Source organism: Paludibaculum fermentans, assembly GCF_051172195.1.
In the GTDB taxonomy this organism is placed as follows: Bacteria; Acidobacteriota; Terriglobia; order Bryobacterales; family Bryobacteraceae; genus Paludibaculum; species Paludibaculum fermentans_A.
The window spans coordinates 2,587,347-2,702,689 of record NZ_JBPJAQ010000001.1; the positions used below are offsets into that span (position 1 = coordinate 2,587,347).

The window sequence follows — 115,343 nt, forward strand, 5'->3', positions numbered from 1 at the left end:
CCGGATGGCGTGCACGGCTTGTCGGAAGTGATCGACCCGGAGTTTGCCTGGACGGATGCGGGTTTTTCGCCCAGGCCCTGGGACGAAGCTGTGATCTATGAACTGCACTGTGGAGCCTTCACCGAGGCCGGCACCTTCCAGGCGGCGAAAGAGCAGCTCACAAGCCTGCGCGACCTCGGCGTGACAGCGTTGGAGCTCATGCCCCTGGCCGACAGCCCGGGCCGCCGGAACTGGGGCTACGATGGAGTCTCTCTCTACGCGCCCAATCGGAACTACGGCCGGCCCGAAGATCTTCGCTCGTTCGTGAACCACGCTCACGACTTGGGCCTTGCCGTGTATCTCGACGTCGTCTACAACCACTTTGGGCCGGACGGCGCCTATCATCGTCTGTTTCATCCGGGCTTTTACTCGACTCGAGTGAAGACGCCATGGGGCGACAGTCTCAATTTCGACGATGAGCACTCCCGCGGCACCCGAGACTTCTTCATCGGAAATGCGCTCTATTGGCTGGAGGAATACCATATCGATGGTTTTCGCCTGGACGCCACCCATGCCATCCAGGACACCAGCCCCGTGCATTTTCTGGCGGAGTTCTCGGTTGCCCTGCACCAGCGGGCAGCCGGGTTGCAGCGCCGCGTCCAGGTGATCGCGGAGGATGCCCGAAACCTCAATACAATCCTGCAGCCGGTTCAGCAAGGCGGATACGGCGTCGATGCAGTCTGGGCCGACGACTTCCATCACCAGGTCCGCAGAGCCCTGGCCGGAGACAGCGCCGGTTACTATGCAGACTATGATGGACAGCCCGCCGCCATAGCCCAGACGCTGCGCAACGGCTGGTTCTACGAGGGGCAGCACTCCGTGCATCACGATGCACCCCGGGGTACGCCCTCGGGCGATCTGGAGCGCAGCCACTTCATCATCTGTATTCAGAACCACGACCAGATTGGCAACCGGGCAAAGGGCGAGCGCCTCCACCACCAGGTTCGGGATCACAGCTATAGGGCTGCGAGCGCGTTGTTGTTGCTGGCTCCGGAGACGCCGCTACTCTTCATGGGCCAGGAGTGGGCGGCCACTTCACCGTTTCAGTTTTTCACTGACCACAATGAAGAGCTCGGGCCGCTGGTGAGCGAAGGTCGGCGCAGTGAGTTCGCCCACTTCCCGGAGTTCTCCGAAGAAGCAGCCAGGGCCTCGATTCCCGATCCACAGGCAGAGGAGACGTTCCTCCGCAGCAAGCTGCAATGGCGGGAAAGGGAGCAGCCGGCTCACCACGCGATGCTCCGCTGGTATACACGGCTCATTGCCTTGCGACGTCAGATCCGCGGTCGATCGATGCGGTGCGCCATCAGCGAAAGGGAAGGACTGATCGCCTTGGAATGGCGGGATGAACAGCAGGCCTACACTGCCGCCGTAGCCCTGACGGGGGGCGGCGAGTGGGTCGATGCCCGACCGCCTGGCGCGCTCCTCTTCACGAGCGAAGATCCGGAGTTCGGGCCCGACCCCTCGACGCGGCCTGGGGAGGCGACGGGCCGGCCGCTCCAGTTCGATCGTGCGGGTTGCGCCATTTTCTTTAGCGGGAAAGGAGAAGCCTGAAGTGACAACCGGCATTTTGTCCCATCCCGTCAGTACCTACCGGCTGCAGTTGAACGATGGGCTCGTCTTTGATGCCGTCACGCAGTTGGTGCCGTACTTCGCCTCGCTCGGCGTCACTCATCTCTACCTCTCGCCAATCTGGAAAGCCAGGCCGCATAGCCAGCACGGCTACGACATCTGCGACCTGGCCGAGATCAGTCCCGAACTTGGCGGAGAGGAGGGCTACAACCGGCTGTGCGAGGCTGCCGCAAATCATTCCATCGGACTGGTTCTCGACTACGTAGCCAACCACATGTGTACGGATCCCCTGCACAATGAGGCTTGGCGCGATGTTCTCCGCAATGGGCCATCCTCTCCCTATGCGGAGTACTTCGACATCGACTGGCAGCCCGTGAAGAACGAGCTTGAGAACAAAGTCCTGCTGCCGATTCTGGGGCATCAATACGGTTCCGTTCTGGAGGCCGGCGAACTGCAGGTCGTCCATCAATGCGGCGAGTTCCACCTGCGCTACTGGGACAACAACCTGCCTCTGAATCCACGCCAGTGCCGGCTCATTCTGCGGCATCGCGAAGCGGCGCTCCCCGAGTTACTCCAGGATCAGCCCGAGGTCCAGCAGGAATATCTCAGCATTCTGTTTCAGCTCGACCACCTGCCCACCTACACCGACACTTCGTTGGAGGCGCGCAATGACAGGGCGCGCGAACTGACCATCGCCAGCCAGCGTCTATTCCGGCTGTTGACGGAGTCGGAGGCGCTTCGCGGCCATGTGGATACCAATGTCAAGGAGTTCAATGGAAGCCCGGGCGACCCCGCCAGCTTCGATCTGCTTCACAACCTCCTGGAACTGCAGCCATACCGCCTTTGTTACTGGCGCACTGCCTTGCATGAGATCAACTACCGCCGCTTCTTTGACATCAACGAACTGGCGGGCTTGCGCATGGAATCGCATCAGGTCTTCGAATCCGCGCACAAGAAGGTTGTGGACCTCTTCAGCACCGGCCGAGCTCATGGGCTGCGTCTTGATCATATTGACGGACTGTACGATCCGTCGGGCTATCTGCATGAACTGCGCAAGACCGTCGACAAGGACGAGCGGATCTCTTACATCGTCGTCGAGAAAATACTGGCTTCCACGGAACGGCTCACCTCCGAGTGGCCGGTTGATGGCACCACCGGCTATGAGTACCTGAATCAGCTCAATCGGCTGTTCATCCGGCCCGAGAACCTCGAGTCCATTCGCCGCATCTACCACAGCTTCTCGCGCCGCAGCACAAACTTCGAAGAGATCCGTTACACCTCCAAGCAGCAGATCATTTCCACCTCGATGGTCAGCGAGTTGAACGTGCTGGCCCACGAGTTGAACCGCATGTCGGAGCAGGACCGGCGCTATCGCGATTTCACGCTGGACAGCCTGCAGGAGGCGCTTCGGGAAGTGGTTGCCTGCTTCCCGGTCTATCGGACCTATATCAGCGCGCGCGGCGTGGCGTATTCAGACCGGGTTGCGATCGACCAGGCGATCCGGGAGGCGATCCGCCGAAATCCCGCTATGGAGTCTTCCATCTTCGCCTTCATCCGTGAATGCGTGTGCCCTGACCCATCGGAAGGCGACGAACTCAACCGTGGCCGGCGGCTTCGCTTCGCGCAGAAGTTCCAACAGTACACCAGCCCTGTTCAGGCCAAAGGCATTGAGGATACGGCGTTCTACCGTTATTGCCCGCTCGCCTCACTGAACGAGGTGGGCGGAGAGCCTGCAGTGCTGGGTGCTCCGCTGGATGACTTCCATGCCGCGAACGCCTACCGGCAGACTCGCAGCCCGCGCTCGATGATCACTACCTCCACGCATGACACGAAGCGCGGGGAGGATGGACGTGTGCGCATCAGTGTTCTCTCCGAAGTGCCGGACGAGTGGCGCAAGCAACTGCGGATCTGGTCCCGGTATGTCGCGCCTGCCCGGACTCGCACCGGAGGCCAGGTGGCGCCCGACCGCAATGATGAGTACCTCTTCTACCAGAGCTTGCTGGCCATCTGGCCCACTTCCAAGGGTTGGGAAGATGAGCGTCTGCAAGACCGGATCCTCGAGTACATGTCCAAAGCGGTGAAGGAGGCCAAGACCCACACCAGCTGGATCAATCCATCGAACGAATACGACGAGGCCTTGGCGCATTTCATCCGTAGTCTGTTCACTGAACAGCACACCTCCGCGTTCCGTGAATCGTTTGCTGCCTTTGCTGACCGCATTGCCTATTTCGGCTCGCTGAACGCGTTATCCCAGCTCACGCTCAAACTGGGATCTCCGGGCGTCACAGATTTCTATCAGGGCACTGAGTTCTGGGATCTCACCCTGGTCGATCCGGACAATCGCCAACGCATCGATTTCGATGCCCGGCAACGCTGGCTTAGCCGATGGCAGTCGGAGCATCAGCGATCACTGGATGAGAACCGCGCGTTTAGCTTTGCCCAGATTGGCGCCCATCCCGACTCCGGCGAACTGAAGGCGGCTATTACGACCATTGGTCTCAATTTCCGGCGCCAGAACCCCGATTTGTTGATCGATGGAGCCTACCTTCCACTGTACGCAACCGGTCCCATTTCCGATCATCTGGTAGCATTTGGACGTCTGCACAAGGGGCGTGTGCTGCTGGCTGCGGGCTTGCGTTGGACGGCGGGACTGCTGGCTGACGTTCCGTATACGACGGCTGCCGAGGCTTGGCACGAAACGGTGCTGCCCGTGCCGGATGACCTCGCGGGCAAGAACATCGTCAATGTCCTGACAAACGAGCGCTGGATGTGCGCCGGATCGATTCCATTGCGAGCCCTCTTCGGGCGCCTGCCGTGTGCGCTCATCACCCTGGCTTAACGGCGGACAGCCCGGGGCGTCGCATCCCCAAATTTGTTTGGCGAATACACGGCGCGCGGTGATCCCTTCTTCCCGGTCACCGCGCGTTCTGTGTGTATGCGGAAGATCATCTCACTCTTTGCCTTCGCGGCCGTGCTGGCTGCGCAATCCCCCTCTGAAGACAAGCGCCTCGTCTTCTCCACCTTCAATGGTGGTGACCGCTATGACGATGCTACGGCGGTTGCCGTCGATCCCGGCGGCTTCATCTACGTTGCTGGCGAAAGCGAATCACGTGATATCCCCGTGAAGCCCGTGGGTGGCAAGCCGCTGACATCGGCTGTCTTCAAGGCTTATCTCACGAAGTACAGCGCGGAAGGCAAAGAAGTGCTCTGGCGCGCCCAGATTGGCGGCTCGTCCAACACGGTTGCCCACGCGGTTGCTCTCGACAAGGACGGGAATGTCTATGTGGCGGGCACCACCGGGGCTCGCGATCTTCCATTACTGCACCCCATTCAGGACAAGCAGGGCGGCCTGAACATCTGCTTTGTCATGAAGTTCGACCCGGAAGGAACGCTCCTCTTCTCCACATACTTCGGTGGAGAGCGCAATGAGGAAGGCCTCGCCCTGGCCCTGGATTCGGCCGGGAGCATCTATCTCGCCGGCCGCGCCTCCTCCACTCAGTTGCCGGTGAAAAACGCGATGCAGGCTCAGATCTCCGGCGGCGGCCAGGATGCCTTCATCGCCAAGATCACGCCGGATTTCCAGCTCGCCTACGCCACCTACTTGGGCGGGAACAGTGGTACCGATAACATCTACGCGATTGCCGTGGGTCCCGACGACTCGCTCTACGTGGCAGGCGAGACAATGTCCACCGGCATGGCCACTGAGGGCGCCTACATCACGCAGCCCCAGAGCTACTCCAGCTTCGTGGCCCGCGTAAAGCCCGAGGGCGACGGCCTGATGTACTTCACCTATGTCGGCTGGAAGGGTGGCTACACCAAGATTCAGGGCCTGACCGTGGACCGCGATGGACGCGCCTACGTGGTCGGCCACACCTCCTCCAAGCAGTTGCCTACCTCTGAGAACGCACTGCAAACAGCCTTCGGCGGTGGCTTCCGCGACGCATTTCTCCTACGCCTAAGCGTCGACGGGACCGCCGCCGAATACCTCACTTACCTGGGCGGCAGCTCCTCGGGCCCGACAGATCCCGACGAAACAGCCACCGCTGTAAAGATCGATGCCCGCGGGTATGTGCATGTCACCGGTTACACGAACTCGCCCGATTTCCCCGGCTTCCGAGCCCTACAGCCGAACCACGGCGGCAAGTTTGATGCGTTCCTGCTGCGCCTGGACCTGGATCAGAAACAGCTGATCTCCTCCACTTTCTGGGGCGGTGCGGAAGGCGATGAATCGCTTGCTCTGACTCTGGGGCCCGGCGAGTCTGCCTATATTGCAGGCATCACCTACTCCTCTGATCTGCCTCTGTCGGCCAACGCCCTGCAGACCAAACTCGGCAGCGGGAACGACGCCTTTGTCTGTCAGATCTGCGATCCCTGGCTCGGAATCTGGTTTGGCGACCTCTCAGAGGCTCGCTTTACCTATGTAGTGGGCGGCGAAGTGCCCGCGCCCATCAATTCAGTGGTCTATGCGGGCTGTCCGCAGGCCTTTCCCGCCGAAGGTCCCGAAAGCACCGAGCCCTGGCTGATCCTCGAGAAGGATGGCAATTCGGTCCCTATGAAACTCAAATTCAGCGTCAACCCCGACGGGTTGGCGCCAGGCGAATACACGACAATCATCAAGGTCACTGTCAACGACGCGTTCCACCCGGTACTCGAAATCCCGGTCACCCTCGTTGTTCAGGAGCCTCCGGTGGTTGTCGAAGAGCCGTCACCGGCGAACTAGCCGGCTACGGGCGGGGAGGTGCGCCGGCGCCTCCCCGCAGCGACAGGCGTGGTAGCGATCTCCTCCTCACGCCTGTTGCTACCCTGAAATCATGCGATTCGCCTCCGTGAGTGCGGCCTCGGCCCTCACCCTCTCCCTCCTCCTCAGCGCGTGTGCCTCCAAGCCGGAACCTCCCAAGGTCAGCGCCTTTGTCGATTCCTACTACGACGCCCTCTTTGCATGGAGCCCCTCTTTCGGAACCAGCGTCGGCTTCCATCAATACGACAAGCATCTGGAGGATCGTTCGGCCGCCGCCTATGAGAGGCGCATCGCCGCGCTGAAGCAGCAGTTGACGCAGGCGGAAGCGCTGCAGGCCGCCAAGCCCGCCGAGCAGGATCAGATCGACCTCACGATGATCCACAATGCCATCCGGGCCGAACTACTTGACCTTGAGACGATCCAGACCTGGCGGCACAATCCCATCGACTATGTAGCCTCGCCCGGCGGCGCTGTCGATCTGCTCATGAAGCGCAATTTCGCTCCCGCGAAAGAGCGCCTCGCGGGTGTCACCTCACGGCTGTCGGCCGCTCCGGCATTGATCGCCGCGATGAAGGCGAACGTGAACAATCCGCCCAGGGAATTCACTGATCTCGCCATTCGCGTGGCCGGTGGCTCCATCGGCTTCCTCGAGAAGGAAGTCGCGGTCTGGGCCAAAGAGGCAGCCGGCGATGATGCCCAAGCGTTCAGCGACTTCCAAAAGGCCGATGCGGCTGTAGTGGCGGCCATGAAGGATGCCGCGGCCTGGCTCAAATCGGACCTGCTGCCCCGCTCCAAGGGCTCGTACTCCATCGGCGCCGAGAACTTCTCGAAGAAGCTGCTGTACGAGGAGATGGTTGATCTGCCGCTCGACCGGGTACTGGCCGTGGGCCAGGCGAATCTCGACAAGGACTATAACGACTTCGTCGAGACGGCTAAGAAGATCAACCCCAAGCTCTCACCGGCCGATGTCATGAAGTCGCTCGAGACGGATCACCCGACCGAAGCCGATCTCCTGCCCGCCGCCCGTCGCACCATTGAAGGGACGCGCTCCTTCCTCATCGACCACAAAATCGTCACAGTGCCCTCAGAGGTTCGCCCGCGCATTGAAGAGACGCCGGTCTACGCCCGCGTCGGCAGCTTCGCCTCCATGGACACCCCCGGCCCGTATGAGGAGAAGGCCACTGAAGCGTTTTACTACGTCACGCCGCCGGAAAAAGAATGGGATGCGAAGCACAAGGAAGAGCATCTGCGCCTCTACAACAAGTATGTGATGCAGATGATCACCATCCATGAGGCATTCCCGGGCCACTATCTGCAATTCCTCTATGGCAAACAATTCCCCACCAAAGCCCGCAAACTGGGTGGTGCCGCCTCCAACGCCGAAGGCTGGGCCCATTACACCGAGCAAATGATGCTGGAACAAGGCTACGGCGAGGGCGACCCCAAGATCCACTTGGCGCAACTCTCCGAGGCTCTGCTCCGCGATTGCCGGTACATCACTGGAATCAAACTCCACACAGAAGGGTGGACCGTCGAGCAGGGAAAGCAGTTGTTTGTCGAGAAGGGCTTCCAGCAGCCGGCCAACGGGTTTGAGGAAGCGCGCCGTGGCGCCTACAATCCGACCTATCTCTACTACACGCTGGGTAAGCTGATGATCTACAAATTGCGCACCGACTATCAGCAGGCCAAAGGCTCCGCTTATACCCTTCAGGGCTTCCACGATGATTTCGTGAAACAGGGGCCGCTGCCACTCAAGCTGATGCGGCAGATCCTGCTGCCTGGCAATACCGCACCGCTTCTCTAAACTCCATCAATCGCCGCGCAGCGCGCTCATTGGTTCAATCCGCAGGGCGCGCAGCGCCGGCAGCAACATCGCCAGCAACGAAACCATGGCCAGCAACAGCGGCACTGTGGCAAAGGTCTGTACATCGTGCGCCTGCACCCCATAGAGCAGGCTCTGCACCGTGCGGGCCATCGCCAGGCTCAATGCCACACCCGCCGCCAGGCCCACGCCTGTCGGTAGGATGCCCTGCCTGAAGACCAGTGCCAACACGTGGCCGCGCTGTGCCCCCAGCGCCATGCGAAGACCGATCTCCGGAGTCCTCTCAACCACGCTCTGCGCCACGACGCCGGCCAGGCCCACACCGGTCAGCAACAGCGCCAGGGCGGCAAACACGCCGGCCAGCACCATCTGGAGCCGCGGACCGGCCACCGCCTTCGAGAGGACATCTTCCATAAGCTGGACGTGAGACACAGCCAGGCCCGCATCGATCGACCGGATCTCACCGCGCACCAACGTCGCGACCGCACCCGGTTCCATCGCCGTCCGCACCACCAGGTCGCGCACCATGGGGGCCGCCTGCAGCGGATTGTACATCACAGGCCGCGCCGGTTCGTCGATGTTGTACTCGCGCACATCGGCTACCACGCCAATGATCCTGCACTTCGCTTCCTGATTGCTGTCCACGAACGTGCTGTCCAGGGCGGATCGGCCCTGGAAGAACCGCTTGGCAAATGTCTCGTTGACCATCACCCCATAGACCGGCCCTTGCGTGTCGCGAGCCTCCATCATGCGCCCCTCCAGCAGCGGCATGCGCATGGTGGAGAAATACGACGGAGTCACATACCGGTGCGGTACGACGATTTCCTGCCCTCGCGGTGGCGCCGGACGTCCATCAAACGTCACCATGCTCGCTCCGCCGGCCATGCTCGTCGGGACCCGATAAGTCCAACCGGCGTCGGTCACCCCTGGAATTGCCTTGATCTTCTCCAGAGATGAGCGGTAAAAGGCGACCTTCCGTTCGTCCTTCTCGTAAGCTCGATCCGGCAGCACCAGCCGCATCGTCACAACGCCCTCGGGATCGAATCCCAACTCCTGCCTCTGCAGCTTCAGGAAGCTATGCAGAAACAGGCCCGCGCCCGTCAGCATCATTACGGAGAGAGTCACCTCCGCGCCCACCAGCAACTGTCGCAAACCGGCCCGCCCGCCCACCTGATTTCTGCTGCCCTGACGCAGAGAATCCGCCTCGGCGGTACGCCACGCCAATAGCGCCGGCGCCATCCCGGAAAGGACAGCCGTCAGCGCCGCGGCCAGCATCGAGAAGCCCAGCACGACGGGATTCAACTCGATCTCCTTGGACCCATAGAGCGCCTCCGGCAATAGCCGCGAAACGCCTTCCTTGGTCCATGCTGCCAGCGCCAATCCCAACAGACACGCAATGGCTGCCAGCAAAGAACTTTCCACCAACTGCAGGCGTAGCAGTTTCGCACGCCCGGCGCCGAGCGCGGCGCGAACCGCAAACTCCCGCTGCCGGCTCGAGGCCCTTGCCACCAGCAGGCCTGCCACATTGGCGCAGGCAATCAACAGCAGGAACCCGACGATCCCCAGTAATGCCAGCAGCATCGGCTTCTGACGCCCGCTTAGGGTCTGCCGCAGGCTCGTTACCACTGCGCCCACCTGCGAGTTCGACTCCGGATACTGCAGCTCGAGCCGTTTCGCGATCCCGCTCATCTCGGCCCGGGCCTGCTCCAATGTCACCCTTGGCCGCAGTTTCGCCATCACTTGGAGAAAGTGCGAACCTCGCCGGGTCCGCTCCTCCGGAGTGAACGCCATTGGGGTCCAGATATCCGACTCATAGCCGGCGACGCGGAACCCGGCCGGCATCACGCCGATCACCGTCATCGGGGACCCATCCAGCGACAAGGTCCGGCCGATCAATGCCGCATCGCTCCCGAACCTGTCGCGCCATAACGCATAGCTCACGACCGCCACGCCGGGCGCCCCGGCCTGATCTTCCGCCGCGGTGAAAACCCGGCCCAACCGCGGCTTCACACCCAACAATGCGAACAATTCAGGCGTCGCTTTTACACCCTCAATACGGGTGGCTTCTCCCTCGCCCGTGAGCGTGAAAGCCCAACGCCGGAACGCCGTCATGTCCTCCAGGGTCTTCGATTGCGCCTTCCAGTCGTAGTAATTCGCCGGTGCCGGCGTATTCTCCGGGAAGCCCATCGCCGAAGTCTCTTCCCAGACGTGGACAATCCGGTCTGACTCCGGGTACGGAAGCGGCCGCAGCAGAGCGGAGTGAACCACGCTGAACATTGCCGTCGACGCGCCGATCCCCAGGCCCAGCGTCAACACAGCTACAACGGTGAAGCCTAGGCTCTTGCGCAGTGAACGAAAGGCGAATATTAAATCGGATAGCATCGCGGGTGAGTGATCGCACCCGGACAGCCAAATCCAACTCCAGACGGATCAGTAGCTTGCTGTTGATAGTCCGCAGCGGCGCTGTCCGCTCGTGGGACGTCCTGTTCGCCCTTAAAACAGGCGCCGCAGGTCTGAAAACGCCTGCACAATCTCCAGTTGTCCGGGGCCAGGCTCACGCAATGCCTGCCTCTCCAGGGTCCAAGTCCGTTCGTGCGGTACGAATACTGCGTTCAAGCCTGCTTCCAGCGCTGGGTTGATGTCGGACTTCGGAGAGTTCCCAATCATCCAGGTGATCGCCGGATCCAAGCCCCGCTCGGCCACCAGGCGCTGGTACGAGGCACGGTCTTTCTCCTTGACGATGGCGGCATGTTCGAACCAGATGCCCACGCCGGAGCGGTCGATTTTGAGCTTCTGCTCCTCCTCGTGGCCCTTCGTGCAAATCGTCAGGGCGTGCCGGCCCGACAGGTACTCCAGCGTCTCTGCCACTCCCTCCATCAATATGATGGGCTGCTCCAGAATCCGGAGCGCAAAGCCCTTCACCGTTTCCAGGTCCGCATTCCGGATGGCTCGTCCGGCCAGCCGCCGGTAACACTCCTGCAGATTCCTGCCGAAGTTCAACGATCCGTACCCGTGCACTTTGCTGTTCGCCAGTTCGATCTCGTCCAGGATGCTGCGCACTTCGTCCGCGGTCAGTGTCGAGTGCTCCAGAAACGCGACAAACTGCTCGAAAGCCTCTTCGAAGTAGACGTTGTTCTCCCACAACGTATCGTCGGCGTCGATCAGGAGGTTCAACCGCATTCGTAACCGACTATTCGAGGCCGGAAAGGTCCGGAGTATGCTTACCGTGCCCGTTCAGCCGCGCCACTTTCTTGATTTCTTTTCCGACTTTGTGCCGCTGCAATAGCACCGCAAGATGCTCACATACTTGCTCCATCCGGTCCGCCTCGGAACGCATTTGCAGCAGTGTCTGGCGGAAGCTCAAATCCGTCGAGATCTGCGCCAGTTGAAAGCTCAGCTCAGGATGGTCCGCTTCCGGAGTCTCGGTATCATCTTCCGTGAGCTTGGCCAGCTCGTCAAACCTCTCAAGCGCCTGGAGAATTGTCTGCGAGTTGGACGGTTCCGTGTCCTCGTCGTCGAAGTAGTGAACCTCCGCCTGGAAGAAGCTGCGCTCGGTCTGGATGGAGATGATTTCAAACCGCCGGCGCCCGAGCGTGAGGATGTCCATCCGGCCGTCTTCAAACCTCTGCAGAACCTGCTCCACGGTAGCCGTACTTCCGGTCCGCAGCACCCCATTCCCTCGCGAAAGCACTACGCCGAACGCACGATCCCCGGCAATGCACTCGTTGATCATCTCCTTATAACGCTCCTCGAAGATGTGCAACGGCAAAGCAGTGTTCGGGAACAGCACCACTTCCAGTGGAAACAGCGGCAGCAGGCCCTCCGGCATCTTTGTATTATGGCTCATACGGAGGTATGTCCAGCCCGCGCCGGCGACCGCCCTCAAACATGAAGATTTCCGGCCAGGTCGCACTCGTCACAGGAGCCAGTTCCGGCATCGGAGCCGCCCTTTCCACGCAACTCCGCCGCCTTGGCGCGCGCCTGGTCCTTACCGGCCGATCCATCGAGCGGTTGTCCGCCGTCGCCCTACCGGAGGACCTGGTGATCCACGGCGACCTCTGTGACTCCTCCTTTCGCGAAACCCTCATCCAGCGCTCGCTAGACCACTTCGGGTGCATCGATCTCCTAATCAACAATGCCGGTTATGGTCTTTACGCGCCACCCACGCAGGCTCCGCTTGACGACGTCCGCGCGATGTTCGAACTCAACCTGTTTGCTCCGCTACATCTCATCCAGTTGGCTGCGCCCTTGATGAAAGAGCGTGGAGGCGGCATGATCGTCAATATCAGTTCAGTCGCTGGGAGATTGACCTTGCCGTGGCTTTCCATGTATTCCGCTTCGAAGTTCGCCTTGTGTGCCCTGTCGGAGGGGCTCCGCTCGGAACTCTCTTCCACCGGCGTACAGGTCATGACCGTCTGCCCCGGCTATGTGAAAACAAACTTTCCTCAGAACGTCCGTGGAACAGCCATGCCAGCTTCTCTCACCAACCCCACGCATTTCGCCATCACTGCCGCCGAATGCGCTCGCGCTATTGTCCGGGGCATCGAAAAAGGAGACAGGACCGTAGTGACGCCAGGCAGCGCTCGTCTGCTCCTTCTCGCGGCGCGGCTCTTTCCGTGGCAGACTGAAAGGTTCTTGGCGCGGTTCCACCGCCAATTGGAGCAGCAAGCATGATTCTAAAGTTGAAGCGCACACCAGGCATCTACCTGGTGGGCTTCATGGGTAGCGGAAAAACGACGGTGGGTCGCGCTCTCGCGAAATACCTCGGCTGGCGATTTGCCGACCTTGACGAGGATATTGAGGCGCGCGAGCAACAACCCATCGGCCAGATCTTCGATACGCACGGCGAAGACGAGTTTCGCCGCATCGAGAGCGAAGCCCTCAAACGCCGTGTCTCTGATGTCGCCCGCGGCGTCCCCTGGGTCATCTCCGTCGGTGGCGGATGTTTCGCCCAACCCAGGAATTTCGAGCTCATCCAAAACCACGGACTCTCGATCTGGCTCGATGCCCCGCTGGAACTCATCCGCTCGCGCATCGCCCACTCCACCCACCGGCCCCTCGCCCGGGATCCTGAGAAATTCGAGTCCCTCTATTGGGCAAGGCGCGAATTCTACGACAAGTCGGACTACCGGATCGCCGTCGGGCCGGACGGCTCTCAGGGCGCGGTCGATTCCATACTGAAACTGCCCATCTTCTAATTGCCCATGCCTCTCTCCCGTGTTCTCCGCCGCGACGCCAAGGCCATCTTCCAGGCCGCTGTCGATGCCGCCCAACCGGAGACGGCGGTCATCGCCGCCCTCAAGAGGATCCCCACTCATCGGTTTCGCCGTATCTTTGTTCTCGGTGCGGGCAAAGCCTCCGCGGCTATGGCCCACGCCGTGGAGCAAACCCTCGGCGCCCATGTCACCACCGGCCTCATCAATACCAAGGACGGCCATCTCGCTGATCTCAAACGCATCCGCCTGAATGAGTGCGGCCATCCCGTACCCGATCAGCGCGGGGTCGATGGCGCTCGCCAGATTGCCGCACTCGCCACCGAAGCCAGCGCGGATGACCTGGTCCTCTGCCTGATCTCCGGCGGAGGCTCGGCCCTGTTGCCGTTGCCGGCCGCGCCAATCACCCTGGCTGAGAAACAGGACACCACCAAGCTGCTGCTCGGCTGCGGCGCCACTATCCACGAGCTCAACGCCGTCCGCAAGCACCTCTCCGTGATCAAGGGCGGTCAACTCGCCCGCCTGGCCGCGCCCGCAACCGTTGTCTCGCTAATGCTCTCCGACGTGGTGGGCGACCCGCTCGACGTCATCGGTTCGGGCCCCACCGCACCCGACCCTTCCACCTTCCAATCCGCCTGGACCGTGATCGAAAAGTACGGCCTCGCCACCCGGTTGCCTGCCAGCGTCCGCACCCGGCTTCAGGCCGGTCTCCGAGGCACCGTGGACGATACGCCTAAACTGGGGGATGCCTGCTTCGCCCGGACCCGCAACCTCGTGATCGGCAGCAACCTCCTGGCCGTGAAAGCCGCGGCCGCCAAAGCGAAGGACCTGGGCTACAAGCCCGTCGTCCTTTCCACCACTATCGAAGGCGAAACCAAGGATGTCGCCTTTATGCACGCCGCCATCGCCCGTGAGGCCCGCGCTACGGGACGACCGTCTAAACCCCCTGTCTGCTTCATCTCGGGCGGCGAAACGACAGTCACCATCCGCGGCGACGGGCTCGGAGGCCGAAACCAGGAGTTCGCTCTCGCCGCCGCCATAGTCCTGAACGGCCAGCCCGGCGTGCTCGCTTTCAGCGGCGGCACCGACGGAACCGACGGCCCCACGGACGCGGCCGGGGCCATGGCCGACGGCGATTCAGTCCAGCGCGCCGCCAAGCTGGGGCTGAATGCGGCGTTAGCCCTTGGCCGCAACGATTCCTACCATTTCTTTGCCCCCCTGGGCGACCTTGTCAAGACCGGGCCGACCGGCACCAACGTGATGGATGTCCGGCTCATGCTCCTGCGATAACATCGACGCCCCGCAACGGCTGCGCCGACCGGGGGTGCCCTATGTTAGATTGAGTTGACCGTAAGCCAAAATCCTATGAGTGACCCTTCCGCTGTCCTGCTGAAAACGCCTCTCAACGACGCCCACCGCGCCCTCAAGGCCCGCATGGTGGACTTCGGCGGCTGGGACATGCCCGTACAGTATTCCGGCATCATCGACGAGCACAACACCGTCCGCACCGCCGCCGGCCTCTTCGATGTCAGCCACATGGGCGAAATCGAGATCAAAGGGCCCGAAGCCCTCTCGCTCGTCAACTACGTTTCCACCAACAACGCCGCCAAACTGGCCATCGGACAGGTCCACTACGCCGGACTGCTCTATGACCACGGCGGCTTCGTGGACGACATCCTGGTTCACAAGGTCGCCGATGATTCCTACTTCCTGTGCGTGAACGCCTCCAACCAGGACAAGGACTTCGAACACATCGCCGCCCAGAACCGCTGGGATTGCACTGTCGAAAACGCTGGTCCGCGCTATGCCCAGATCGCTGTCCAGGGGCCCAAGGCGCTGTCTATCCTCCAAAAGCTCACCAAAACCGAACTCAGCCCCATCAAGTACTACTGGTTCACTGATGGCGAAGTTTCCGGCGACTGGGCCCGCATCGCCCGCACCGGCTACACCGGCGAAGACGGCTTCGAAATCTATGTCGACCCCAGCCTGGCTGAGAAGCGCTGGAACGAATTGATGGCCGCCGGCGAGGAGTTCGGGATCAAACCCGCTGGGTTGGGCGCCCGCAACACGCTCCGCATGGAGTCCGGCATGGCCCTCTACGGCCACGAAATCGACGCTTCCATCTCACCGCTCGAAGCTGGCCTGCAGTGGATCGTGAAGTTCGACAAGGGCGATTTCCTCGGCCGCGCCCGGCTGGAAGAGCAGAAGGCTGCCGGCCTCACCCGCAAACTAATCGGCTTTGAGATGTGTGGTCGCGGCATCGGCCGCGATGGCTACGAAGTCCGCGTTGCGGGCGCTCCCGCCGGTTGGGTTACCTCCGGCGGCCCCTCCCCGACGCTCAACAAGAACATCGGAATGTGTTACCTGCCCCTCGACAAGGCCGTCCCCGGCACCTCCATCGAAGTTATGGTCCGGAATGCCCCTGTCGAAGCAGTAACCATCCCCATCCCTTTCTACAAGCGAGCGAAATGAACTACCCAGAAACCTTCCGCTACACGAAAGAACACGAGTGGGTGTCCGTCGACGGCGACACCGGCACCATCGGCATCACCGATCATGCCCAGAACGAACTCGGCGACATTGTCTATGTTGACCTCCCCAAGATCGGCTCCGTGATCGAAACCGGCAAGAGCCTCGGTTCCGTGGAGTCTGTCAAAGCCGTCAGCGACATCTATGCGCCCGTCTCCGGAGAGGTCCTCGAGATCAATACACTCCTTGCAGAGGCCCCCGAAAAACTCAACGAAGACCCGCACGGCGATGCCTGGCTCGTCAAGATCCGCCTGACCAACCCCGCCGAAGTCTCCGGCCTCCTCTCCGCCGAGGAATACCAGGCCTTCATCGGCGGCTAACCCTGCCTCGCTTCCGCCCTCCCCAACTTTCCCCAGTGACCTAAAGCGGCCCGGTAATCTCGAAACCCGGGCCGCAAGGCTACAATAGAGTATTGGGGTGGCCTTCCCGGCCGCTCCATTTCCGGGAGCCATCACAATTGCGATACCTGCCCCACTCTGACGCCGAGCGGCGTGACATGCTCGACGCTTGCGGACTTAAGTCCCTCAATGACCTCTACGCCCACCTCCCCGCGGAAGCCCTCTTCCCTCGGAGCCTCGACATTCCTGCCGGCAAATCGGAGTACGAAATCTCCGACTACTTCAAGCAGCAGGCCGCCAGGAACGCCAACGGCTACGCCAGCTTCCTCGGTGCCGGGGTTTATTCGCACTACCGGCCCGTCCTCTGCGACGTGGTTGTGAGCCGCGGCGAGTTCCTTACCTCTTACACTCCCTATCAGGCCGAGATCGCCCAGGGGACCCTCACGACGATCTTCGAATTCCAGACCATGGTCTGCCAGCTAACCGGCATGGAGGTCGCCAACGCGTCCATGTACGACGGCTCCACAGCCGTGCCGGAAGCCGCCATGATGGCCACACGTGTCACCGGCCGCCATAAGTTCCTCGTCGCCGCCAATTTGCACCCCGAATACCGCGAAGTGCTCGACACCGCGGCCCGCAATGCCCAATTGCACGTGGAATCCTTTGGCTACGACCCCAAGACCGGCGCCATCGACGTGCCCGCCCTTGAGTCGAAGCTCGACAAGGACATCGCCTGCGTCATCCTCCAGTCGCCGAATTTCTTCGGAATCGTCGAGAACATCAAACAGGCCTCTGAGCTCGCCCACAAGCACGGCGCCCTGCTGGTGGTTGTCTTCTCCGAAGCTGTGTCCCTGGGGTTGGTGGAGCCGCCTCGCGACGCCGATATCGTCGTCGGAGAACTGCAGAGCTTCGCCATCTCGCCCAGCTACGGCGGACCCTTCGCCGGCATCATTGCCACGAAAGAGAAGTACATGCGCCAGATTCCTGGCCGCCTCGTTGGCGAGACAAAAGATGCTGATGGCAATCGCGCCTTCTGCCTCACACTCTCCACTCGTGAACAACACATCCGCCGCGAAAAGGCCACGTCCAACATCTGCACCAATCAGGCCCTCATCGCCCTGATGGCTACGGTCTTCATGAGCGTGTATGGCAAACAGGGCCTCCGCGAGCTCGCTGAACAGAACCTCGCCAAGGCGCATTACCTCGCCAAAGGGCTCGACCTCCCCTTCAGCGGCCCGTTCTTCAACGAAGTGGTCGCCCGCCCCAAGGGTAGGACTCCCGAAGAGGCCAACGCGGCGCTCCTCGACCGGAAGATCATCGGCGGCCTGCCGCTTGGGCGCTTCTTCCCCGAATTGAAAGATTCCATGCTGCTCTGCGCCACCGAGATGTCGAAGCGCGCCGACATCGACGCCGTCAAGGAGGTTCTGCTCTAATGCCCAAGACTCTCGGCAAAATCCGCCCCCATCTCACGCAGAACGAATCCCTGCTCTTCGAACTCTCACATCCGGGCAAAACCGGCTACCAACTCCCGGAACTGGACGTGCCCGCCGTGGACGCCTCCGAAGCCCTGGGCGGCGAAAATGTCCGTGCGGAAATCGAAAACTTCCCGGAAGTCAGCGAAGTGGAGGTGATCCGTCACTTCACCCGCTTGTCCACCTGGAACTACGGCATCGATCTCGGCCTCTTTCCGCTGGGCTCGTGCACGATGAAGTACAACCCGCGTATCAACGAAGCCGTGGCCCGGATTGAAGGCCTCGCCTGGGCCCATCCCTACCAGCCCGAGTCCCTCTCCCAGGGCGTCATGGAGATCGCCGCCGTCCTCGAACATTACCTCGGTGAGATCTTCGGCATGGACGCCGTCACCCTTCAGCCCGCCGCTGGGGCGCATGGCGAGTATACCGGCATCATGCTCATTCGGGCCTATCTCGAGTCCCTGGGTAATCCGCGCAAAAAGGTCCTGGTCCCCGACTCCGCCCACGGCACCAATCCGGCCACCGCGATCATCGCCGGCTACGAAGTCGCCACGCTCAAGTCCAATGAGCAGGGCATGATCGACCCCGCAGTGCTCGAAGCCGCCGTCGACGACACAGTCGCCGCCATGATGATCACCAACCCCAACACGGTCGGTGTCTTCGAAGAAAACATCGTCAAGATCGCTGGCATCCTCCATGCCAAGGGCGCCCAGGTCTATATGGACGGCGCCAATCTCAACGCGCTGGTCGGCGTCGCCCGGCCCGGCGACTTCGGCATCGACGTCCTCCACTCCAACCTCCACAAAACGTTCTCCACGCCTCACGGCGGTGGCGGTCCTGGCGCCGGCGCTGTCGGCGTCAAGTCGCACCTGGAACCTTTCCTGCCCACCCCGCGCCTCCGTCAGGCCAATGGCCAGTGGACCTGGGATTACAACTGTCCCCAATCCATCGGCCGCGTCCGTGCTTACTATGGCAACTTCGGAGTCCTGGTCCGTGCCTTGGCCTACATCATGGCCCACGGCGGCCCCGGCCTCCGCAACGCCACCCTCGATGCGCTGCTGAACGCCAACTACCTGCGCGCCAGGCTCGCGCCTTACTTCCAGATCGCCTATGACGCGCCCTCGATGCACGAGTGCGTGTTCGAGGACACTCGTCAGGAAGCTAAAGGCGTGCGTACCGGCGATATTGCCAAACGCCTCATCGACTACGGCTTCCATCCCTATACCGTGAGCTTCCCCATGATCGTGCACGGCGCGCTCATGATTGAACCCACGGAAACGGAATCGAAGCAGGAACTCGACTCCTTCTGCGATTCGCTCATCGCCATCTCCGACGAGATCGACACCGATCCCGAGATGGTGAAACACGCGCCCTACATGACCCGCACTTCCCGTGTGGACGAAGTCACCGCGGCGCGCAAACCGATTGTTCGCTGGAAGCCCTAGCGCTCCCTGCATGGCGGCCGGAGCGGAAGTCCTTTGTCGCCCCTGGCAGGGTGGCATCGAACCCGGCGTGTCCGCTCCGGTCTCACAACTCTTTGGACGGCGGAGCCCTGCTTTTGATAGCTCAGCCCGCCGCTCAACGTTTTCCCTGAATCTGCCTGATTGCCGTCGTCGCCGTGGCCTGTACGCGCGGGATCTTCTCCAACTCGGCCAGCATCGGTAGTGCCTTCGTCGCATCCGCACCAATCCCACCTAACGCGATCGCCACACTGCGCTGCACGTGCGCGTCTTCTCCTTTTACCTGGCCCGCTTCGATCAACGCGTCCATCACCGCGACAGCGCCATGGCCTTGCCTGGCGATCGCGTCGGCCGCCGTCATGCGGACGCCCGTATCCCGGTCTTTCAACGCTGCGGCCAAGGCCGGCAGAGCCTCTCTCGCGCCGACTCCCAAATCTCGCAACGCCAGCGCGGCCACTCCCCGCTGCACCGGGTCCGGATCCTTCAAGGCGCTGATCAGGCTGGAGACACCCTTTGGCGCCACCGGTGCTTTCACTGCTGCCGGTTGCCCCACCTTGGCCAAGATCAGGCCATCCAGTCCCAGATGATACCCCGTAGCCCGCATATCCTTGCCGGCGCAGATAAACGCCAGCCAGTGCCGGCCCTTCGTGAGCTTCCGCCAGCCCAGCATGCGGTCCTCGGCCACATACAACTCCGGACCCCAGCCGCACAACGCCACCCGGTCACCCATGTTCGCGCCGGGTTCATGTTCCAAATCGCCCATCTCCATCACCGGAGCCCCATCCAGCTGGGTTCGGTAGTCCCCATAATCCGGAGCGTGAGCCACCTGCGCCACAATCTCGTAGTAGCCGTCTTCTTCGACATCCAACGGGATCTCCAGCCGAGAGCCTGGCCCCTCTGCTTGGAAGTACAGCAAATCGCGAGACCAGAAGACCTCCTTCTGGATCTCCATGTGGCCCTTCTCCGTGCGCACCTCCCCGGCCAGCGACTCGGCTTCGATCTGCCGCGCATTCCCGTGCGGCAGCCGCGCCGAACCATACGGTGGTTCCGGCAGACCATGCGCCACGCCCACCTGATACCAGAACGCAACGGAGGAGAAAAGATCCGCCCGCTCCTCGAACGCCGACCGCACCGTGCCGTTCTCGTTGTACGTCCAGCCACCGTGCTCAAACACGAACCGCAGACTCTTCTGGAACGGAATCGGATCCCGCACATGCCACCGATAGGCCGACATTCGCGATCCGCGTCCGGTCCCCTCGGCCGTCGTTACGCCCCAGTAAGGACTATCGCCAACCCTCAAGCTCCACGCATCGTTGAAGTAGTCCTCAGTGCCTGTGCCCTGGATGGAAGCCGTCTTCTCGCCATCGATGAACAGATGCTCATCGCCCTCGCCAAACCACCCGGGCGCCACCTGGATCACGTTGAGCAACGTGCCCACATACTGCCCGCGGCCTGTCACCGACAGCACCTCGTATGGCTGCCCAGCCTGGGCTGGCAACTCCTGCCGGTACCACGCATGGAAATAGCCGATGTCCGCCGCCAGCGGCCGCTTCTCCCAATCCACGTGGTAGTAGAGGTTGGAAACCCGGCGGCGGCCTTCATTCGTGATCGTTATCTTGCACGCCTTCCGGAAGGGCATCGCCCAGTAAGAGTTGCGCGACCGGCCCTCTGAGCCATTTACCACCATCAGTGAACGCAGCGACCGCTCGTGCCCCAGTCCGACGCCAAAGAAATCGCCCACCGGCACGTCCACGCTCGGCGTGGCGCTGTGGTCGTAGTAGACCCTCAGCCGCAGCAGTCGCGGCCACGCGTATTCGTTCGCAGCGATGGTCAGCCAGATGTGCTGCACCACCCCCGGCCCTTCCAGGTCGGCCAGCACGACCGTCTCACCAGGAATCGGCCGCTTGCTGTCGTCGTTGCTCGTGAGATCGGTATTGTTACTCGACGACCGTAACGCGCGCCCTTCGTGGATTCGCGCCAAATCAAGGGAATCCTGCGCCCACAACACAGCACTCCAAACACAGAACACCGCCAGCACTCGCATAGAGCCTCCTGCCGCGCTTGCATCCGGCCATACCCGGCCTTCGCTGAGTCAGAATGCTATCACGGCGCACAGGCGCGCTCTCAGCCCTGCTCCGCCCCCACTAGCATCTCCTGGCAGACCTCGCCCAGGATGCGCGTCCACGCCGCCCGAACGTCATCGTCAAAATCGGGCTGCATCGCCTGGGCCAGCGCCCATAGTAGAGCCGTGCTCACCGTTTGGTAGTGCTCCGGCCGCACGCCGTAATCGACGTGCCGGCGTCCCAGGTCCCTCAGTGTCGGCCGTAGCTGCTCCAGCCGGTCGGCACTCTCCACTACCAGCGCCAGCGTGTCCATCAACTTGACGGATTGTGCCTTGAAATCGACGTGGAATAATCCGCGTAGCGTCGGGTCCAGGTCGAACAGCCGACCATAGAACAGCATCGCTGTCGGGGTCGACACCTCCCGGATCAACTCAAAGCTATCGCGGACCAGTTGTGCGTCCTGCCGCATTACTTCCCTTTCAATGCCTTCTCCACCCGCAGCATCTCGTCCTTGTGATAGCGCGTGAATCCGGGCTTGTCCTGCAGTTCCTGAAACTGAGCCAGCGCCTTCTCCCGCCAACGCCGCGCATCCGCCGCCCGGTGCAACTTCTCGTAGGTCGACGCCAAACCTGAATAAGCCCGGGGCGCCAGCGCTCGCTGCGGTACTCCGGCGCCCTTCGCTGTGCTCAACTTCTCTGCTACCGTCACCGCCTGGTTGGCGTACTGCAGCGCCGTCTCGCTCTCACCGCGCCCCGCGGCAGACTCCGCCAGCTTCCTGCCGGTCGTAATGTAAATCCGGTAATACGGCAGCATCTCGCCCAGGTGCTTGCCCGCGAGCTGATGGCTCACCAGGAATTCCTGGTCGGCTTCCTTTGTCCGGCCCGCACCCAGGAGTACATCCCCCAGTTGCTCGTGCAGCGCCGCCAGATTCACCACGATATTGATATTGGCCGGACTGTTCTTCGAAGCCTGCTCCAGCAGGCCCGCCGCCTTCCGGAACAGCACCACCTGCTCCTCCGCGCTCTGCGCCGGCAGCGCCGCCGTCCGCATCGTCGCCATGCCGTAGTCGAACAAACTGCCCTGATCCGAGGGGTTGCTCTCGTGCAGGCTTCCGGCGATCTCCATCATCTTGCGGAAGGCGGCCAGCGCACCCGCCTTGTCGCCGAGATTCGGGTAGTTCGGATTGCCCTTCACGTCGCCCAGGTGGCTGTACGCCAGCATGCGCTGCCGCTGATGGTCAATGTTCGTTGGTTCCGCCTGGCAGATTTTCTCCCAGGCGTCCGCTGAAACCTGAAACTTCCGCACGGCCGCTTCCAGTTGGTTCACACCGGCCAAAGCCATGCCGTAGCCGGCATTCGAGGCCGCCACCGAGGCCTGCAGCCCCCGGTCACCGGGATTCGCGTTCAACGCGTCTTCCAGCAATCCCAATGCCTGCTTCTCGCTCTCCAGCGACTCCTGCGATTTGCCGTTTTCCCGATACACGCGGCTGATCGAATCGTAAATGCCGGCCAGGCTGCGCCGCGCCTGGTTGTTTAGTCCGCTCCTCGCCAGCTCGTCACCGATTTTCACGGCTTCCTGATACACCCGCAGCGCTTCAGCCTTGTGACCGGTATAACTTTCCAGGTTGCCCAGTCGCTGGTAGATGCGCAGGCGCGCCTGGCCCGCTGCTCCGTTGTTCGGCAGCCCCTCTAAGGTAGACAAGGCCTTGCGGAAACTCGCTTGCGCGCCCGTCGTGTCACCGTTGTGCGAGCCCAGGATGTTGCCTTGTACTTCGCCCATCCGCTCGTAAGCCCCCGCCAGTTCCACACGCAGGTCCCCATCGTCCCGGGCCGATGCTGACAGGTTGTCCAGATACTCCATGCCCGTCCGCACAATCGCTTCCCGCGCCGGCAGGGATCCAGGCAACGGCTTCACTCTGTCATACACGTCGAAAATCAGTGCATTCGCCAGCTTCCGGGTCTGCCCGAACCGCTGCCGCGCCACCGCGGCCTCGTGTGCCGAAACGATGACACCCCCGGTCAACGCCGCTGCCACGGCAAATCCGGCCGCCAGGACGCCCCGGTTCCTCAATACGAATTTCCGGGCACGGTAGGTTACCGTATCCGGCCGCGCCGTAATTGGCCGGTTGTCCAGGTGCCGCCGGATGTCGTTTCCAAACTGTTCGACTGAGTGGTACCGCCTGGACGGCTCCTTCTGCATCGCCCGCCCGATGATCGTATCCAGATCCCCGGCCAACTGCCGGGCCCGGGTCTTGTCACTGACCAGTGTGCTCGGCCGCCGGATCTCCTCCTCGCAGATCGCCCGCTCCAGCATCTGCGGCGAGTACTTCTCGATCAGGTGCGGACGCGTGCCCGTCAGCAACTCGAACATCACCGCGCCCAATGAGTAGATATCGCTGGCCACCGTGATCGGTTCTCCGCGTACCTGCTCTGGACTCGCATAGTCCGGCGTCATCATCGCCGCGCCCGTCACTGTCTCTCCCTCACCCGGCTCGTGCAGCAGCAGTTTGCAGATCCCGAAATCCAGCAGCTTCGGAGTGCCCGTCCTATCCACTAGGATGTTGCCCGGCTTCAGGTCCCGGTGGACCACCAGATTCTGATGCGCGTGGGCGACCGCCGCGCAGACCTGCAGGTAGAGCCGCAGCAACGCATCTACACCCAGCTTGTGTTCTTCGCAGTAGGTGTTGATGGGTACCCCGTCCACCCGTTCCATCACAATGAAGGGCAGTCCCTCGTCCGTCGTCCCGCTGTCCAGCAGTCGCGCGATGTTCGGGTGCTGCAGCCGAGCCAGCGTCTGGCGCTCACGCCGGAATCGCGCCAGGAAGAACTCCGTGTCCATCCCCTGCCGCACCAGCTTGATCGCGACTTCACCCTGGTACTGGTCGTCCGCCCGCTCCGCCAGGTAAACCGTGCCCATCCCGCCCCGGCCCAATTCCCGCACCAGCCGGTACGGCCCAATCCGCCGCGTCTCCGGCGCTGCCCGGCGGGAGTGCAGCTCCAGCACCGCCCCCGCCACCTCCTGCTCCACAAACCCCTGGGCCGCTTCGTCACTGTCCAGCAGCGCCAACACTTCAGTCCGCAGTTCCGCGTCGCCCGCGCACTGCTCGTCCAGCCAGCGCGCGCGCTCCGCCTTCGGCAGTTCCACTGCCTCGTTAAACAGCTCTTCTACGCGCTTCCAGTTGTCAGGTCCCATCATCCAGCCGTCTAGGCCGGCGTCCGGCTCATCTCTCTATGCAGCCATGCCTCGGCCAGCCTCTGCTCCCGCCCAACGGTAGCCACCGAAATCCCCAGTGCGTTCGCTGTCTCGTCAACCGTCATCCCGCCGAAGAAACGCAGCTCGATTACCTTGGCCTTCCGCTCATCCACAATCGCCAGTTGATTCAGCGCATCGTCGAGCGCAATCACCCCTGCACTACGCTCCGGTGACATCGATAACGCCTCATCCAGTGGGACATTGACCATGCCTCCGCCGCGCTTCTCACTCCGGTGCTTCCTGGCATTGTCCACCAGGATCTGTCTCATCAGATGCGCCGCCACGCCAAAAAAATGCGACCGGCTCTGCCAGTCCGGCACATCCTGCGCCACCAGCTTCAGATAGGCTTCATGCACCAGGGCCGTCGGCTGCAGTGTCGCCGCATTCCGTTCCAGCCGCAGATAGCGCTCTGCCAGATTGTGTAATTCCCTATAAACAATGGGGGTAAGCAGGTCCAGCGCTTCTTTGTTCCCTTGGCCCCAGTCCACAAGAAGCTTCGTCACCTGTTCCCGGGCAGATCCACCGGGCAAATTGACCATAGCCCATTCTAGACGTGAAAAATATTTTCATCCATTGGTACGTTTCGCCGGTCGTTTGCGCAGATCTATATGAGAGCGAAAATATGCTGCCCCGGACTGGAAGTCGCGTCCATTGCTCTCCTTCGGTGGGCTCTGCCCCACTAGGCGCTCGGAGGCAGCTAACCCAGGATTCGGCTGGCACCCCCGCCCGGACCTAGATTACTCGGAGCTAAGACCATGACGTCTCGTCAGAAATCTCTGGTGCAGGCAAGCTACGCGGCCCTGAAGCCGATCTCAATCGAAGCCGGGGTCATCTTTTTCCACCGGTTGTTCGCCGTGGAACCGTCCCTCCGCTACGTCTTCTGCGCTCCTGTGGAGGAGCAGGCGCAGAAGCTCATGCGTGTGATTGCCGTGGCTGTCCGCAGCCTCGACTTTATGGACAACTCGACGAACACCTCCACCCCAGGCGCCGGCGAGCATATCCCCGATGCGGTCGGCGCCTGTCTTTTGTGGACCCTGCAACAGGCTTTAGGCGAAAAGTTTACCTCCGAAGTCCGCGAAGCCTGGCTGTCCCTCTGCGGCCTCGTATCGTCCACCCTCCAACGCGGCGCCATGGCGTCTCTGGTGGCCGGAAGGTGCTGATCATGAATCGCATCCACAAGGCACTCCGCCAGTCCGTTCGCCAGCACCTCGTCGAAGGCCAGTTGGATGAGGCCGAGGAGCTCTGCCGCGAATCCCTCCTCATCCTCGAGGAGTTTTGCCCTGTTCATACCGACGTCGTCAGCGCGCTCTGCCGCCTCGGCTGGATTCTCGATCGCCGTCAGGAATGGACCGAAGCCCTCGAATGCGCCGAACGCGCCGAGGAGATCCTGGACGAACTCGGCGAATCGACACCGCGCCCGCTGCGGGACAACCTGTTGTTCGAGACCCTCACTCTGCACGGCGTCGCCCTCCGGCAGTTGGGCCGCTATCGCCAGGCCGAGGTGTGTTTCCAGCGCGTCTTCACCGTGGCCGAAGCCAACCGCGACGTCCCCGATCAGCTAGTCACGGCCTGCAACAACCTGGCTCAGAACTACAAACTCGCCGGCAATCTGGAACAAGCCGCCTGCTTCTACGGCCTCGCGATTCTCTTTGCTTCCCGGGCCTTCGGTGAAGTGAACGCCCTCACCGCCGCCATGTGTTACCACCTGGCCTCCCTCCAGTGGTCCCGAGGCCGCTTCCAGGAAGGACTCACGCCTGCGCGCCAGTCCTGGGAGATGCGCCGCACCCTGCTCGGCGACGCCCATCCCGACACTGTCGCGGCCGAAGCCGTACTCCTTCAGCTCCAGTCCGCCATAGAGTCCGAAGCCAAGGCCCGGCCCCGGCGCATCGTCCTCCGCGCCGCTTCCGCCTCTCTTCAACTCAGGACTCAAAACGTGAGTTCCCCCACCCTGCCCAACACCATCACCCTGACTGGCTGCTGCTGCAGCGCCGTCTGACAACCGCCTCCGGTTCACGTAAACTCTGGATCTGGGCTGCCGCCGCAAATTCCGCGCCCTGAGGTCCCTATGTGCCGGTTCGTCTCTACGCTCGCCCTGCTCCTGGCCGCCGTCATCGTCCAGGCCCAGCCCCAGCCGTTCTTTCCCGTCTCGGTCTGGTATGGCGGCGGCAAAGCGCGCGCACCCATGCTCGAATCCGGAGCCCGCGCCAAAAAGGAGCTCTGGCGCCAAGACGTCCGCCAGATCAAAGCACAGGGCTTCAACACACTCCGCGCCTGGATCGACTGGGCCACCGGTGAGCCCGAAGAAAAGAAGTACAATTTCGAGACCCTCGACGTCCTTCTCGAACTCGCCCAGGAGGAAGGGCTCCACCTCCTCGTCCAGGTCTATATGGACTCCGCCCCGCAGTGGCTCGGCGACAAATACCCCGCCGCCCGCTTCGTCTCCGCCGGAGGCCAGGTCGTCCAATCGGAAACTTCCCCAGGCTATTGCCGCGACCATGCCGGCATCCGCGCCGCCGACCGCGTCTTCTACACTGCTCTCGCCAACCACCTCAAACGCAGCCCCGCCTTCCTCGGCTTCGATCTCTGGAGCGAACCCCACGTCATCAACTGGGCTACCCCCGTCTTCATCGATAAACCCGAGTTCTGTTACTGTCCCAATACTCTGGCCCGCTTCCGCGCCTGGCTCCAGAACAAATACGGCTCGCTTGAGCGGCTGAACGCCGCCTGGTACCGTGGCTACCGCTCCTGGGATCAGGTCGAGCCCGGCCGCATGAGCACCATCCTCTCCTTCACCGACTACATCGATTGGAAGGCGTTCATCGTCGACAAACTCGGCGAAGATCTCCACGACCGCGCCGATGCCGTCAAACAAGCAGCCCCCGATCGCCTCGCCACCAGCCACGCTGCCGGAGTCGGCCTCTTCGCCTCGCCCCACCACTGGGAAGGCCAGTCCGACGACTGGTCCATGGCGCCCCAGGTCGACTTCTACGGCACATCCTTCTACCCCAAGCACTCCGCTTTCATCGATCGCGATGTCCCCTGGCGCGCCGCCCTCCTCGACTTCACCCGGTCCTTCGGCTACGACGCCGGCCGCAAGGGCTTCTGGATCGGTGAACTCCAGGGCGGCTTCGGCACAATCGCCCTCAACGTCAGCCCCACCGTCACCCCCGCCGACCTCCGTATCTGGACCTGGTCCGCCCTCGCCCGCGGAGCCAAAGCCATCAATTACTACGCCTGGTACCCCATGAGCTCAGGCTACGAATCCGGCGGCTTCGGCCTCAATCAGCTCGATGGCACAATTACCGAACGAACCCGCGAGGCCGGAGCCATCGCCCGTGTCATCGACCGCAATCAGAAGCTCTTCCTCGATGCCCGCCCGCCCTTGGCCGAGGTCGCCATCATCTACAACCCGCTTGCCCACTTCGTCGGAGGCCGGCAGCGCGCCGCCGTCTATGGGGGACCCCAGGGTGAAGTCGCCGGCATCGAGCGCGACTCCCTCCTCGGCATCCACCGTGCCCTCTTCCCCACCAACGTCTCCGTCGACTACATCCACATCGCCCATCTCTCGCCTGAAAAGCTCCGCCAGTACAAACTGGTCTTCTTCCCTTACCCGCTGATGATGCCGGAAGCCCCCGCAAAGCTCCTCCGTGAATATGTCGCCGCCGGTGGAACGCTTGTCGCCGAAGCCCGTCTCGGCTGGATGAACGAATCCGGCAAAGCCTCCGACCGTATTCCCGGCATGGGCCTCTGGGAGCTGATGGGCTGTCGCGAAGTGGCCATTCAGACCGGCGCCAAAGGCCGAACCACGCTCCGCTGGGACGATACCACCTTCCCCGGACTCAAGCCTGGAGACGAACTGCCTGGCACCTGGTATGAGGAATCCCTGGAGCCGCTAAACCCTGCCGCCCGCACCGTGGCTCGCTTCGCGAACGGCGACCCCGCCGCCATCGCCTCCACCTTCGGCCGTGGCAAAACGTTGATGCTCGGCTCCTATCTCAGCGCTGCCTACCAAAGCAGCCCAACGGCGGCCGCTGCGAACTTCTTCGACAGCCTGCTCGTGTGGAGCGGCGTCGCCCGCCCCATCCAGGCCGCGAATCTGGAAGTCCACACCCTCGAATCCGGAGTCGACCGCCTCGTCTTCGTCTTCAACCACTCCGCCAAGCCCGTAGAGTCTACGATCCGCCTCCGCATGCCCGCCGGTGCATTCCAAGCGATAGACCTGATCGACGCGAGCCTGGTAGCTCTGCAAACCGCGCCGCAGTCGGTCGAATTCCCGGTTCGCCTGGAACCCAACGCCGTCCGAGTCCTCAAACTCTCGCCCCGGCCCTAAGCCAGGACCTCGTCCAATAGGTAGCCCTTTAGCTTCTGGAAATTGTCAGCCCGGCCGCGAGCCGCCGGATCAGCAGCCGCCGCCGGCAATGCCCTGATCTGCTCCTTCAATGGAGCCGCCTTCCGGCCCAACGCCGTTATCGCATTCAGCGCCTGCATCGCCACGTACGCCCCGTTCTTCTCGTAATCCGACAGCCGGATCAACAGCGTCAGCGATGCCTGCAACTCCTCCGCCGTCCCGTACTGTCCCAACGCCTCCGACGCCACAATCGCGGCCGCCGGAGCCGCTCCATCCCGCAGCCCCAGCAATCCAGCACGCGCGGCCTGCGCCTCGTCCGCCCCCTGCATCAATACACCCAAAGCGCCCCAATAACGCACCACCGAATCGGAGTCCTTCATCAGCGCCAGCAGTTCCGCTGTCACCCCCGTCTTCATCGACGAAGCCAGTTGTGCCGCCGCCAGCACTCTCTCCGCCGGATACCTCTTCTCGTCGCGTCCCATCTCATACGGAGCCCCGCCCCGAGCCCGCCCGTGCATCTCGTCTTCCGGCAGCAGCCCCACATCGCGGATCCACCGCTCGTGCGCCACATGCTCTGCCCGCAGCTTCTCCAGAACCGGCCGGTGCTCCGCCGAATCCACTAGATTCTTCACCTCGTCCGGATCCGACCTCAGATCGAACAACTCCTCGGCCGGCTTCTTTTCCCAGAACTTCTTCTGGGCGGCGTTCAGCTTGTCTTCCTTGTATAGCCGCTCCCACACCGGAGTCGTCGGCGTGTCCCACATATACGCCAGGTGCTGCCCGTAGATTTTGTGCGGCATGTAGTTCCGTACGTACACATACCGGTCGTTCCGCACCGATCGCACGCAGTCATACCGCTCGTCCATCCGGCCCCGGAACCCAAAGCTGTACTGCCGCGGAGCCTTCTCGTGCCGCCCCATGAACGCCTGCCCCTGGTGAAACGGCTGCGCCGGCAGTCCCGCCAGGCTGAGCATCGTCGGAGCCAGGTCCACAAAGCTCACGAGCCGGCTGCTCTTGCCGCCCACCGAGTAGTCCTTCGGAGCCAGCGCTTTCCACTTCTCCGGAATCGAGGCGACAATCGATACGTTCAGCCCCGAGTTGTACGGCCACCGCTTGTTGCGCGGCATGCCCGACCCGTGATCTCCAAAGAAGACCACGATCGTGTCGTCGGCCAGCCCATCACTCTGCAGGTCCGCCAGGATGCGGCCCGCCTGCCCATCCATTGTCGTGATGTTGTCGTAATACTGCGCCCAATCGTGCCGCACCTCGGGTGTGTCTGGATGATAAGCCGGGATGCGTGCCTTCGCCGGATCGTGTACCAGCGTGTGCGGCCGCTTCCGGATCTGGCTCTCATGCGTAATCTCCAGGTTGAACACCGAGAAGAACGGCTGCCCGGAAGCCCGCTTCCGCCAATGACCCTGCTTGCTCGATTCGTCCCATGTGCCCGGAGGTTTCTCGAGGTTATAGTCTTCCTTAACGTTGTTGGAGCAGTAGTAGCCCGCGTCCCGCAGATACCCCGGGAACATCTTCCACCCGGCAGGCATCTTCGTCTGGGATCGCATATGCTCTGATCCCGTCGAGGGCGGATACACCCCCGAAATGATGGTGGTCCGCGCCGGAGCGCACACCGGAGCATTCGACCACGCATTCATGTAAATCGACCCGCGAGCCGCCAGTTTGTCGAGATTGGGTGTGACCGAGTAGGCGTCCCCGCAAGCGTGCAGGTGCGGCCCCATATCCTCACAGGTGACCCAAAGAATATTCGGCCGGGACGAATCCGCAGCCCGTGCCGTCACCAGGGAACCGGCGGAAGCCGCAAAAGCGCGTCGAGTCAAAGGCATATGCGTCATGGCGATGCCTACAAACCTATCGCTTCGGTAGGGCGGAAACAACGAGTGGGGGCTGCGTGGTCAGCTCGGCTTTGTGCCGTCGTCAGGCCCTCTGCGTGCCGGTGCTATATTCAGAGAGTGAAGACAATCAGTGCAACATCACGCGCTGCAAAGAACGGTATGCCGACTGATCTGAACACGCCGGAGGCCGTCGAGCATTTCCGCAAAGCGGCACAGGCCTTCACAAAATCCGCCACTGTCTCCCGGGAGGCTGCTCTTGCGGTTCTCGTTAAGGAAGGCATCGCCACCAAGTCGGGGAAGCTGACCAAGCGCTACCGGTAGTTCTCGAGTGCATCGCCTCGCATCCTCCTTTGTCCTCGGCTATCACGGCTGTGACCGTCAGGTTGGAGAGAGCCTCCTGAAGGGCGCTCCGTTCGAGCCGAGCAACAATGAGTACGACTGGCTCGGTCCGGGCATCTACTTCTGGGAAGCGAACCCACGGCGCGGTCTTGAGTTTGCTCACGAATCTTCAAAGCGAAAGCTGTCCTCCATCAACGAGCCATTCGTCGTAGGCGCCGTTGTCGAGTTGGGCCTCTGTCTGGACCTCACCACCTCCAGTGGGGTGGATTGGATGCGCATCGCTTACAAAAGTCTAGTTGAGGTCAGCCTCGCCGCTGGAGTGCCGCTGTCTGCAAACAGTTCCGATCAGCTGCGCCGCAACCTCGACTGCGCGGTTGTTAGACGGCTCCATTCGATCCTTGCGGACCGCAGACTCCCGGCGCCAGACACGATCAAAGGCGTCTTCACTGAGGGCGGCCCCGCCTATCCAGGCGCTGGCTTCCTAGAGAAAACGCATATTCAGATTGCGGTGTGCAATCAGTCGTGCATCAAAGGCGTGTTTCGGGTGCCTGTCGATCAGAGCCGGCCCTAATCCCGCTCCTCCTGAATCAGGCCGCCGGATCCCGCAACAAATCCAAGAACACCTGCGCCGCCCGCGGGAACGTCTTCCGCCGCCGGTGAATGATCCCCAACGGCCGGTTCAACGTACAGTCCAGCGGCACCGTACTCAAACGCCCTTCCGCCACTTCCTCCCGCAACATAGGCGACGGCAGAATCGACACCGCATGGCCCAGGCGCAGTGCCTCTTTCATGCTCTGGATATTGTCGAACCGCATCACAACGTGAACCCGCACCCCGCGCTCCCGCAGGAACCGGTCAATATCCCGGCTGATCGGCAGATCCTCGTCAAAGCCAATGAATTCCGTATTCTCCAGATCGCTGGGATGCACCTTGCTCGCACGCGCCAGCGGATGGTCCGGTGCGCACGTCACCACCATCGGCTCCTCCCGCCAGGGCAGGACAATCACATCGCGTGTCGCTTCCGGATAGCTCAGCAGCCCCAGATCCACCCTCTCGTCCAACACCGCCTGGTAGACCTTCTCCGGCCTCAGGTAGCTGACCTCCAACTGCGCCGCCGGCAGCCGCCGGTAGAATTCCTCTTCCAGCCGCGACATGTCGCTGATCCCCACTGAGTAGATCGCCGCTACCCGCACTGTGCCGCCCGCTCCACCCTTCAACTCCTCCAGCGTCACCAGAAAATCCTGGTTTCGCCGCAGAACGTCCCGCGCAAAATCGTACAGCAATCGCCCCGGTGGCAAAACCTCCAGCGGACGCCGCGACCGGTCCAGCAGCATCGTGCCCAGACAGCGCTCCAATTCCTGCACCGTTTGACTCGCGGCTGATTGGGTAACACCATTCTGCAGCGCGCCCCGGCTGATGCTCCGCGTCTGCACAATGTCTTTGAAAAGTTGGAGTTGCGTCAGATCCACTCGCGCCATCCTAGCATAAGTAGTCCTGATAACGCAACAGCCATATTTTAATTTTGACTGATACAGCGGTAGGGCTTATACTTAAAAAACTTCCCCGAAGAAGCAGGATCACGCCACCATGCAGCCCGAAGACTATCAACCCACCGGATTACCGGCGCCCGCCGGTCTCTACGATCCCAGGAACGAACACGATGCCTGCGGTATCGGCTTCGTAGTCAACATCAAAGGTGTTAAGTCCCACGATATCATCCTCAAAGGTATTCAGATCCTATTGAATCTGACCCACCGTGGCGCATGTGGCTGCGATCCGGATACCGGCGATGGCGCGGGCGTTCTCATCCAGATCCCGCACGAATTCTTCCTCAAAGAGTGCGCCGGCCTCGGCTTCACTCTGCCCGCGCCCGGGGAATATGGCGCAGGCCTCGTTTTCCTGCCTGTCGAACCACAACAGCGCCTCCTCTGCGAAGGCATTATCGAGCGCATCGTGCGCGAGGAAGGCCTCGAGTTTCTCGGTTGGCGCGATACGCCAATCGATATCGAAGCCATCGGCCGCGTCGCCCGCGCCTCCCAGCCTTACATCGAGCAGATCTTCATCCGCCGTGCCTCCGGCATGAGCCAGGACGACCTCGAACGCAAACTCTACGTCGTCCGCAAGCGCATTGAGAAGGAAATTGCCGAGTCCGAGGATGTTCGCGATAAGGGCTTCTTCAGCATCCCTTCGCTCTCCTCCCGCACCATCATCTATAAAGGACTCCTGCTCGCGCCGCAGATCTCCCGCTTCTACAGCGATCTGTCCGACCCCACCTGCATGAGCGCGCTCTGCATGGTGCACCAGCGCTTCTCCACCAACACGTTCCCCACCTGGCAACTGGCCCACCCGTTCCGCTACATCTGCCACAACGGGGAAATCAACACTGTGCGCGGCAACGCCGCCTGGATGGCCGCCCGCCAGCCCATCCTCGAATCGCCGCTGTTTGGGCCTGACATCAAGAAACTGCTGCCCGTGGTCCAGCCCGGCGGTTCAGACTCCGCCACCCTCGACAACGTCGTGGAACTGCTCACCCTGGCAGGCCGCTCCCTGCCGCACGTCATGGCGATGCTCATCCCCGAAGCCTGGGATGCCGACACCACCATGAACCCCGACAAACGGGCGTTCTACGAATACCACGCGTCCCTGATGGAGCCTTGGGATGGCCCCGCCGCCGTCGCGTTCACTGACGGCCGCGTCGTCGGCGCCACCCTCGACCGGAACGGCCTCCGCCCGGCCCGCTATATGGTCACCAAGGATGGCCTGCTCATCGTCTCCTCCGAGACCGGCGTCCTGCCCGTTAAGCCGGAAGATGTGGAGTACAAAGGCCGCCTCCAGCCCGGCAAAATGCTCTTCGTCGACACTACCCAGGGCCGCATCGTCCCCGACGAAGAGATCAAGCGCAGCTTGTGGGAGCGCCAACCCTACGGCAAGTGGATCGAGGATCAGCAAATTCGCCTCGACAGCCTGCCCGCCCCGGCTCGCGTCCACGAAGCGGATCACGACACCGTCCTCATGCGCCAGCGCGCCTTCGGCTATACCGAAGAGGACCTCAGCAAGATCCTCATCCCGATGGCCGAACAGGGCCAGGAACCCGTGGGCTCCATGGGTACCGATACGCCCCTCGCCTGCCTCTCCGACAAGCCGCAGCCCCTGTTCCACTACTTCAAACAGCTCTTCGCCCAGGTCACCAATCCGCCCATCGACCCCATCCGCGAAGAGCTCGTCATGTCGCTCACGTCCTACATCGGCACCGAGCGCAACATCCTCGCCGAGACGCCGCAACACGCCCACACCCTGCGCCTCGACCACCCCATCCTCACGAACTACGACCTCGAGAAACTCCGCCGCGTCAGCTGGGGCGAGTTCCTGGCGACCACCTTGCCCATGCTCTACCGCGTGGAAGGCGGAGGCAAGGAGCTCGAACGCGCCCTCAGCGGCCTCTGCCGCCGCGCCTCACTCGCGATCAAGAACGGCTATACCGTGCTGATCCTCTCCGATCGCGGCGTGGACGAGGAACTCGCGCCCATCCCCTCTCTGCTCGCCCTCAGCGCCGTCCATAACCACCTCGTGCGCGAAGGCACCCGCACCCAGGTCTGCCTCATCATCGAGTCCGGCGAGCCCCGCGAGACGATGCATTTCGCCCTGCTCATCGGCTACGGTGCCTCGGCGGTCAACCCCTATCTCGCGATCGAGACCCTCGAAAACCTCGACAAGCGCGGCTATCTGCCGCCCGGCATCACCTTCGAGAAGGCCCTCAAACATTACAAGAAAGCCATCAACAAGGGGCTGCTCAAAATCTTCTCCAAGATGGGCATCTCCACCTTGCAGAGCTATCGCGGCGCCCAGGTCTTTGAGGCCGTCGGCCTCAGCAAGTCGCTCATCGACAAGTACTTCACCGGCACCTCCTCGCGCATCGAAGGCATCGGCCTCGACGTCATCTCGGAAGAGGCCAACCGCAAACACAAATTCGCCTTCACGCCGCTCTCCGATTCTGAGACCGAACTGGATGTCGGCGGCGCCTATCACGTGCGCACCCGCGGCGAATACCACCTCATCAACTCGATCACCGTCTCCAAGTTGCAGCACGCCGTCAACAACAACAGCTACGCCAACTATCAGGAGTACGCCGACCATATCAACGGCCAGAACAAGCAGTTGGCCACCCTCCGTGGGCTCATGCAGTTCAAATGGGCCTCTCAGCCACTGCCCATCGATGCCGTCGAACCGGCCGCCGAAATCGTCAAGCGCTTCGCCTCCGGCGCCATGAGCTACGGCTCCATCTCCCGCGAGGCGCACGAAACGCTCGCCATCGCCATGAACCGCATGGGCGGTAAATCCAATACCGGTGAAGGCGGCGAGGACGAAGCCCGCTTCCTGCCCGATGCCAATGGCGATTGGCGCCGTTCCGCCATCAAGCAGGTGGCCTCCGGCCGCTTCGGCGTCACCGCCAACTACCTCGTCAACGCCGACGAACTCCAGATCAAGATCGCCCAGGGCGCCAAGCCCGGTGAAGGTGGCCAGTTGCCCGGCCACAAGGTGGACGAGGTGATCGCCCGCGTCCGCCACTCCACGCCCGGCGTCGGCCTCATCTCCCCGCCGCCGCACCACGACATTTACTCCATTGAGGATCTGGCCCAGCTCATCTACGACCTCAAGAACGTCAATCCGGAAGCCCGCATCTCAGTGAAACTTGTCGCCGAAGTCGGGGTCGGCACCGTCGCCGCCGGCGTCTCCAAAGCGCACGCCGACGTCGTCCTCATCTCCGGTGACACGGGCGGCACCGGCGCCAGCCCGCTGACATCCATCAAACATGCCGGCGCCCCCTGGGAACTGGGCCTCGCCGAAACCCAACAGGTGCTGGTCATGAACGACCTGCGCTCCCGCATCCGCGTGCAGACCGACGGCAAGCTCCAGACCGGCCGCGATGTCGCCATCGCTGCCCTTCTGGGCGCCGAGGAGTTCGGCTTCTCCACCATGCCGCTCATCGCCATGGGCTGCATCATGATGCGCAAGTGCCACCTCAATACCTGCCCCGTCGGCATCGCCACCCAGGACCCCAAACTGCGCGCGAAGTTCACCGGCACACCCGAGGCGGTCATTAACTTCTTCTTCTTCATCGCCGAAGAGATGCGCCAGATCATGGCCCGCCTCGGCTTCCGCACTGTCGATGAGATGGTCGGCCGCGTCGACCGCCTCGAAATGCGTCAGGCCCTCGACCACTGGAAAGCCAAGGGCATCGACCTCTCGTCGATCTTCTACAACCCGCCCGCCCCCAGCCGTGTCGCCCGCCGCTGCACCACCAAGCAGGATCACGGCATCGAAGAAGCCCTCGACTACAAGCTCATTGAGCATGCCGCCGACGCCATCGACCACGGCACGCCCGTCGAGTTCAAACTGCCCGTCAAAAACGTCCACCGTACCGTCGGCGCTATGCTCTCCGGTGCCATCGCCAAGAAATACGGCTCCGCCGGACTTCCTGACGACACCATCAAGTTCAACTTCACCGGCTCGGCCGGCCAGAGCTTCGGCGCCTTCCTCGCCAACGGCGTGACCCTCACCCTGGAAGGCGACGCCAACGACTACGTCGGCAAAGGCCTGTCCGGCGGCCGCATCGTGGTCTACCCGCCGCGCAACTCCACCTTCATTCCCGAGGACAATATCCTCATCGGAAATGTGGTCCTCTACGGCGCCACCACCGGCGAAGCCTTCTTCAACGGCATGGCCGGCGAACGCTTCGCGGTCCGCAACTCCGGCGCCACCGCTGTTGTCGAAGGCGTCGGTGATCACGGCTGCGAATACATGACCAAGGGGCTCGTCGTCGTCCTCGGCAAGACTGGCAAGAACTTCGCTGCCGGCATGTCCGGCGGCATCGCCTATGTTCTTGATATGAATGGCGATTTCCGCTCGCGCCTCTGCAACACGGCGAGCGTCGACATCGATCCCATGACTGAGTCGCACGACGTCGACATGGTGCGCCACCTCGTCGAAAAGCATTCCGAGCTCACCGGCTCCCCGCGCGCGAAGTGGATCCTCGATAACTGGTACGCCATGCTGCCTAAGTTCGTTAAAGTCTTCCCACATGAGTACAAACGGGTGATGGGTGCGCCGCGCACCGCGGACATGCCGAAAGTCACACTCCGGCGTCCCGTCGAGCCCAACCCTTCGGAGGTGGCCCGTGCGTAAGACAGTGTGCCCCGATCAAATCTGCTGCCTGGAGGCGCCCCGTGGGTAAAGTGACCGGTTTCTTGGAGTTCCAGCGTGAAACGATTGGCCGCCGGCCCGTCGCCGAACGCATGAACGATTGGTTCGAGGTCTATCAGCCGCTTCCGGAAGACAAAACCAAGCTGCAAGGCGCGCGCTGCATGGACTGCGGCGTCCCCTTCTGCCACACCGGTTGCCCGCTCACCAACCTGATTCCCGATTGGAACGATCTCGCCTACCGCGGCCGCTGGAAGGAAGCCATTCGTGCTCTGCACGCCACGAACAACTTCCCCGAGTTCACCTCTCGCATCTGCCCCGCGCCGTGCGAAGCCGCCTGCGTCCTCGGCATCAACGAGCCGCCGGTCTCCATCAAAACCATCGAGCGCGCCATCATCGACCATGCCTGGCAGGAAGGCTGGATCAAGCCCGAAACCCCCACCGAACGCACCGGCAAACGCGTAGCCGTTGTCGGCTCCGGTCCCGCCGGACTCGCCGCCGCCCAGCAACTGGCGCGTGCTGGCCACCTCGTCACCGTCTTTGAAAAGGCCGACCGCATCGGTGGCCTCCTCCGCTATGGAATCCCCGATTTCAAGATGGAGAAACACCACATCGACCGCCGCATGGAACAGATGAAGGCGGAAGGTGTGACGTTCAAAACCAACGCCCACATCGGTGTGGACATCAGCGTCAAGGATCTCCGCAAGGAGTTCCACGCGGTACTGCTCGCCGGTGGAGCCGAGGCACCCCGCGACCTGAAAGTCCCCGGCCGCCAGTTGAAGGGCATCCACTTCGCCATGGAGTACCTGCCGCTCAACAACAAGCGGAACGCCGGCGATACCGTCCCGGAAGAAAACTGGATCTCCGCCGAAGGCAAGAACGTGATCATCATCGGCGGCGGCGACACTGGAGCCGATTGCCTGGGAACTTCCCACCGCCACAAAGCCAAGTCCATCCGTCAGTTTGAAATCATGCCGATGCCGCCCGCTGAACGCGCCGGCTCCACCCCCTGGCCTCTCTGGCCCCTCATGATGCGCGAAGAGTCTTCCCACGAAGAGGGCGGACAGCGCCATTGGGCCATCCTGACCACCGAATTCGTCGGCGATGCCGATGGCAACGTTCGGGCTCTCAAAGCAGTCAAGGTTGGTCCCGCTCCGAAGTTCGAACCCATCCCCGGCTCCGAAGAAGAATTCGCGGCCGACCTCGTACTCCTGGCCATGGGCTTCGTCGGGCCTGTCAAAAACGGACTCATCGAACAACTCGGAGTCGAGCTCGATAACCGGGGCAATGTGAAGGCCGACGAAAACTACATGACCTCCGTCCCCGGCGTGTTCACTGCCGGCGACATGCGTCGCGGCCAGTCGCTGGTCGTGTGGGCTATGGCCGAAGGGCGCAAAGCGGCCGAAGGCATCGGCGAATACCTCAAAGAGTAGTCGCGAATCCGACCGGAAAACCAAAGCCCCTGCGCCGTGAGGCCAGGGGCTTTGCTATTCAGGGAATTGAGGTTGGCTAGCGGGACATTGTCGCGAAGGCGATGCCTGCACCGGCTCCGCCGCCCACAACAGCCACGATCAGCGCGACCTTCGCCCCATGGCTCATGCCAGTTCCGGAGCCGCCGCCGCTTCCGCTGCCACCGCCGCTGGCGCCGCCGGCCGGTTTCTTCTCAGGCTTTCCATCCGCACCGGACGTGGGCCGCGCCCCGCCGCTCTGGCCAGGCTCTTCCAGCCTGTTTAGGCTGGCCACTTCCAGGATCTGGCTATCGCGATTCGACGTGGGCGTCGCTTTGCCCGAGACCTCGACCGTTCGGCCGAGCTCACCCTGCAAATTGCTCCCACGTAGTTCGACGTCAAGATTGGTGATCTTGTCTGTCAGCAGGAACTTCCCGCTCTCCAGGCGCACAGTGCCGGTCATCGTCGAGGTAGAGTTGCCGCCGCCGCTACCCGGCGTGAGTTCCAGCGCAGTCCCGGGCTTGACGCTGGCGAGCATGACACCTTCCACGGAACGAACCTTCACTGTTCCGTTCACTGCGGTCACGTTCACCACTCCGCCCTTCAGCGCCACTTGTGCCTGGGCGCCATTGACGGCCGGGCTCACTTCAAACCCATTGGTCTGCAAGCGATACGAGGGGGAAGCAACAAGGCTCGAACCCTTCTGCAGCACGAGTCGATCGGCAAAGACCTGCGCTTCGCTGTTCGCGGCTATCGTAGCGCGGCTGCCATTGCTCAACTGAATGCGGCTGGGGTCCGCACTCGTCTTCACACTCGATCCCTCCACCAAATTGGCATTGCCGGTCACCGAGGAACGGTCGACCTGCATCTGTCCATTCGACACGGCCATGCCGATGACATTGTTGCCAGCCTGCGCCGTAAGCAGGAAAGTCATTGAAAGCACGGCGAAAAGGATGAACTTCTTGTTGTATCTCGTCACTTCACTCCAGCCCTTCGTTGCTAGATTCAACCGCGACCGAATCCCCCTCACCAGCCTACTGAAAACGTGCCTGGCTTGCAAGGAGAAACTGCCGCATAAATATCTTCCGTCTCAACTAGTTACGCCCGCTTGAAGTGATAGAATCGCGGTGAGCTTACCGCGCTGCGTAATCCACCGGTTGCCATGGCCGATTCCACTTCAAGTCCCGTTTCCACTCTTCGGCAAATACTGGCTGCTGTCTTAGGAACAATTTGCATCAGCTTCTGCCTGCTTACACTCTGGTGCCGCTACTCAGCCGAAAATCTCATGAATAAGGCGCGAACGCCCGAGGAAATGCGCGCCGCCTCCGCGATCGATCCCCTCAACGATCTCCACCTCATCCGCCTGGCCCAGAAACTCGAGGACGACGGCCAGCCCTCTCTCGAAGCCTGGCGTCAGGCAATCACCGTGAACCCGCGCCGCGACCTCTCCCTCACTCAGGCGGCGATTGCGGCGGAGCTCAGCGGCTCCACGCCGGAAGCCGAACATCTGCTGCTGCAAGCCGAACAATACAATCACCTTTGGCTGCCGCGCTGGTCGCTCGCCAACTTCTACGCGCGCCACAACCAGGCATCCCAGACGTTCCGCTGGGCTCGCGAAGCCATGCTCCGCTCCTACGCAGACCCCAGCGCCCTCTTCCTCCTTTGCCGCAATTCCGGGGCCTCCAACGCCGATTTGCTCCAGTCCATTATTCCCCCCACTCCGGCCGCTCGTGGTGCGTTCGTGTACTTTCTGGTACGCCAAAAAGAGCCGGATTCGCTCGAATTGGCAGCAGCGGCTTACCTGAAATCGGCTCAGATTTCCGGCACACGGCCGATAGAGAAGGTAGAAACTGTTGCCGCCGCAATTACAGCCCTGATCGCCGCCGACCAACCGGACCCGGCATGGCGCTTGTGGACCCTGCTCGACTCCGCCCACTTGTTGCCATACGCCGCGGGCACAGCGGCCCAACCACTCGTCAATCCGGACCTGAGGCCGCCCCTGCGTCCGCCAGCCTTCGACTGGCAAATCCCCGCGGTGGCCGGGGTCGAAACCCTGCGCGGCGTACCTGACAATGGCATCAAGTTCACGTTCTCGGGCACGCAACCCGAGTTCGCGGAACTGCTCGCCCAGAATCTATACCTGCGCGCCGCCAACGAATGGACCCTGGCGTTTGAATACGAAACGCGCGGCTTCTCTCAGCCCAAAGCCGGTCTCCGGTGGAAGCTAGGCGGCGCCGATGCCGTGCAGGATCTGGTACTTACGGAAGATTGGCAGCCGGCTTCCATTACCTGGAACGTCCCACCCGCCAGCGGGTTGCGCCGGTTGTCGCTGGAAATCGTCCGAGTGAATGGACAGCCGCGGGTGGAAGGGGAACTGCGCTTGCGTGCCCTGCAATTCAGGGCCGGAGGTGCGAAGTGATCACCAAAGCCACTCGCATCACCGCCTGGACCCTGGCGGCGCTGCTCGCCTTTGGCATCTCGACATTATGGGTGCGTGAACGCTGGGCGGTGGCACTATTCCAGGGCGGTGTCTTGCTGCTCTCCCTCATCTGGCTTTGGATGAACGCTTGGCTCAAAGGCCCGTTCCGCTGGGATAAAGTGCTCATTCCACTGGCATTACTGCCCATCATCGGGGCCGTTCAGGTGATCGCCGGGCTCACCGTGCTGCCGTGGTTCACTGTGGAATCGACCATTGGCTGGACCGTGACTTTCCTCTCCGTGTTTCTTCTCCTCCAGGCCATGCCGGACCCCGCTTTCCAGCAATCCTTGCGGACCGCCTTGCTCGCCTTCGCCGCCATCCTCACGGTCGTGTCCGTCCTCCAGGTCTTCACCAGCCAAGGCAAAGCATTCTGGATCTTCGACACCGGTTACGACTCCGATGTCCTTGGCCCCTTCGTCTACCGGAATAAGTACGCCCAATTCGTCGAACTAGTCTTTCCCCTCACTCTTTGGCGGGCCCTGATCGACCGGCGCCGCGCTCCGCTGTATCTCACCGCCGGAGCCGTCATGGCCGCCGGAGTCGTTGCCGGTGCGTCGCGCTCCGGAGCATCCTTCTTATTGGCGGAGATCGCCCTGGTCCTGCTGGCCGGGTGGCGGCGCAAGGCGATCTCGGGCCGCGGTGCGCTCCTCGTTGCCGGCCAGGCCGGCGCAATGGTGGTCCTCTGGGGCTTCCTGGCCGGCTGGGACTTCTTCTGGCAGCGGCTGACCGGCTTGGACCCGGCCCAGGATTTCCGCTGGCCTATCATGCACTCGACCCTCGAGATGATCCGGCTGCGGCCCTGGACCGGCTTCGGCCTGGGCACTTGGCCCCTGGTCTATCCTCAGTTCGCCACCTTTGATATAGGAGTGGTCGTGAACCAGGCCCACTGCGACTGGCTACAGTGGACCGCCGACGGTGGCCTCCCCTTCCTGGCCGCGGTCGTCGCCGCGTTCGGCCTGCTCCTCCGGCGGCTCATCCTCTCTGTCTGGGGCATAGGCTTCCTGGTGGTCGCTGTCCACGCCGCCATCGACTACCCCTTCCATCAACTCCCTGCATTCCACACCTTTTTGTGGTGTACCGCCGTCCTCGCGGCCGCCGGAGAACGCAACAGGCACGCTCCACAATCCTGAACAACCGTCGGGCCGTAAGTTGCCAACCGCAAAATCGCCCTGGAATTTGTTCGCCCTTCTTTTTTTGGGGACACACGTACTTTCTTGACGATAAATGCGCCGTGCGCGCACTCTATAGGTATGAAGCGGATCCCGCTCGTTGCATGCCTGATTGCGATTCTCTTGGCTGGCTCCGTCGTGAGCGCGCAGCAGCCCCGTCCCGGGTCGTCGCAGAGTCCGATGACCGATGCGGGCCTGGCGAACCTGCCCGGCCAGAAAATCGGGCCAAACGATCTGCTCGCCATTTCCGTATATGACGCGCCGGAACTCACCCGTACCGTCCGCGTCGGTGCCGAAGGCTACATCCGGCTCCCCATGGTGTCCGATCGAATTCAAGCCCAGGGATTGATGCCATCCGCCCTGGAAAATGCCATTGCTGAAATTCTCGTCAAGGAAGGTTTGCTCGTTAAGCCTGTCGTAATGGTGACGGTGGCGGAATATGCCAGCCGTCCGGTTTCCGTGGTCGGTGCAGTGAAAAAGCCGACGACCTTCCAGGCTGTGGGGCGGGTCACCCTGCTCGACGCCATCTCCCGCGCCGAGGGCCTTTCCGAACTGGCAGGCCCCGAAATCCTGATTTCCTCGCCAACCGGCGAACCCGGCGAAGAAAAGCAGTTAGTACAGAGGTTCCTCGTACGCGACCTCATCGACAACGCTAAGCCCGAGATGAACCTGGTTTTGCATGGCGGCGAAGAGATCCGTGTACCCGAAGCGCGGAAGATCTTCGTGACCGGCAACGTTAAGAAGCCGGGCGCATTTCCCGTCAAGGAAGACAACCAGATGACCGTTCTGAAGGCGCTCGCCCTTTCGGAAGGACTTTCGCCGTTTCCTCAGAAATTCGCCTATGTATATAGGAAGGCGGATAATGAAGGTGGAAAGGCCGAGATCCAGGTAGAACTGTCAAAAATCATGCAACGCAAAGCAGTGGATTTTGCGTTGGAACCGGAAGACACGCTGTATGTACCGGAAGATGTAGGCCGCAAGCGATGGGTGGGCACGACCGAGAAAGTGGTCGCGTTCGGCATGGCTACGGCGTCCGGTGTCCTGATTTGGAAGCGGTAACGGCGCAGTAAGCAGGGATCCAGGCCCAATCAGCCAGGCACGGCTTGATCCCTGTGTGCATTCAAATACCACTCCCTTGGGGATAACTGACCTTGATTGAAGACTCCGGCCCTTTGATCCACTGTCCAGCCTGCGGCGGTACACAGGTGCGCCTGGCGCACGTCAGAAAACTCCGCGACTGGTTTGGTGTAATCCTGTTCCAGACTCCTTACCGTTGCCACGAATGCCGGCACCGGTTTTACGAAGGCGGCCCGTCCGTAGGCGGCAAAGGCAACGCCAAACGCGGCGGTGGTTTTGCCCGTTGGCGCCGCAAGCAAGACGGCCGCCTGGGACGCCTGGTCGCAATCGCCCTTTTTGTTTTGGCCGCCGTCCTGGTGTTTTTCCACTTCCTGACGCGTCCCCCGGCGCCTTGATGGTTCGAGGCGCTACTGGTTGCGGGCCGCGATCAGGTCCCGGACGCTTTGTGCCCCCGCGGGCAATCGAATACTGACCGCACCGGCGAGCACGCGCAGCGCGGCCTGCTCGCCGGTGCGTTGAGCTTCCGGCAGCCCGGCTACGGCCACAAGCTTGTACTCCCCGGGCTCCAGGTCGTTTTCGAAGGTGTACCGGCCGCCTTCGTCGCTCTGTGCGGCCAGGACGCGGCCGTCGCGCGCCGCCACCAGGAACACGCTGGCCTCCGCCGCTGGCGTTCCCTTTTCATCCAGCGACACAAGCCCTGTCAGGGATGGGCCGTCCGCGCCGAGTTCAATCGTCACAGGCCCGCTATCGGGACGCGCGCCAGCCTGCCGGATGTCCAGGCCGCCTTGCTCCATCCTCGTCACGTAGTGCCCCGCCGGCAGGTTCTCCAGCCGCAGGCCGTAGGTGCCCGGGTAGACCCTGGCGAGGTCGAAAGCGCCATCGGCGGCCACGAGGCCCTGCAGCGTGTCAGAGAATAGCAGGTCCCGCTGGCGTAACTGCAGGACAAGGCGGATTCCTGGCGGCAGGGGTTGGCCCTTCTTTTCGCCGCGCACCGTCACTCTGCCCTTCAGGCTCTGGAACCCCAGAACCTGCACCTCTCCGGCGTCCTCATGCTGTTTGCCCACGCGAACCATCGCCTGGCCAAACCCAACCCCGCGGAAGTTACGTTTGACATAGCCGACGAGGTCGAGCATGTACTCTCCGGACGGCACCCCGCAGATCTGCCAGTCGCTCCCCGGGGTAACCTGGCCGGAGCCTACTCCCGGGCCTCTCGCCCCCAGCCACAGGTTGAGACCAAGCCCAACCTGGACCGGTTCGCCAGCGTCCATTGCCGGGCCCGAGGGCCTGACAAACACGCAGTGTACCGGCACCTTCTCCATCTCGACATCCACACCGAGGCGTTCCTGGCCAGCCGCTACTTCAATCACGGCGGCCGCCTCCGGAATTCGTCCGCTGGGCGCAAACGTGACGGGCGGATAGGCGGGCGGCAACTCCGCCGGCGGTTTCTCCGGGCGAAGTTCGGGTTTGTGCTGTTTCACCAGCGTAGTGGTTGCCGCCACCAGGTACGCGCCTGCCGGCAGATGCGCAATTCGATACTCCCCGCGGTCGTCGCTGCGTCCAATGCCTTGTTGCACCAGTCGCCATGCGGCGCGCGGACGCGGCTGATCGTACGCCACCACCAGGACGCCTGCCACGGGTTGGCCACTCCGGTCACGAATCCTGCCGGCAATCACCGCACCTTTGGGCACAATCAGGTCGAAGCCCTCAATGCGCACACCCGGGGCAAGCCGGACCGTTCGTGACCGGGCCGCGCTGGCGTCCTCCGGTTTCTGCATCCGGACCCGGTAAACGCCGGGTGTCGTGCCGCTGATTTGGAAACGGCCCTGTCCATCCGTCCGCACCGCTCGAAGCTGCTCCGGTCCGGTGGTGAGGACATACACCCCCTTTAGCGGCTCGGACTCGGTTCTCACCGTCCCGCTCAGTCGCCACGGGGCTGCGGGCGTTGACGCAGTGGAAGGTTCCGGGGCCGACTGCGCGCACAATCCACCCACCCAAAGCACGCAGAGAAGTCCATGGTTCCTCATGCCTCACTTGTCCCCTCTCAAAGTGATCTCGACCGGGATCGACTGCCCCGGAGCCAGGCGGAATTGCCTGAGAACCAGAGCCACCGGCCGAACCGGTGACACGCCCTCCGGCGGCAGTGCGGTGATCCAGTACTCTCCAGCCGGCAACTTCTCGAAGCGGAAACTGCCTTGCGGATCCGTGGCTGTTTGCCGCCCAAAGGGCCGCCCGCCGGCATACCACAAAGCGATGGGCGAACCAGGAGCCGGCTCCTGATTTCGCACCACGCTACCCGTGACCGTGCCGTTTGAAGCGCTGATCCGGGCCGCCAGCGTCATGGCGGATTTGATAATGATGGATGCCGGCAACTTCCCTCCCTGAACCGTTTGCAAGCCTGTGAACGTGCAGGCCGTATCGAGGTCTGGCAGGTCGAACAGATAAGCGCCGGGCGGAACATTCTCCCAGGTCGTCCGGCCTTCCCCCTCGCGTTGCGAGAAGCGCCACCACTCGGGCCAGTTGACCAGCGGGAGGATCTGCAGCTTGGCGGCTCCGGCACAGGAGGCCGCGCCGGAGGTGGTCACATCAATCGGGAAACCTGGCGTCAATGTAAGGTCCTGCACCAAGTCTTCCCCGTCCTGCAGTTGGACCGCCGCCCCAGCGAAGCGCGCATCGGCATCATCCGGCGGCGAGTCAAATCCGCTGCCCGCATCCGGACCGAACGCCACCAGTTGATACTTGCCGGGCGGCGCGCCGGACAAACGGAAGCGGCCATCCGGTCCGGTTGCCGTCGTGGCCACCGGCAGGCGAAGCCCGTCGTGAGGGATCAGGCCAATCAACGCGCGGCGGCCGTTCCACGCATCAGGCAACCCGCTGATTGTGCCGGACACGGTGGCGGCCCGCCACTTCGGAAAACGGACGTCAATGGAGGTGAGTTCGGCCCCGGGCGACAAGCCGACAGCCCGCGCGTGATAGGGGCCGGTGCTATCCGGGAAGTAAACGATGCCGGAGGCCTGCTCCGTCAAGGCTTGCTCTCGCAGAAATACGGCAATGAAGTAGTTTCCGGGCAGCAGGCCGTGCAGGCGATAGGCGCCTTGGTCGTCCGTCACCGCACCCGGCTCTTCCAGCGTCCCGGCCGGCGCTTTGTCGGCGGGCGCCATGGGCAGCGCCCACACACCAAGTCCCGCCATGGGCCGTCCGTCCTCGCGGAGAACACGGCCCGACATCGCCGCGGTCCGCCTCAGGACCAGCACTTGGGGCAGCGGCTGGTCCGGCTTGAACTCGAACGTCCGGCCGAGTCCCCCTGGATCCGTGGGGTCACGGTAGCCCGCCTTCTCGACAGAGATCCAATAGTCGCCAGGTGCGGCTTCCGGGATGCCTGCCTTGCCCTGCTCGTCACAGGTCAACCGCCATTCGGCCGGCGGGCGGATGCGCTTCACCGTCAGTGAGACGGCCGCGACGGGTTGCCCCTTGTCCGGATCGATGACCAAAATTCTCAGCTCGGCGGAGATGGCTGGACCGGCCAGGCAGGCTGCCAGCATCGGGCTACACCAGATCGCGTGCCACGAGGGGAACAAGCGATGCCTCCTTCCAGTGAGCAAAGCCGCCGGTCCCTTCGATTATGCCCGACTCGCAATCCTGACAAGGAGTACTTGCTGACGTGTGCGGTCAGCGGCGTAGGCGTTCCGCGGGAAGTCCCTCCGCCCTACCGCAAACGCTTGCCGATCTCCCAGTGATGCCCAAACGGATCCACCACCCGGCCCAGCCGCCAGCCGTGCTGATCGCTCACTGGCCACACGACCGTCGCCCCCGCCGCTACTGCCCGCTCGAACGCCGCGTCCGGATCCTCCTCCACCACCATCACCATGCGTACGGTCCCGCCCCCCAACGTCTCCGGACTGTAGTTCCGGTGCTCCGGCGATTCATCCGCGACCCAGAATTCGGCGCCCCCTACGGCGAGCTGCGCCACCACCGCCCCCGCTTCGTCATCGATCCGGAAGAGATCCACCGCTCCAAAAGCAGCTTTGTAGAACTCGATCGCCTGCGCTCCGCGCCGCACCGAAAGCATCGGCGCAATCGACGTTCTTCCCTGGGACTGTACTTGCGGATCCATCGGCGCTGCTCCTCACAGATGTACTTTCGTCTCCAGCCCCGCTACGCCCTTTTCCACACCGTATACGAAGCTCTTCCGCCCGGCGGCGGCGTGAAATCCACTGGCCTGGCGCCGCCCACCGCGGCCATGTGAACCCGCAGCAGTCCGCCTTCGAGCACATAGATCCCCAGTTGGGTCTTGCCTTTGATGGGGCCGGCGACGTGCCGATAGTCGATCGCTGCCGGCACAGCGGAGGCATCCGTACTGAACTCAAACTGCATCATCACCTGCGGACCCGCGGAAATCGTGGTCCTGCCGCCCTCCGTCACCCGCTTGACGAAGCCGGCCGTGGCTGGATCCAACTCTTTCCCGTCGACGATGCCCGACACCATGCGCCATCCGCCGTCCAGCTCCGTCACCGGCCGGTTCTCCGCCGGACTTGGCTCCACCGCAATTGTGGACTCGGTGGCCCCGTCTGTGCGATCTCTCGCAAACGTCTCCAGCGCAATTCCACTGCCCGGCATGGTGGTGAAGGAGGTCGGCCGCACCTGTCCGCGCGTCGCCAGGCACAACTTCCACGTCTCGCCGTCCATCCTGTAGATCCCCAGGTTGGTGTTGCCCGACTCCGGACCGGCGTCGAAATGCATGTCGAGACAGGCAGGCGTCCCGGCTTCGTCAACCTTCATGGTGCCCGCATAGGTAGCACCCATCCCGGTGCTGACAAAGCGGTCGCCCGTGATGGTGATCCTGGCAGCCGAGTGCAGCGACTCCGGCATCCGCTGGCCGTCCAGTTCAAGTGAGGTGATCAGCCAGACACCCTGCAAGCGATCGAGGTCATGAGGCATATAGGGATACCCCGGAATTCTGTGGGGTTCGACCACTATGCCTGGGTATTTACCCAATTTCAAGAGGGAGGCCGCTCTCGAACACGCGAACGGCCCCCAAGCACCAACCTAAACGCCCAGCCGGGGCCGCTCCTCGCGCACCCTGTTCATATCCTGCTTAGGCTCCCCATCGCACTCCACCGCAATGGTGGTAATCGGAGAATCCGGAGCCGCCGCCGGCAACCCCGTAAGCTTCACCCGGAACTCCTCCTGCTCGAACTTCACCGGGGTCCCCGTCGCCAGCAGCTTCGCCGACAGCACCTTCGTCCGCAGCCCGCCGATCGCCACTTCCGACCCCGGCCAGAAGTGCACGTTCGCGAACAGCGTATTCCCCTTCCGCGTGAAGCTCATGTAGTTCGACCGGCTCACGGAACAGGGATCCGTCCCGTACACCGCCGCCCCGTTCTTCGCCGTCCAGTTGCCCACCGCAGTCAGGATCTTCACGCTCTCCGCGGGAATCGACCCATCGGCCATCGGCCCGATGTTCAGCAGGTAATTTCCGCCCTGCCGCGCGCAGGTCAGCAGGTTCCGCACACAGGCCTTCGGGCCCTTCCAGTTGTCGTCCGCCTTGTGAAATCCCCAGGAATCGTTCATCGTCATGCACGCTTCCCAGTTCCTGCCCTTCGACGCCTCAATCCGCTGCTCCGGCGTGTCGAAATCCTCTGGAATCTTGCTGCGGTTGTTCATGATGATGTCGGGCTGCAGCTTCCGCACCATCGCGTTCATCTTTTCGCTCTCCCAGCCTTCGGCCGTCAAAGGCCACGCCACGTCGTACCACAGCACATCGATCTTGCCGTAGTTCGTCATCAGCTCCCGCGCCTGCGTATGGACGTAGTCCACAAACCGCCGCCGCGCCTGCTCGTCCTTCACACACCGCGCGCCGTCCGGATGATGCCAGTCCATCAGCGAGAAATAGAACCCCACGCGCAGCCCTTCCGCGCGCACCGCGTCCACATACTCCTTCACCAGGTCCCGCCCCGCGGCCTGCTTCGGAGCGCAATACTTCGTCGTCGCCGTATTGAAGTGGCAGAACCCCTCATGGTGCTTCGTCGTCATCACCATGTACTTCATGCCGGCCTTCTTCGCCAGCGCCGCCCATTCCTTCGCCGGAGCCGGCTTCGGCTTGAACTGCCCGGCCAGCTTCTCATACTCACCGACAGGAATTCCTTCCTGCTCCATCGCCCATTCGTGGCGGCCCAGTACGCTGTACAGCCCCCAATGAATGAACATCCCGAAGCGCGCCTCGTGCCACCACTTCATGCGGCGTTCACGATCGGTGTCAGATGTTGATTGCATGGCCAGCGCACTGGCGGCCGGCGCGGCCGAAACGAGTTTCAGATATTGCCTGCGAGAGAATCCGGGGTGAATCATGGCGCGGCCATCCTATCACCTTTAGCGGTAAAGCTCAACGCAAGTGGCTACTTCACCGGTTCCGGATAACTCGGGATCTTGGCCGTCGGAATGTCCACCACACCGTACTGGCCCGTCACCTTATCGCGGATAATCACGCGGATCGTCTGCGCCGCCGGACTCGGCTTCCACACCCGCTGATAGCGCGCCGACTCCGGACCCACTTTCCGCGCATCCCGGTCCGGCGCCGCCACTGAACCCTCTTCCGTATGCACCACCACTTCGCCTGTCGCCGCCTTCTCCGCCACGCAAATCTCCACCTGCGCCTGGCTCCTTCCATCCTTCATCTGGAAGTACAAGCCCGTCGGCTCCACCTGCGCCGTCAACCCCACCGTACCCTTCTCCGCCCCCGGCATCATCTCGCACCGCGCATCCACCACCAGTGCCGTCGACGGCATCGGATTGTGAATCGCTGAACGCCACTCCTCCGTCGTCCAGGACGCCGCCTTGCTGGGCGGCTTCTCCGACAGGAACCCCTCTCGCGCAATGATGTTCACGCCCGGCCGGTTCACCTGGATCTTCAGGTTGTGCCACTTCCCGTCCGGCTCGTCATACAGGTAAAACGCCGCCGAATACGACCCCTGCACGTCCGCCGTCGCCTTCTTCAAACCATCCGTGAAGTCGTTCGTATTCTGGATCACCCGTCCGCCCGTAATCCCCGCCATCGTCGATGCCGCCGGAAACGGATCCGCGCTGATCTCTTCCGCCTGCTGCTGCTTCTCAAACCGCCCCCGCCCGCGTATCGTGATCGATCCCGCCGACGACGCCGAGTACGTCGTGTCCCCCTGCAGCCCCCTCGAGTTCACGAAGTACACCGCAATCCCCTGCTGCGCCAGCCGCTGCGCGCTCGCCCGGATCACACTCTCAAAACTCTGCACACCACCCCGTGCCCCAAACCCCATCGCCCCCGTAATCGACAACATCGAAACCCCGCCGCCAATCCAAACCAGGTTCTTCCGCCCCGGTACACCCGACAAATGCCGCCCCAACGTCTCCAACGCGCCCAGCGTCATTTCCATATTCCGCTGCCGCACCGACGCGTTCGCCTGCATTTCGTTCTCAATCTGCGTCGTCAACATCTCCAGGATCGCCGGGTCATTGTTGAACATCTTCAACATCTCTTCCGCATCCCGGATCGTCGCATTCATGTCTGCCTGCTGTTGCTGCGGCAACGCCAGGCCCGCTTTCGCGATGCGCGCCCGCAATTCCTCCACATCCCCCGTAAAATCATGAAGAATGCTCAACTTCGAGCCGAGATGATAGACCGCTACCCTCGTTTGCGGAGCCAGCGCCTTCAAATACCGTGTCAACTGCGCCCGCACCCAGATCGTCTCCGTCGGTGCCGTATTCAACGTATCCAGTACCAGCGCCGTCACATTCCGCGGAGGGCCTGGCGTGAACTCCACCCGGTTCGTAAACAAACCCGGCGGCAGCTTCGCCGGTTGCTTCACCTCCGCCTGTTGCCCCTCAAATCGAAAGAACGACAAGTCCCGCCGCTTCCCCTTATCGAATACCTGGATGTCCTGCATCTTCAGGTCCGTCACCGGCTTGCCGCTCTTGTCCAGAGCCACGAAACTAAACTCCATCAGTCTTGTGGTCGTGCTGAATGTCGGAGCGGGTTCCTGGGCCACGGCTGCCAGAATGGCCAATAAAAGTGCGGCGAGAATCCTCATGTGGACTGAATTCTATCATTTGCTCTCAGAATCAGACTTCCAGGCCCTGTAGCCTGAAGATAAACACTGGAGTTTTTTGAGCATGCGTCGATAACTTGTGTGTGTAGGTGTATGCGCGCTCTTTCCATCTCAGCCGGAGTCCTCCTCCTCTCTACCCTCGCGCCCACAACTCTCCTGGCGCACCAATACCAGTTCCTTCTCTACGGCCGCCAACACGGCCTCGGGAACCTCGCCATCAGCGCCATCACCCAGGACCAGACCGGCTACCTCTGGGTCGGCACCCAGAACGGACTCTATCGTTACGACGGCCACTCCTTCGTCGAAAAGGGCCACAGCGCGGGGATCCCCGCCGATCCCATCGTGGCTGTCCACGCCGATCAGCAGGGCGGTCTCTGGGTCGCCACCCATGCCCGCCTCTACTACTCCACACCCAACGGCTTCCGTGAGATCCAGTTCGGCCGCAAAATCCAGTTCCTCACCCATAACGTCATCGACTCCCGCAACGGCCTCGTCTACGCCGCCACCAGCGACGGCCTGATCGAACTCTCGCCCAATGCAGCAGGCAATGGGTGGATCGTCCGCGAAATCGCCACCGGCAAAACACGGCAGTCCTTCCGCGCGGTCCGCATCGACCAGTCAGGCGCGGTCTGGACCGCCTGCGGCTCCTATATCTGCCGCTCCAGAGCCGGTCAGACGACGGTCTACGGAGAATCCGAAGGGGTCCCGCGCGATAACTGGGACAGCATCGCCCTGGATGGCCGCGGCGGCCTGTGGGTCAGAAGCGTCGCCCACCTCCTCCATACCCCGTCCGCAGGCGCCCGGTTCGAGGCGGAGTCGCCCGGCCCGCCCGATGCCAGCTTCCATGGGGAACTGGCCCCCTCCGCCGACGGCACCCTGCTCGCCACCACGCGGCGCGGCCTCGCTCTCAAACATCACGGCCAGTGGCACATGGTTGGGATCGAGGAAGGGCTGCCCGCCAGCAGCACCACCGCCATCTTTGAAGATCGCGAAGGCTCCATCTGGATCGGTACCTGGGGCGTCGGGCTCTGCCGCTGGCTGGGCAGTTCCTCCGTCGAGTCCTGGTCCTCTCGCGACGGCTTGCCCCACGAAAGCGTCAACGCCATCGCCCGCGACCCCTCACAACGCGTCTGGGTCGGCACCGACACGGGCCTCAGCAGTCTGCGCTCCGGCGAAACCAGCAGCCCTCTACGCGCGCTCGCCGATACCAAAGTCCGCGCACTCCAGGCAGCCGGTAACACGCTCTGGGTCGGCCTCTTCCCTGGCGGCGTGGCCAGCGTCGACACCCGCACCCTGGCCGTCCGGCGCTTCGGCACGGCCGACGGTCTGAAGGACGAACGCGTCAATGGCCTCCTCCTTGATCGCTCAGGCCAGCTCTGGGTCTGCACCATGCGCGGCCTGTTCGTCAGAAAGCAGTCTGGCTTCGTCCCGGCCCTCCCCGACGGCCCCTCCGACGAGGTCTTTCTGCGCGTCGTCGAGGACCCCTCCGGCGGTGTCTGGGTGGCCACCAGCAAGGGCCTGCGGCTCTGGCGTGACGGCGTCTGGCGCCACTACACCTCGCGCGACGGCCTCGCCCAGGACGCTGTCACCCTCGTGCGAGCGCCCAGCCCCAATGAAGTCCTCGTCTCTTACCGCGGCAGCAAAGGCTTCAGCATCCTCCATCTCGACGGCGATCGCATCCGGTCCGTCGAGCATATCCGCGCCCCCAGCCTGCCCTCCAACCATGTCCTCTTCCTCGGGCACGATACCGGCGGCGATATCTGGGTCGGCACGGATAATGGCGTCGGCCTCCGCCGCAAGCGCGCCTGGTCTACCCTCGCCAAAGCCGATGGCCTCATCTGGGACGACTGCAATACCAACTCGTTCTTTGCCGATCCCGAAGGCGGAGTCTGGCTCGGCACCAGCCGCGGCCTCACCCACATCCTCCCCGGCGCCAAACCGCGCCTCACGCTTGGTCCGCCGCCCAGCCCTGTCTTCTCCTCCCTCCAGTTCGGGGGCCACCAGCAGGCCGCGCACACCAACCTAGAAATCCCCTATTCCAGCCGCCTGCTCGAACTGGGACTGGCCTGCCTCACATTCCGCCAGGAAGAGCATCTTCACTACCGCTACCGTCTCTCCGGGCTCGAGGACTCCTGGGTCGAAACCGCCACACCGGAGCTCCGCTTCCCCAACCTCCCGCCCGGCCGCTACCGCCTCGAGGTCTTCTCCCTCAATGCGGCTGGAGAAGCCAGCCCGTCGCCGGCGCTCGCCCAATTCGTCATCCTGCCGCCCTGGTATGGCACGTGGTGGTTCTACGCCGCCCTCCTGGCCGCCGCCGCCCTCTCCATCCGCCAGCTCATCCGCTGGAGAACCGCCAATCTCCGGCGCAAGAGCCTGGAACTCGAGGCTGCCGTCCAGGCCCGCACCGAAGAGCTCCAGAATCAGTACGACCTGGCGGACCGCCAGAAGACCGAGATCGAACGCCTGCTCGACGAAGCCAACCAGCTCCATCGCGCCAAGAACGAGTTCCTCGCCAACATCAGTCACGAGATCCGCACGCCTATGAACGGCATCCTCGGCCTGACTGAACTCGCCCTCCACACCCACCTCGACCCGGAACAGCTAGAGTACGTCGAGGCCACTCGTAAATCCGCCCAGTCCCTGCTCGGCCTCCTCAACGACGTCCTCGATTTCGCCAAGATCGAGGCGGAACGCGTGGAGATCGAAACCGTGCCCTTCAGCATCGCCGGCTGCCTGGACCTCGCGCGCGACACCTTTGCCAGCCAGTCGATCGCCAAAGGGCTGGAGGTTCAGGTCGATGTCCCCCCCTCCGTACCGGAACAACTGCTCGGTGACAGCCGCCGTGTCGGCCAGGTCGTCATGAATCTCGTCGGCAATGCCGTGAAATTCACTCAGCACGGCTCCATCACGCTCAGCGCGCGCGTCGATTCCGCCATCGGCGATATCGTCCGCCTGCGCGTCCAGGTCCGCGATACCGGCATCGGCATCCCCGTCGAGAAGCAGCAGTTGATCTTCGAACCCTTCCGCCAGGCAGACGGTTCCACCGCGCGCACCTACGGCGGCACCGGTCTCGGCCTCTCCATCTCCGCCCGCCTCGTTGAGATCATGGGCGGCCGACTCACCGTCGAAAGCGCCCTCGGTCAGGGCAGCGTCTTCTCCTTCACCCTGCCGCTCAAGCTCGCCGCATTCGGCGGTGTTGCGCCCTCTGAAGCCGTCGCCGGGTCGCAGCCGTTCGCCGCGGGCCACTCCGTCCGCGTCCTGCTCGCCGAGGATCACCAGATCAATCAGTTGGTCGTCATACGCCTGCTGCAGAAGCGCGGCCACCACGTAACGGCCGTCAACAATGGGGAAGAGGCTGTCGCGGCAGCCACAGCCGGCGCCTTCGACCTCATCCTGATGGATATGCAGATGCCCGTGATGGATGGCCTCCAGGCCGCGCAACTCATCCGCGCCCTGCCCGGGCCCGCCAGCCGCGTCCCCATCGTGGCCCTCACCGCCAATGCCCTCGGCGCGGCCCAGGAAGAGTGCCGCGCAGCCGGTATGGATGCCTATCTGGCCAAGCCCGTCACCGCCGAAGACCTCTATCACGTCGTCGAAACCGTCAGCGCTCCACGCCCCGACGCGGTCCTCCTCTAGAACAGCCCCGCAAATAAGTTCACCCGCTCATGCTACGTCCGACGGATTGAATTCACATTCGATCTAGAGTAGCCTGCCTACACACTTGCAGAGGCTCGAAAGGATGTATCGTGAAAAACGTAATCGTCTGCTCCCCCAAGAGTCTGCCTCGGGAACAACTCTTCGCGGCCGCCAAAACCGCCGTCGCCATCAACCCGTTCAACCACGCGCCCCTCGACCGGCTCACGCGCCTCATCCCCTCCTTCCGCCCCACCCGCGAGCATCTCGCCGTCGTCACCACCAAATACTGGGGCCTGAAAGGCGTTCGCCTCACCGTCGGCTTCCTCGATGCCGCCCCCACTGATCTGCGCAAACGCATCCTCCTCCACATGAACGCCTGGGCCTCCAGCGCCAACGTCAAATTCGTCGAGACCAAAACGGATCCCCGGGTCCGCATCGCCCGCGTAGACGGGGAAGAAGGCGGCTACTGGTCCTATGTCGGCACCGACATCACGCACATCCCCAAAAACGAACAGACCATGAACCTCGAGGCGTTTTCCATGAATACCCCCGAGTCTGAATTCCATCGCGTCGTCCGCCACGAGACCGGCCATACCCTCGGCTTCCCCCACGAACACATGCGCGCCGCCCTCGTCGAAAAAATTGATCCCGAGAAGGCCATCGCTTTCTTCAAACAGACCCAGGGCTGGTCTGAGGATGAAGTCCGCGCCCAAGTCCTCACACCCCTCGAGGAAGGCACCCTCATGGGCACCGTGCCCGATCCAAAATCGATCATGTGCTACCAGATCCCCGGCCTCATCACCAAGGACGGCAAGCCCATCATTGGCGGCAAGGACATCAACACCCTCGACTTCTCCTTCGCTGCCAGCATCTACCCCAAAAAGCCCGCTAAACCAGCGCCGAAGCCTGCTCCCAAAACCAAACAGGCCAAGGCCGGCAAACGCTAGTGCGGTCCGTGGCCTCTCTGGCCGTCTTGTCGCGCTTTGTTCCATAGAGAGAGGTCACTGCATTGAAGACAACCGTATTCCTGGGGGCGGGCGCCTCCAAGCCATTTGGGTATCCCCTCACCGCGGAGATCCTGCCCGCCATCCGGAGGAGACTGGGCGTCGAAGCCGCCCTCTTCGGCGGCAATGACATCGAACACGCCGCCGAAGCGCGCCTCAAACTCCTGCTGCCCGCCGTCCTCCCCGGCTTCTACGACGAAGCCCTCGAACTCCCCATGATCACGGACCTCCTGTCCCTCATCGACTACTCCCTCGCCGCCGGCCGCACGCTCATCCCCGGCCGCCCCGCTGCCCACCTGCTCGAACTCCGCACCCTGCTCGACTGGGCTCTGCTCTCCGTCATCGAACCCGATTCCAAGTCGGCCCTCCTCACCCACCCCCTGCTCGAGTCCTTCTGCAATTGGCTCAATGCCCACGGCGGAGCCTCCGGCGAACCCATCGGCGTCATCTCCACCAACTACGACATCGCCGTCGAACGCAAGCTCTTCTCGCCCTATACTTCCCACTACGCCGTCGGCCAGGTCTTCGATTTCGGCATGCGCTGGCGCGACCCCGACATCTTCGGCCTCTACAGCCCGCCCCTCCAACCCGCTTACCGCTTCTATAAACTGCACGGCTCGCTCAACTGGCTGCGCTGCGAGAACTGTGAGCACATCTACATCAACACCTTTGGCGCCATCAGCAACCTCGCTTTCCAGGAACGCAGCGTGTTCAACACCTGCGACTGCGGCCACGGCCCGCTCAGCACCGTTCTTGTCGCCCCATCCATGGTCCGCGATGTCCGCGAACCCAACCTCCTCGGCATCTGGACCCACGCCCTGGAACAGCTCCGCACCTCGCAGGACTGGCTCATCATCGGCTACTCCATGCCGGCCGAGGACATCGCCATCCGCTCCCTCCTCATTCGCGCCTATAACGGCTCCGGCCGCACCCGCCCCCGCATCCGCATCGTCCAGCGCGACGAGAGCCGCTCCACCCTCTCCCGCTACAAGCAGTTCTTCCCCGATTGCGAGTACCTCACCGGCGGCCTCGAAGGCTTTCTTCAGACCGCGTGAGCCATCTGTAAACGAAGCCACACCCGCCTCGGCGGTACGATGAAATGTGACCACCGAGATTATGGGCATCCTCAATGTGACGCCCGACTCTTTCTCTGACGGCGGCCGCTTCGCCCACCTGGAGCAGGCCGTGGAACAAGCCTTCCGCCTCGTGGCGGAGGGCGCCTCCATCCTCGACATCGGCGGCGAAAGCACCCGGCCCGGAGCCGAGCCCGTCTCCGAGGAGGAAGAACTCCACCGCGTCCTGCCCGTCATCGAAGCCCTCGCCGGACGTGTCCAGGCCCGCCTCTCTATCGATACCTATAAGCCCGCCGTCGCCGAAGCCTGCCTCCGCGCCGGAGCTGAAATGATCAACGACGTCACCGGCCTCCGCGACGCCCGCATGGCCTCCGTCGCCGCCGCCCACGGAGCCGCCGTCGTCATCATGCACATGCGCGGCACCCCCGCCACCATGAACCAGGAGACCGCCTATACCGATGTCGTTGCCGAGGTGAAAGAATTCCTCGGCCGCCAGGCCGCCGCCGCCCGCGCCATCGGTGTCGATGAGATCATCCTCGATCCCGGCATCGGCTTCGCCAAAACCGCTTCCCAGAGCTTCGAACTCCTCCGGCGCCTCGGCGAACTCTCCGATCTCGGCTACCCGCTGCTCATCGGTCCCTCCCGCAAGTCGTTCCTCGCTACACTACCCGGCATGGAACAGCCCGGGAACCGCCTCGAAGGCACCCTCGCGGCATCGGTCATTGGAGTCATGCAGGGCGCCTCCATCGTTCGCGTCCACGATGTGAAAGAATGCCGCAAAGCCCTCGCCGTGGCCGACGCGGTCAAAGGTTGATCATGGACAGAATCCTCCTCCGCGGAGTCCACCTCACCGTCAATCTCGGCGTCCCGCCCGAAGAACGCAGCGTCCCGCAGGAAATCATCCTCGATCTCGACGTCGAGTTCGACACCCGCCGCGCCGGCGAAACCGACGACTTCAAACTCACCGTCGACTATGCGGCCATGCACACCACCGTGCGCCGCGTCGCCACCGAACGCCACTACTCCCTCGTTGAATGCATGGCGGAGCGCATCGCCGCCGCCCTCCTCGCCGAATTCCCCATCGCGTCCGCCCGCATCCTGCTCATGAAGCCCGCCGCCCTCAGCGGCCGCAAGGTCGACTACCCCGCCGTCGAGATCGTCAGGCGCCGGCATGGCTGACGTCTACCTCGGCCTCGGCTCGAATCTCGGAGACAAAGCCGCCAACCTGGCAACGGCCCTCGATCGCATCGCCGCGTTTTCCACAGTGCTGGCCGTGTCTTCGTTCCATGCCACCGACCCCGTCGGCTACCTCGACCAGGACCGCTTCCTCAACGCCGCCGCCCATGTCTCGACAGACCTCGAACCAGCCGCCTTCCTCGCCCGTCTTCTCGAAACCGAGCTATCTCTCGGCCGCGTTCGCACCATCGTCAACGGCCCCCGCATCATCGACCTCGACATACTTCTCTGGGACAGCCTGGTGATCGATACCCCCGGGCTGTCCGTGCCGCACCCCCGCATGCACCAACGTCTTTTTGTCCTGGATCCGCTTGTCGAGATTGCTCCGGACGCCCTCCACCCGCGGCTCCAACGCACCATCCGTCAATTGCGCGAAACCCTACACTCCAGCACGGTTTAGCTAACCGCCCCCTCTTCCGTACTGTTCGCTCCCACTTCGCCTCTGCTTCTGGCAGAATAAATTGCGTCTGGGCTGATACACTTCGTTGTCATCGTACGCACTATAATTCAGGGAACCGTGCGCTCATCCATTGGCATCTCCGACGTCGGCTGCGTCCGCAAGAATAACGAGGACTCCTATCTCGTCGACCCCAAACTCGGCTTATACGCCGTGGCCGACGGCATGGGAGGAGCTCAGGCGGGCGAACTTGCCTCCCAAATCGCCATCGAAAGCCTGCGGGAAGCCGTAGCCGCTGCCCCCATACGAACGCACGAAGCTCTCATCCACGCCTTCGAACACGCCAACACCGCCGTGCTCGAAACCGCCGCCGCTGACCCCCGCCTCGAAGGCATGGGCACCACCATGATCTGCGCCCTGGAAACGCCGAATGCGCTCCTCGTGGGTAGTGTCGGTGACAGTCGCGCCTGGCTCTTTCAGGACGGCCATCTCTCTCTCGTCTCCAACGACCAGACCTGGGTCAACGAGGTGGGCCGCCCCCTCGGCATCGCCGAAGAACGTCTCAAAGTCCATCCCATGCGCCATGTCCTCACCATGGCAGTGGGCGTCAGCCAACTCCTCCGCGTTCAGGTCTACCCTCTCCATCCCCCCGCCGGCAGCATCCTGCTCCTCTCCAGCGACGGACTCCACGGCCCCCTTGATGATGAAGACCTCGAAAAAGTTTTATCTCAGCCGATATCTTTGGAGGCTCGCGCCCACTCCTTTATCGAGGCAGCAAAGAAAGCCGGAGGACCCGATAACATTACCGTCGTCCTCCTCGAGTTCTAAATCACCCAATCCCTCTGCCTCTGGAGGGTCTCGTGCTCCACTTGTGCCTGTTCGCGGCACTCCTTGCGCCCGCCGGCGCCTTGACCATTGAGGTCGTCGAAGGCTCCGGCGCCATTGCCGCCCGCGGCTCGGTCAGTCCCCAACGCTTCACCGTTCAGGTGAAGGATGCTGCCGGCGCCCCCGCTCCCTCGGTCACCGTCCAGTTCCGGCTCCCCTCGGAAGGTCCGTCCGGCGATTTCCCCAGCGGCTCGAAGTCTGAATCTGTACTCACCGGGCCAGATGGAAAGGCCTACGTCCGGGGCATCCGCTGGAACTCCACCCCAGGCAAACTGGATCTCCTGGTCCTGGTTACCAATCAGGACCAAAGGGTCGAAACGACCATCGCTGCCGAAATATCGGCGGAATTGCCGGCATCTCGGCAGCTAGCGCCAAAAACGGCAAAAAAATGGATCATTTTAGCCGTCGTTAGCGGTGCAACTGCCGCAGGCTTAGCCGTCGTCCGCGGCGGCGCCACCGCGCCTTCTGTCACCACCGCTCCTGCCGCTGCCAGTTTGCCGCCCTCGCTCGGTGCGCCGGTCATCACCATAGGAAAACCGTGATGCGTTATTTTCTTCTTTTCTTCGCGCTCCCACTTTTCGCCCAATCCACCCCCGTCGTGGGCATCTTTCATGACGGAAAGGGCGCGCTTCGCACCCTGCGGGGAACTGAAGGCGCCTGGACAGCACCCATTCTTGTCCCCGCTGGCGTTCTCTCTGCCGGCTACTCGGGCACGACACTCTGGTACAAGACGGAAACCGAGCTTCATGTCATCGATGGAAACGAGACAGTAGTCCCTACTCCACCCGGCCCGATGGCTGCTAAGTTTAACGAGGCAGGCGACTTAGAGGAAATATTCTTCGCCGGCGGCGAGCACGCGTTGTGGCGCCGCAACGCCCTTGAGTTTCTTGATCCCGTCGCGGAAGTCCCTTGTTTCCCGGAAGATCTGGGGCCGGGTCGTCTCTTGGTCCGGGCCGAAGGTGCCCTCTATGCTTGGCTGCCCGGCTCTGCCCCCGTCGTCATCCCGCTCGCGGAAACTCCTTCGTTTCAACTCTTTAACCGTGCCGACGAAGCCGAATTGCCAGTCGGGGCGTCTTTCCTGATGCCCGGTTCGGCTGTCGGCGAGTCGTCCACCGCCCGCTTCCGCATTCGCAATCCAACCTCTAACCCCATTACCATCAGCCGTTTATCCATCGACCCGGCGCCCTTCCGGACGTTCGACCAGTTCCTGCCGCCTTACCTGATCCCGGCCAATGGGCATGGCGACTTCTCCGTGCGCTTCTCCCCCGTCGAGTCCGGCGAGTTCACAACTACGTTGTGGATCAATGATTTGCAGGTAAAGCTGCAGGGCGGAACAGTCGCTCCAACGAGCGTCGAAATCCTCGAAGGCTCCGTTTGGAAATCCCTGACATCGCCCTACGATCTGGGCTCCGTAGAACGCAAATCGACCCTCAGCCGCCGCCTGCGCATCACCCCGGATGCGCCCCCAACCCTTGCAGGCGCAGGGTTTACGCTCTCCGCCTCAGGCACCGAGTGGATCGTCAACGCCTCCTCCGACACCGCCCGCACGCTGGCCGGAACCCTTCAGGTCGCCGGCCGAACCTTCGATCTCAAAGCTACCTTCACCGAATTCCCCCTGCCTCGTCCTTCCTTCCAACCCGTTTCCGGCAAGCTGGCCTCCGGATCGCAACAGTCGATCTCTCTCCAGTTCGCCCTGCCGGCCAGGGCTACCGTATTGGGATTATTGAAGTTAGACTTTACGCCTACAGCTTCGGATGCAGGCAACGACACCGCCATAGCCTTCCTGCCTCGCATGGAACGGATCGTCAACTTCCGCCTGAATGAGGGTTCGACCACCGCCGAATTCAGCGGCGCCAATTCTGTACTTCTCCAGACGGGTTCAACTGCAGGCACCATCATGCTCACCGTCGATATGGGTGGCCTGACGGAGCAGGCCATGTACCGCATCGACCCCGCCCCCGTCGCCTACTCCTCCGCTAAAGCCAGCATTTCCAGTTCTTTAGCGGAAGTCTTAATCACCGGTCTGGACAACACGCGCTCCACGGGACGCATCGCCTTCACCTTCATCAGAAACGATGGCCAGCCGGCCTCGCCCGGACGGATGGAGGCCGACGTATCTTCCTCATTCAAAAGCTACTTCGCCACTTCGGGCACGGGCACATTCCAGTTGCGAGCCAGCTTCCCGGTGACTGGCGATGCTTCCGGCCTGACAGGCGTCGACGTCGAGATTACGAACTCACAAGGAGTCACCCAGTCGGGACGCCTTCCGCTCAAGTAGTTACACTGGCAATGTGAAGCCCATTGCCCTCACCATCGCCGGCTCCGACCCCAGCGGCGGCGCCGGCATCCAGGCCGATCTCAAGACTTTTCATCAGTTTGGCGTCTATGGCCAGGCCGTCATCACCCTGTTGACCGTCCAGAACACGCAGAACGTCTTCGATGTCCAGGTGCTGAAACCCGGGTTTGTCGTAGCCCAGATTCAGGCCATCCTCGACGACATACCCCCCCAAGCCGCCAAGACCGGAGCTCTCGGCACCGTGGAAGTCGTTGAAGCCGTTGCGGATATGGCTCAGCACTTCACTTTCCCCCTGGTCGTCGACCCGGTCATGATCAGCAAACACGGCGCCCCGCTGATTGCGGCCGAAGCACGCACCGCATTGCTCGAGAAGCTCCTGCCCCACGCCCGGCTGGTGATGCCCAACCTGCACGAAGCCGCTGCATTGACAGGGCTTACGGTCGAAACCCGCGACCAGATGGAAGCCGCTGCTCGGAGCATTTTCGACGCCTGTGGCTGCAATGTCCTGGTCAAGGGCGGCCACCTCGCCGGAGTGGCCATGGACCTGCTTCTGCTTGATGGCAAAGCACTTCACGAATTTCCAGCCGAGCGCATCGACACCCTTCACACGCACGGAACCGGCTGCACTTACTCCGCCGCCGTCACCGCGGGCTTGGCACTCGGTTTGCCGCTACCCCAGGCAGTTCGCTCAGCCAAAGAGTTCATAACAGAGGCGATCCGGACCAATCCCGGTCTCGGTCAGGGCTGCGGACCGGTCAACCACCACGCCCGCAACCACCTTTACAATGAATGAGTGGCATTTCTCCCCGTCGACGAGCAGTTAAACTATTTGCGGAAAGGGTTCTCGGAGATCATCCGGGAAGAGGATCTCAAGGACCGCCTGACCCAGGCGGCCCTGGTGAATCGCCCTTTGCGCGTAAAGGCGGGCTTCGATCCGACCGCGCCCGACCTCCATCTCGGTCATACCGTTCTGCTTCGCAAAATGAAGCATTTTCAGGACTTAGGTCATGCCGTAATCTTCCTGATCGGTGACGCAACGGGCCTGATTGGCGACCCAACGGGCCGCAACGCGCTGCGTCCGCCGATGACCCGCGACGAGATCAATCGCAACGCCGATACCTATAAGGAGCAGGTGTTCCAGATCCTCGACCCCGAAAAGACCGAGGTCCGGTTCAACTACGACTGGCTGGGTGCGCTCCGCTTTGAGGACATGATCCGGCTGACGTCCAAGTACACAGTGGCCCGGATTCTGGAGCGCGACGACTTCGCCAAGCGCTACCGCGAGTCGGTGCCGATCTCGGTGCACGAGATGCTGTACCCGCTGGCGCAGGGCTACGATTCGGTCGCGCTGGAGTGCGACGTCGAACTGGGCGGCACGGACCAGAAGTTTAACTTGTTGGTGGGGCGTGACTTACAGCGCGACTACGGCCAGGCGCCGCAGATCGTGGGCACAGTTCCGCTGCTCGAAGGTTTGGACGGCACCGACAAAATGTCGAAGTCGAAGGGCAATTATGTCGGCATCCGGGAAGCTCCTGAAGTGATGGTGAAGAAGCTGATGACCATCAGCGACAACCTCATGTGGCGCTACTGGGAACTGCTGACGGATGTGCAAGTTTCTGAGATTTCGGCCATGAAATCGAGCGCACGCAACCCGCGCGATATTAAGCTGGATTTGGCGCAACGAATTGCCGGGGATTTCCATCCGGCTTCGGAAGCCAAAGCCGCGCGGGAGCAGTGGTTGCATGATGTGAGCCAGGGCCAGACGCCGGAAGATCTGCCCCTCACGATTGCCGCCGATCCGCGGCTGAAACAATGCCTGTTGCAGACGGGACTTGCGCCCTCCAGTTCGGAAGCAGACCGGCTCATTAAAGCGGGTGCGGTGGCGGCTGGCGGTGAAGTCATCAAGAGTCCGTCGCACCGGTTTGAAGCAGGGGAATACATCCTGCGCGCCGGCAAGAAGTGGGCGCGTGTGAAAGTCTGACCTCTTATGTTGTTGGCTCGCGACACGATGGGCCTGAGCCTGGATGCGCTGCGCTCGCACCGCCTGCGTACCGCTCTCACTGTGCTTGGGCTCACGATGGGTGTCGCGACGCTGATTACGGTGGTCACCATCGTCCAGGGCGCCAATGTGTACGTCGAGACGAAGATCGCCAACCTGGGCGCCGATGTCTTCCAGATGGCGCGCACTCCGTTCGCTGTCACCGATTACGAGATCATCCTCAAGGCTTTGCGCTACAAGCGGATCCACATGGAGGATTACGACTTCGTGCGTTCGGCCTGTCCGGACTGCAAGGTGATGGGCGCTTCGGGTTCGGTGACGACGCGCGCCAACCACCTGACCGAGGAGTTGACCGACGTCAACATGAACGGCCAGACGGCTTCGATGGCTGAGATCGAGGCGCGCACCATCGAAATGGGCCGCTATTTCACGGAGATCGAAGACCAGCGATCGGTGCGGGTGGCCGTCATTGGCGCTACCTTGCGTGACAAGTTCTTTCCGGAGCAGGATCCGGTGGGGCAGAAGTTCCGGCTGGGCAGTGAAGAGTTCACGGTGATCGGCCTGTATGAGCGCGGCGGCAGCGTTTTGGGCCAGGACTCGGACAACTTCGTGGTGGTCCCGCTGAACACGTTCCTGCAGTTGAAAGGTTCGCGGTATTCGTTGACGATCAACGTGAAAGTGCCCAATGATCCGAAGGGCTTCGAGCGGGCGCAGGATCAGGCCCGGCTGGCGTTGCGAGCTCGGCGGCACATCCGGCCGACGCAGGATGAGGACTTCTTCATCGGCACGAAGGACAGCTATATCCAGTTGTGGCAGCAGATCAGCGGAGCGTTCTTCGCCGTGTTTATCCTGGTGAGTTCGATTTCGGCCGTGGTGGGCGGCATCGTGATCATGAACGTGATGCTGGTGAGCGTGACGGAACGGACGAAGGAGATCGGCATCCGGCGGGCGATGGGCGCGACGGGCCGGGACATCCTGAAGCAGTTCCTGACGGAGAGCGTGCTGCAGTGCATGGTGGGCGGATTTTGCGGCATCACCCTGGGGTTTCTCTGCGCGGCGGCCCTCAACCGGTTCACCTCGTTTCCTGCATCGGTGCAGGGTGGTGTGGCGATTCTGGGCATGGTTCTGAGTTCGGCAATTGGGCTGTTTTTCGGGATTTACCCGGCCACGCGCGCCGCGCGGCTGGATCCGGTGGAAGCATTGAGGGCTGAATAATGACGCGCTCGGAATTCCGCGAAAACCTGATCGTGAGCCTCGACACGCTGCGGGCTCACAAGGTGCGCAGCGCACTGACACTATTGGGCGTTGTGATCGGCGTCACCAGTGTGATCACGGTGGCCGCGATCATCGATGGGCTGAACAAGTTTGTCGCGGACAAGGTGGAGAAGATGGGCTCGCGCAGCTACTTCATCACGCGGTTCCCCTTTGGCACGGACCCGAACCGCATGCCGGAGAAATACCGTCTGCGGCGATACCTGCAGTACAGCGACGCCGACAAGATCAAGGACACGGTGCACAGCATCGACAAGATCAGTGCGCTGGGCACGCGCGCCAACTTTTTCGGGGATAAAAACGAACTGCGGTATGCCGGGGAGCGTGTGGAGCGAGTGATCATCCGCGGCGCCAGCGCTGATTACTGTGACGTGATCCCCATGTTCGTGGTGGAGCAGGGCCGCTACTATTCGCAGGCTGAGGTGGACCGTGCCGCCGCGGTGGTGGTGCTGGGCCAGGCGATTGCAGATTCGCTGTTCGGCCGGGCCTCGCCGCTGGGCAAACAGATCATGATGAACGGCTCGCCGTTTGAGGTGATCGGTGTGTTCGCGCATGACGAGGGGCTGCTGGGCGGGCCGGGGGTGGACCAGTTTGCGATGATCCCGCTGTCGACATTCCGTAAGCACTATCCGGAATCGAAGGAAGTGATCATCATCTACACGGTGCAGCGGGATGTGGACCCGATGGTGGCGCAGGATGAGGTGGGCGACGCGCTGCGGCGGCTGCGCAAGGTCTCGTACAAGTCTGACAACGACTTCGAGATCCTGAGCTCGGACTTCCTATCGAAACTGTGGGGTCAGCTGACCGGAGCGATTGTGATCCTGACTTCGGTGATCAGTTCGATTGGCCTGCTGGTGGGCGGGATCGGGGTGATGAACATCATGCTGATCTCGGTGACGGAGCGCACGAAGGAGATCGGGATTCGCAAAGCGATCGGCGCCCGGGCGTCGGACATCCGGGTGCAGTTCCTGCTGGAGGCGTTGATGCTGACAGTGGCGGGCGGGATGATCGGGATCCTGGGTGGGTTCATTCTGGCCCTGCTGATCCGGACGGCGGCGCCTTCGATTGGGGCGACGGTGAGCCCGTTCTGGGCGACGATGGGTGTGACTTTGTCGGCCATGGTGGGGCTGTTCTTCGGCTACTGGCCAGCGAACCGGGCGGCCAAACTGGACCCGATTGTCTGCCTGAGATACGAATAACATACCGGGTGCTCGCGGTTCCGGCGGGGTTCCTGCGAAGATAGGATGAGACCTCAATGAGCCGTAAACGCGTCGATTGGAAGATTAAGAACGAAGTTCTGCACCTGGGTGAGCGCACGTTGATCGTGGGCGCCATGAACGTTGCGCCGGATTCTCCGGTGGATGGCGGGCGTTATGAAGACCCCGACCGGGCGTTTGTGCAGGCCGTGCAGATGGCCGACCAGGGCGCGGACATCATCGAGATCGCGGCCGAGAGTTTCCACTCCGGATCGAAGCGGATTTCGGAAGCGGAAGAGCTGCGGCGGTTGATTCCGATCCTGAAGCGGGTGCGCGGCAAGGTGAGTCCGCTGATCTGCGTGGAAACGTATAAACCGGCGGTGGCCGAGAAGGCGATTGAGCACGGCGCGGTGATCATCAAAGATCCGACTGGGCTGACGCTGGACCAGGAGCTGGCCAAGATCGTGATGCAACACGATGTGGGGTTCATCCTGCAGCACACGCGAGGTACGCCGGATACTTGGCCGAAGCAGCCGTCGATGAAGGGCGCTGTCGGGATGGTGATGGCGGAGTTGAATGCCGCGTTGAACCGGGCGGGGCGCATGGGTGTGGAGCGAACGCGCCTGGCGCTGGATGTCGGCCTGGGCATGGGCAAGCGCAAGGAGACGAACAGCGAGTTGATCACCGGGCTGGCTGAGTTCAACGAGATGCGGCTGCCAGTGGTAGTGAGCCCAGAGGGACATCCCTTCAATGCGGCGATCACTTTGGAACCGAGCCTGGGCACGACGATCGCGGCGGTGACGATGGCCGTGCTGCGGGGCGCGCACCTGGTGAGAGTTTACAGTGTAGAGGCGATCCGGCCGGCGATTCTGGTGGCAGACCAGGCGTTGATCGGGTAGGGGGGGCTTTCCCCGCGGCTGGGGATTCCGGTAGGGTGGGGGGACGTTCTCGCCCTGTCCACCTGCCGTTCTCGTTGAGATTCCTGACAGTTTGCGTTTCGGGACAGGGGATGAACGTCCCCAAGCGTTGGGATTGCGGCAGTTTCTCCGCGGTTCAGCGCATGCACGGGGCCGCTTTTGTTCCTCTTGACCAGCCCCGCGGCTGGGGATTCCGGTAAGGTGGGGGGACGTTCTCGCCCTGTCCACCTTCAGTTCTCTTTGAGATTCCTGACAGTTTGCGTTTCGGGACAGGGGATGAACGTCCCCAAGCGTTGGGATTGCGGCAGTTTCTCCGCGGTTCAGCGCATGCACGGGGCCGCTTTTATTCCTCTTGACCAGCCCCGCGGCTGGGGATTCCGGTAAGGTGGGGGGACGTTCTCGCCCTGTCCACCTGCAGTTCTCGTTGAGATTCCTGACAGTCTGCGTTTCGGGACAGGGGACGAACGTCCCCAAGCGTTGGGATTGCGGCGGTTTCTCCGCGGTTCAGCGCATGCACGGGGCCGCTTTTATTCCCCTTGACCAGCCCCGCGGCTGGGGATTCCGGTAAGGTGGGGGGACGTTCTCGCCCTGTCCACCTTCAGTTCTCTTTGAGATTCCTGACAGTTTGCGTTTCGGGACAGGGGATGAACGTCCCCAGCGGCGTTGGGGCCACTTCCATTCCTCTTGACCAACTTTCGATTTCGGGCCAGTATTGTAGGCAGGCGACAATTGTCGGCTACCGACAATACTATGGCTCAGAATGACGATTTGCTTCCGGGCACTTTGGATGTGCTGGTGCTCCAGATTCTTTCGGGGGGCACGCTGCATGGGTGGGGGATTGCCCAGCGGTTGAAGCTGCTTTCCGGAGAAGTGCTTTCCGTGCAGCAGGGGTCGCTGTATCCGGCCTTACACAAGATGGAGGGCGAGGGGTGGATTTCGGCGGAGTGGAAGGCTACGGACGAGGGGCGGCAGGCGAAGTTCTACGCATTGACGGCTCGCGGGCGGAAGCAACTGGCGGAGGCTCGGGCACGGTGGGTGCGGCTGTCTTCGGCGGTGGGCCTGGTTTTGGACATTGCGCAGGATTGAGGAGCGGCGATGCGTTTCTTCCGGCGAAGGATCCCCGACCACGAGATTGATGCGGAGCTGCGGTATCACCTGGATCAACTGATTGCCTCGAAGGTGCAGGGCGGCCTGACGGCCGAAGCGGCGCGACGCGAGGCCCTGCTGGAGTTCGGGTTGCCGGAACCTACGAAGGAAGCCTGCCGGGATTTGCGGCCCTATGCGGCGGCTACGGCGGCAGCGGGCAGTTTGCGGCAGGCGTGGCGAGGGCTGGCGCGCTCGCCCGGATTCACTACTGTTGCCATTCTTACACTCGCGCTGGGTACGGGCGCGAACATCGCCTTGTTCTCGCTGGTGAATGCGGCGCTGCTGCGGCTGATTCCGGTGCACGAGCCCGAACGGCTGGTGTGGTTCGCTCCGAAGCCGGAGGAGTTCGGGCGGATGCTGAACTACCCGTTTTACCGTTCCCTGGAGGGCGATAGCCGGTTTGACGGGTTGCTTTGCGCGTTCCCGGCGTCAGTCTCGGCCAAGGCATGGAATGGGGCGGCGGAGCGGGTGGATAGCGAGCTCGTTTCGGGCACGTACTTCGAGGTGCTGGGTGTGCGGCCCTACCTGGGCAGGCTGCTGACGAGGGACGACGACCGGGTACGGCTGGGGCATCCGGTGGTGGTGGCTTCGCATGCGTACTGGACTTCGCACCTGGGTTCCGATCCAAGCGCCGTGGGGCGGGTGATTGAGTTGAACGGGGCGGCGTACACGCTGGTTGGGGTAGCGGCTCCGGGCTTTGCTGGCATCGAGCAGGGCTACCCGCGGTCGTTGTTCGTGCCGATCCAGATGAAGGCGGCGATCACGCCGGGTTGGGACGGGTTGGACAAGCCGCTCATTATCTGGCTGTGGGTGGTGGGCCGCTTGAAGCCGAGCGTCGATCGTGAGGCGTTAGGGCAGGAGTTGAATGCGCGGCTGCATGCGTTCCAGGAGCCGTATATCCAAGCCGACAGGCGACTGGTGGCCTCGCAGAGGGCGATGATGCGGCAGCGGACGTTGACGCTGGAGCCGTTGCGGGACGCGGTGCTGGCGACGAGGACGAAGCAGCATCTGCGGACGCTGGCGTGGATCGTGCTGGGGGTGCTGGTGGTGACTTGCGCGAACCTGGCGGGGCTGTTGCTGGTACGTGGGCTACAGCGAAGGAAGGAGCTGGCGACGCGGCTGGCACTAGGGTCTTCGCGGGGGCGCGTGATCGCGCATCTTGTAATGGAGAGCGTACTGATTGGGGCTGCCGGCGGATTGGTTGGCCTGGTGCTGGGTGCGTCGCTGGCTCCGCTGCTGGCGTCGGGGTTCCCGTTGCTGGGTGAGGGTTCGAAACTGACGGCGCCCTTGGATTTGCGGGTGCTTGGCTTCGCGCTGGTGTTGTCGCTGGGGACGTGCCTGGTGTTTGGGGTGGCTCCGGCGTGGCAGTCGACGCGGCTGGATTTGGTCGCGGCGCTGAAGGGCGGTGAGAGTGGGCCGAAGCATACGCGGATGCGGCATGGGCTGCTGGCGGTGCAGACAGGCGCGGCGCTGCTGCTGCTGGCGGCGGCCGGGCTGTTTGCCGTGAATCTGCGGCGGCTGTTCACGTTCGATGCAGGCTTCGCGGTGAACCGGCTGTTGATTGCCGAGATGGAGCCGACTTTAAACGGGTATGACGGCGAGCAGAGGCTGGCGCTGTACCGCGGGTTGGACCGGCGATTGAAGGAATTGGCGGGGACGGCTGGGTCGGGGATCCGGGCAGCGGCGCTGAGCAATGTAGCACCGATCTCGCCGTACTATTGGTCGATGATGTTCCTGCGGGCGGGGCGGACGGAGGATAAGGAACTGGTGCCGCGGGCGGTGGCGGTGGGGCCGGGCTACTTCGAGACGATGGGGATTCCGCTGCGGCGCGGGCGGGTGATTGCGGAGCGGGATGATGTGGGGGCTGCGCGGGTGGCGGTGATCAGCGAGTCCTTGGCGCGGCGTGCGTATCCGGGCGTGGATCCCATTGGACAGAGATTCGTGGGGGATTTGCGGAAGCCACTCGAGTCCACGTTTGAGATTGCGGGTGTGGTGGCGGATGTCCAGTTGAGCGATCCGCGGCGTCGGGTGGGTTTGGAGTGCGTCTATGTGCCGTACCGGCAGTGGCCGTTTCCGGCACAGGCGATTGTGGTGCAGCTACGCCTGACGGGCGCCGCGGAGGGCCGCGCTTTGGAGGTGCTGCGGGGCGTGGTGCGTGAGTTGGACCCGAAGCTGGGGTTGTATGATGTGCGGACTTCGGAGCAGGCGTTGGCGCGGACGTTGAGCACGGAGCGGCTGGCGTCGTGGTTGTCGGGGTTCTTTGCCGTGCTGGCCGTGTTGTTGGTGGGGACTGGGTTGTATGGGTTGCTGGCTCGGGAGGCGGCGGCGCGGCGGAAGGAGTTTGGGGTGCGGTCGGCCCTGGGGGCGGATGGCTCGCAGTTGCTGTGGGTGCTGGTGCGCGGGGTGATGGTGTCGGTTGCGGTTGGGCTGGCGGCGGGGTTGTTGGCGTTGGGCTTGCTGCGGCCGGTGATGACGGGGTTGCTGGTGGATTCGCGGTGGGCTGCGGCCTGGGTGGTGGCTGGGGCGGTGGGCGTGCTGGTGGTTACTGTTGTGGCGGCGGCGTGGGTGCCGGGGCGGGGGGTGGCTCGGGTGGAGACGGGGGCGGCGCTGCGGTATGAGTAGGTGCGGGCTGGTGGGGGTTCGAGGTTGGGGGACGTTCCGCTCTGTCCACCTTCGGCTGTCGTTGTGATTCCCGATCGTTTGCGCTTTGGGACAGAGTATGAACGTCCCCGCGGTGTTGTGATTCCCGATCGTTTGCCGTTTGGGACAGAGTATGAGCGTCCCCGCGCGGTGGGACTGCGGCGGAGCGCCCCTGTGGTTCAGAGGCGGATGAGGCCGAGTTCGCGGATTTTCTCCTGGAGGCTTTGGCGGGCCATGCCTATGGCTTCGGCCGTGCGGGTGACGTTGCCGCTGTTTTCGCGGAGCTTACGGGTGAGGTACTCGATCTCGAAGAGACGTTTGGCTTCGCGGTAGTCCGGTTCGTCGAGCGAGGTGGAGGGTTTGCTGGAGGCCGGGGCGGCGGAGGCCTGGATGTCGGCGGCGGTGACGCTGTCGCCGTGGGCCATGACGAAGACTCGCTCCAAGGTGTTGCGCAGTTCGCGGACGTTGCCGGGCCAGGTGTGGTCCTGGAGGCGGGCGATGGCTTCGCGCGACAGGTCCGGGCCGGTGCGGCTGTACTTGGTGCGGAGTTCGCGCCAGAAGAGATCGACCAGGGCCGGGATGTCGTCGCGGCGGTCGCGCAAGGGGGGGATCCAGAGAGTCACGGCGGCGAGGCGGTAGTAGAGATCCTCACGGAAACCGCCGTCGCGGATGGCTTGGGGGAGGTCCTTGTTGGTGGCGCTGATAGTGCGCACGTTGACGGAGACGGTGTTCACGCCTCCGAGGCGCTCGACCGCGCCGTTCTCGACGGCCCGCAGGATTTTGGCCTGGGTGGGGGGCGCCATGTCTCCGATTTCGTCGAGGAAGAGAGTGCCGTGGTGGGCTTGTTCGAACTTGCCGGCGCGGGCGGAGGCGGCTCCGGTGAAGGCTCCTTTTTCGTAGCCGAACAACTCGCTCTCGACGAGGTGTTCGGGCAAGGCGGAGCAGTTGAGGGCGACGAAGCGGCGGGCGGAGCGCGGGCTGCGGGCGTGGATCTCCTGGGCTAAGACGTCCTTGCCGGTGCCACTCTCGCCCTGGATGAGGACGGGCAGGTCGCTTTGGGCGACACGTTCGGCGGTTTGGAAGAGCTGGCGCATGGCGGGGCTGCCGCCGGTCATGCGGCCGAACTGGCCTTCGCCGGCGCGGGTGTAGCGGAGGTGTTCGACTTCGCGTTTGAGGCTCTGGCGTTCGGTGGCGCGGTTGACGACGAGGCGGAGTTCCTCGATGTCGTAGGGTTTGGCGAGGTAGTCGTAGGCGCCGCTTTTCATGGCCTCGACGGCGAGGCGTTCGCCGCCATAGGCGGTGATGAGGATGATGGCGGGGGCGGCGGGATCGGGTGCGAGCTCCTTGAGGAGGGTGAGGCCGTTTTCTCCGGGAAGGTCGTAGTCGAGGAGGATGACGTCCGGCGGGTCGGTGCGCAGGCGGTGGCGGGCCTCGGGGACGGTGCCGGCCTCGATGATGCGGAACTCGGAGTGGAACAGGCGGCCGATGGCGTAGCGCGCGGCTTCCTCGTCGTCGACGACCAGCAGGACAGGCTTCATGTCGGGTTCCGAACCTATCATGCCAGACCAGGGTGCGGCGAGGGCCATGGGGTTGTCCTCAGTCGAGGCCGGTGGCGGCGGTGCCGATGAGCAGGCCGAAGAGGCCGCCGGCGATGATGAGGCCGATGAGGCGGCGGCGGAGTTGCGGGTTGGCGGCTTTGAGGGAGCGGGCGTCGGCGTAGCGGATGGTGACGATTTCGAGGCGATTGCCGCGGGCGGTTTGGATGTCGAAGTCGTCCGCGCGGATCTGGAGGAGGCGGCCCTGGAGATGGGTGCGGTCGAGCAGATGGACGGTGATGGTGGAGCCGGGTGGGATGCGGGCGGCCTGTTCGGCGGGCGTGGAGGCGGCGCGCAGGAGGACGGGCAAGAGGAGAAGGGCGATGAGCGACTTGGTCACGGTGAACTCCTAGTCCGCTCCGGTGGCTGTGGCGACGATGCCGTAGGCGATGTAGAGGACGGCCAGGCCGGCCAGGATGAAGACCGCGGCGAGACCGGCCTGTTTGGGGCCGGACATATGGGTGGCGTTGCGCAGGCTGCGTACTTCGTCGAAGCGGACGAGCTGGTGGCCGACCTCGAAGCTGTCGGTGGTGACCTGGCCCAGGTTGCCTTTCCATTTGGTGCCGAGGAGGGTCTTGACCTCGACCATGGTGTTGGGCTGGAAGGCGGCTATGCGGGCGCGGAACTTGTCCGGGTTGGCTGCCGGCTTTTGGGCGGAGTAAGCAGGCAGGACCAGCGCGAGGGCGAGCGTGAGTGAGAGGGTAGTGCGCCACATGATGCTGGTTCCTTAGCGGATCTGGATGCCGAAGCGGACCGAGGTGTCGAAGTGTTGCTGGTAGGCGCCGGCGTACTCGTAGAGGCGCAGTTCGGTGCGGAGGCCGGCGCGGCGGGAGAACCAGTAGGTGGCGCCGCCGCCGAAGTGGTAGAGGTTGGCGACTCCTTGACGGAAGCCGAGGGTATAGCCGGCGGTGACGAAGGGGATGAATTTGCGGGGGTTGTCGCGATTGACGAAGTGCCAGGCTCCGCTAAGTCCGAAGAGTCCGACGCCGATGCCGGGTTCAGTGCGGGGGAAGAGGTAGCCGAGTTCCACGCCGGCGGCGAGGCCTTTCCAGACGAAGGCTTCGCCGCCGATGCCGGTGCTCATCATCTGGGCGAGGTTGCCGTTGCTGGGGGCGTCGACTCCGTAATAGAAGTAGCCGTGGCCGTTGTAGCGCTGGGCGGCGGCGGGTAGAAGCGCCAGCGTCAGGAGGAGAAGAGTGCGAAGTGCTGCGTGCATGGAGTGTGTCCTTTCGGACATACAGAAGCACGCGGTGCGCCAGGGGCTAAGTGTTGAAAACAGTAGGGGGCTGGCGTTGAAGTGTCAGGGAAAGGCGACAGCTACTGTCCGCCGTTCTTGCCGGGGGCGGGTGCAGGGGAGCCACTGCCGCCGAAACCGAAGCCGCCGGAAGAGGAGGAGCCGGAGGAGCCGGAACTGCCGGAGCCGCCGAAGGAGCTGCCGGAGCCAAAGCCGCCGGAGCCGAAGCCGCTGGAGGAGCTGGAGCCGCGGCTGGAGCCAAAGCCGGAGGAGCCGGAGCTGCCGTTGGATCCACCGAAGCTGAAGCCGGAACCGGAGCCGCTGCCGTTCTGCTGATTTGGATTCTGGCCCTGGCCCTGACCCTGTCCCTGTTGCTGCGGGTTGAGCTGGCCCTGGCCGTTGGCGGCCTTCTTCTGGTCGAAGACGAACTCCCATTCCTTGACGTTGGTGCGTTCGTTGTAGACCAGGATGCCTTCCATATCGCGTTTGCTGGCGACGCCCACCAGGCCACCGGCTCCGGCGGCGAGGGCGTTGCCGTTGCCCGTTCCGTTGTTGGCGCCAAAGGCGGAGTTGTTATTGTTCCCCTGGTTGGGGTTGGTGAGCATGTTCTGGATGGCGCTGATGGCCTGGTTGGGCGCGGCGTTGCCGGTGCCCGAGCGGCCGAAGCCGGAACTGCCCGAGTTCGAACCGCCGAAGCCGGAGTTGCCGAAGCCACCCTGGCTGTTCGAATTCTGGTTGTTGTTATTCGAATTGGCGTTGGAGTTGGAAGAGCTGGACGAGTTGTTGCTGCTGCTGCCGAAGCCTCCGCCGAAGCCGAAGCCGCCGCTGGAGCCGCTGTTGCTGCCGTTCTGCTGGCCCTGGCCCGTCTGGTTCGGCTGGCCGGTGGCGCCGGGTTGGGCATTGTTGCCGGGCAGGGCATTGCGGCCGGTCTGGGAGCCGGGGACGGCGAACGGGTTGCCGTTTTGCATTCCGGGCGGTTGCGGCGGCGTGGCGGGACCGGAGCGTGAGGAGTTGGGATCGCCCTGGGCAGGATCGACGGGCTGTTCGGCCTGTGCGCCGCTGGAGCCAGCCCCGGGTGCTCCGGGGATGATACGGTCGCTGGCGCGGCGGGTGAGCGCGGCGGCGCTTTGGCCCTGATTGGCCTGGTCGACGTATTCGGCTGAGGCGCCGACACCGACGATGTTGGAGGACAGGGCGCTGGGCCCGCTCTTTTCCTGGTCGTTCTTCTTCTTGTGGATGAGCGAATCGGTGTACTGGCCGGCGCCGTCGACGTGGATGAGGCGCCACTCGTCGCTATTGGTCATCGGGTCTTTATAGCGGCGGCGGAGGAAACGGATGTTATTGGTCGTTTCGAGATCGTCGAGGGTCTGGGGGTACTTCGAATACTTCTTGTAGTAGAGCTGGATGGCGCGGACGTACTGATCGCCGCGTTCCACAAGGAGTGCTTCCTTGTTGCGTTCGTGCTCGAAGGCGATGCGCGGCATCTCGAGGTACAGCATCACTACCGCCGCGGCGGCCATGGCGAATACGAGCAGCAGCGCGTAGCCGCGCTGATTCTGCCGTCGATGCCGTTTCAGTCTCATCCGTTCTGGACCGCTTCCTCAATCGGTATGGTCTGTTGGTGCTTGAAGTCCATATCCTCGACCACGACGCTGGTGGCGTTGATGCGGACGATCTTGTAGCGCCGCTGAATGACTTCGCCCTCGGAGGGCACCAGGATATCGTCCCCCTGCATGCAGAATACCCGTTTTGTGCCGCCTTTCACAGGGACGGCGCTGCCGTAGAACTTGAGAGGGATGGGCGGCGGAGGCGGGATGACGGGCGGCGGAGGAGGCGGGGGCGGCGGCTCCGGGCCGATCATGCGCTTCACGACGGCCTTTTTGACGGCGATGGTGGGCTCGGGTTGTTTGGGCCGGACGACCTCGACGGAGCCGAAGTCGAAGAGACTGCGGTCGACGCGTTCGATCTTGACGGCGGCCAGTTTGGCGAGGAGGTCGAGGCGCAGGGTGGGGTCGATGTCGGCGGCGGCGCGTTCCTCGCCCTTTTTCGGTTTGAGGGAAGGCCGGAATTCCTTGGGGGTCGCCTTGGGGTTGAGGCTCTGCTGTTTGGGCGTGGTGAGGGATTCGTCGTCGAGGGCCGGCAGGGCTTTTTTGAGGATGGACGGGCCTTTGGCGACGGGCCGGTTGTCGCGGGCGCCGGGCGGCAGGTCGGGTTCCGAGAACACGTTGGCGTAGAAGAGATAGGCGGCGAGGAGCAGGAGCGCACCGAGGATGACGGTCTTCTTGGGGTCGGCGCCGAGCTTCATTTCGAGACGAGGTTTCATTGATCCTGCTCCGGGAGGCCGCGCGCGGGGCGGCGGATGGGGCGCTGTCGGGGGCCGGTGGGCAGGGGGCCGGAACGCGGTTCTGAGGCCGGTGGAGGCTGCATGGGCTTCACGGTCTGTTGATTATTGGGCTGCTGCGGCGGAGGCGGAGGCGCGTTCTGGCGGGCTGGCGTAAGCGGCCGGGGCTGGATCATGGGTTCAGCCACCGGAGTGGTCTCCACGACGGTGGAGAGGTCTTCCCTGGTGGCCTCGGGGCCGTCCATGCGGAAGAACGCGTTCAGTTTGACGACGATGCCGAGGGTATTGGTGCCCTGCTGGGGCTGGGCCTGGAGTTGCTCGATGATGAGCAGGCGCTTGCTGCGGTCGATGGCGTTGACGAGCTCGATGAGATCGGCGTAGGTGCCTTCGAAGCTGGCGTTGATGTTGAGCATGCCGAGCGTGTCGGAGCCTTCGATGGGCTCGTAATTATACGACCGCTCTTTGGCGCGGATGCCGGCGGAGTGGGCGGCGAGGGCGAGGTCGACTTCGAGCATGGAATAGGCGTTGCGGCGGGGCAGGAAGAAAGAGCCCAGGAAGGTGTCGCCGGCGTCGCGGGCCTGGGTGGCCTTGGTGAGCAGCTTCTTCAAGCGTTCCAGGGACTGTTGGCGGCCGATGAGTTGTTTGCGTTTGGCGGCCAGGTCGGCGTCGAGCTGTTCCAGGGTGCCGCCGGGGGTCTGGAAGACGAACCAGGCGGCGACGAGGTTCGCGGCGAGCAGAATGCCCAGGACGATGCGGACCACATGGCGCGGGTCGCGGGTGTGTGCCTTGAGGTTGAAGTTAAAGCTTCTGGGCATAATTCACACTCACGCGGTAGCGGTAGAGGGGTTCGTTCTGGGAGGGCGGCTGGGAGCTGAGCAGGGCGGTGGCTCCGAAGAGGTTGGAGCCTTCCAGGCGGCGCAGCAGTTGGATGACGGGTTCGGGCGACTGGGCGCCGACGACCATATCGAGCTGGACGAGGTTGTCGCCGGTGACGTAGGGGCGGACGGCGACGAGGCGCACGTTGCCGGGGAAGACCTTTTCGAGGTCCTCGAAGAGGCGGGTCCAGCTGATGCCTTTGCGGATGAGCAGGGCATTGAGGAGCAGGCTGCGGTCGAGAACCGCCGAGTTGACGGGCTGGCGCAGTTGAGCCTCGATCTTGGAGTACTGCTGGTTGACGATCGAGAGTTGCTGGTCGATGCGGGCCATCAACTCGCGGCTTTCGCGGGCGGCTTCGCGCTCACGGCCGATGATGGAGACGAGCATCAGGAGGACGCCCAGGAGGAGGAAGCCGGTGATGGCCGAGGCGACGAGGATGGGCCTATCCTTGCGGAAGGGCTCCTGGGAGAGATTGATGGGAATTTTGACGCCGCTCATGGCTTAAAAGGCCTCCATCGTTTCGAGGTAGCCATGCAGCCCCGCGTTGTTGGCGCCGGGGGTGCCATAGCGGGAACGCAGCGAGCTGACCGGCAATCCGAATTCATCGCTCCAGCGCTGGAGCAGGTCTTCACTGTCGCGGGCCACGCCGCACTGGCGCAGGACTTTGGGGCGTGCGCCGAGTTCATCCTCGGAGTAAGCGAAGGTAGAAGCCAGCACATCGGTGGCCTCCTGTTCGCTTCCGCCGTGGAGTTGAACGCAGCGGAACATGCGCAGGACGTGCCCTTCCAGCAGGCTGAGCGCGAGGACGTCTCCGCACAGTTTGGCGACGACGACGGGCGAAGCCTGTTCATCGCCGTCATCGCCGGGCAGGGCGAGGGCGGAGAGCGCAGACAGGGTGACGAAGCCGCACTGAAAGCCGGCGGCGCGGAAGGGCGCCTCCAGGTGGGAGGCCACCTCCATGTTGATGACGGCCACAACGACATCGACTTTCTTGACGGCGCCGGTGCGCTGCTGAGGGTAGCAGACGACGATCGCGCTCTCGATGTCGAAGGGTACGACGCGTTTGACGCGGAAGCGGGCGAGTTGGAGTTGTTCCTGGGGATCGCTGGGGAAGGTGTCGAAGTCGACGACGGCGACGCGCGCGCAGTAGTCGGGGAGGATGAGCGCGGCGCGGCGTTGTTTCGCCTTGCCTGACGGATCGGCCACTAGGTTGCGAACCGCGGCTTCGTAGACGCCCGGCTCGCGGACATTGTTCTCGAGGGGCGAGACGACGATAGCGCCTGGCATCAGGGGCGCCCACTCGATGCTGGCGTGGTGGGCCGGCCGCGTCCAGGCGATGCCTGCGCCGGAGACTTCGAAGACGAAGTCGGGCGGCGGATCGGAGACGAAGGCGCGGACTTTGGACAAAATACTCATCTATCCCTCAATGAAGGTCACCTTGTTGATTTCGCGCAGGGTGGTGACGCCGAGTTTCACCTTCTGGATGGCGGACTCGCGGAGGAAAATCATGCCTTCCTCCTTAGCTTGGCGTTTGATTTCGGTGGCGGGCCGTTTCTCCAGAATCAGTTCACGGATTTTCTCGCTGAGGTCCAGTAGTTCGTGGATGGCGCTGCGGCCGCGGAAGCCGGTGCCGCCGCATTCAAAGCAGCCGTTGCCTTCGTACATGGGCACGTCGCGCCACTGATTCGGATCGAGGCCGCTCTCGACGAGGAAGGCGTCATCGTATTGCACCTGTTTCTTGCAGTGCTCGCAGATGACACGGACGAGGCGCTGGGCCAGGATGCAGTTGAGGGCGGAGACGAAGTTGTAGGCCTCGACGCCCATGTTGAGGAAGCGGCCCAGCACGTCGAGCACGTTATTGGCGTGGACGGTGGTGAACACGAGGTGGCCGGTGAGGGCGGCGTTGATGGCGATCTGGGCGGTTTCCTGGTCGCGGATTTCGCCCACCATCACCTTGTCGGGATCGTGACGCAGGATGCTGCGCAGGCCGCGGGCGAAGGTGAGGCCCTTCTTGTCGTTGACGGGGATCTGGGTGATGCCCTTGAGCTGGTATTCGACCGGGTCCTCGATGGTGATGATCTTGTCTTCGTCGTTCTTGATTTCGCTGAGGGCGGCGTAGAGAGTGGTCGTCTTGCCGGAGCCGGTGGGGCCGGTGACGAGCACCATGCCATAGGGTTCCTTGATGAAGCGGCGAAAGCGGTTGATGTCGGAGTCGGAGAAGCCCACGACGTCGAGGCTGAGCTTGGCGAACTTTTCGCTCATCGACTCTTTGTCGAGGACGCGCAGGACCGCGTCTTCGCCGTGGATGGTCGGCATGATGGAGACGCGGAAGTCGATGAGGCGGCCTTTGTAGCGCACGCGGAAGCGGCCGTCCTGGGGGATGCGGCGTTCCGCGATGTCGAGTTCCGACATGACCTTGATGCGGCTGATGATGGTGCTGTGCCAGTCCTTCGCAATGGGCGGCATGGCGTAGTGCAGGACGCCGTCAATGCGGTATTTGATGGCCACTTCCTGGTCGCGGGTCTCGATGTGAATATCCGAGGCACGGCGTTCCAGGGCGTTGAAGATGGTGGTGTCCACCAGCTTGATGACGGGCGCGATTTCGCTGTCCTGGGCGGTGAGCTTCTCGATGGAGAGGGTCTCGTCGGCGTTCTCGTCGTCGCCGACGACATCGAGTGCGAAGCCTTCGGTGATCTCCTCGAGGACGCGCTGGGACTGTTCGGTTTTCTTGAGCAGGTCAGCGATCTGCGAGAGAGTGGCGACTTTGACGCGCAGCCTCTTTTTGAGGAGGATGGAGAGCTCGTCGATCAGGTTGAGGTGGCGCGGGTCGGCCAGGGCGATGGCGAGGTTGCCGTCGGAGGCTTCCAGGGGGACGAAGTTATAGCGGAACATCAGGTCGACGGGGATCGACTTGAAGAGATCGTTGTCGATCTTGGCCGCCTTGAGATCGACGAACTCGCAGCGGTAGCGCAGCGCGAGCTGGCGCGCCTGCTCCGCTTCGCGGGTGGGGTCGATGCTTCTGAGAACGTCTGTCGCCATGGGTTTTGCCTCAGCCGAAGGTATCTGCGAGCGAGAAGATGGGCAGGTAGAGAGAGACCAGTACGAAGGCCACAAAGCAGCCCATGAAGATCATGATTGCCGGTTCGATGAGGGACAACGAGGCCTGCATGCGGGTGTTGACGTCGTCCTCATAGAACTCGGCCACGCTGTTGAGCATGGCGGGCAGGGCGCCGGTGGATTCGCCCACCTCGATCATGTCGATGGCGAGAGGGGGGACGATGCCGGTGGAGGCCAGGGCTCCGGAGAGGGGCTGGCCTTCCTTAACCATTTTCTGGGCTTTGGCGAGGGCGCGCCTCAGCAGCGGGCTGCCGACGGACTGGGCGGCCGTCTCCATGCCCTGGACCAGCGGGATGCCGCCGGTGAGGAGGGTGGAGAGCAGGCGGGCGAGCTGCGCGACCTGGTATTTGCTCCAGATCTCGCCCAGGACTGGAGTGCGCATCTTGACCTTGTCGGACGCGGCCTTACCTTGTTCCGTCCGCAGGTAGAAGCGGATGCCGACGATGGCCCCGACCACGGCAATGGAGCCGACCACGATATAGTTTTCGGCCGCCGAGCCCACGGCCATCAGGAAGCGGGTGGGACCAGGCAGTTGGGCGTTGGTGGTGGCGTAAAGCGAAGCGAACCTCGGCACCACGAAGGTGATGAGGAAGATCACCAGTAGAATGACCAGCGTGATGAGGATGGACGGGTAGAGCAGCGACAGGATGATCTTCTTGCGCACGGCCAGCGCGAGACGCTGATAGTTTACATAGCGTTCCAGCACCTCGCCGAGCGCGCCGGATTTTTCGCCGGCCATGATGGAGGTGGTGTAGATGGCGGGGAACACCTCCTGGCGCTTGAAGGCGTCGGAGAGCATGGAGCCCTTCTTGACGTCGTCGCGGATGTCGCGCACGATGGGGCTGAGCTTGGGGTCGGTGAGGCGGTCGCCCAGCAGATCCAGGCACTTCAGGATGGGCAGGCCGGCGCGGAAGAGCGTGACAAACTGCTGGTTGAAGATGAGGAACTTCTCGACATCGAGTTTCTTTGAACGGCCCCGCAGGCCGGCGGAGAGGCCGCCGAGGGCGGAGCGCGGCTTGACGGAGTAGACGAGGTAGCCTTGTTGCGCCAGCCGGTCGCGAATTTCCTGTTCGCTGCCGGCCTCCATGACCTGTTGTTTGATTTCGCCGCGCGCGTCGGCGTATTTGAGGGCAAACTCGGGCATGGCTACTGGTTCGCCTCGACAATCTCCACGCCTTTGGGCGGGGTATAGCGGAACAGGGTGTCGCTGAGCGCGGGGTTCAGGCGCTCGGCCGTGAACTGGAACTCCATGACGCTGGCGTCGACACCGGTGACGACCAGGCGGCGGATGACGTTCTGGGGGGTGACGGTAAACTCGACCAGGGTGTAGGGCAGGCGGTCTGTCTTGGCATGGGCGACGATGTTCGCGTCGGCGCCGGTTTCCTTGAACTCGAACTGGCCGAAGTCGCGGCGGAAGTCGAGCTTGCCCAGCAGGAAGGCGAGCGGGGCGCGGAAGTCGTCCGCATTCTTCAGTTGGCTGCGCTCGGCACGATTCTCGACAGGGGAGTAGAACCACAGCCACTTGCCGTCGCTGATGAAGAGTTTGCCGGCGGGGTTGGCGTACTGCCAGCGCATGCGGCCGGGCTTGCGCAGGGACAGGTCGCCGGTTTCGACACGAGTGGCGCGGCCCTGGGTCAGGTAGCGCTGCTCAAAGCGGACTTCGAGCGTGGCGGCGCGGTTGTAGCGCTGCTCGACCGACTTCAGCACTTCCTGCAGGTCACGTCCCGTAGCCAAGGCGCAGGACAACATCAATAGGGAGAACACCCTCACACAACGGATAGACGCCGCGGACGGCCTAGATGTGCAGGGAAATCGAGGGGAGCTAGCGGAGGGCAGGCGCCGACTGCCGGGACGGATCCTGTGCATCCTGCTATCCGATTGTGCTGAAAAGGGTTGGGGTGGAATCTAGTAGGACCTCCCTCCGACTATCGGGAGGCCCCCTCATGGCTCGGCCGCGCCGGGCGGCAGCGCCGAGAGCTTGCTAGCGCCTGCGGCGCAGGCCAAAAGTCATGGTCAAACCGAGGCCGAGCAGTCCGAGCGAGGCTGGTTCCGGCACGTCGGTGACGATGGGGAAGATATCGAACGTGGTTGGTTGGGTGGGCGCGTTGAGGTCGCAATTGCCGCAGATGGGCGGTGCTTCAGCGGCTTCGAGGGAAGACTCGTCCGCCATCAGGATGACGGCCGGCTCAAATTCCGGCTTGGACAGCATCGATTGAACCAACAGACTTTTCGCAACTTGCGGAGCCGGGGGCTCAGTCAGTGCCGCGGCCTGCACCGACGACTCTGACAGGGCCAGGACGCACACGGCCACACAGATTGCGAACAACCGGTGTTTGGCGTGGTTTGTGGGCATTTTCCTCCGTACATGGCCATTGGCCAAAGTGTCCTAACAGAGGTAGGACGTAGGACTTACAGAGTACCCCTTGTCAGACGCGATCGTCAATGAAGAAATTGTAATTATCTGATGACAGTGGAAGTTTCACGAAGCTATGGCGAAAGTCGGTCGAGCTGCCAGGCGGAGGCAACCCGGGTGTAGAGGATGCGGTCGTGGAGGCGGTTGGGCCGGCCCTGCCAAAACTCGAAGGACAGGGGTTGAAGGCGATAGCCGCCCCAATCGGCGGGCCTGGGGATATCCCCATTTGGATGAAGCACCTGGAGGGATTCGACACTCTGTTCCAGCCAGGCGCGGCCGGGGATGACGCGGCTTTGGGGGGAGGCGGCGGCCCCGATGCGGGCGAGTGGCGGGCGCAAGGCAAAGTAGTCGTCGGACTCCTGGGGGGAGACGCGCTCGACCGGGCCGGCAATTCTGACTTGGCGTTCGAGTTCCGCCCAGTAGAATGTCACGGCTGCCTGCGGATTCTGGTGGAGCTCGAGTCCCTTACTGCTGTTGTAGTTGGTGAAGAAGACGAAGCCGCGTGGATCGAAGCCTTTCAGGAGCACCATGCGGCAACTGGGGATGCCTTCGCGGGTGGCGGTGGCGAGGGCCATGGCATTGGGTTCCTTGAGGTTGCTGGCGAGGGCCTGGTCGAGCCAGGTGCGAAATTGGGCGAACGGATCGGATAGGACAGTGCGTTCGTCAAGATCCTGGCCGGCGTAGTCGATGCGCAGCCGGGCGAATTCGGTGGTGAGGTCAGCCATTGGGCAGGTTCTCCCAGGGATCGCCCCAGTCCGCTTTGCGGGCCTGTTTCCAATTGAGCTTATCCCTCTTTTTGATGCGCGCCTGTTGGAGTCCGGTGGATTGAGTGCAGAGAGCGAGCTCGATGAGGTGGGGATGGGTGTCGGGGTGGCGTACAACGCGGGCGGCGGCCGGGGTGGCGGGTTCTTTCAATACGAGAACATACGAGAACTTCTCGTCCTCGTAGTTGAGGGAGCCGCCTTTGGCGATGCGGTGTTCGCGGGTGCGTTCGACGCGCACGGCGAAGTGGCACCAGTCTTCGCCAGAGATGGGGCAATCGTTCGGGTGGGGGCAGGGGCCCTGGATATGGGCGCCGGCGGCGAGGAGTTGGGTGCGGGCGGTTTTGACGATCTCGAAGCCGGGCTTGGTGCCGGGTTCGAGGATGAGCAGGGCGCGTTTGGCAAGCATCCAGGCTTCGGCGATGAGGCGCTGGCGGTCGCGTTCACTCAACTCATTGAGGGCGTAGCAGATGGTGACGAGATCGTGGGGTTCGAGGGAGGCGGGCAGGCGGCGCAGGTCGGCTTCTATCCAGCGGGCGTCAATAAAGTCCTGCCAGCCGGAGTTCTGTTCGACGAGGGTGATGGGGCATTGGGCGAGCCAGGCGGCGGTGCCGGGCCCGGAGCCGAGATCGAGCCAGGATTCGGGGGCGAAGGGGAGCTCGCGCAGAGCGGCGGAAAGGGCTCCCGAGGTGGCGGGCAGGCGGGTGACGATGTAGGCTGCGCGGGCCACGGCGGAGTCGAGCCGGGCGGGCAGTCCGGCGCGGTAGGCGGTGGAGAGGGCCTGGGCTGCGGCCGCAAGGTCTGATCCTTTGAAATCAGCGGCTTCGAGCTGAATGGCTTCACGCAGAGCTTGAGGAATGCTGGCTGTTAACATGGCTGGGAAAGGGGGTTACTCGACACAAAAGGGTCCGGTTTGCTATGCTACTATTGTCGAGGTTCCCCCAACAAACTATGGCAGCTAAACCCGCCTTCGCGACTGGAGCTCAGGTGGAGCACCCCAAGTTCGGTCCCGGCAGCGTCATGACTTGCACAGACCAGCATATCGTGATCAAGTTTGACGAGTCGGGCGAACGTAAGTTCGTGCTCGAAATTGCTCTACCCTCCATCAAGAAGATCGACCGCCAGCCGCCCGCCGACAAGAAGCGCGCGAGCAAGAAAAAGGCCGCCGCTCCCGCGGCCGCCGCGAACTAACCAACCGCATTAAATTTGCGCTGCCTGCGAGTGGCGGCTCTGTTAAGAAGTCCGAGGCTCTGTTAAACTGAGTTTTCCCTTCGATGAAATTCGGCGTCGTCGTCTTCCCCGGCAGCAATTGTGATCACGACGCCTGGTACGCCGCGAGCCACAATCTCGGCCACCAGGCAGAGTATCTGTGGCATAGCGACACAGAGCTTAAGGGATCCGATTGCATCATCCTCCCTGGTGGGTTTTCCTACGGGGACTATTTGCGTTGCGGCGCTATCGCAAAATTTTCGCCCATCATGGCCGCTGTGAAGCGGTTTGCGGCCGACGGCGGCCTGGTGATGGGTATCTGTAACGGATTCCAGATTCTCACCGAGTCGGGGCTGCTGCCCGGCGCCCTGGTCCGCAACCGCGGGCTGAAGTTCATCTGTAAACCGGTACGCCTGGTGCCTGGCACGCTCAATTCCCCTTTTACCAACAGCCTGGAACTGAACAAAGAAGTCACCTTCCCCATCGCGCATGGAGAGGGCTGCTTCACTGCCGACGCACGCACGCTGGACGAGTTGGAAGCCGAAGACCGCGTCGCCTTCCGTTACGTTGAGAATCCCAACGGATCCCAGCGGGACATCGCCGGCATCCTGAACGCGCAACGCAATGTTCTGGGCCTAATGCCCCACCCTGAACGGGCTACGGAAACGCTGATGGGTTCGACGGACGGACTCGGCGTATTCCACTCCCTAGTCAACGCCTTCGCCACTCACAAATAACTACTCCAATGAGCCAGATCACCCCGGAAGTCGTCGCGGCGCATTCCATCACCCCCGACGAATACCAGCGGATCATTGCCATTCTCGGACGCGAGCCCAATCTCACCGAACTCGGCATATTCAGCGTGATGTGGAGCGAGCACTGCTCCTATAAGAGTTCGCGAGTGCACCTGAAGAAGCTGCCGACGCGGTCGAAGCTGGTGGTGTGCGGGCCGGGCGAGAACGCCGGCATCCTCAACATCGGGCCTGACGCGGAAGGGCACAACTGGTGCATCGCGTATAAGATCGAGTCGCACAACCATCCCAGTTTCATCGAGCCTTTCCAGGGCGCGGCGACGGGCGTGGGCGGCATTCTTCGCGACATTTTCACGATGGGCGCCCGGCCGATTGCTGTCATGGACGCGCTACGCTTCGGATCGCTGGAGGACGTCGAGAACGGCGTCCGCAACCGGCACATCCTGGAAGGCGTGGTTTCGGGCATTGCGCACTACGGCAACTGCTTTGGCGTGCCGACGGTGGGCGGCGAGACAGTATTTGAACCCAGTTATGCGGGCAACCCGCTGGTGAACGTGTTTGCGCTGGGTGTATTCAGGGAAGACCAGATCTTCTACGGCAAGGCGGCGGGCATCGGGAATCCGGTGATCTACGTCGGGGCGAAGACCGGGCGGGACGGCATCCACGGCGCGACGATGGCGTCGGGCGAATTCACCGAAGACAGCATGCAGAAGCGGCCCAACGTGCAGGTGGGCGATCCGTTCATGGAGAAGCTGCTGCTGGAAGCATGCCTGGAAGCGATGCAGACGGGCGCGATCTCGGGTATCCAGGATATGGGCGCCGCCGGCCTGACCTGTTCCACCTGTGAGATGGGCAGCCGCGCGGGTACGGGCATCGAGATCGACCTGGCGTATGTGCCGCAGCGCGAGACGGGCATGACTCCGTACGAGATCATGCTGTCGGAGTCGCAGGAGCGGATGCTGCTGGTGGCCTACAAGGGCCGCGAAAACGAAGTTCTGGACGTGTTCAAGAAGTGGGGCCTGGACGCGCGCATCGTCGGCGAAGTGAAGGACGACGGCATGATGCGGGTGCGGAATCACGGCGAGATCGTGGCGGAGATTCCGTCGCGTCCGCTGGCGGATGAGGCTCCGCTGTATCACCGTCCGTTCACGAAGCCGCTGCGGAACGTGCCCATGGAGGCGCCGGCGTTTGCTTCCTCCGATTTGAACGCGGATTTGCTTGGCTTGGCCGGGTCGATGGACCTGTGCGACAAGCGCTGGATCTGGGAGCAGTACGACTACACGGTCCGTACGAATACGATTCAGGGCCCGGGCGGCGATGCGGCGATTGTGCGCGTCAAGGAAAACGGGACTTCCATCGCGATGTCGCTGGACGGCAACGGGCGGTACACGTTCCTGGATCCGAGGGAAGGCGCCAAGCTGATGGTGGCCGAGTGCTGCCGCAACCTGGCGTGCGTGGGCGCGCAGCCCATCGGTGCGACGAACAACCTGAACTTCGGCAATCCGGAGCGGCCTGAGATCATGGCTCAACTCGTTGAAGCCATTGAGGGCATGGCCGATGCCTGCACGTTCTTCGAGACGCCCATCACGGGCGGCAATGTCAGCCTGTATAACGAGACGCTGGGCGATCCCATCTTCCCGTCTCCGGTGATGGGTATTGTCGGCCTGATGAAGACCGAGATGCCGACACGCATCTCGTTCCTGAACGCTGATCGCGATATCTACCTGGTGGGCGGCATCGGGGCGGCCGACGAAGTGCGCATGGGTGGAACCCAATACGCGAAACAAATCGTCAAAGAACTGTGGGGGCTGCCGCCGGCCCTCGATATGGAGTTTGAGAAGCGCGTCCACACCGTGGTGAGAACCGTTGTTGCGGGTGGGCTGGCCGAGTCGGCTCACGATTTAAGCGACGGCGGGTTGGCCTGGGGTTTGGCCGAATCGAGTTTTGGGAATGGCATTGGGGCCGAAATTGAGCTCGATAGCGAGCTGCGGCCTGAACTTCTGCTGTTCCATGAAGGACCGTCGCGGGTTTTGATTTCCACCGCCGACGGGGCCGCATTGGAGCGCATTGCTGCCGAGCAGGGCGTTCCCGCCTTGAAAATCGGAAGAACCGCGGAGAACACGCTGGTCATCCGCAACCGTGGAGCAGTACTGATTGAAACCCCCGTTCGCACGCTACGCGAACGTTGGGCGACCGCTCTGGAGGCCCTGCTGCATGACGACGTTCGAGTTTGACGAACCCTTCGATAAACTTCACGAAGAGTGCGGCATCTTCGCCGTCTACGGCCATCCGGAGGCCGGGAATCTCGCTCACCTGGGGCTGCATGCTTTACAGCATCGCGGCCAGGAGAGCGCCGGCATTGCCACCTGCGACGGCAAGGAGATCTTCTGCCACAAGTCGATGGGGCATGTGGCTGAAATCTTCACAGCCGGCATCCTGAACGGGCTGCCCGGTCATTCCGCCATCGGGCATACGCGCTATTCGACTGCCGGCGACACGGCGATCCTGAATGCGCAGCCGTTTTCGGTGACTTGCAACAAAGGCAGCATCGCGGTGGCGCACAACGGCAATCTGACGAACGCCGCGGAACTGCGCAAGGAACTGGAAGACCACGGGTCGATTTTTCAGGCCACCAGCGATACCGAGGTGATTCTGCACCTGGTGGCGCGCAGCGGCCAGAAGACGCTGCCAGCCGCGCTGCGGGAAGCGCTGCTGATGATCGAAGGCGCCTTCTCGCTGGTGTTCCTGGCCAAGGATTGTGTGATTGTCGCGCGAGACCCTTATGGGTTCCGCCCGCTGGCCATCGGCCGCATGAACCTGAGCTCCGGTCCCGTGTATGTCTTCGCTTCAGAGACCTGCGCGTTCGACCTGATTGATGCGCATTACATCGGCGATGTCGAGCCGGGCGAGATGGTGATCATCGGACCCAACGGCATGCAGCGCGAGTTCTACACCGTGCCTCAGCGGCGTGCGCAGTGTGTGTTCGAGCACGTTTACTTCTCGCGGCCCGATTCCCTGGTTTTCGGCCGCAGTGTCCAGCATTCGCGCGAAATGATGGGCCGGCTGCTGGCTCAGCAGATGCCGGTGGACGCAGACATTGTGGTGCCGATCCCCGATTCCGGTGTGGCCGCCGCGCTGGGTTATTCGCATGCGTCCGGCATTCCGTTCCGCCACGGCCTGATCCGCAACCACTATGTGGGCCGCACCTTCATCGAACCGTCGCAGGCGATCCGCGACTTCGGCGTGCGCCTGAAGCTGAACCCGGTGCGGGAACTGCTGAAGGGCAAGAGCGTGGTGCTGGTGGACGATTCGCTGGTCCGCGGTACGACTTCGCAGAAGATTGTCCGCATGGTGCGGAACGCCGGCGCGAAGGAAGTGCACGTGCGCATCTCGTGCCCGCCGACGCTGTCACCGTGTTTCTACGGAGTGGATACGCCGACCAAGCGCGAGCTCATTGCCGCCAACCAGACGGTGGACGAGATACGCGACTTCATCGGATCGGACACGCTGGACTACCTGTCGCTGGAGAACCTGGGGAAGGCCGTGGTGGATGACGATCAGCGCTACTGCTACGCCTGCTACACCGGCAACTACCCCACCGACCTGGTGAACATTGAAGAGTTGATGGTTGCCCGCCCGAATCACTAAGCGCCCATGCCGGAAGTCGCCTCGTCCGCGCTCGCTGTTCCGCACTCGCGGATTCGTGAAATTGCCGATATCGCCATGGCTATGGGCGATGGCGTGTTGCGGCTCTACTTCGGCGAGTCGAACCTGCCGACACCCGATTTCCTGAAGCGGGCCGCGCAGAAGGCGATGGCCGACGGGTTTACTTACTACACCGAAAACGCCGGACTGCCTTCGACGCGCCGCATGCTGGCACGCTATTACGAAGACAAACACAAGGTCGCGATCGATCCGATGTCGGAGATTGTGGTGACCGCCTCTGGCGTCCAGGCGTTGCACCTGGGCATCCGCTGCGTGCTGAATCCTGGCGATGAAGCCATCGTGCTGACGCCTGCCTGGCAGAACCAGATGTCGATCGCGGAGATGTGCAACGCCACGGCGAAGATGGTGGCGCTGCGCTGCGAGAGCGGCCGGTATCGAGTAGATTTCGATGCGCTGGAAGCGGCTGTGAATCCGCGTACGCGGCTGCTGGTGTATACGTCGCCTTCGAATCCGCTGGGCTGGGTGGCCAGTGTGGAAGAACAGCAGAGGCTGCTGGATTTCGCGCGCCGGCACAACCTGTGGCTGCTGGCGGATGAGGTGTATGAGCGGCTGTGGTATCCGGCCGATGGGACGTTGGGCAAGCCGGTGCCGTCGATCCTGCGGCTGTGCACGCGGGAAGACGCGGTGCTGGTGGCGCAGTCGTTCTCAAAGAGCTACTGCATGACCGGTTGGCGCGTGGGCTGGATTGTGGCTCGCAAGGATCTGGCCGGCCGGGCGACGAAGTTGAACGAGTTCATGGTGTCGTGCGCTCCGGCGTTTGCGCAGCGTGCGTCGGAGACGGCGCTGGAGTGGGGCGACGACACGGTCCGCCAGATGCTGGCGCTGTACAAGTCGAACCGCGATTTCTGCCTGCAGGCCTTGCGCAAGGTGAAGGGCGTGACGGTGCCCGAAGCGGAAGGGGCGTTCTACCTGTTCCCGCGCATCGACGGCATGAAGGACTCGTTCGAGTTCTGCAAACGGCTGCTGCTGGATATGAATGTGGGGCTGGCGCCCGGCGTGGCGTTTGGCGAAGGCGGCGAGGGGTCGATCCGCATCTGCTACGCGGTCGACCGGCCGATTCTGGAAGAGGCGATGGGGCGGCTGGTTTCGGTGTTGCGGGGGTAGCGGCGGGTAGCTTTCAGCAGTCAGCTCTCAGCCTTCAGCTTAAGTTAGCCCCGGATTTCGGGCGGGTGTTTGCTCCCTGGACTGCGTGGCCGCTGCGTTTCGACGATAAACACTTCGAAGCTGACCGCTGACCGCTTCAGTGCGCCACCGGAATCTCAACCCTGGCCGCGACGGACGGGTCCCAGGGCGATTGGCCCACTATCACCGAGATGCCGTTAGGCGCGGTCTCCGGGATGCGAATCTTTACCGTGTACCAGCCGTCGTCTTTCGTAATCTCCTCAGCGACGACGTCGTGGAGCGGTCCGCCGATCCAATCCTGCCAGTACCACTGCATGAGCGATGGGTCGCGCCCGAGTCCCACCATGTGGATCCAGACCACCTCGCCGGGCTGCAGTGGCTGGAACTCGCCGGCCAGGCCGCCGCGGGTGCCGTTTTCCAGGTAGGGCAGCCACCAGATCGCTTCGGTGCCTGGAATCTCGCTGAGTTTGATCACGCGCGGGGCGATGGCGCGGAGTTCCCAGGTCAATGAGGACTGGAACGGGCTGGCCTCCTGTTCGAAGGAGAACTTTGCCTGGCCGGGTTCGACCTCCTCCGGGACCAGGAAGGTGATTGCGGTGGCGCTCGACGCGGTCACTCGCGCGGGTGTGCCGTTCACCGAAACCGCCGCGCCTTCCAGGCCGCTGCCTTTCAGGGTGTAACGGCTGCTGGGAGCAGGGAAAGCGTCAGGCGTATCGGGCCAACGGACAACTTGCGGGGTTTTCCCGACTACCGTCCGCACGTCGCCGGATTCCAGATCGCGGCATTGCAGCATGCCTTCGGTGCCGGAGTAGCAGGCGATCTGGCCGGAACTGGTGATGGCGGCATCGGCGCCGTAGCCGGCCGCGAGGTCTGTGCGCTGCTGGGTGAGGGTGTCGAGCACCCAGACACCGGCGGCTCCTTCGATGGAACGGGTGGCCACCAGCACGCGCCGGCCGTCGGCCGAGAGTTGCAGTGGTTCGCAGTTCGGGCAGTTGTCGACCAGCACTGTGATCGCGCCGGTGGCCACATCCAACTTCTTGAGCTGACCCGCGCCAAGGGCGGAACTGCCGGTGCTCCAGACCAGAGTAGCGGCGTGGCGGTCCATCAGGATCACCTGGGCCGGACGCACGCTCTCAGGCAGCGGCCGGAACTGGCCGCCGGGGCGGAGGAGACCCGCGACGTTTGGCTCCTGCAGGACCACGGCGTCACCTTCGTCCGAAACGCCAGGGGCGATGCGGAAGGCGGGCGCGATGGAGTAAGACTGGCCGGTCTGGAGGTCCAGGGCAGTGGTCGTGGTCCAAACCCAGCGGCCGTTCCGGCTGAGGCTGACCGCCTCGGAGAAGGTCCAGTCCCTGTTGTCGCTGTAGCGGTGGACCCCGATCGTGTAGATCCTGGGGGTGATGATCCCGATCTGGGGTGCGATGCGGGCCTGGGTGGCGGAGGAGGTGGGCGTGAACGGCTGGGCGGTGAGCCAGGCGACCACATCACCGTCGTCGCTGACGCCGGTGACCGAGGCCAGCAGCCGGGTGGCTGGCTCGTCCGTAGGGCCGCTGAACAGGCTTATGCCCGCCGAGCCGGCCTGATAAATCAAGGGGTTGGCCGGACCGTCGTCGCCTTTCAATCGCAAGGTGGAACTGAACCAGATGTTGGCGGCCGTGCCATCGATAGCAATGCTTTCAAACTGAGCCGCCGCTGAGAGGCGGAGCAGGAGTAGACACACGAAGATCCGTATAGGAAGAGATGGCGGCATGAGAGCCCTCTTCCTTAAGACTCACGGGCGGGCTTTTTGGGCTACAGGCCGCGGGATTACTTCCTAAGTTGGGGTGGGGCGCTATCTGGGGAACGGTTTCGGGTCGATGCCGGGGATCAGCCGCAATGCGTTCTTGTAGTAGAGCTTCTTCAGCACTTCGTCGGGCAGGCCCAGTCCGTACATCGACCAGAAGGCGTGGCGCTTGCGGTAGTAGGGGAAGTACTCGTCCTCTGTCTCCAGCACGCGGAAGTAGGTGTGATACTCCTGGGGGTTCCACGTATCCTTGCCGAACAGCACGCGGTCCTGATACTTGATGAACCAGGCTTTGGCCGCGCGCGGCTGACGGCCGAGTTCCGCCAGCACGGCGCCGATCTCGGTGTACATGTTCGGGCACTCGTCCATCAGCTTGCCGAGTTGGGCGAGGTCGCCGCCCAGCCAGCCCAGGTGGGCATTGATGAAGATGGTCTTGGGGTGGCGGCGGAACAGGCTGTGCTGCTCCTCGATGAGCGTCTCCCAGGAGGCGGTGCTGCCGTTCGAGCGGCGGCGGCCGGGCATCTCCATCATCTCGATCCAGCGCTCGTTGTGTTTGTCGATGGGGTCCCAGAATTGCTTCGGTTCGGCCGTGTGGATGAGCACCGGAATCTTGAGCCGGGCACAGGTTTCGAAGGCGGCGTCGAAGCGCGGATCGTCGACATGGATGCGGACACCCTTGCCGTCCTTCATGTCCATGCCGAACTGTTTAAAGAACTTGAGGCCGACGGCGCCGTTCTTCACATCCTGTTCCAGTTGGGCGGCGGCGCGCTTGCCATAGCCGGGGTCGTCGATATTCGAGAAGTCGAGGTTGGCGAAGACCATGAAGCGACCGGGCGCGGCGGCCTTTTCGCTCTCCACGGCGGACTTCAGGCGTTCACCAAAGCGGCCGCTGAGGTTCACCATCACCTGCAGGTTGAGGCCGTCCATGTCCGCGACGAGCTTTTTGTAACCGTCGGCAGACATGGGGAAGTTCTGGTGATTGTGGACGTCGATGAAGGGGTATTTGGCCCGCGTTTTAGGATGCTGCGGTACGACGAGCGACGACTTCGGTTCGTACTCGCGAATATCCATCGAAGTCGTGGCAGACTGCGCGGCCAGGCCCGCCGGCAGCAGGAGGAAGAGCAGAGATTTATGATTCATTGTCAGGAGTGTCCCAGGCGCTGCATGGCGAGGATTTCATTGTAAATCCTGGCTGTCAGTTCCGTGCGGGCGCTGCTGGTGAGACCTTCGGTGGGGATGGGGTCGCCGATGCGTAGCGTGACCTGGCCGGGCTTGACGTGATGCGAGTGGATGGGGAGGATATCCCCGACGCCGACGATGGCAATGGGAACGACGGGCACTCCGCCCTTGATGGCGAGGTAGGCCGCGCCGTCCTTGAACTCCGAGAGGCTGCCGGTTTCCGAGCGGCCCCCCTCAGGGAAGACGAGCATGGAAAGGCCGCGTTCTTTCATGGCTTTACCGGCGGCGCTGAGGACTTTCAGGGCTCCACGGGGGTCTTCCAGCGGCACGCTGATATTGCCGGCACGCTTCAGGTGGCCGCCGAGGAAGGGAATCGCGAAGAGTTCCTTTTTGGCCAGGAAGCGGAAGTTCACCAGTACGTACGTGAGCAGCACCGGGGTGTCGAAATAGCTGACGTGGTTCGGGCAGACCACATAGCTGACATGGGGGGCCAGTTTTTCGGCGCCCACCACGCGCACTTTGGCACCGGCGAACCATAGCAGGGATCGAGCCCAGGCGCGGGCGACAGCCAGTTGTTTCCGGCCCTCGGTATCCCACGGCGCCACGACCAGGCTGATGGAGCCCATTACGATGGTGGACAGGATTATCAGTGGTGCCCGCACCAGCACCGCGATCAGGTAGCTCAACGTCATCCCACTTCAACGCGAAAACAAGGTGATTCCGAATCCAGATTATCCCACGAGCAGGGCGCGGACCTCTCCTACCAGGTAAAGCGAGCCGGTGAGCAGCAGGACATCCTCGGGGGCGGCGGCGTCGAGCAGGGAGAGGGCATCCCTTGGTGAAGGCGCGACACGGGCCCGCGATTCGCCCGAAATCTCGCGGATTTCTTGGGCCTGGAAGGCGCGCGCCTGGTTCGGGGTGGTGAAGATCAGCTCGGTGGCGAGCGGGAACAGCATGGGTCCGATGACATGCAAGTCCTTGTCGCGCATAGCCCCGAAGACCATCCAGATGCGTTTGCCGTGATGGAAGTGGCGCAGGTAGCCGGCCAGCGCGCGGGCTCCGGCGGGATTGTGGGCGCCATCGAGGAAGAGATCCGGGTGTTGACGGACGCGCTCCAGGCGGCCGGGCCAGACAGTTTCGGCCAGTCCACGGGCAATCTGAGCCGGAGTGTACTCCAGTTGATCCAGGGCGGAGACGGCGGTGAGCGCGTTTTCCACCTGATGGGCGCCGATCAACGGGCACTCGACCTCCACCCCGCGGCCTGCGCGTGCGGCGTGAAAACGGCTGCCGTAGGCGTGCAGCGCCAGGTGGTCCACCCGCCATTCTGATGCGCGGAGCAGTGGAGCGCCCAGTTCGGCGGCGCGTTGCTCCAGCACCTGCATGGCCTCCGGGTGTTGCCGGGAGACAACCACCGGGCGGCTCGGTTTGATGATGCCCGCCTTCTCGAAGGCGATTTGCGGGATGGTGTCGCCGAGGAACTTCTCGTGATCGAAATCGACGGGCGTGATGACAGAGAGCAGCGGATCGACGACGTTCGTGGCGTCCAGGCGGCCGCCCATCCCCGTTTCGAGAATCGTGACTTCAGCGGCGGCATGGCGGAAGTGCAGGAACGCCATGGCCGTCACCGTCTCGAAGTAGGTGGGGTGCATGTCGATCGCGCCGTCACGCAGCAGGCGCTCGGCTGTTTCGTGCACTTCCTGGAAGGCGGCCGCGAACTCCTGCTGGGTGGCGGGCACGCCGTTCACTCGGATACGCTCCGTCGGCTCAACGAGATGCGGGGAAGTGTAGAGACCGGTGCGGACACCGGCGGCGCGCAGGACACGTTCCAGCATGGCGCAGGTGGAGCCCTTGCCATTGGTGCCCGCAACATGGATGAACCGACCGGAATGGTGCGGGCTGCCGAGGGCCTCCAGGATTGTGGTGATCCGCTCCAGGCCGAGTTTGATGGTCTTGTACTCGTTGCCCAGGGCGTAGAGGAATCGAACGGAATCCGGATACGGCGTGCTCAGGAGGGCTCCTAAACCTCTATGGTAGCGGAGCCCCCGGGAACGCTGCTCAGAACGGTTCGTCGGCGGTGGGTCCGTAGATGGCGGGCACTTTGGCTTCGTTCAGCCGCAGGTAAACGGTCAACTGACCGCGGTGGTGGGCCATGTGCTGGAAGACGGCGTCGCGGATCATCTGGTGGCGCGGCAGGTCGCTGACCACGTTTCCGGCAATGCGGAACTGCCAGTTGGTCAGGAGATGATCCTCGTTGGTGCCTGCCAGGGCCGACTTCGCCTGGGCGACCGAATCGTCCAGCGCCGAGAGGAGCTCGGCCCGGGTGTGCCGCTCCGGCGTCTTGTACTCCGGACCCCCTGGAGGGCGCAGATCCAGGAAGTCCTGATTCAGCATGAGCGCGATCCACATGGGCATGGTCGCGACGAGAGTAGCGAGTTGTGCCAGCGGCATGGATTTCCCGTGAGGTTTCCAGTCGGAGCGGCCTTCGGGGACACGCTCCAGCACGCGCCGCGTGGCGCTGGCTTCGCGCTCGAGTTCTTCCAGAAACAGTCCAGTGAGTTGCATCGGGCCTCCTTGTTTCAACAGGGTCAGGATATTCACTATTGCGGACAGATTCAGTCCGCAAAGAGTGGCACACTGAGTGCATGTTACAGACCTCGGCGCGGTTGCTCCGGCTTCTCTCTTTGTTCCAGGTGCGCCGCAACTGGACGGGCGCCGACCTCTGCCAGAGGCTGGAGGTGACGGACCGCACCTTGCGGAGGGATGTTGAGAGGCTGCGGTCGCTGGGCTATCCAGTGCACTCCGCGTCAGGGGCGGCGGGCGGATATCAATTGGGATCCGGCGCGTCGCTGCCGCCGCTGCTGCTGGACGATGACGAGGCCGTGGCGGTTGCGGTGGGTTTGCGGACCGCTGCCAGCGGTTCGGTGGCCGGTATTGCCGAGTCGTCCGTACGAGCGCTGGCGAAGCTGGAGCAAGTCCTGCCCAGCCGGTTACGGCGACGCGTGGCCGCGCTCACGTCGTTTATTGAGCCGTTGTCGAAGACCGGGCCGCAGGTGGACGCGGGCCTGCTCGCCGCCCTCGCCGCGAATTGCCGCGACCAGGAGGGTGTGGGTTTCGAGTATCGCGATCACCTGGGCACGGCGACCACCCGCAGCGTGGAGCCGCACTGCCTGGTGCCGACAGGGTTTCGCTGGTATCTGGTGGCCTGGGATCTGGCGCGGGCAGACTGGCGGACGTTTCGGGTGGACCGCATCGGCTCGAAACTCAGTCGTGGAGCGCGGTTTGCGGGCAGGCGTCCTCCGGAGGGCGGGTACTCGGCCTATGTGGCACGGTCGGTGTCTCTGGCTCCGTTCACGCACCGGGCACGAGTGCTGCTGCATGCGCCTTTGGAGAGTATGAAGGACCTGGTTCCGCCCACGGTGGGGCTGCTCGAACCGGCGGGCGAGCAGTTCTGCGTGCTGGCGACCGGTGCCCATTCCCTGGGGGCACTGGCCATTCACCTGTCGATGCTGGGTGTGGATTTCGAGATCCTGGAGCCGGATGCCTTGAAGGAACAGGTACGGACCCTGGCCGCCCGGCTGCAACGGGCAAGTCAATAGATGGGGGGCCGGCGGAGGAGCACCGGCCCCGGCCGTTCCAGCGGTCGTCCAACGCTGGAACGGCCAGCTCGTGGAAGATCGTAGATCTTGCCCGGGAAAGGAGTATTACCCTCCTCGGCCGGCTCCGGGATTGCGATCGCACGGATGAAGGTGGTCACCACCTTCAGAGGAACCCGGTGCGGCCGCTGCTCCCGAATCGAGCCAGCCGAGCATGTCTTGAGTTTGCCGCGATGAGTGCTTGAAGCGTATCCCGTCGATAGCGTATTTACGGTCCCGCCCAGATTGGATCGGCTAGCGGAGGCAGGAGTTTAGTGAGAGGGGAAATCTCTACAGATGTGGCTTATTTTCAGTGATTTGAACGAAGCGATGCGCGCTCGGCAGGCGGAAGGGGAGCGGCGGACGTCGACTATCCACGGGTCTCTCCGTCTTTTTCGCCCCATGAATCGTCTTTGCTTCAGAGGAAAGGTTCAGGAACAATGACCAGGGAGACCTGGAGTTGATATTCCGAGAAGTGGAAGACCGCGATCTGGTGCTGCGTGCCCGCAAGGGTAAGGTAGATGCCTATAACGCGCTCGTTTCCCGTTGGGAGACGAAGATGTACAACTACCTGTTGCGGCTCACCTCCCACTCGGAGGATGCACAGGACCTTTGCCAGGACGTGTTTCTCAAGGCGTATCAGCATCTTGCGAAGCTGGACGACCCGGCCCGGTTCGGCCCCTGGCTGTATCGCATCGCGCACAACGAGGCGATGAGCCACCTGCGGCGGCAGCGGCCGGAAGACGAACTGGTCGATCAGGCGGTGGGTTCGATGCCGGGGCGCAGGATGGCTCCGGTGGAGGTGACGCTGGCGGTGGAGTCGGCTTTGGCGCGATTGTCCAGTGAGCAGCGGGAAGCGGTGATTCTCAAGATCTACGAAGGGTTCAAGTTTGATGAGATCGCCGAGATCCTCGATTGTCCGGCGTCGACCATCAAGTCCCGGGTATATACGGGTTTGGATTTGCTGAAGGAGATTCTGGCTCCGGTGGTTCGCGGTCCGGTGCCAGGTGCGGAGTGACGGTGAGACTGATGAGGAGCAAGCAATGACTTGTCCCGGTTTTGATTGGAAGAGTTATATTCTCGACGAAATTACGGCTCCCGAGCGCCGGCAGATGGAGCAGCACCTTGCGGGTTGCGCCCACTGCCGGGAAGAGGTGGAAGGGCTGCGGTTGACGGTCACCGCGCTGCGCCGCCTGCCGGTTCAGGAGATTCCGAAGCGGATTTCGTTTGTCTCGGACCCGGTTTTCGAACCCAGCGCGTGGCAGCGGTTCTGGAACTCCGCGCCCCGGTTGGGATTCGCTTCGGCGGCACTGCTGGCCGGGGCGATTGTGCTGCACGGCTACATGGCCCGCCCGGTGCCGGCCGCCCCTACCTCGGTGGCGTCGGTCCAGATGGAGCAGCAGGTGCAGGCGCGGGTGAACGCGGAAGTGGCGCGGGTGTTGCCTGCCGCGGTCGACCAGCGAATCCAGGCTCAGCTGAAGCCGGCCATGGCGGAGTTTTCGGCCCAACTGCAAGAGGTACGCATGCAGTCGGAGAAGGGCCGGATGGCGGACATGCGGCTGGCTTCCGACGCGTGGGCGCTGCTGGAAAAGCGCTATAACACGCTGTTCGTGCAGGCGAGCCGTCAAGGAGGAGACTGATGCGCGCCCCGATTCTGATGTTTGCGCTCGCGCTGGCGCCCCTATCCGCCCAACTCTCGGCGCCTTCACGGGCTGAGATCGAAGCGATGGAGCGGAATTTCGACCAGAAGCTGCAGCGATTCAGCATGGACGCGCCAGTGGAGGTTCTCGGCCTCACGCGCGGTCTGTATCTGCAGGGTTATGGCGCCGCCTTTACGGCGGAAGTGAACCTGGTGCAGACGCCGGGGGTGTCGCCGTTCCGGCCGACTCTCAGTAAGGATGACATCGCCCGGGTACGTGCCGCCAAGATGCGCCGCTTGCCGGAGATCAAGAACCTGATGCGGGACATGCTCGTGAACTCGGCCGGATCGATGGATCGCGTTCCGATGAACGAGCGGCTGGTGCTGGGCTTGTTCCTCTTTTACAACTCGTGGGAAGACGCGGCCGGAATGCCGCACCGCATCACGATGCAGGCGCCGCGCCGGGGCCTGTTGGATGTAGCGACCAACCGCCAGCCGCGCGCCGCACTCGAGAGTCTGATTCAGGTACGGGAAGAGTAGTCATGCGGTTGGGCGAAATACTGGTACAGCGCGGGCAACTGGCGCAGGATGAGTTGGACCGCGCGCTGGAGATGCAGAAGGAGCGCGGCGACAAACTGGGCCGCATCCTGGTGGATCTCGGCTATGTCGCCCAGCGCGATATCCTTTCCGCTCTGTCCGAGCAGTTGAATGTCGCCATCGCGAAGCTGGATAGTCCGCCGCTGGTGTCGCCGGAGACTGAGCGGCTGTCGGCGCGTTTCCTGCGCCAGGCCAAAGCTTTGCCATTGCGCATGGATGGTGGAGCGCTGATCCTGGCCGTGGCCGATCCGCTGGATTTCGAAACGCTGGCCGCCGCCAAGTCGGCCACCGGATTGCGGATCCGGCCCGAACTCGCCATCGAGTCGGAGATTGTTGACGCAATCGACAAGTACTACGGCGAGGAAGAGAAACAGGACGCTATATTCGCCCAGGACGGCGAGGAGAACGCCGCGGACCTGGAGCATCTGCGCGACATGGCCAGCGAGGCTCCGGTGATCCGGCTGGTGAATGCCATGATCGCCCAGGCGGTGGAGAAGCGCGGCAGTGACATTCACATCGAGCCCTTTGAAAAGGAGTTCCGTGTCCGTTTCCGCATAGATGGCGTGTTGCACGACCAGGAAGCCCCGCCCAGGGAGCTGAAGGCGGCCGTCATTTCGCGCCTGAAGCTGATGGCCAAGCTGAACATTGCCGAGCGGCGCCTGCCGCAGGACGGCCGCATCAAGATCAAGACCATCGGCCGCGAGGTTGATTTGCGCGTGTCGACGCTGCCCACGCTGTATGGCGAAAGCGTGGTCATGCGCCTGCTGGACCGTAGCGCCGGCGACTTCTACGATCTGCTCAACCTTGGGTTCGACGACCACATGCTGCGCCGCATGGAGCACTTCACCGCAATGCCGCATGGCATCTTCCTGGTCACCGGCCCCACCGGCAGCGGCAAGTCCACAACGCTGTATTCGGCGTTGAAGCGCATCAACCAGTCGGACAAGAAGATCATCACCATCGAAGACCCGGTGGAATATCAGATGGACGGCATCAACCAGATCCACGTGAATACGCAGATCGGGCTGAGCTTTGCGATGGGGTTGCGGCACATTGTCCGCCAGGATCCCGACGTCATCATGGTGGGTGAAATTCGCGACCGGGAGACCGCCGATGTCGCGATCCGCTCCGCTTTGACGGGCCACTTCGTTTATTCGTCGCTGCACACGAACGACGCGCCCAGCGCCGTGACGCGCCTCACTGACATGGGTGTGGAGAACTACCTGATCTGCTCGTCGCTGGTGGCCGTGTTGGCGCAACGGTTGGTGCGCGTGATCTGCACGGGTTGCCGCCAGGAGGCGGGTGAACGGCTGACGCCCATGGGCGATACGATTCCCACGTTTCGGGGCACGGGCTGCGAGCGTTGCTTCGGCTCGGGCTATAAGGGCCGCATGGGCATCTTCGAACTGATGGAGATGAACGACGAGCTGCGCAAGCTGGTGATGCGCAATGCGGATGCGGCTGAAATCACACAGGCAGCCCGGAGCAACGGCATGCGCAACCTGCGCGAGGACGGCTGGCTGAAGGTGGCGAACGGCGTCACGACGGCTGATGAGGTGCTGCGTGTCACCCAGGAGTTCTAGCGCGTGGCGATGACCACCTATCATTTCCGGGCCGTCAGCAGCGACGGGAAAGCGCGCACAGGCACGCTTCCGGCCGAGGATGAGAAGCGTGTGGCGCAGGAGTTGCGGCGCCAGGGCCTGATCCCTTTGTATGTGGGACCCGCTCCGCAGGGCCGCGGCGAGATCAAGCTGCCCCAGTTTCACTTTGGGCGTAAGCGCGATGTGCTGTTCTTCACTTCGGAACTTTCGACTCTGTTGAGCGCCGGCGTGCCCCTGGACCGCGCGATCTTCATCACCAGTGAACTGAGCGAACGCGCCGAGTTCCGGGCGGTGATCAACGACATCCTGCGCCTGGTAAAGGGCGGCAAGTCGCTGGCCGACGCGCTCGCCGCCAAACCCGACTACTTTCCGGCGATCTATACAAATATGGTGCGCGCCGGAGAGGCTTCCGGCTCGCTGGCCGCGATCTTCGAGCGCCTGGCCGATTACGAGAAGAACCGCGACGAGTTGCGCGGCTACATCATCAGCTCCATGGTCTATCCGGCGCTGCTCACGGTGGTGGGCTTTGCGTCGATCACGACGCTGCTGTACTACGTGGTGCCGAAGTTCGCTGGCGCATTTGCCACATCGACTGCGCACATCCCGGCCATGACGCAGGCGATGCTCGATCTCAGCGATTTCGTCCGGACCTTCGGGCCGTGGATCCTGCTGACCGCGGTGATTTCTTTCGCCGCATTCCGTTACTACATCAGTACGTCCGACGGCCGCTACTGGTGGGATTCGTTCCGGCTGAAGCTGCCGGTGCTGGGCGACGCGATGCGCAAGGAACAGACGGCGCAGTTCACGCGGGCCATGGGCACGCTGATCGCGAATGGCGTGCCGCTGGTGCAGAGTCTCACGATCTCGCGCGGCATCATGACGAATCGCCGCATGTCCGATGCGCTGGAGTTGATCGCCCAGGGCATCAAGCGCGGCGAAGGAATTTCGCAACCGCTGATCGCGTCGGGCCAGTTTCCGCCGCTGACCGCGCATCTGATTTCCATTGGGGAAGAGACAGGCCGGCTGGATGCGATGTTCCTGCGCGCCGCAGACATTTTCGACGCCGACACCCGCGTGGCGATCAAACGCTTCACTTCTCTCTTCGAGCCGCTCATCATCCTCATCATGGGTGTGGCGGTGGGCTCTCTGATCCTCAGCATGCTGCTGGCGATCACCGGCATCAACGAAATGGCGATGTAATGGGGATAAGACCAGTTACACCTTGAGACCAATCCAATGACCCGCAGAAACAAACTCCAAAACCGCGGCCGGCGCGGCATCACGCTCATCGAGATGCTGGTCGTGCTCACGATTATCGCGCTCTTCTCCGCCCTGGTCGTGCCCAGAATGCTGGGCCAGGGTGATAAGGCTCGTGTCACCGCCGCTCATGCACAGGTCAGCTCGTTCATGACCGCCCTGGGCGCCTACAAGCTCGATACCGGCATCTACCCCAGCACGGAGCAGGGCCTGCAGGCGTTGCGGGTCAAGCCGCAGAACGTCAACCAGTGGCAGGGCCCTTATCTTCCCCAGGAGATTCCCCTGGATCCGTGGAAGAACGCCTACATTTATAAGTTTCCCGGCGAGCATGAGCCCAGCGAGCCCGAGATCATCAGCCTGGGCGCGGACGGCCAGCCTGGCGGCGATGGCATCGCGGCGGACATCGTGAGCTGGAAGGCCCAGTAGCATCATGCGCAGGCGGCGCGCGGATCGCGGCATCACACTGCTGGAGATGATGATCGTGATGACGATCGTCGCTCTGATGGTTGGGGTCATGTACCCGAACATCGCGGCGGGCCTGGATGCCATGCGGATGCGCTCCGCCACCGATTCCGTGGCTGCTTTCCTGAATCAGGGGCTGCTGCGCGCGGAACGGACCCAGGAACCCGTCGAACTGATTGTCCAACCGGGTTCGGGCCGTATGGAACTGCGTGGAGCGCTGCCGGGGTTCCAGCGTACGCTGTTGCTGCCCGACGGCATCACCATCCTGCACGTCTTCCCGGAACAGCCCGGTGAATTGCCGGAGGAGCGCAGTATTCTGTTCCTGCCGGCGACCACGCTGCCGGCCATCGGGATCGAGTTGCTGAACCGCCGCGGCCTGCGCCGCCTGGTACGAATTGATCCGCTTACCGGAACCCCCATCGTCGAAACGCCTTCCGCCAGCGTCTCTGGAGAGGAGCGCTAGCAGCATGCATCGCCGCCGCGGGTTCACCCTGCTCGAAGTGTTGGTCGCCACCCTGATCATGGGTATCGCCGTCACCGGTCTGCTCAGTGCCCTGCGGACATCCCTTCGCAACGCAGCCCGGGTGAGCGAGACCGATCGCGCCGCCGCCCTGGCGCGACGCCAGATGGACGAGTTGCTGGCTACGCGGATTCTGCCCAAGGGCAGCGCTTTTGGAGGCCTGTTTCCGCCCGACGTCTCAGGCGGAATTCCGGCCGGCTGGCAGGCCCGCGTCGTTCCAATGGAGAGCGTGGCGATGCCCGGCCAGATGCCGCCCGTCGGGTCGCGCATGATGGAGCGGATCCAGCTCGAGATCTGGTGGGGCGAGAGCCAGGGCCGCCGTACATTGAACATTGAAGCCTACCGCGGGACGCGCGTCACCGATGCCGATCTGCCGTTCTTCCAGGTGGGCGGCTTCCCCTCTGGAGGCCAGCCATGAGGGGCCGCCGCGGCATGACGCTGATTGAGGTCATGATCGCCGTCACGCTGGTGAGCCTGCTGGCGTTGGGCATGCTATTTGCCATCCGCGTCGGTCTCACCGCCATGGAATCGACTACGCGCAGGTCGAACCTGAACCGCCGAGCGTTGGGAGCGCAGCGCATCCTTTCGGCCGAAGTGGCGGGTTTCCTGCCGGTGATCGCCCGCTGCGGCGGTTCCGCGGTCGCCGAGGGCGGTTCGAATTCACCGTTTTTCGAAGGCCTGCCCACCGTGATGCGGTTCGCCTCGACTTACTCACTGCAGGGCGCATCACGCGGAGCTCCGCAGGTGGCCGAGCTTTTTGTCGTACCGGGCCAGAACGGCGAGGGCCTGCGGCTGCTGCTGAATGAACTGCCGTTCACGGGTCCGGTCGGTGCAGGATTCCTGTGTCAACCGCCGACGGCGGATCCGGCTACGGGCCTGAGCATGGTGCGGTTCGCTCCGCCGGCTCCAACTCCGCGCAGTTTTGTGGTGGCGGACCGCCTGGCGGCCTGCCGGTTCTCTTATCTGCAGTCGAACGACGTCGAGCCCGATCGCTGGGTGCCTGCCTGGACCCGGCAGGATTTGTGGCCAGCCGCCGTCCGCATCGACATCCTGCCGCTGGAGCGCGACGCCTCCCGCGTGCCGCCCATGACCTTCACGGGACGTTTCCGCCCCAACCGCCGCCCGGGAGAACAGTTTGAGTACTAGCCGCAGCCTCTCACGAATCCGGTCCGGGCGCGGCAGCGCCCTGCTTATGGTCCTGTGGCTGTCGGCGGCCCTCTCCGCGATCGCCTTCTCGGTAGCTTTGACCGTTCGCAACGAACTGAGCCGGGCTGATACGAACCTGGACGGGCTGAAGGCGTATTACCTGGCCTGCGGAGCGGCTGACCGGGCCGTAAATCACATGGTGTACGGGCAGGCCATGCGCAACCCGAACGGGACGCCTCGTTTTTGGGAAGCCGGCATGCCGCTGTTGATCTTCGACTTTCCTTCCGGCCAGGCCGTGGTGGAGATCCGGGCCGAGTCCGCCAAGATGAACATCAACACCATGGGCTCGGACGACCTGTTTAAACTGTTGCTGGCCTTGGGCTTACCGCCCGAGCAGGCGCGCCCTGCGGCGATGGCGGTGATGCATTGGCGCGGCGCCGAAGGCGGGCCGTTTGATCAGATGTATTTGGCCCGCACTCCGTCTTTTCGGGCACCGCATGCGTCATTCCAACAGATCGAAGAGCTTATGGCGGTTGCAGGCATCACTCCCGAACTGTTTTACGGCGGCTACTCGCGCACCCCGCAAGGTGCCTTGTTGCCACGTTCCGGCCTGCGTGACTGCCTGTCGATCTTCAGTCCTTCCACTGGCTTCGACATCAATACGGTCGACCCGGCTGTGATGCTGGCTGTGGGTGTTCCGCCTCCGGCCGTCGAGGCTGTTGTCGCGATGCGCCGCCGGGCTCCCATCCTGCGCCAGCAGTTGGGCGCCGTCCAGGCCATGCTGGGACCGGCTGCCGGCCGTTTCCGCATGGGGGGCGAAAAGATCTATACGCTGCGGGCCACAGGCCGCCTGCGCCGTCAGGACGGCACGTTGTCGGATCTCCGCCGTAGTGTCGCGATGACCGTGCAGATCTACTCCAAGAATTCACCGGACAATTTCCGCGTCCTCGCCTGGCAGGACAACGCGGCCGGAAGGCAGTTGTTTGACGTATGGCCCAACTGAGATCACCCCTGCTGCGCAGCTTGTTCCGATTCGGCACCGGCGCCGGCGTCGTTATCGATGCGGACAGCCTGACCGTGTACCTGGCGCGTGTCCGGCCCGGCGGCGCGCGTTTGCTCGACTCCCTGCGGATTGAAAACTTCCGCGAGCAACCCGCGGCGGAATGGGGCGCCACTTACAACAATTTCCTGGCCAGGCACTCGCAGCAGCATCTCTCCGCCCTGGTAGTGTTGCCCCGGCAGGAGGTAATCGTCCGGCTGGTCCATCTGCCGGGCGTGGCCGACCAGGATGCGGCGGCGGCCATCCGGTTCCAGCTGGATACCCTGCACCCGTTCCCTGAGGACGAGGTGGTCTACGACTTCCAGCGTGTAGGCGCCGGAGACGGGTTTGTGGTGGCTATCGCCGAACGGCGGTTTCTCGATTTTTACACGGCGTTGTTTGCCGAAGCCGGCTTGAAAACCGCGGGCTTCACTTTCTCCGGCGGCGCCGTCTTTCCTTCCCTGCGTCTGTTTGGCGCGCCTCCGGCTGAGGGTTTCCTGGCCGTCCAGGGCCTGATGGCCGGAGCCGAAGCGCCGTTCGAACTCTATGGCGAGAGCAGCGCATACCCGCTGTTCTCGGCTGAATTGGACGCGCCGCTGGACCGGGCCGGCGCCCTGGCCGCGGCCGAACTGCGGCTGCCGGCGGAGACGGAGCCCCGCGATCTCATGGATATGCTGCCGGCATGGCAGTCCGCGCCCGAGACGATGGATTTCTCCGATGCCGGCCGTTCGCGTGCCGCGCTACCCTGGGCCGCGAGCCTGGCGGCGGCCTGCCCCCGGCTGGGCACTCCGGTGAACCTGCTGCCCCTGGAGCAGCGGACCATTTCCTCGCGCGCCGCCTATATCCCCACGATTCTGCTGCTGGTGATTCTGGCCGGGCTGACCGGCGCGCTGCTCGCCCAGAACAAGGTGATGGACAACAAGTATCAGGCCCAGTTGGCGAGCGAGATCAAGCGGTTGGAGCCCACCGCCGTGAAAGTGGCGGCGCTCGACCGCAAGATTGCAGACGAGAGCGAGCGGATTCATGATCTTGACGCGTACCGCCAGCGCACGAAGGAATCCCTGGACATCGTCCTGGAGCTGACCAAGATGCTGCCGCCCCCGTCCTGGATTCTGGCCCTGCAGATCGACCCCAAGAGCGTGGTGATTCAAGGCGAAACGGAACAGGCCGACGGTCTGCTGAAGAAACTGGATTCTTCTCCCCGCTTCACCAATTCCGAGTTTTCGGCACCGCTCTCGCGTACGCCCGGCGGAGAGTTGTTCCGCATCAAGGCGAATCGCCGGGGTGCGAAATGAAGCAGCTCAGCCCCCGCGAAAAGCAGGCACTCGGCCTGTGGGTGATTGGTGTCGCGGTGATCCTGGCCATCTACTACTGGCCGGCCGGAGACTCGGGTGCCATTGGCATGGTGAGTTCGGTGCAGACGGACGAGAAGCGGCTGGCCAAGTTGCGCCGCCTGACCGCGGCCGAGCCGGGCCGCCAGGAGGTTCTGAAGAAGGTTTCGGCGGAGTTGGGCCGTCGGGAAAAGGGGCTGATCCAGGCCGAGACCGCGCCCCAGGCGCAGGCGCAGCTGCTCCAGATCGCCCGCCGTGTTGCCCAGTTGCAGCAGCCTCCGGTGATGTTCAAGAGCACGGAGTTCGCGCAGCCCCGGCCATTCGGCTCAGCCTACGGCGAAGTGGCCATGTCGGTCAGCATTGAGTGCGGAATCGACCAGATTGTGAACCTGCTGGCGGATATCAGCAATCAGCCGGAGTTGGTTTCGGTGGCCGATCTGCAGTTTGGACAGGTTCTGAATAAGCAGAAGGTGGTTCCCGTGCGCATCACGTTTACAGGGATCGTGCCCCGCAAACTGGTGCCCGAGAAGAGGGGAGGGTCCGGATTTTGAGGCGGAATCTCATCCTTCTGGATCTGCTGCTGGCGGCGTTGATCGCGGCCGTTTCCTGGCAGCTATGGAACGGTTATAAGGATCGGGCGGTGAAGCATCAGGCGTTCCTGAACGCTCCGGCTCCTGCCGCTCCTCCGGCTTTGGTTTCCATCGCACCGGTGCCCGGCCAGGTGTCGGCGTCGAACTACTACGAGATCGCCTCCGTACTGCCGTTCAGCAAAGACCGGAACCCGACTGTGATTGTGGAAGTGGTGGCGCCGAAGGCGGTGCCGGCCTTCCCGCGCTACTACGGAATGATGAACTGGGGCGGCGGCCCCAAGGTGATTCTGTCGCCCAATCCGGGCGGAGCGCAGAAGAGTTACGTGCCAGGCGACAAGGTGGGCGACTTCAAGCTGGTCAGCATAGCCCAGGGCGGGCTGGTCTTCGAGTGGGAAGGCAAGCAGTTGCCGGCGAAGTATGAGGAGATGCGGGATTCCAATGGCGCCTCCCAGCAGTCAACGAATTCGGGTGGCGGCCAGGCTGCGTCGACCAACACAGCCTCGGTAGTGAATGTGACAGCACCCGGCAGTTCAAGCTCCGAGTCGCCTGTTAAGTCGGTGACCAGCACGGTGGTGTCGGTCATTGGCGGCGACGTGCGGCGTCCGGGTGCGGATGTGGGCGGCGGCATCCGCGGCTGCCAACCGGGCGATCCCAGCCCGGCCGGTGCGATTGTCGACGGGTATCGAAAACTGGTGACCGAAACTCCCTTCGGCAAGAGCTGCCGCTGGGAACGGGTCCAATAACGGCAACTAGAAGAAAATAGGAGAGTTGATATGAAAAAACTAACAATGGCGGCGGTGGCTTTGGCGATTTGTGCCACGTCGGGTTTCGGACAGCAGGGCAGCAGCACGGCGGACAAGACGGTGAAGGCGGCCCAGGCCAAGGCGGCAGCCAAGCGGGTGCCGGCGGCGGCAGGGACGGAATTGCCGGCCGATGCGGTGAAGGTGCAGGAAGGTGTGTACAAGGCCAAGGACGCGAAAGGCAAAACCTGGATCTACTCGCGGACACCCTTTGGCTGGACCAAGACGGACGAGTCGAGCTTCAAGGAAGCGGCGCACGCTTCGGAAGTGCCCTCCATCCGAGCCATCGCCGTCGAAGGCGACAAGGTGAAGTTTGAGCGGGATAGCCCATTCGGGAAGTCGGTCTGGACGAAGCCGGTCGGCGACCTGGCGCCCGAAGAGAAGGCCGCTTACGAACTCAAACTCAACGCCAAGAACGAGAAGTAGTCAAGGAGTGCTCCTGATGCGTGTGTCCCGATTCCGCAGCCCGAAGCTTAGCCTGGTGCTGGCAGTTCTCCTGTTGGAACTGCCGCTCGTCTACGCTCAACAACAGCCGCAGCAATTGCCGCCGGTTGTTGTTCCGCCCGGCTTCGGGCCGCGTGTAAATGATGTCCAGCAGCCGGCGGCGGCCCAACCGGCTCCGGCACCCGCTGCGGCCCAGCCGAATCAGCCAGCCGCTCCGTCCGCGCCGCCGAACGCCCTGGTGGGCGGCATGAGCCTGCAGAACGTGAACCTCCTGGAAGTTGTTGATTCCCTGGCGCGCGAGCTGAAGATCAACTACATCATGGACAAGCGCGTGAATGGCGGTGTGACGCTGAACACCTACGGCGAGATCCGCACGATGGACAAGCGCGCCCTGCTCGACACGATCCTGCGCATCAATGGCGCGGCCATGGTTCAGGCCGGCGACGTCTACCGCATCGTGCCGCTGACTGACGTCGCGCGCATGCCGCTGAAACCGGAAGTGGATGCCCAGAACATTCCGGAAGACGACCGGCCAATGTTGAACCTCGTCTTTCTGAAGTACGCGAACGTGGACGAGCTCTCGAAGCTCGTGGGCGAATTCCTGGGACCCGACGGGAAGGCCTGGCCTTACCCGCCCGCCAACCTGCTGCTGGTGCTCGACAGCCGCCGGAACATGCGCCGGACCATGGAGATGATCTCCCTGTTCGACAGCGACGTGTTGGCCAAGCAGCGTGTGAAGCTCTTCGATCTCAGGAACAGCAAACCGTCTGACATGGCGAAGGAGCTGGAAGGCTTGTTGAAGTCGATGTCGCTGAGCAAAGATCTCAGTTCCGTCAAGTTCGTTCCGGTGGACCGCATCAACACGCTCATCGCGGTGGCTCCGAATCCCGGAGTCTTCGATCAGGTCAGTGAGTGGATCGACAAGCTCGACGTAAAGGTAAAGAACGCCGCGGGAAAGGTGGACACCTATGTCTATCGGGTGAAGTACAGCCAGGCACAGCAGTTGGCCTTCTCCATCATGATGCTCTACATGCAGATGATGCCCGGCTACGGTGGCATGGGCGGGATGGGTGGGATGTATGGCGGCATGGGTGGCGGGATGTATGGCGGTGGGATGTATGGTGGCGGCATGTACGGCGGGGGCGGCATGTACGGCGGGGGCGGCATGTACGGCGGGGGCATGTATGGCGGAGGAATGTACGGCGGTGGAGGCGGCGGCGGAGTAGGCGGCGGAGTAGGCAACCCGGGACTGACCGGCCAGGCGGCCAATTTCAACCCTATCCAGGGCACCAACACGACTGGCACTGCCGGCCAGAACGGGTATGGCATGGGCGGCTACGGGATGGGTGGCATGGATTTGACCGGCGGGATGCTGGGGATGGGCGGAATGTACGGGGGGATGGGCATGTATGGCCCGCAGAGCCCCCGCGTAGTGCCCAACTACTCAGATAACTCCCTGCTGATTCTCGCCACTCCGGAACAGTACGAGAGCATCAGCCGGATGCTGACGCAGTTGGACATACCGCCGCGTCAGGTGCTGATTGAAGCCAAGATCTATGAAGTGAAGCTGACCGGCGCTCTGAGCTGGGGTGTCTCCCACTACTTGTTCAATAAAGACGGTTCGGGCGCCGTGGGAGTCCCGGACGGAGCGGGGCGGAAGTTCGTCGGCTCGCTGGTCGACGGAACGATCGGTTTGTCGGCCGGCACCATGGTCGGGCACAGCCGGCAGTTGTACTCAGCCATCAGTGCACAGGAGCTCTCCAGCAAGACGAAGGTCGTTTCGGCGCCCAGCGTCGTGGCAACCGACAGCATCGCGGCCTCCATCAACGTGGGTGTAGAAGTACCCACGCTGACGGCCCAGGCGGTTACCGGTGCTCAATCCGGCGGCAGTTCGCTGTTCGCAAACACCATTTCGAACCGCAAGTCCGGTGTGACGCTTGGTATTACGGCCAGGGTGAACCCGAGCGGCATTGTCACTCTGGTGATCAACCAGGAAGTGAGCTCTCCACAGGCTCCCACCTCGAGTTCGGCGATTCAGTCGCCCAGCTTCAGCACCCGTACCGTTCAAACCCAAGTCACCGTCCAGGACGGGGACATGATCGCGATCGGGGGCATTATCAACGAAACAAATGGATCCAGTACCACCGGTATCCCGATCCTGGGGCGTATCCCCATTCTGGGGTACGCCTTCTCGAACAGGTCGTCGAACCGTGAACGGACGGAGTTGCTGGTCTTCATCACGCCGCACGTGATCTACGACACCAACGAGATGAATGAAGCCAGCGACGAGATGATGAGCAAGATGAAGAGGCTCCAGAAGCTCATCAAATAGCCCGGCTCAGGTTTATTTTCAGGCGCGGTTGCCCAGCGGCGGCCGCGCCTTTTTGCGTCAGCGGCCCAAAAGTGAGTCAGGCTGTCCCACCCCCTGAGTCACCGGAACACAAGTCTCCGCGAGCCGGTCAATTCGCCGTCGGATGTCCGAAATTTAGGCCTTTGGAGGCCACACGATTGAAACTGAAACGCTTGCGAATCAGGAAGGGGTGTTGCGTTCGCTGCAACCGCGTTCAGTGCGCTGAAAGCGGGCTATCGAATGACACATCCTGCGCGGAAATCCTTGACGGCCTATCACATGCCATGATTAAATGCCAAGAGTAGGGATTACTGCCGGTACCCGGTAAGGGGTCTGAAAGCTGTATTGCTTGACGGCTGCTAGCCGGGGATGGTATGAATGTGCTGACTGCGTCCGGCTGGAAACGGCACTCATGCTGGTCAGAATCCCGCGGGCACAGAAAGATATAACGATCTAAAATGGGGATCCACCTAGGAAGACCGAAGTTGACCAGAAAGGGCAGAGTGGCAATTTTCAAATTTGCACCTCGCACCATTCGGGCGGCGTCGGCGGCATGGATCCCGACAAATACTTCCACTGAGGCTCAGGTTGAAGAGTTCCTTCATCAATTCAAATCCGCATCTTCACAAGGAGAAGGAAATGTCAGGTTTTCGTAAAGCATTTCTGCTCATGGCCGTATTGGTCCTCGTGACCGGTATCGCCTTTGCGCAGAGCACCCCCCTCCAGTGCGTGGCCAACTCGGGCACCACTCCTCCGGTTCGTGCCGAAGGCGTTGCCGAAGAAGTTGGTCAGGTGATCATCACCTGCACCGGCGGCACCTCGACCACGCCCTATGGCGCGGCCATTCCGACCTTTAACGTTCAGATCTTCCTGAGCACCAACGTCACCAGCCGGCTGCTTGGCCACACCCAGTCCATCGACTCGGAAGCCCTCCTGCTGATCGACGAGCCGGCTCCGGCCAACCAGTTGGTTGCGTCCAACGTTCCTAACACCACGATCGTTCCTGCGACCGGCAGCGGCATGTACTACGGCGGCTTCCCTGGCCGTCCGAACGTGTTTGTGGGTCAGGTCGTCGGCACCAATTCCATTGCGTGGCTGAACGTTCCGTTCGATCCTCCGGGAACGACCTCCAACCGCGTGATCCGTCTCGCGAACGTCCGTGCGAACGCCAACCAGCTTGGTGTGAGCAGCACCCTGATCCCGACCTCGATCAACATGTTCATCTCGATCTCGGGCACGGGTTCTCTGTCACTGGCGAACAGCCAGCTGACGGTTGCGTACGTTCAGCTTGGCATGAAGTTCAGCGCGTCTCCGGCAACGTACAACCAGTGCGAACCCGGCACGAAGACCTTCAACATCAAGTTCGCTGAGCAGTTCGGCACCGCGTTCCGCAAGAACATCTCTGCCGCCACTTCTCAGGCCACCATTGGCACCATCTACAACACCGAGTCGATGTTCTACAATCCGAACTTCGCCGGCACCCAGGCTGCGACCGCTGGTCTCGCCACTCAGGCCACCCGCCTGATCGCGCGTTTCTCCAACGTTCCTGCCAACGTGACCCTCAGTGTGCCGATCAACATCAGCACTGCTGAAGGTGACACGGCTACCCTCGTTGCAGCTCCGACCGACGGCTCCACTGCCGGGGCTTCCGATGCTACCAACGCAGCGGTTGCTCTCAGCGGCGGCGCCGGCGCAGCGGTTTGGGAAGTCACGGCTTCCAACCCCGGTGCGATCAGCACGTTCACTGTTGCTGTCAGCGTAGCCTACAAGGCCAACCCGCTGCCGGGTCTGGGCACGGCGACCGTCAGCGGCAACTATGCCCCGACGACCACTGTGTTCACGGCTTCCGCGACGGCTCCGGCTCCTCGGTTCGTCGACAATCCGCAGTCTGCCACCACCTTCACGATCAACTCCTGCCGCACCAACCTGTTGTTCCCGTTTGTGACCAACACGTCTGGCTTCGACACGGGTCTCGTGATCTCGAACACCTCGTCTGATCCGTTCGGCACCGTTCCTCAGCGTGGCCCCTGCACCCTGAACTACTACGGTTCCACCGCTGGCGGCGGCGCTGCTCCTGGCGTCCAGACCTCCGGTACGGTCAACGAAGGGACCCAGCTCATTTGGACGCTGTCCAATGGCGGTAACCTCGGAGTCGCGGCGACCCCCGGCTTCATGGGCTACATCATTGCTCAGTGCAACTTCCAGTTCGCCCACGGCTATGCGTTCGTGAGCGATCTGGGTGCCAGCCGCGTTGCGGAAGGCTACCTCGCTCTCGTGATGGACAAAGATATGTACAACACGGACGAAGGCGCCACCCGCACCGGTGCTTCCAGCGAGAAGTTGGTTCATTAATTTCGGTCTAACCACCGATTGGAAAAACGGGAAGGGCTTCGGCCCTTCCCGTTTTTTTGTTTCCCGCCAAATTTCCCGCGACCAGTTTCCAGGCGTGGTGTTATCATCTATGTAGTTCCCCGCCGCGTTCCTACCCTCCTTGCGCCCACATTCCTTCTTCGAGGTGATCATGAATCTTCGCAGGATTCTGAGTCCGGTAGCCCTAGGCCTGTTCATGCTGGCCGCTGCCGCAGATGCCAGATACGTCTACGTACTTCCGCCCACGGGTACCTCCAGTGCCCAAATGCTCATCTACAATGAGCAAATTCAACCTGCCGGAACTGTCACCGTTCCAGCCGGGTCATTCCAGGTTCTGACGAATGTCCCGGGCGACAAGGCGATTGTCCTCGCCACCAACAACGTCGCGGCCGTCAGTTTTGCGACCCTGCCCAATGGGCCGGTCGCCAGTCTCAGCCTCGATGGGCAACCCGCCACTTTTGGAGCCGTGACTCCGGATGGGTTGCGCCTGCTTGTGCTGGCGGGCAGCAGCCCCGGATCGCTTTACATCATCGACGCCATCAACGGAAACATCCAGACCGGCGGCAAGATATCGATCAACGGCATCCCCAGGGAAGTGGTGGTCACACCGGATTCCCGCTACGCGTATATCGTCTCCTCCGGTTCCCCCACCGCGCTTCTCACCGTCGTCGACCTTTCCACGAATCAGATCGTGAACCAGACGCAGCTTGCTCAAGTGATCGGCGCCCTGCACGCCTCCATCAGCCCGCTTGGCCAGGTCTATATTACCGGCCAGTATCGGATGATCGAGTTCGATGGCCGGCCGCCCTTCGCGGAGCATGCCCGGTCTGAGGTCGTCAGCAATCCCGGACGGCTGCACTTCTCCGCCGATGGCCGTTACGCCATCGCGGCCAATGAACTGCTCAACGGCTCTTCCCTGATCTGCATCGACCTGCAGGTAAAAGGCGCCACTACCGCAGCCGGCACGGAAGTCTCGAAAATCCTAATCAGCACGTCGTCGAACACCGCAGTAAGGATTGACGATATTTTCCCCGTCAACGCGACTACTGCTATCGCCTACTCGGCCCTGGACCAGAAGATGTTCGGCATCGGCTATCCGACTCTCACCGCGAATGAACTTGCGCTGAGCGGGGTAGGTGTCGTCAACGGGGTCACCAGTGTCACGAGGACCGATGAGTTCCCCACCACCAGGAATCTGTACTACACCTCCGGTGGCAAACTCTCCCGCTTTGACCTGGTACAGAATACAGCGCTAGGGACGGCCGATGTCGGTGGCGGGACCGCCGCTTTCGTGGCCGCACCGAACACGGCAGCAGTGCCCCAGACACTGTTCACCTATGGCGGCGGTCAGACCGTTGCACCTGCCGTTACCATTCCGTACTCCGTTCGAGCTGTTGATAGCAACGGCCGCCCGGTCTACGGCGCAACTGTCAGCTTCACCTCTGAGACCGCCACCCTCACCGGCGCCGCCACCAGTACCAACGTGGACGGTTATGCCTGGGTGCTGGCCACCAGTCCGGCCGTAAACGGTGATTTCGTTGTCAGGGCCCTGGTCGGCGCCCAAAGCGCCACCTTGACCAGCACGGTTGCCGGCGGCACGGGCGGCGGTACGGGCGGCGGCGGCGGTACCACGGATCCCGGCAATGTTGCCAAAGTGGTCAAAGTTTCCGGCGATGGTCAGCTCGTCCAGAATCTCTTCTCCGTCGCGGTGCTGCCGCTGGTGGTGAAGGTAGTGGATGCCACGGGCGCGCCCCTCGCCGGCAAGGAAGTCACCTGGAGCGCGACGACGGGCATTCAGTTCTCCAACCTGCCCACCACCGTCACCGATGCAAACGGCATCGCCCAAATCACGTTCTTCACCAACGGCGATTTCCAGAACGCTTCCTACCAGTCGTACTCGGCAACCGCCACCTGCGTCGGCATTGGAAGCACGACGTTCTCCGTCAGCGCCTTCCCAGCCGGTCAGTTCTTCCAGCCGACCATCTTCATTACGAAGCCGACTCAGGACAACCGTTCCATTACGGTGAAACTGGGCACCAAGCTGGATGCTGCGGTCCACGCAATCGTCGCCACAGCCACCGGCATCGCCATCCCTAACGTTGGGCTGCGCGTCTCCACCCCCTTCACTGATCCCGCACAGGGGCCGGTCGTCCACTGCGACGGCCAGACCGCCCTCAACGGCACGGTGCTCACCGCCGCCAATGGCGAAGTGGACTGCAACCTCATTGCTGAGGGCAAGACCGGCAGCACCAGCCTCCTCATCAATGTGGGCGAGCAGCGTG

The 115,343-nt window shown here is 62.9% G+C and carries 97 protein-coding genes (2 of these 97 cut by a window edge); 61 read left to right on the top strand and 36 right to left on the bottom strand.

Features of this window, described 5'->3' with window-relative positions; genetic code table 11:
- From treZ to ACR9Y2_RS10625, 4 genes are all read left to right on the top strand, one after another.
- On the top strand, window positions 1-1,590 hold the 3' portion of the coding sequence (gene treZ / locus ACR9Y2_RS10610) for a malto-oligosyltrehalose trehalohydrolase (RefSeq protein ID WP_435041188.1). It extends 246 nt beyond the left edge of the window; 1,590 of the gene's 1,836 nt are visible here — the last part of the coding sequence; its start codon lies off the left edge, out of view; the stop codon is at window positions 1,588-1,590.
- A gap of 1 nt (window position 1,591) precedes the next feature.
- On the top strand, window positions 1,592-4,447 hold the full coding sequence (treY, locus tag ACR9Y2_RS10615) for a malto-oligosyltrehalose synthase (protein WP_435041190.1): 2,856 nt from the start codon (window positions 1,592-1,594) through the stop codon (window positions 4,445-4,447).
- 96 nt (window positions 4,448-4,543) lie between these two features.
- On the top strand, window positions 4,544-6,328 hold the full coding sequence (locus tag ACR9Y2_RS10620) for an SBBP repeat-containing protein (protein ID WP_435041192.1): 1,785 nt from the start codon (window positions 4,544-4,546) through the stop codon (window positions 6,326-6,328).
- Window positions 6,329-6,419: 91 nt separating this feature from the next.
- Window positions 6,420-8,150: a DUF885 domain-containing protein gene (locus tag ACR9Y2_RS10625; RefSeq protein ID WP_435041194.1), complete on the top strand. Its 1,731-nt coding sequence runs from the start codon at window positions 6,420-6,422 to the stop codon at window positions 8,148-8,150.
- A gap of 6 nt (window positions 8,151-8,156) precedes the next feature.
- Here ACR9Y2_RS10625 and ACR9Y2_RS10630 read toward each other — a convergent pair whose 3' ends face one another.
- The 3 genes from ACR9Y2_RS10630 to ACR9Y2_RS10640 all read right to left on the bottom strand — a co-directional run bounded on the left by ACR9Y2_RS10630 (window position 8,157) and on the right by ACR9Y2_RS10640 (window position 12,015).
- On the bottom strand, window positions 8,157-10,550 hold the full coding sequence (locus ACR9Y2_RS10630) for an ABC transporter permease (protein ID WP_435041196.1): 2,394 nt from the start codon (window positions 10,548-10,550) through the stop codon (window positions 8,157-8,159).
- 111 nt (window positions 10,551-10,661) lie between these two features.
- A complete protein-coding gene (locus ACR9Y2_RS10635; RefSeq protein ID WP_435041198.1) occupies window positions 10,662-11,348 on the bottom strand; it encodes an HAD family hydrolase in 687 nt (228 codons plus the stop codon).
- Between the two features lie 10 nt (window positions 11,349-11,358).
- On the bottom strand, window positions 11,359-12,015 hold the full coding sequence (locus tag ACR9Y2_RS10640; RefSeq protein WP_435041200.1) for an LON peptidase substrate-binding domain-containing protein: 657 nt from the start codon (window positions 12,013-12,015) through the stop codon (window positions 11,359-11,361).
- 41 nt (window positions 12,016-12,056) lie between these two features.
- Between ACR9Y2_RS10640 and ACR9Y2_RS10645 the strand changes: the two genes are divergently transcribed.
- The 7 genes from ACR9Y2_RS10645 to gcvPB all read left to right on the top strand — a co-directional run bounded on the left by ACR9Y2_RS10645 (window position 12,057) and on the right by gcvPB (window position 19,165).
- The gene (locus ACR9Y2_RS10645; protein WP_435041202.1) at window positions 12,057-12,842 is read left to right on the top strand and encodes an SDR family NAD(P)-dependent oxidoreductase; all 786 of its coding nucleotides are present in this window, start codon (window positions 12,057-12,059) and stop codon (window positions 12,840-12,842) included.
- Window positions 12,839-13,366: a shikimate kinase gene (locus ACR9Y2_RS10650; RefSeq protein ID WP_435041204.1), complete on the top strand. Its 528-nt coding sequence runs from the start codon at window positions 12,839-12,841 to the stop codon at window positions 13,364-13,366. Before ACR9Y2_RS10645 ends, ACR9Y2_RS10650 begins: the two co-directional genes overlap by 4 nt.
- Window positions 13,367-13,372: 6 nt before the next feature.
- Window positions 13,373-14,671 carry a glycerate kinase type-2 family protein gene (locus ACR9Y2_RS10655; RefSeq protein WP_435041206.1) on the top strand — a complete coding sequence of 433 codons (1,299 nt, stop codon included), beginning with the start codon at window positions 13,373-13,375 and terminating at the stop codon, window positions 14,669-14,671.
- Between the two features lie 75 nt (window positions 14,672-14,746).
- Window positions 14,747-15,853 carry a glycine cleavage system aminomethyltransferase GcvT gene (gene gcvT, locus ACR9Y2_RS10660; RefSeq protein ID WP_435041208.1) on the top strand — a complete coding sequence of 369 codons (1,107 nt, stop codon included), beginning with the start codon at window positions 14,747-14,749 and terminating at the stop codon, window positions 15,851-15,853.
- Window positions 15,850-16,230: a glycine cleavage system protein GcvH gene (gcvH, locus tag ACR9Y2_RS10665; RefSeq protein WP_435041210.1), complete on the top strand. Its 381-nt coding sequence runs from the start codon at window positions 15,850-15,852 to the stop codon at window positions 16,228-16,230. The genes gcvT and gcvH overlap by 4 nt, the downstream gene beginning before the upstream one ends.
- A gap of 137 nt (window positions 16,231-16,367) precedes the next feature.
- Window positions 16,368-17,681 (top strand): aminomethyl-transferring glycine dehydrogenase subunit GcvPA, encoded by a 1,314-nt coding sequence (gcvPA, locus tag ACR9Y2_RS10670; RefSeq protein ID WP_435041212.1) that lies wholly within the window; start codon window positions 16,368-16,370, stop codon window positions 17,679-17,681.
- Window positions 17,681-19,165, top strand: a complete 1,485-nt coding sequence (gcvPB, locus tag ACR9Y2_RS10675) for an aminomethyl-transferring glycine dehydrogenase subunit GcvPB (protein WP_435041214.1) — start codon at window positions 17,681-17,683, stop codon at window positions 19,163-19,165. The genes gcvPA and gcvPB overlap by 1 nt, the downstream gene beginning before the upstream one ends.
- Window positions 19,166-19,298: 133 nt before the next feature.
- On the opposite strand, the gene ACR9Y2_RS10680 is transcribed toward gcvPB, so the two are convergent.
- From ACR9Y2_RS10680 to ACR9Y2_RS10695, 4 genes are all read right to left on the bottom strand, one after another.
- On the bottom strand, window positions 19,299-21,224 hold the full coding sequence (locus tag ACR9Y2_RS10680) for a DUF2961 domain-containing protein (RefSeq protein WP_435041216.1): 1,926 nt from the start codon (window positions 21,222-21,224) through the stop codon (window positions 19,299-19,301).
- 80 nt (window positions 21,225-21,304) lie between these two features.
- Window positions 21,305-21,712, bottom strand: coding sequence for a globin domain-containing protein (locus tag ACR9Y2_RS10685; RefSeq protein ID WP_435041218.1), 408 nt, complete (start codon window positions 21,710-21,712; stop codon window positions 21,305-21,307).
- Window positions 21,712-24,438, bottom strand: coding sequence for a protein kinase domain-containing protein (locus tag ACR9Y2_RS10690; protein WP_435041220.1), 2,727 nt, complete (start codon window positions 24,436-24,438; stop codon window positions 21,712-21,714). Before ACR9Y2_RS10690 ends, ACR9Y2_RS10685 begins: the two co-directional genes overlap by 1 nt.
- Window positions 24,439-24,446: 8 nt before the next feature.
- On the bottom strand, window positions 24,447-25,034 hold the full coding sequence (locus ACR9Y2_RS10695) for a sigma-70 family RNA polymerase sigma factor (RefSeq protein ID WP_435041221.1): 588 nt from the start codon (window positions 25,032-25,034) through the stop codon (window positions 24,447-24,449).
- Between the two features lie 216 nt (window positions 25,035-25,250).
- On the opposite strand from ACR9Y2_RS10695, the gene ACR9Y2_RS10700 reads away from it, so the two are divergent.
- The 3 genes from ACR9Y2_RS10700 (at window position 25,251) to ACR9Y2_RS10710 (ending at window position 28,825) form a co-directional block, all read left to right on the top strand.
- On the top strand, window positions 25,251-25,655 hold the full coding sequence (locus tag ACR9Y2_RS10700) for a globin family protein (RefSeq protein WP_435041222.1): 405 nt from the start codon (window positions 25,251-25,253) through the stop codon (window positions 25,653-25,655).
- 2 nt (window positions 25,656-25,657) lie between these two features.
- Window positions 25,658-26,491 carry a tetratricopeptide repeat protein gene (locus ACR9Y2_RS10705; RefSeq protein WP_435041224.1) on the top strand — a complete coding sequence of 278 codons (834 nt, stop codon included), beginning with the start codon at window positions 25,658-25,660 and terminating at the stop codon, window positions 26,489-26,491.
- Between the two features lie 69 nt (window positions 26,492-26,560).
- Window positions 26,561-28,825 (top strand): beta-galactosidase, encoded by a 2,265-nt coding sequence (locus tag ACR9Y2_RS10710; protein ID WP_435041225.1) that lies wholly within the window; start codon window positions 26,561-26,563, stop codon window positions 28,823-28,825.
- Here the strand turns inward: ACR9Y2_RS10710 and ACR9Y2_RS10715 are convergent.
- Entirely contained in the window at window positions 28,822-30,678 is a 1,857-nt protein-coding gene (locus ACR9Y2_RS10715) for a sulfatase family protein (RefSeq protein WP_435041227.1), read from the bottom strand. The genes ACR9Y2_RS10710 and ACR9Y2_RS10715 overlap by 4 nt on opposite strands.
- 174 nt (window positions 30,679-30,852) lie before the next feature.
- Here ACR9Y2_RS10715 and ACR9Y2_RS10720 point away from each other — a divergent pair, with 174 nt between their 5' ends.
- Together ACR9Y2_RS10720 and ACR9Y2_RS10725 are read left to right on the top strand one after the other, a co-directional pair.
- Window positions 30,853-31,014: a hypothetical protein gene (locus tag ACR9Y2_RS10720; RefSeq protein ID WP_435041229.1), complete on the top strand. Its 162-nt coding sequence runs from the start codon at window positions 30,853-30,855 to the stop codon at window positions 31,012-31,014.
- Window positions 31,015-31,021: 7 nt separating this feature from the next.
- Entirely contained in the window at window positions 31,022-31,603 is a 582-nt protein-coding gene (locus ACR9Y2_RS10725) for a hypothetical protein (protein ID WP_435041230.1), read from the top strand.
- Window positions 31,604-31,619: 16 nt separating this feature from the next.
- Here ACR9Y2_RS10725 and ACR9Y2_RS10730 read toward each other — a convergent pair whose 3' ends face one another.
- A complete protein-coding gene (locus ACR9Y2_RS10730) occupies window positions 31,620-32,510 on the bottom strand; it encodes a LysR family transcriptional regulator (RefSeq protein ID WP_435041232.1) in 891 nt (296 codons plus the stop codon).
- A gap of 109 nt (window positions 32,511-32,619) precedes the next feature.
- Here ACR9Y2_RS10730 and gltB point away from each other — a divergent pair, with 109 nt between their 5' ends.
- On the top strand, window positions 32,620-37,215 hold the full coding sequence (gene gltB, locus ACR9Y2_RS10735) for a glutamate synthase large subunit (RefSeq protein WP_435041233.1): 4,596 nt from the start codon (window positions 32,620-32,622) through the stop codon (window positions 37,213-37,215).
- A gap of 41 nt (window positions 37,216-37,256) precedes the next feature.
- A complete protein-coding gene (locus ACR9Y2_RS10740) occupies window positions 37,257-38,663 on the top strand; it encodes a glutamate synthase subunit beta (RefSeq protein ID WP_435041234.1) in 1,407 nt (468 codons plus the stop codon).
- A gap of 76 nt (window positions 38,664-38,739) precedes the next feature.
- Here the strand turns inward: ACR9Y2_RS10740 and ACR9Y2_RS10745 are convergent, their stop codons facing one another.
- Window positions 38,740-39,687 (bottom strand): hypothetical protein, encoded by a 948-nt coding sequence (locus ACR9Y2_RS10745; RefSeq protein ID WP_435041235.1) that lies wholly within the window; start codon window positions 39,685-39,687, stop codon window positions 38,740-38,742.
- 276 nt (window positions 39,688-39,963) lie between these two features.
- On the opposite strand from ACR9Y2_RS10745, the gene ACR9Y2_RS10750 reads away from it, so the two are divergent.
- The 4 genes from ACR9Y2_RS10750 (at window position 39,964) to ACR9Y2_RS10765 (ending at window position 43,798) form a co-directional block, all read left to right on the top strand.
- Window positions 39,964-41,097 carry a hypothetical protein gene (locus ACR9Y2_RS10750; protein WP_435041236.1) on the top strand — a complete coding sequence of 378 codons (1,134 nt, stop codon included), beginning with the start codon at window positions 39,964-39,966 and terminating at the stop codon, window positions 41,095-41,097.
- Window positions 41,094-42,287, top strand: a complete 1,194-nt coding sequence (locus ACR9Y2_RS10755; protein ID WP_435041237.1) for an O-antigen ligase family protein — start codon at window positions 41,094-41,096, stop codon at window positions 42,285-42,287. Before ACR9Y2_RS10750 ends, ACR9Y2_RS10755 begins: the two co-directional genes overlap by 4 nt.
- A 219-nt stretch (window positions 42,288-42,506) precedes the next feature.
- The gene (locus ACR9Y2_RS10760) at window positions 42,507-43,385 is read left to right on the top strand and encodes a polysaccharide biosynthesis/export family protein (RefSeq protein ID WP_435041238.1); all 879 of its coding nucleotides are present in this window, start codon (window positions 42,507-42,509) and stop codon (window positions 43,383-43,385) included.
- A 92-nt stretch (window positions 43,386-43,477) separates the two neighbouring features.
- The gene (locus tag ACR9Y2_RS10765; RefSeq protein ID WP_435041239.1) at window positions 43,478-43,798 is read left to right on the top strand and encodes a hypothetical protein; all 321 of its coding nucleotides are present in this window, start codon (window positions 43,478-43,480) and stop codon (window positions 43,796-43,798) included.
- A 12-nt stretch (window positions 43,799-43,810) separates the two neighbouring features.
- On the opposite strand, the gene ACR9Y2_RS10770 is transcribed toward ACR9Y2_RS10765, so the two are convergent.
- The 6 genes from ACR9Y2_RS10770 to ACR9Y2_RS10795 form a co-directional block, all read right to left on the bottom strand.
- Window positions 43,811-45,313 carry a carboxypeptidase regulatory-like domain-containing protein gene (locus ACR9Y2_RS10770; RefSeq protein WP_435041240.1) on the bottom strand — a complete coding sequence of 501 codons (1,503 nt, stop codon included), beginning with the start codon at window positions 45,311-45,313 and terminating at the stop codon, window positions 43,811-43,813.
- 117 nt (window positions 45,314-45,430) lie between these two features.
- A complete protein-coding gene (locus tag ACR9Y2_RS10775; RefSeq protein WP_435041241.1) occupies window positions 45,431-46,942 on the bottom strand; it encodes a hypothetical protein in 1,512 nt (503 codons plus the stop codon).
- Window positions 46,943-47,106: 164 nt separating this feature from the next.
- The gene (locus ACR9Y2_RS10780; protein ID WP_435041242.1) at window positions 47,107-47,514 is read right to left on the bottom strand and encodes a VOC family protein; all 408 of its coding nucleotides are present in this window, start codon (window positions 47,512-47,514) and stop codon (window positions 47,107-47,109) included.
- A gap of 41 nt (window positions 47,515-47,555) precedes the next feature.
- A complete protein-coding gene (locus ACR9Y2_RS10785; RefSeq protein WP_435041243.1) occupies window positions 47,556-48,338 on the bottom strand; it encodes a TIGR03067 domain-containing protein in 783 nt (260 codons plus the stop codon).
- A gap of 108 nt (window positions 48,339-48,446) precedes the next feature.
- The gene (locus ACR9Y2_RS10790; RefSeq protein ID WP_435041244.1) at window positions 48,447-49,748 is read right to left on the bottom strand and encodes an alpha-L-fucosidase; all 1,302 of its coding nucleotides are present in this window, start codon (window positions 49,746-49,748) and stop codon (window positions 48,447-48,449) included.
- A 47-nt stretch (window positions 49,749-49,795) separates the two neighbouring features.
- The gene (locus ACR9Y2_RS10795) at window positions 49,796-51,460 is read right to left on the bottom strand and encodes a VWA domain-containing protein (protein WP_435041245.1); all 1,665 of its coding nucleotides are present in this window, start codon (window positions 51,458-51,460) and stop codon (window positions 49,796-49,798) included.
- 111 nt (window positions 51,461-51,571) lie between these two features.
- Here ACR9Y2_RS10795 and ACR9Y2_RS10800 point away from each other — a divergent pair, with 111 nt between their 5' ends.
- The 16 genes from ACR9Y2_RS10800 (at window position 51,572) to ACR9Y2_RS10875 (ending at window position 71,157) form a co-directional block, all read left to right on the top strand.
- A complete protein-coding gene (locus tag ACR9Y2_RS10800; protein ID WP_435041246.1) occupies window positions 51,572-55,114 on the top strand; it encodes a two-component regulator propeller domain-containing protein in 3,543 nt (1,180 codons plus the stop codon).
- Window positions 55,115-55,224: 110 nt separating this feature from the next.
- Window positions 55,225-56,061, top strand: a complete 837-nt coding sequence (locus tag ACR9Y2_RS10805; RefSeq protein ID WP_435041247.1) for a M12 family metallopeptidase — start codon at window positions 55,225-55,227, stop codon at window positions 56,059-56,061.
- 62 nt (window positions 56,062-56,123) lie between these two features.
- Complete coding sequence (locus tag ACR9Y2_RS10810) at window positions 56,124-57,173, top strand: hypothetical protein (protein ID WP_435041248.1); 1,050 nt, start codon at window positions 56,124-56,126, stop codon at window positions 57,171-57,173.
- 46 nt (window positions 57,174-57,219) lie between these two features.
- The gene (gene folP, locus ACR9Y2_RS10815) at window positions 57,220-58,005 is read left to right on the top strand and encodes a dihydropteroate synthase (protein ID WP_435041249.1); all 786 of its coding nucleotides are present in this window, start codon (window positions 57,220-57,222) and stop codon (window positions 58,003-58,005) included.
- A 2-nt stretch (window positions 58,006-58,007) separates the two neighbouring features.
- Window positions 58,008-58,370 carry a dihydroneopterin aldolase gene (gene folB / locus ACR9Y2_RS10820; protein ID WP_435041250.1) on the top strand — a complete coding sequence of 121 codons (363 nt, stop codon included), beginning with the start codon at window positions 58,008-58,010 and terminating at the stop codon, window positions 58,368-58,370.
- Window positions 58,363-58,827 carry a 2-amino-4-hydroxy-6-hydroxymethyldihydropteridine diphosphokinase gene (gene folK / locus ACR9Y2_RS10825; RefSeq protein WP_435041251.1) on the top strand — a complete coding sequence of 155 codons (465 nt, stop codon included), beginning with the start codon at window positions 58,363-58,365 and terminating at the stop codon, window positions 58,825-58,827. The genes folB and folK overlap by 8 nt, the downstream gene beginning before the upstream one ends.
- Before the next feature lie 117 nt (window positions 58,828-58,944).
- Complete coding sequence (locus tag ACR9Y2_RS10830; RefSeq protein WP_435041252.1) at window positions 58,945-59,652, top strand: protein phosphatase 2C domain-containing protein; 708 nt, start codon at window positions 58,945-58,947, stop codon at window positions 59,650-59,652.
- 41 nt (window positions 59,653-59,693) lie between these two features.
- The gene (locus tag ACR9Y2_RS10835) at window positions 59,694-60,251 is read left to right on the top strand and encodes a hypothetical protein (protein ID WP_435041253.1); all 558 of its coding nucleotides are present in this window, start codon (window positions 59,694-59,696) and stop codon (window positions 60,249-60,251) included.
- On the top strand, window positions 60,251-61,987 hold the full coding sequence (locus tag ACR9Y2_RS10840) for a hypothetical protein (RefSeq protein ID WP_435041254.1): 1,737 nt from the start codon (window positions 60,251-60,253) through the stop codon (window positions 61,985-61,987). Before ACR9Y2_RS10835 ends, ACR9Y2_RS10840 begins: the two co-directional genes overlap by 1 nt.
- A gap of 13 nt (window positions 61,988-62,000) precedes the next feature.
- Complete coding sequence (gene thiD / locus ACR9Y2_RS10845; protein ID WP_435041256.1) at window positions 62,001-62,798, top strand: bifunctional hydroxymethylpyrimidine kinase/phosphomethylpyrimidine kinase; 798 nt, start codon at window positions 62,001-62,003, stop codon at window positions 62,796-62,798.
- A complete protein-coding gene (gene tyrS / locus ACR9Y2_RS10850) occupies window positions 62,799-63,986 on the top strand; it encodes a tyrosine--tRNA ligase (RefSeq protein ID WP_435041257.1) in 1,188 nt (395 codons plus the stop codon).
- Between the two features lie 6 nt (window positions 63,987-63,992).
- Window positions 63,993-65,219 carry an ABC transporter permease gene (locus ACR9Y2_RS10855; RefSeq protein WP_435041259.1) on the top strand — a complete coding sequence of 409 codons (1,227 nt, stop codon included), beginning with the start codon at window positions 63,993-63,995 and terminating at the stop codon, window positions 65,217-65,219.
- Window positions 65,219-66,475: an ABC transporter permease gene (locus ACR9Y2_RS10860; protein WP_435041261.1), complete on the top strand. Its 1,257-nt coding sequence runs from the start codon at window positions 65,219-65,221 to the stop codon at window positions 66,473-66,475. Before ACR9Y2_RS10855 ends, ACR9Y2_RS10860 begins: the two co-directional genes overlap by 1 nt.
- Before the next feature lie 56 nt (window positions 66,476-66,531).
- The gene (folP, locus tag ACR9Y2_RS10865; protein ID WP_435041262.1) at window positions 66,532-67,371 is read left to right on the top strand and encodes a dihydropteroate synthase; all 840 of its coding nucleotides are present in this window, start codon (window positions 66,532-66,534) and stop codon (window positions 67,369-67,371) included.
- A 768-nt stretch (window positions 67,372-68,139) separates the two neighbouring features.
- Window positions 68,140-68,475 (top strand): PadR family transcriptional regulator, encoded by a 336-nt coding sequence (locus ACR9Y2_RS10870; protein ID WP_435041263.1) that lies wholly within the window; start codon window positions 68,140-68,142, stop codon window positions 68,473-68,475.
- A gap of 9 nt (window positions 68,476-68,484) precedes the next feature.
- The gene (locus tag ACR9Y2_RS10875) at window positions 68,485-71,157 is read left to right on the top strand and encodes an ADOP family duplicated permease (protein WP_435041264.1); all 2,673 of its coding nucleotides are present in this window, start codon (window positions 68,485-68,487) and stop codon (window positions 71,155-71,157) included.
- Window positions 71,158-71,354: 197 nt separating this feature from the next.
- Here the strand turns inward: ACR9Y2_RS10875 and ACR9Y2_RS10880 are convergent, their stop codons facing one another.
- The 15 genes from ACR9Y2_RS10880 to ACR9Y2_RS10950 all read right to left on the bottom strand — a co-directional run bounded on the left by ACR9Y2_RS10880 (window position 71,355) and on the right by ACR9Y2_RS10950 (window position 84,386).
- Window positions 71,355-72,713 carry a sigma-54-dependent transcriptional regulator gene (locus ACR9Y2_RS10880; RefSeq protein WP_435041265.1) on the bottom strand — a complete coding sequence of 453 codons (1,359 nt, stop codon included), beginning with the start codon at window positions 72,711-72,713 and terminating at the stop codon, window positions 71,355-71,357.
- A 58-nt stretch (window positions 72,714-72,771) separates the two neighbouring features.
- Window positions 72,772-73,110: a hypothetical protein gene (locus tag ACR9Y2_RS10885; protein ID WP_435041266.1), complete on the bottom strand. Its 339-nt coding sequence runs from the start codon at window positions 73,108-73,110 to the stop codon at window positions 72,772-72,774.
- A gap of 9 nt (window positions 73,111-73,119) precedes the next feature.
- The gene (locus ACR9Y2_RS10890; protein WP_435041267.1) at window positions 73,120-73,485 is read right to left on the bottom strand and encodes a hypothetical protein; all 366 of its coding nucleotides are present in this window, start codon (window positions 73,483-73,485) and stop codon (window positions 73,120-73,122) included.
- A gap of 12 nt (window positions 73,486-73,497) precedes the next feature.
- Window positions 73,498-73,986, bottom strand: coding sequence for a hypothetical protein (locus ACR9Y2_RS10895; RefSeq protein ID WP_435041269.1), 489 nt, complete (start codon window positions 73,984-73,986; stop codon window positions 73,498-73,500).
- A 101-nt stretch (window positions 73,987-74,087) separates the two neighbouring features.
- Window positions 74,088-75,587 carry a hypothetical protein gene (locus ACR9Y2_RS10900; protein ID WP_435041270.1) on the bottom strand — a complete coding sequence of 500 codons (1,500 nt, stop codon included), beginning with the start codon at window positions 75,585-75,587 and terminating at the stop codon, window positions 74,088-74,090.
- A complete protein-coding gene (locus tag ACR9Y2_RS10905; protein WP_435041271.1) occupies window positions 75,584-76,327 on the bottom strand; it encodes a hypothetical protein in 744 nt (247 codons plus the stop codon). Before ACR9Y2_RS10905 ends, ACR9Y2_RS10900 begins: the two co-directional genes overlap by 4 nt.
- Window positions 76,324-77,160, bottom strand: a complete 837-nt coding sequence (locus tag ACR9Y2_RS10910) for a hypothetical protein (RefSeq protein ID WP_435041272.1) — start codon at window positions 77,158-77,160, stop codon at window positions 76,324-76,326. The genes ACR9Y2_RS10905 and ACR9Y2_RS10910 overlap by 4 nt, the downstream gene beginning before the upstream one ends.
- Window positions 77,144-77,719: a PilN domain-containing protein gene (locus tag ACR9Y2_RS10915; RefSeq protein ID WP_435041273.1), complete on the bottom strand. Its 576-nt coding sequence runs from the start codon at window positions 77,717-77,719 to the stop codon at window positions 77,144-77,146. The genes ACR9Y2_RS10910 and ACR9Y2_RS10915 overlap by 17 nt, the downstream gene beginning before the upstream one ends.
- 3 nt (window positions 77,720-77,722) lie before the next feature.
- A complete protein-coding gene (locus tag ACR9Y2_RS10920; protein WP_435041275.1) occupies window positions 77,723-78,637 on the bottom strand; it encodes a hypothetical protein in 915 nt (304 codons plus the stop codon).
- A complete protein-coding gene (locus tag ACR9Y2_RS10925) occupies window positions 78,638-80,260 on the bottom strand; it encodes a GspE/PulE family protein (protein ID WP_435041276.1) in 1,623 nt (540 codons plus the stop codon).
- A gap of 10 nt (window positions 80,261-80,270) precedes the next feature.
- Entirely contained in the window at window positions 80,271-81,482 is a 1,212-nt protein-coding gene (locus ACR9Y2_RS10930) for a type II secretion system F family protein (protein WP_435041277.1), read from the bottom strand.
- A 2-nt stretch (window positions 81,483-81,484) separates the two neighbouring features.
- On the bottom strand, window positions 81,485-82,072 hold the full coding sequence (gene lolA, locus ACR9Y2_RS10935) for an outer membrane lipoprotein chaperone LolA (RefSeq protein WP_435041279.1): 588 nt from the start codon (window positions 82,070-82,072) through the stop codon (window positions 81,485-81,487).
- 247 nt (window positions 82,073-82,319) lie between these two features.
- Entirely contained in the window at window positions 82,320-82,691 is a 372-nt protein-coding gene (locus ACR9Y2_RS10940; protein ID WP_435041281.1) for a PEP-CTERM sorting domain-containing protein, read from the bottom strand.
- Between the two features lie 134 nt (window positions 82,692-82,825).
- Window positions 82,826-83,476 (bottom strand): pyridoxamine 5'-phosphate oxidase, encoded by a 651-nt coding sequence (gene pdxH / locus ACR9Y2_RS10945; RefSeq protein ID WP_435041282.1) that lies wholly within the window; start codon window positions 83,474-83,476, stop codon window positions 82,826-82,828.
- A complete protein-coding gene (locus tag ACR9Y2_RS10950; RefSeq protein WP_435041284.1) occupies window positions 83,469-84,386 on the bottom strand; it encodes a small ribosomal subunit Rsm22 family protein in 918 nt (305 codons plus the stop codon). The genes pdxH and ACR9Y2_RS10950 overlap by 8 nt, the downstream gene beginning before the upstream one ends.
- A gap of 77 nt (window positions 84,387-84,463) precedes the next feature.
- Between ACR9Y2_RS10950 and ACR9Y2_RS10955 the strand changes: the two genes are divergently transcribed.
- The 5 genes from ACR9Y2_RS10955 (at window position 84,464) to ACR9Y2_RS10975 (ending at window position 90,303) form a co-directional block, all read left to right on the top strand.
- On the top strand, window positions 84,464-84,703 hold the full coding sequence (locus tag ACR9Y2_RS10955) for a hypothetical protein (protein ID WP_435041286.1): 240 nt from the start codon (window positions 84,464-84,466) through the stop codon (window positions 84,701-84,703).
- A gap of 83 nt (window positions 84,704-84,786) precedes the next feature.
- Complete coding sequence (purQ, locus tag ACR9Y2_RS10960; protein WP_435041288.1) at window positions 84,787-85,458, top strand: phosphoribosylformylglycinamidine synthase subunit PurQ; 672 nt, start codon at window positions 84,787-84,789, stop codon at window positions 85,456-85,458.
- 8 nt (window positions 85,459-85,466) lie between these two features.
- A complete protein-coding gene (gene purL / locus ACR9Y2_RS10965) occupies window positions 85,467-87,707 on the top strand; it encodes a phosphoribosylformylglycinamidine synthase subunit PurL (protein ID WP_435041289.1) in 2,241 nt (746 codons plus the stop codon).
- Complete coding sequence (gene purF, locus ACR9Y2_RS10970; RefSeq protein WP_435041291.1) at window positions 87,688-89,121, top strand: amidophosphoribosyltransferase; 1,434 nt, start codon at window positions 87,688-87,690, stop codon at window positions 89,119-89,121. The genes purL and purF overlap by 20 nt, the downstream gene beginning before the upstream one ends.
- A 6-nt stretch (window positions 89,122-89,127) precedes the next feature.
- Entirely contained in the window at window positions 89,128-90,303 is a 1,176-nt protein-coding gene (locus ACR9Y2_RS10975) for a pyridoxal phosphate-dependent aminotransferase (RefSeq protein WP_435041293.1), read from the top strand.
- A gap of 136 nt (window positions 90,304-90,439) precedes the next feature.
- Here the strand turns inward: ACR9Y2_RS10975 and ACR9Y2_RS10980 are convergent, their stop codons facing one another.
- From ACR9Y2_RS10980 to ACR9Y2_RS11000, 5 genes are all read right to left on the bottom strand, one after another.
- Window positions 90,440-92,071, bottom strand: a complete 1,632-nt coding sequence (locus tag ACR9Y2_RS10980; RefSeq protein ID WP_435041294.1) for a hypothetical protein — start codon at window positions 92,069-92,071, stop codon at window positions 90,440-90,442.
- 81 nt (window positions 92,072-92,152) lie between these two features.
- Window positions 92,153-93,244, bottom strand: coding sequence for an amidohydrolase family protein (locus tag ACR9Y2_RS10985; RefSeq protein ID WP_435041295.1), 1,092 nt, complete (start codon window positions 93,242-93,244; stop codon window positions 92,153-92,155).
- 2 nt (window positions 93,245-93,246) lie between these two features.
- Window positions 93,247-93,975, bottom strand: a complete 729-nt coding sequence (locus ACR9Y2_RS10990; protein ID WP_435041296.1) for a lysophospholipid acyltransferase family protein — start codon at window positions 93,973-93,975, stop codon at window positions 93,247-93,249.
- A gap of 39 nt (window positions 93,976-94,014) precedes the next feature.
- Complete coding sequence (locus ACR9Y2_RS10995; protein ID WP_435044851.1) at window positions 94,015-95,292, bottom strand: bifunctional folylpolyglutamate synthase/dihydrofolate synthase; 1,278 nt, start codon at window positions 95,290-95,292, stop codon at window positions 94,015-94,017.
- A 46-nt stretch (window positions 95,293-95,338) separates the two neighbouring features.
- Window positions 95,339-95,845, bottom strand: coding sequence for a DinB family protein (locus ACR9Y2_RS11000; protein WP_435041297.1), 507 nt, complete (start codon window positions 95,843-95,845; stop codon window positions 95,339-95,341).
- 80 nt (window positions 95,846-95,925) lie between these two features.
- Here ACR9Y2_RS11000 and ACR9Y2_RS11005 point away from each other — a divergent pair, with 80 nt between their 5' ends.
- From ACR9Y2_RS11005 to ACR9Y2_RS11090, 18 genes are all read left to right on the top strand, one after another.
- On the top strand, window positions 95,926-96,879 hold the full coding sequence (locus ACR9Y2_RS11005; protein ID WP_435044853.1) for a helix-turn-helix transcriptional regulator: 954 nt from the start codon (window positions 95,926-95,928) through the stop codon (window positions 96,877-96,879).
- Between the two features lie 496 nt (window positions 96,880-97,375).
- Complete coding sequence (locus tag ACR9Y2_RS11010) at window positions 97,376-97,933, top strand: RNA polymerase sigma factor (RefSeq protein ID WP_194448190.1); 558 nt, start codon at window positions 97,376-97,378, stop codon at window positions 97,931-97,933.
- Between the two features lie 25 nt (window positions 97,934-97,958).
- Window positions 97,959-98,555, top strand: a complete 597-nt coding sequence (locus tag ACR9Y2_RS11015; protein ID WP_435041298.1) for an anti-sigma factor family protein — start codon at window positions 97,959-97,961, stop codon at window positions 98,553-98,555.
- Window positions 98,555-99,094: a hypothetical protein gene (locus ACR9Y2_RS11020; protein ID WP_435041299.1), complete on the top strand. Its 540-nt coding sequence runs from the start codon at window positions 98,555-98,557 to the stop codon at window positions 99,092-99,094. The genes ACR9Y2_RS11015 and ACR9Y2_RS11020 overlap by 1 nt, the downstream gene beginning before the upstream one ends.
- Before the next feature lie 2 nt (window positions 99,095-99,096).
- Window positions 99,097-100,734, top strand: a complete 1,638-nt coding sequence (gene gspE / locus ACR9Y2_RS11025; protein WP_435041300.1) for a type II secretion system ATPase GspE — start codon at window positions 99,097-99,099, stop codon at window positions 100,732-100,734.
- A 9-nt stretch (window positions 100,735-100,743) separates the two neighbouring features.
- Window positions 100,744-101,952, top strand: a complete 1,209-nt coding sequence (locus ACR9Y2_RS11030) for a type II secretion system F family protein (RefSeq protein ID WP_435041302.1) — start codon at window positions 100,744-100,746, stop codon at window positions 101,950-101,952.
- 36 nt (window positions 101,953-101,988) lie between these two features.
- Window positions 101,989-102,435 (top strand): type II secretion system major pseudopilin GspG, encoded by a 447-nt coding sequence (gene gspG / locus ACR9Y2_RS11035; protein WP_435041303.1) that lies wholly within the window; start codon window positions 101,989-101,991, stop codon window positions 102,433-102,435.
- 4 nt (window positions 102,436-102,439) lie between these two features.
- A complete protein-coding gene (locus ACR9Y2_RS11040) occupies window positions 102,440-102,934 on the top strand; it encodes a pilus assembly FimT family protein (protein ID WP_435041304.1) in 495 nt (164 codons plus the stop codon).
- 4 nt (window positions 102,935-102,938) lie between these two features.
- Window positions 102,939-103,409, top strand: coding sequence for a type IV pilus modification PilV family protein (locus ACR9Y2_RS11045; protein WP_435041305.1), 471 nt, complete (start codon window positions 102,939-102,941; stop codon window positions 103,407-103,409).
- Window positions 103,406-104,137, top strand: a complete 732-nt coding sequence (locus ACR9Y2_RS11050; RefSeq protein ID WP_435041306.1) for a PulJ/GspJ family protein — start codon at window positions 103,406-103,408, stop codon at window positions 104,135-104,137. Before ACR9Y2_RS11045 ends, ACR9Y2_RS11050 begins: the two co-directional genes overlap by 4 nt.
- A complete protein-coding gene (locus ACR9Y2_RS11055) occupies window positions 104,127-105,140 on the top strand; it encodes a general secretion pathway protein GspK (protein WP_435041308.1) in 1,014 nt (337 codons plus the stop codon). The genes ACR9Y2_RS11050 and ACR9Y2_RS11055 overlap by 11 nt, the downstream gene beginning before the upstream one ends.
- Window positions 105,128-106,471 (top strand): PilN domain-containing protein, encoded by a 1,344-nt coding sequence (locus tag ACR9Y2_RS11060; protein WP_435041309.1) that lies wholly within the window; start codon window positions 105,128-105,130, stop codon window positions 106,469-106,471. The genes ACR9Y2_RS11055 and ACR9Y2_RS11060 overlap by 13 nt, the downstream gene beginning before the upstream one ends.
- A complete protein-coding gene (gspM, locus tag ACR9Y2_RS11065) occupies window positions 106,468-107,058 on the top strand; it encodes a type II secretion system protein GspM (protein WP_435041310.1) in 591 nt (196 codons plus the stop codon). The genes ACR9Y2_RS11060 and gspM overlap by 4 nt, the downstream gene beginning before the upstream one ends.
- Window positions 107,055-107,840, top strand: coding sequence for a hypothetical protein (locus ACR9Y2_RS11070; RefSeq protein WP_435041311.1), 786 nt, complete (start codon window positions 107,055-107,057; stop codon window positions 107,838-107,840). The genes gspM and ACR9Y2_RS11070 overlap by 4 nt, the downstream gene beginning before the upstream one ends.
- 30 nt (window positions 107,841-107,870) lie before the next feature.
- Window positions 107,871-108,323 (top strand): hypothetical protein, encoded by a 453-nt coding sequence (locus ACR9Y2_RS11075; protein ID WP_435041312.1) that lies wholly within the window; start codon window positions 107,871-107,873, stop codon window positions 108,321-108,323.
- A gap of 16 nt (window positions 108,324-108,339) precedes the next feature.
- Complete coding sequence (gene gspD / locus ACR9Y2_RS11080) at window positions 108,340-110,673, top strand: type II secretion system secretin GspD (protein WP_435041314.1); 2,334 nt, start codon at window positions 108,340-108,342, stop codon at window positions 110,671-110,673.
- A gap of 657 nt (window positions 110,674-111,330) precedes the next feature.
- Window positions 111,331-113,043, top strand: a complete 1,713-nt coding sequence (locus ACR9Y2_RS11085; protein ID WP_435041315.1) for a hypothetical protein — start codon at window positions 111,331-111,333, stop codon at window positions 113,041-113,043.
- Between the two features lie 169 nt (window positions 113,044-113,212).
- Window positions 113,213-115,343 carry the 5' portion of an Ig-like domain-containing protein gene (locus tag ACR9Y2_RS11090; protein WP_435041316.1) on the top strand. The gene runs 1,376 nt beyond the window's last position, so the window shows 2,131 of its 3,507 coding nt (coding positions 1-2,131); the start codon lies at window positions 113,213-113,215; its stop codon lies beyond the right edge, outside the window.

Bases quoted from the DNA above. Each gene is read 5' to 3' on its own strand.
- ACR9Y2_RS10620 (WP_435041192.1), top strand. From the start codon at position 4,544: ATGCGGAAGATCATCTCACTCTTTGCCTTCGCGGCCGTGCTGGCTGCG.
- ACR9Y2_RS10625 (WP_435041194.1), top strand. From the start codon at position 6,420: ATGCGATTCGCCTCCGTGAGTGCGGCCTCGGCCCTCACCCTCTCCCTC.
- ACR9Y2_RS10630 (WP_435041196.1), bottom strand. From the start codon at position 10,550: ATGCTATCCGATTTAATATTCGCCTTTCGTTCACTGCGCAAGAGCCTA.
- ACR9Y2_RS10635 (WP_435041198.1), bottom strand. From the start codon at position 11,348: ATGCGGTTGAACCTCCTGATCGACGCCGACGATACGTTGTGGGAGAAC.
- ACR9Y2_RS10640 (WP_435041200.1), bottom strand. From the start codon at position 12,015: ATGAGCCATAATACAAAGATGCCGGAGGGCCTGCTGCCGCTGTTTCCA.
- ACR9Y2_RS10645 (WP_435041202.1), top strand. From the start codon at position 12,057: ATGAAGATTTCCGGCCAGGTCGCACTCGTCACAGGAGCCAGTTCCGGC.
- ACR9Y2_RS10650 (WP_435041204.1), top strand. From the start codon at position 12,839: ATGATTCTAAAGTTGAAGCGCACACCAGGCATCTACCTGGTGGGCTTC.
- ACR9Y2_RS10655 (WP_435041206.1), top strand. From the start codon at position 13,373: ATGCCTCTCTCCCGTGTTCTCCGCCGCGACGCCAAGGCCATCTTCCAG.
- gcvT (WP_435041208.1), top strand. From the start codon at position 14,747: ATGAGTGACCCTTCCGCTGTCCTGCTGAAAACGCCTCTCAACGACGCC.
- gcvH (WP_435041210.1), top strand. From the start codon at position 15,850: ATGAACTACCCAGAAACCTTCCGCTACACGAAAGAACACGAGTGGGTG.
- gcvPB (WP_435041214.1), top strand. From the start codon at position 17,681: ATGCCCAAGACTCTCGGCAAAATCCGCCCCCATCTCACGCAGAACGAA.
- ACR9Y2_RS10680 (WP_435041216.1), bottom strand. From the start codon at position 21,224: ATGCGAGTGCTGGCGGTGTTCTGTGTTTGGAGTGCTGTGTTGTGGGCG.
- ACR9Y2_RS10685 (WP_435041218.1), bottom strand. From the start codon at position 21,712: ATGCGGCAGGACGCACAACTGGTCCGCGATAGCTTTGAGTTGATCCGG.
- ACR9Y2_RS10690 (WP_435041220.1), bottom strand. From the start codon at position 24,438: ATGATGGGACCTGACAACTGGAAGCGCGTAGAAGAGCTGTTTAACGAG.
- ACR9Y2_RS10695 (WP_435041221.1), bottom strand. From the start codon at position 25,034: ATGGTCAATTTGCCCGGTGGATCTGCCCGGGAACAGGTGACGAAGCTT.
- ACR9Y2_RS10700 (WP_435041222.1), top strand. From the start codon at position 25,251: ATGACGTCTCGTCAGAAATCTCTGGTGCAGGCAAGCTACGCGGCCCTG.
- ACR9Y2_RS10705 (WP_435041224.1), top strand. From the start codon at position 25,658: ATGAATCGCATCCACAAGGCACTCCGCCAGTCCGTTCGCCAGCACCTC.
- ACR9Y2_RS10710 (WP_435041225.1), top strand. From the start codon at position 26,561: ATGTGCCGGTTCGTCTCTACGCTCGCCCTGCTCCTGGCCGCCGTCATC.
- ACR9Y2_RS10720 (WP_435041229.1), top strand. From the start codon at position 30,853: ATGCCGACTGATCTGAACACGCCGGAGGCCGTCGAGCATTTCCGCAAA.
- ACR9Y2_RS10730 (WP_435041232.1), bottom strand. From the start codon at position 32,510: ATGGCGCGAGTGGATCTGACGCAACTCCAACTTTTCAAAGACATTGTG.
- gltB (WP_435041233.1), top strand. From the start codon at position 32,620: ATGCAGCCCGAAGACTATCAACCCACCGGATTACCGGCGCCCGCCGGT.
- ACR9Y2_RS10750 (WP_435041236.1), top strand. From the start codon at position 39,964: ATGAATAAGGCGCGAACGCCCGAGGAAATGCGCGCCGCCTCCGCGATC.
- ACR9Y2_RS10760 (WP_435041238.1), top strand. From the start codon at position 42,507: ATGACCGATGCGGGCCTGGCGAACCTGCCCGGCCAGAAAATCGGGCCA.
- ACR9Y2_RS10775 (WP_435041241.1), bottom strand. From the start codon at position 46,942: ATGCTGGCAGCCTGCCTGGCCGGTCCAGCCATCTCCGCCGAGCTGAGA.
- ACR9Y2_RS10780 (WP_435041242.1), bottom strand. From the start codon at position 47,514: ATGGATCCGCAAGTACAGTCCCAGGGAAGAACGTCGATTGCGCCGATG.
- ACR9Y2_RS10785 (WP_435041243.1), bottom strand. From the start codon at position 48,338: ATGCCTCATGACCTCGATCGCTTGCAGGGTGTCTGGCTGATCACCTCA.
- ACR9Y2_RS10790 (WP_435041244.1), bottom strand. From the start codon at position 49,748: ATGATTCACCCCGGATTCTCTCGCAGGCAATATCTGAAACTCGTTTCG.
- ACR9Y2_RS10795 (WP_435041245.1), bottom strand. From the start codon at position 51,460: ATGAGGATTCTCGCCGCACTTTTATTGGCCATTCTGGCAGCCGTGGCC.
- ACR9Y2_RS10800 (WP_435041246.1), top strand. From the start codon at position 51,572: ATGCGCGCTCTTTCCATCTCAGCCGGAGTCCTCCTCCTCTCTACCCTC.
- folB (WP_435041250.1), top strand. From the start codon at position 58,008: ATGGACAGAATCCTCCTCCGCGGAGTCCACCTCACCGTCAATCTCGGC.
- folK (WP_435041251.1), top strand. From the start codon at position 58,363: ATGGCTGACGTCTACCTCGGCCTCGGCTCGAATCTCGGAGACAAAGCC.
- ACR9Y2_RS10840 (WP_435041254.1), top strand. From the start codon at position 60,251: ATGCGTTATTTTCTTCTTTTCTTCGCGCTCCCACTTTTCGCCCAATCC.
- ACR9Y2_RS10855 (WP_435041259.1), top strand. From the start codon at position 63,993: ATGTTGTTGGCTCGCGACACGATGGGCCTGAGCCTGGATGCGCTGCGC.
- ACR9Y2_RS10860 (WP_435041261.1), top strand. From the start codon at position 65,219: ATGACGCGCTCGGAATTCCGCGAAAACCTGATCGTGAGCCTCGACACG.
- folP (WP_435041262.1), top strand. From the start codon at position 66,532: ATGAGCCGTAAACGCGTCGATTGGAAGATTAAGAACGAAGTTCTGCAC.
- ACR9Y2_RS10870 (WP_435041263.1), top strand. From the start codon at position 68,140: ATGGCTCAGAATGACGATTTGCTTCCGGGCACTTTGGATGTGCTGGTG.
- ACR9Y2_RS10875 (WP_435041264.1), top strand. From the start codon at position 68,485: ATGCGTTTCTTCCGGCGAAGGATCCCCGACCACGAGATTGATGCGGAG.
- ACR9Y2_RS10880 (WP_435041265.1), bottom strand. From the start codon at position 72,713: ATGAAGCCTGTCCTGCTGGTCGTCGACGACGAGGAAGCCGCGCGCTAC.
- ACR9Y2_RS10890 (WP_435041267.1), bottom strand. From the start codon at position 73,485: ATGTGGCGCACTACCCTCTCACTCACGCTCGCCCTCGCGCTGGTCCTG.
- ACR9Y2_RS10895 (WP_435041269.1), bottom strand. From the start codon at position 73,986: ATGCACGCAGCACTTCGCACTCTTCTCCTCCTGACGCTGGCGCTTCTA.
- ACR9Y2_RS10900 (WP_435041270.1), bottom strand. From the start codon at position 75,587: ATGAGACTGAAACGGCATCGACGGCAGAATCAGCGCGGCTACGCGCTG.
- ACR9Y2_RS10905 (WP_435041271.1), bottom strand. From the start codon at position 76,327: ATGAAACCTCGTCTCGAAATGAAGCTCGGCGCCGACCCCAAGAAGACC.
- ACR9Y2_RS10910 (WP_435041272.1), bottom strand. From the start codon at position 77,160: ATGCCCAGAAGCTTTAACTTCAACCTCAAGGCACACACCCGCGACCCG.
- ACR9Y2_RS10915 (WP_435041273.1), bottom strand. From the start codon at position 77,719: ATGAGCGGCGTCAAAATTCCCATCAATCTCTCCCAGGAGCCCTTCCGC.
- ACR9Y2_RS10920 (WP_435041275.1), bottom strand. From the start codon at position 78,637: ATGAGTATTTTGTCCAAAGTCCGCGCCTTCGTCTCCGATCCGCCGCCC.
- ACR9Y2_RS10925 (WP_435041276.1), bottom strand. From the start codon at position 80,260: ATGGCGACAGACGTTCTCAGAAGCATCGACCCCACCCGCGAAGCGGAG.
- ACR9Y2_RS10930 (WP_435041277.1), bottom strand. From the start codon at position 81,482: ATGCCCGAGTTTGCCCTCAAATACGCCGACGCGCGCGGCGAAATCAAA.
- ACR9Y2_RS10940 (WP_435041281.1), bottom strand. From the start codon at position 82,691: ATGCCCACAAACCACGCCAAACACCGGTTGTTCGCAATCTGTGTGGCC.
- pdxH (WP_435041282.1), bottom strand. From the start codon at position 83,476: ATGGCTGACCTCACCACCGAATTCGCCCGGCTGCGCATCGACTACGCC.
- ACR9Y2_RS10950 (WP_435041284.1), bottom strand. From the start codon at position 84,386: ATGTTAACAGCCAGCATTCCTCAAGCTCTGCGTGAAGCCATTCAGCTC.
- ACR9Y2_RS10955 (WP_435041286.1), top strand. From the start codon at position 84,464: ATGGCAGCTAAACCCGCCTTCGCGACTGGAGCTCAGGTGGAGCACCCC.
- purQ (WP_435041288.1), top strand. From the start codon at position 84,787: ATGAAATTCGGCGTCGTCGTCTTCCCCGGCAGCAATTGTGATCACGAC.
- purL (WP_435041289.1), top strand. From the start codon at position 85,467: ATGAGCCAGATCACCCCGGAAGTCGTCGCGGCGCATTCCATCACCCCC.
- purF (WP_435041291.1), top strand. From the start codon at position 87,688: ATGACGACGTTCGAGTTTGACGAACCCTTCGATAAACTTCACGAAGAG.
- ACR9Y2_RS10975 (WP_435041293.1), top strand. From the start codon at position 89,128: ATGCCGGAAGTCGCCTCGTCCGCGCTCGCTGTTCCGCACTCGCGGATT.
- ACR9Y2_RS10980 (WP_435041294.1), bottom strand. From the start codon at position 92,071: ATGCCGCCATCTCTTCCTATACGGATCTTCGTGTGTCTACTCCTGCTC.
- ACR9Y2_RS10985 (WP_435041295.1), bottom strand. From the start codon at position 93,244: ATGAATCATAAATCTCTGCTCTTCCTCCTGCTGCCGGCGGGCCTGGCC.
- ACR9Y2_RS10990 (WP_435041296.1), bottom strand. From the start codon at position 93,975: ATGACGTTGAGCTACCTGATCGCGGTGCTGGTGCGGGCACCACTGATA.
- ACR9Y2_RS11000 (WP_435041297.1), bottom strand. From the start codon at position 95,845: ATGCAACTCACTGGACTGTTTCTGGAAGAACTCGAGCGCGAAGCCAGC.
- ACR9Y2_RS11005 (WP_435044853.1), top strand. From the start codon at position 95,926: ATGTTACAGACCTCGGCGCGGTTGCTCCGGCTTCTCTCTTTGTTCCAG.
- ACR9Y2_RS11015 (WP_435041298.1), top strand. From the start codon at position 97,959: ATGACTTGTCCCGGTTTTGATTGGAAGAGTTATATTCTCGACGAAATT.
- ACR9Y2_RS11020 (WP_435041299.1), top strand. From the start codon at position 98,555: ATGCGCGCCCCGATTCTGATGTTTGCGCTCGCGCTGGCGCCCCTATCC.
- gspE (WP_435041300.1), top strand. From the start codon at position 99,097: ATGCGGTTGGGCGAAATACTGGTACAGCGCGGGCAACTGGCGCAGGAT.
- ACR9Y2_RS11030 (WP_435041302.1), top strand. From the start codon at position 100,744: ATGACCACCTATCATTTCCGGGCCGTCAGCAGCGACGGGAAAGCGCGC.
- gspG (WP_435041303.1), top strand. From the start codon at position 101,989: ATGACCCGCAGAAACAAACTCCAAAACCGCGGCCGGCGCGGCATCACG.
- ACR9Y2_RS11040 (WP_435041304.1), top strand. From the start codon at position 102,440: ATGCGCAGGCGGCGCGCGGATCGCGGCATCACACTGCTGGAGATGATG.
- ACR9Y2_RS11045 (WP_435041305.1), top strand. From the start codon at position 102,939: ATGCATCGCCGCCGCGGGTTCACCCTGCTCGAAGTGTTGGTCGCCACC.
- ACR9Y2_RS11050 (WP_435041306.1), top strand. From the start codon at position 103,406: ATGAGGGGCCGCCGCGGCATGACGCTGATTGAGGTCATGATCGCCGTC.
- ACR9Y2_RS11060 (WP_435041309.1), top strand. From the start codon at position 105,128: ATGGCCCAACTGAGATCACCCCTGCTGCGCAGCTTGTTCCGATTCGGC.
- gspM (WP_435041310.1), top strand. From the start codon at position 106,468: ATGAAGCAGCTCAGCCCCCGCGAAAAGCAGGCACTCGGCCTGTGGGTG.
- ACR9Y2_RS11075 (WP_435041312.1), top strand. From the start codon at position 107,871: ATGAAAAAACTAACAATGGCGGCGGTGGCTTTGGCGATTTGTGCCACG.
- gspD (WP_435041314.1), top strand. From the start codon at position 108,340: ATGCGTGTGTCCCGATTCCGCAGCCCGAAGCTTAGCCTGGTGCTGGCA.
- ACR9Y2_RS11085 (WP_435041315.1), top strand. From the start codon at position 111,331: ATGTCAGGTTTTCGTAAAGCATTTCTGCTCATGGCCGTATTGGTCCTC.